Origin of the sequence: Pseudomonas tensinigenes (assembly GCF_014268445.2) — a bacterium.
Lineage (GTDB): Bacteria > Pseudomonadota > Gammaproteobacteria > Pseudomonadales > Pseudomonadaceae > Aquipseudomonas > Aquipseudomonas tensinigenes.
In genome coordinates, this window is sequence record NZ_CP077089.1 from 5,558,419 (window position 1) to 5,660,000 (window position 101,582).

Below are 101,582 nucleotides of genomic sequence, written 5' to 3' on the forward strand. Positions count from 1 at the left end.
CGTCTTGCGGTATTTCAGGGCAATACCTTCAGGGGTGATCAGCAACGTAGTGTTGTAGAAGCGACCGTTGTCGTTCTCGGCCATGCCGATCACCACGGCGATATTGCGTTCGCGCGCGGCAGCCAGCACGGCGCTGACGGTCGGACCATCCAGCGGTTCGGCGGTGTGCGCGACGGTCTCGGCCGTCGGGAAGCCCATCAAATGGGTTTCCGGGAACACGATCAGCTGCGTGTCCGGCGCACACGCGGCAATCGCTGCAAGTGCGCGTTCGAGGTTATATGCCGTGGCATTGTCACGGCCCGCCAGTTGGGCGAGTTCGACTTTCATGAGGGTTCCCTTGTTATGAGCGTCGGGCGCTGAAAGATTGCCCGGTGGCTGTCTGTGGGCCAGTATGCGCAGCAAGCGAGCGGCCAGGGAATCACGCGGCCGGGGTAACCCGATAGGGGTAGATCGATGACACTTTCGTTTGACGACATCACCTGGCACCGCGCCGTCGGGCAATTGATCGACGCGCTCGACAAGCCGAATTTCTGGGCACAACTGGTGCGTCTGCTTGACCAGTACGTGCCGTTCGATAGCTGGGTGGTGCTGCTGTTCAGCGCCGATCAACACCCGCAAGTCTTCGCCGAATGCCCGGGCGCAGACGGCAACCCTGACCCGTTGTTTCAGGATTACTTACGCGGCCTGTACCTGCTCGATCCGTTCTACATCGCCTGCCGCGAGCAAACGCGCACCGGTCTGTATCGCCTCTCGGAGGTGGCGCCGGAGCATTTCGAACTGACCGAGTATTACCAGCGATACTTTCGTCTGAATGTCGTGGCCGACGAAATCCAGTTCAATTGTCAGCTCGAAGGCGATCGCACGCTGTGTCTGTCACTGGGCAGTGAAAAACGTTTCACTGGCGAACATATCGCCTTGCTGTCATTGATCCAGCCCTGGGTGCTGGGCCTGCTGCGCCAACGACTACCCTATGAGATCAACGAAACCGTGGCCCTCGTCGCCGCCCCTGTCCGGGCAGACTGGCGGGTGCAACTGGAAGCGTCGGTGCAACAACTCAAAGGTGCGCAACTGACCGCCCGCGAGCTGGATGTCGGGCGCTTGATGCTCAGCGGTTGCTCCAGTAAAGAAATCGCCCGTAAGCTGGAAATCTCCGTAGAAACCGTGAAAGTCCATAAGAAACACATGTACAGCAAGCTGGGAATCAAATCCCAGTCCGAGCTGTTTTCGATTTTTCTTCAGGCACAAAACGCCTGATCGTTTGGTGAAGTGGCTTGTTGTGGGAGCGAGCCTGCTCGCGATGGCGTCGGGTCAGTCAAATCATTTGTAGCTGATATACCGCTATCGCGAGCAGGCTCACTCCTACAAGGGAATGTGTTTATCCCTGAATCTTCGCTGATTATTCCGAGTCCGAACCAAGGAAACCGTATGAGCCTGTCACTCCTGAGCCGCTACGCCTTCTTTGCCGTCTGCGTGATTTTCACCCTCGCCAGCCTGCCTTTCCTCGAACATGACTGGCTGTGGCCGATCACCGCCGTCACCGGCGTATTGAGTCTGATCGGTCTGTTCGACCTGCTGCAAAGCCCGCACGCGGTGCGTCGCAACTACCCGATCCTCGGCAACATCCGTTACCTGGTCGAAGGCATCCGCCCGGAAATCCGCCAGTACCTGCTGGAATCCGACAGCGACGCCCTGCCCTTCTCCCGCGCGCAACGTTCGCTGGTCTATTCGCGAGCGAAAAACGAAACCGCCGACAAACCCTTCGGCACACTGATCGATGTCTACCAATCCGGTTTCGAATTCATCGGCCACTCGATGCGCCCGGCGCCACTGAGCGACCCGAGCAGTTTCCGCGTCACCGTCGGCGGCCCGCAGTGCAGCCAGCCGTACTCGGCGTCGGTGTTCAACATCTCGGCGATGAGCTTCGGCTCGCTCAGCGCCAACGCCATTCGCGCACTCAACCAAGGCGCGAAACTCGGCAACTTCGCCCACGACACCGGTGAAGGCAGCATCAGCCCGTATCACCGCGAACATGGCGGCGACCTGACCTGGGAGCTGGGCAGTGGCTACTTCGGTTGCCGCACCAGCGATGGCCGTTTCGACCCGGAACGCTTCGCTGTCCAGGCACAGAACCCGCAAGTGCGGATGATCGAAATCAAGATGAGCCAGGGTGCCAAACCCGGCCACGGCGGCATCTTGCCCAAACACAAAGTCACCCAGGAAATCGCCGAAACACGCGGCATTCTGATGGGCGAAGACTGCGTGTCGCCGTCGCGCCACAGCGCGTTTTCCACGCCGCTGGAAATGATGCATTTCATTCAGCAATTGCGTGAACTGTCCGGCGGCAAACCGGTGGGTTTCAAGTTCTGCCTCGGCCACCCGTGGGAGTTCATGGGCATTGCCAAAGCCATGCTGGAAACCGGCATTCTTCCGGACTTCATTGTCGTCGATGGCAAGGAAGGCGGCACCGGCGCGGCACCGGTCGAGTTCACCGACCACATCGGCGTGCCGATGCGCGAAGGCCTGTTGTTCGTGCACAACACGTTGGTTGGCCTGAACCTGCGCGACAAGATCAAACTCGGTGCCAGCGGCAAGATTGTCAGCGCCTTCGACATCGCCAGCGTGCTGGCCATCGGCGCCGACTGGGCCAACTCCGCGCGCGGCTTCATGTTCGCCATCGGCTGCATCCAGTCGCAGAGTTGCCACACCAACAAATGCCCGACCGGCGTGGCCACGCAGGACGCTTTGCGCCAACGTGCGCTGGTGGTGCCGGACAAGGCGCAGCGCGTGTTCAACTTCCACCGCAATACCTTGAAGGCGCTGGCGGAAATGCTCGCGGCGGCCGGGCTGGAACATCCATCGCAACTGTCGGCCAAGCATCTGGTGCGGCGCATGTCGGCGACCGAGATCAAACTGTTCTCGCAGTTGCACGTGTTCCTGAAACCGGGGGAATTGCTCACCGGGGAAGTGAACGGCGAGTTCTATTCGCGGATGTGGCAGATGGCGCGGGCGGACAGTTTCGAGCCGCAAGAAGTCGCGGCCGCGTAAAGACCAGTGCGCCGGTCTGCACAACGGACTGGCGCGTTACTACCGATGCTCGCGCAACAACACAAAGCGGAAAAACAGGTAGCCCGCCAATAGATTGAGCAGCGTGAAAGACGCCACGGTGACCAATCCATGCCAGTGCTGCGCATCGGCAATCGAACCGATGGCAAAACTCACCCCGCCCATCCCGCCGATAAACAATAGATAACCAAGCACCGACGTATTGCGCTCGAAGGTATACAGCACATTCACGTAAAACGAGAACGCAGCGGCCACGCAAAACGCGGCGAAATTACTCGCGGCTTGAGTCAGCCCCGCGGCGGTGCACAGGACAAAAAATATTTGCCAGTGAATCAGTCCATCGGCGAGGCCGATCACAGTCAATGCAGAGAATCCTTTCATCTCGGTTCCTTGCCAAAGCCGTTTTTGGCGAACAGCCAACCTAGGTCATCACGCGCTGGCGGTCTACTGTCAGAAATTACAGGTCAAGGGTCGATTACGACGAATGGTCAGCACTTCACCCCATGGCGGTTATGTATCGCCGGGCTACGACAGTGCCAACAAAAAAGCCCCGATCTCGCGACCGGGGCTTTGCTTTTTCAGCTTATGTAACTTACGAAGCCGAACGCGCCGCCACTTGCGATACGTTGCGCGGTTGCAACTTGAACACATAGAACAACACGGTCAGCAGCACCAGGAACGCCGGGCCCACATACAGCGCCACGCGCGTGTCGGGGAAGTACGCCATCAGGCCGACCACCAGCACCAGGAATGCCAGCGCAAAGTACGAGCTGACCGGGTACAGCCACATCTTGTATTTCAGTGCCGCACGTTCGCTGGCGCTCAGGCCTTTGCGGAATTTCAGCTGGGCCAGCAGGATCATCACCCAGGTCCAGATCGCACCGAAGGTGGCAATCGAGGTCACCCAGACGAAGACTTTCTCCGGCACCAGATAGTTGAGCATGACGCCCAACAGCAACACCCCGATCGACAGCAACAGCGCACGACGTGGCACACCGTTATTCGACGTCTTGGCAAAACCAGCCGGGGCCTGGCCGTTCTGCGCCAGGCTGTAAAGCATGCGCCCGGTGCTGAAGATGCCGCCGTTGCACGACGACAGCGCCGCGGTGATCACCACGAAGTTGATGATGCCGGCGGCGGTCTTGATGCCCAGACGTTCGAAGGTCATCACGAACGGGCTGCCCTGGGTGCCGATCTCGTTCCACGGGTAGATCGACAGAATCACGAACAGTGCGCCGACGTAGAACAGCAGAATCCGCCAGAACACCGAGCCGATCGCATCGGGAATGGTCTTCTGCGGGTTCTTCGCTTCACCGGCGGTCAGGCCGATCATCTCGACGCCGAGGTAGGCGAACATGACCATTTGCAGCGACATCAGCACACCGGTCACACCGTTGGGCATGAAGCCGCCGTGGGCCCACAGGTTGGAAATTCCCAGCGCCACACCATCATTACCGAAGCCGAAGGCGATGATGCCGATGCCGCCGATGACCATGGCGATAATCGTGACGATCTTGATCAGCGCGAACCAGAACTCGAATTCGCCGAAGGCCTTCACCGCGATCAGGTTGATCGAGCCCATGCTGATCAGCGCCGCGAGGGCCCAGATCCAGCGCGGCACATCGGGAAACCAGATGCCCATGTACACGGCCACCGCGGTGATTTCCGCGACGCAGGTCACCAGCCACAGGAACCAGTAGTTCCAGCCCGTGAGAAAGCCCGCCAATGGGCCGAGGTAGTCTTGCGCGTAACGGCTGAACGAGCCGGCGACCGGATTGTGCACGGCCATCTCGCCAAGCGCACGCATGATCACCAGGATCGCCAGACCACCGAGAATGTAAGACAGCATGATTGCCGGGCCGGCCATTTCAATGGCCTTGGCCGAACCTAGAAACAGACCGACGCCGATACAGGCACCGAGCGCCATCAGGCGAATATGCCGTTCGCCGAGTTCGCGTTTGAGCGGACCGCCCTGAGCGGTGTCGCCGTGAGGCAGTTGATTGCCGACTGGCATAGGGGTGCAACCTCGTCTTGTTATTGGATATGACCACCGAGTGTCGAAGCGTCGGCCGGTAGGCCTTGGCTGCTGTGAAACCGCGTCAGCTTCGTGGGCAAACGCGTCTTGCAAGACAACCTGCAAGATCAGCGGGACGTGCAGTATAAAAACCTTGTTGCAGGTCTTTTCACTCTATAAACCACAAGATTCAGCGGGAGTTGCCACAAATGCACAAGCTGGCCGGGAAGATCAACTGGTAGCTGTAGGAAAACTCGCCACTAAAAACGGCGGCGAGTATTGCACAACCTTGGTGCGTCGTCTTTTCAACGCGCGTTTTTTATCCTCAGGAATCTGGGATCAAGCTGCGTTACTTTGCCGTGTCGGGTTGACCACGGTTTTCACGACCTTGGAACCGGTTCTGATGACCTTGTCCTGAAAAAAAGCCTTGGCCACTCGGGTTGGCTTGTCAAAAAAACCGGGATCTTTAACGGAATATTGGGCGATGGTCGGGGCACCATACTGGGCTTGGTAGTGAAGCACCCATTCACCCGTAGTCCGCTCATATTTCATGTAAGCAAAACCCGTCAGAATCATGTACGCGTTGCCGTTTTCATCATTACGCAAGCCGTAATCCGGAAACTCCATGGCGGCACTCAATCCCCAACCATGTTCGTCGCTGGGCAGATCGTTGTATTGAGCAGCTTCTTTGCCTGCTTCCACGTGTCTTACGCGCAGGACGTTTTCCCCCATCTGATCGACGATAAAAGAGCAGCCGCTGAACCCAGGTGTAAACACATGATCGGGCTCACCCCATCGAGGGTGAACGGGAATGTCGACATATCCTCCCTGAGGCGCCCAATACCCCGATAACGCATTGGTCTGGTGTGGCAGTTCGTCAGGAGTGCTCCACACGCTGATAGCGTTGAATTCGCCTTCAACCACGCCGGAAGTTGTCATCCTTTGCATGGAAAAAATCATCTGCCCTCCTCCTTCGGCATGGGTCATTTGCGGATCTATCTTGCGGATATCCGACCAGAACTGGGACTTGAAAAGATCAGTGCTGATAGAAAGATTATCGAATTGCGGGGCCGCCAGTGCCTGATGAATATTCGTCGGCCTGCTGGTGAAAGGGACAAATTCAAACTGCCCCCAGTCGTAGGAAAGATGGCGAACATCGTTGAGCGTGACCACTTCGATCCGAGGCTCCCACAGACCGTTGGGCAAACGCTCGCGCTGGAACGGCGGGCGCACCCAGACCGGCCTGCCAGAGGTACCTGGCTGCGGTTCGCCAGCGATGTCCGTCTCATGCGGATCACCGGTGATATTGCCGCCGAACAGCGACTGCGGTTGCCATTGATCCGGCGCCACTTGCCGATACCGGCGAGCCGCAAGTTCGTTGAAAGCGGAATCGACAAGGACGACGTCGACAACCTCCGCGTTAAGGGTGAAATCATTCTTGACGCGGTACACCGCCACCTTGCCCCGCTCATCGATATTGCGAATATAGCGGCGCTGTCCGTCAGCACTTTGCAAGATGCCTTTACCTGCCGGGCTGAGGCGGGACACTTCGGACGGCCTGACGGCATAGCGGCGAAACTGCCTGTTACTGAACCCGGCAGGTGTCGGTTCGACTTTTGTCGAAGGAGGTGGCAACGCATGTTGCCATTCGCCAGCCCCGTCTTGCTCAACCAGCGGCTGATAAGCCTGCGGTTTGTGCGGATGAAGAATTCTCGATTGCCCGGTGGCCGGTTCGATGACTGTCTCGAAGACGCCGTCCTCGACCTTCACATAGTGCTTGTTGCCGACCGCAAATTGATTCTGTGGATCAGGTTTCACGTCTGCCAACGAGACGTCGCTTCGATAAGGTGCCAGGTCAGGCTTCCACAAACGCTTCTGTCCAGCAGGCGTTTCAATCGGCGTGAACTCCGAATGAACGCCGGCCAACAACGGAAGAGACGCCACACCAATACCGATATTTTCCAGCACGTCGGTGATGTGTTGCCAACCGGCTTCCTTATCGCCCTTGCTGAGTTCCTCAAGCCCTTCCAGCACTTCGTCCATCAGTTGCACGGCCGACACCCCGAGCATGACCAACCCCAATGGCGGGACGGCAAAAGACAGCACATTGAGTGCGGCCAGGCCGACTTCGAGGAATACCGAGAGCAAGGACTGCTCATCCCGCACGTCGGCATCGGCATTGGACACAGCAGCATCGCGGGCATCGCTGAAAATCCGCTGGTTGAACTCGCGCTGCAATGTTGTCCAGATGTCATAGTGCTGAGCCCATGGATCACCCGATGGGTCCAGCACCCTGAGCTGCAAAAGAAAATCGGGCTGATGTTTTTGCCGACGGGTTTCATGATCCCACAGCCGTGGCTTGCCTGACGCCGTTGGAACCTCTTCGGTAAAGCTGTAGTAGAACGTCGAACGATCCTTGTAACGCATGAACCGGCTGAAGAACTGTTGATAGGCCGTTGGCGCTTTGGGCGAGTCACTTTCAGCGCGACGCACGAACTGTTCGATCAAACGGGCCTTGAGTGCCGTCACTGTTGCGTAGTGCTTGACGGGATGATCGGGATCGTCGGGAATGTAAGCGATGAAACCGTTATTGGCGTAACCGTCAACGGTCGGCAGCAGGTCGTCCAGAATGCTTTCATCGTCCGGGTCGGCGATCTCGAAAATGATACAGCTGTGCACGGGCAACTCATTGAAACTCAAGCTGCGATACCACAGCGTCTTACCGTCTACGTGAACGGGTTCCTTCCCTTCGACACTCGACATCAACGCTTCAAAATGTTCCCGGCGAATATCACCCTTACATAATGCAATGTAACTCGCTGCCTTCAGCGCTGCTTTCTGGTAGTTGACGAACAGTTTATTCAGCTTGTCCCGAGCACTGCTGTCATCCCAGTGCAGTGCAGTATGCAAATGGGCCTGATACTGTTTGCCGATATCAAGCAGCCTGCACAACTCAATAAACTCATGAACACCAAGTCCGACCTCGACAGTCCCCCTTCCAGACGCCGTCATATAGCAATTCGGCTTGAAGAAGAACATTGCCTTTTTTTCAGCCGGACAGTTATGCAGGGCGGCGTCAAGCAGCGAAGCGGGCGTAACTTGCGAGGTGTGAAAATCACTTTTACCGGACAAATCCACCTGCACCCGATTGACGTCCAGATCCAGGCCGGACCTTTCCTTGATGGCCCTTGTCAGCAATGGTGCGGCGAATTCATGAGGTGTTTTCACCGCTGCCATGGCGTTATTCAGCAACGTGTGCGCCGTCACACTTTCTTCTATCAGGCGTTGAGCTTCTTCGCGTTGTTTCGGCGACGCACTCTTTAACCATTGCGGTGCATTGGCATCAAAACCTTTTAACATCTCCAGATTTTCTTTTGACATTTTCAACAGTGGTGAAGGCGTTGCGGCGGCAACAATATCAACATGTTCGGCAATACTAAAAACCTGACCACGAAATTCAAACATGGCGTCATCCCAGACAACTAAAATTGAGCGCCGAGTTAACACCAAAACATTCAACAGCCGAAGTTCTCGAGTACTACCAGACTTTAGCAACTTGAATACATAAAAATAACCGCTGCTAAAAAGTTACACGTGTGTTTTTTTGATGCGAAGTCTCTCGACCCGCCCACATCGCATCGCATGTTCCGTGCCGTACCTCCCGGCCGGCCGCGACCGCACATTTTTTTCACCAGCGCCAACCACCGTCTAAGCTTCAGACAGGTCCGATCAATCTGCGTAAATGGATCAATCGACTATGGGCGCTTTGTGGCAAACCGATTCGAGTAAAGCCGTGGTTCCGACTGAACGTGTGGATGATCAAGCGCCTGTCCCTGAAAAACCCCGCCGCAGCCGGCACGGGTGGAAGGCTTTCTGGTTATTGCTGCTGATTATCGCAATCGTGGTAGGGCTGGCGGCTGCCAAGGAGATGCGTACCTCTCGTTTCCAGTCCCGTGAACTCAGCCAGTATGCGGCGTCCCTGACTTACAAGCTTGAGCCGGGGCCCAGCGAAGCGATCCGTTATCCGGGCAACGGGCCGTTCGATATGCGCCTGGGTTACAGCGCTCTCGATGAGTTTTTGCCGCGTCTGCTCAAGCGCAACTATGTCGTGACCCAACAGACGCGTTTTTCGCCCGCCCTGCTCAGCTACACCGACAAAGGCCTGTTCGTGCCGTATTCGGAGAAGATCCAGGCCGGACTGTCGATCACCGATTGCCGCGCCGCACCGCTGTACAAGTACAACTATCCGCAACAACTGTATTCGAATTTCGCGGCCATCCCGCCGGTGGTGGTCAGCAGCCTGCTGTTCATCGAAAACCGCTTTCTGCTCGACACCAAACAGCCGTTGGCCAACCCGGCCGTGGACTGGCCGCGGTTCGGCATGGCCGCGTGGTCGCAAGTGGCCAAGGTGCTGCGCCTGCCAGGACAGTCGGCCGGCGGCAGTACTCTGGCGACACAGCTGGAGAAATATCGGCATTCACCGGATGGCCTGACCGTGTCCGGTGCCGAGAAGATTCGCCAGATGATTTCCGCCAGCATTCGCGCTTATCAACCTGGCCCGCAAACCCTCGGTGCACGGCAAAACATCATTCGTGACTACCTCAACAGCGTGCCGCTGTCGGCAGTGCCGGGTCACGGTGAAGTGCATGGCATGGCCGAAGGCTTGCGCGTCTGGTACGGCACCGACTTCAGTAAGGCCAACGAACAGCTGAACAGCCCGGCGAGCGACCCGAAAACCATGGCGGAGAAAGGCCTGGCGTTGCGCGAAATGCTCTCGCTGATGATCGCCCAGCGTCGGCCGTCGCATTACCTGACCAAGGGCCGCGAAGAACTCGCCGACCTCACCGACAGCCACTTGCGCCTGCTCAAGCAGAACGGCGTGATCGACACCGCCCTCGCCGATGCCGCCCTGGCCAGCACCGTCAGCTATCGCGACTGGCAGACCCAGCCGACCCTCCAGCCGATCGAAACCAACAAAGGCATCAGTGTTGCCCGCAGTCGTCTGGCAAGCATGCTCAACCGCCCGCTGTACGACCTCGATCGCCTCGATCTTTCGGCCACCAGCACCCTGCAAGGTGACCTGCAAACCCAAGCCACCGCCTACCTGAAAAAACTTGCCGACCCGGCCTACGCTGGCGAAATCGGTCTGCTCGGTGAACGCCTGCTGACACCCACCAGCACCACTCAGGTTCGTTACAGCTTCACCCTGTTCGAACTGACCCCGGACGGCTCGCGCGTGCGGGTGCAGACCGACAGTACCGACCAGCCCTTCGATATCAACGAAGGCAGCAAGCTCGAACTGGGCTCCACGGCAAAGATGCGCGTGCTCACCACTTACCTGCAAATCATCGCCGAACTGCACGACAAGTACGCCGCCATGAGCGTGCCGGAACTGAAAAAAGTCGATGTACCGGATCAGGACCGCCTCAGCCAATGGGTCATCGATTACCTGATCCAGAACAAGGATCACGACCTGTCGAAGATGCTCGGCGCCGCACTGGACCGCAAATACTCGGCCAGCCCCGGCGAGGCGTTTTTTACCGGCGGCGGGCTGCACGTATTCCACAACTTTCGCAAGGAAGACAACGGCCGCCTGCCGACCCTGCGTGATGCCCTGCGTGAGTCGATCAACCTGCCGTTCATTCGCCTGATGCGCGATGTCGTGCGCTATGTCACCTATTCCGGCCCCAACAGCAGCGCCGAACTGCTCAAGGACGACCGCGACCCGCGGCGTCAGGAATACCTGGCGAATTTCGCCGACCGCGAAGGCACCTCATTCCTGCTCAAATTCTGGAAAAAGTACAAAAACAAAGATACCCAGGCGCGTCTCGAAACCTTCCTCGACAGCATGCGTCCGACGCCGATCCGCATGGCCGCCGTACACCGCTACCTGCTGCCCAATGCCAGCCAGGAAGACTTCAACAGTTTCGTGCGCTCGCACCTCAAAGGCGCCAAGCTCACCGAGAAGCTGACCGACGACCGCCTGATCAGGCTCTACGACGCCTATGGCCCGGGTACCTACGACTTGCCGGATCAGGGCTTCATCGCCAAGGTGCACCCGCTCGACCTGTGGCTGATGGGCTATCTGCTAAGCAACCCGGACGCGACGTTCACGCAGATCGTCAAGGCCAGTCACTTCGAACGTCAGGAAGTCTACAGCTGGCTGTTCAAGAGCAAACACAAGGGTGCTCGCGACAGCCGCATCCGCACCATGCTCGAGATCGAGGCATTTCTGGAAATCCATCAGCGCTGGCAGCAAGTCGGCTACCCGTTCGATCATCTGGTGCCTTCGCTGGCCACCGCCATCGGCAGCTCCGGCGACCGTCCGGCCGCACTCGCCGAGCTGATCGGCACCATCCTCAACGACGGCGTGCGCATGCCGACCCTGCGCATCGACAGCCTGCACTTCGCTGCCGACACACCGTACGAAACCCGTCTGGTGAATGACCCGCATGTCGGCAAACGGGTAATGCCATCGGCAGTCGCCAATGCCATGCGCGAAGCACTGTCGCAGGTGGTGGACGCCGGTACGGCGAAACGTGTTTCCGGCAGTTTCAAACTGGCCGATGGCAGTCCGCTGGCCATGGGTGGCAAGACCGGCACCGGCGACAACCGGATCGAAGCCATCGGTTCGGGTGGACGTATCCTCAGTTCGAAGTCGATCAACCGCACCGCGACCTTTGTGTTCTACATCGGCGATCACCATTTCGGCACCCTCACCGCGTTCGTTCCGGGACGCTCGGCGGAGAACTTCAAATTCACCTCGGCCCTGCCGGTGCAGGTGCTCAAGGGCATGGCGCCGATTCTGACGCCTTACCTGCAACCGGGCAGCGACTCGCAATGCCGTCCGGTGGAGGCACCCCGCGTGGCCATGACCGGCCCGTTGCAGCCGTTAGCGAGGTAACAATTCGTGTCAGGCATTTCTGATTCAGCGTGACGTTTTTTCTCGCTCGCGGGTGGTATCCATGTATTTTTCAGATTCGAATTTTCGTCGGGTTAGCGCCCCGTAGCGCCACTTGCCCGCTGATCTTTGAACTTTTGTTTTACCCCCTCGCAGGTAGGCTGATCATTCCTCCAACAATCAAGGATGATTGGCCATGTCTGATTCCTCCGTGCCGGCAGCAACACCGGACAAAGGGCGGCACTACGACTTTATCGCCAGCGCAGTCGATGACAACTTCAAGACCGCCACGGTCGCTCGAGGCGAGGCACTGGCGGCGACGCCACTGAACACCCAAGCCTGGTACGCCAGCGCGCCGACTGCCTATCTGGAAAAGCTCAGAGTCGCCAATATCAAAGCCTGGGGTTCGCAGAACGAGGTCGACCGCTTGCTGGCCAGGATCGACCTGACCACCTTCGCCACCCCACTGCTGCAGGCCAGGCTCAAGGAACGCTACGGCATTGAATTGACCAGCGACACCGACAGCGATAGCGACATCGAGCGAACGTGGCTGCACCTGTACATGCCAAAAAGCAATCCCTGGTATGCGTTCAACCTCTCCGACGGCGTCACCGCCCGGCAGGTATCGCTGCTGCAAGCTGCCCTGCACAACTTCGCCAGCAACGAGCAGGTCGCGGACGGTTCGGACTTCATCAGCAAACCCGACAAACTCGGCAACTTTGATGTGCTGCCGATCAGACAGACGATGAGCATCCGTCAGTTCCAGACGCTGTGCCGGGAACTGGACATCGGCGCACAGTACAAAAAGCACCTCGAAAGCTACCTGCTGCCGGATGAACCGGTCGCGAAGGCGGTGCTTCAACACAAAGTGACGCAAAGCCAGAAAGATGCCCTGGCGGTCGCCGCGCACATTGCGTTGCTCACCCACGACATCGAGTACGACGCCTACAAAACGCTGCTCGCGCTGGCCGAGGGGCAGACCCGGCTGATGCTCAACGGCCGACGGCAGCAATGCTGCGACCTGTCGATGCTTGGTACGCGCCTGACCGGCATCCTGCTGCTGATCCCGGCGGTGCGCGACAGCCGCGGGATCAATCGATTGATTGCCTACCTGCCCAACGACCCCGATCATCCACTCAAGGAATATCCGTCGCCGCAGGCTTTCCAGGCCGAGCTGGCGCGCCAGTTGCGCGAAAACAAAGTCAGCGCCGTGACCAGGCAAAGCTACCAGCAGTACTTCAGCCAGTTTGTCGACCAGCAGCAGCGCGGACACTTTTTTGCCGAACTTGAGCAACGCCTGTTTATCGTCAGGTATCACCAAAAAGAGAATCCAGACGACAGCCGCCCGGCATGGCGCAAGGACGATGTGGCCAAGCCGCAACTGCAGTTGCAGCACGTGCCGCTGGCACCCGACTACTGGCCACACGCCTACCAGAAGAAACTCGACAATATCCTCAACGATGCCCGCGAACTGGCCGTGTCCACCGCCGATGCCGACAGCAAGGCGCGCTGGGCCTGGTGGGACAACTTCAAGAAGATCGTCTCGGACATCTTCAATGCCGCACTGTTGATCGCCACACCGTTCGTGCCGGGGCTGGGCGAATTGATGATGGTTTACACGGCTTACCAGATCACCACCGACGTCATCGAAGGGTTGGTCGACCTCGCGCAGGGGCTCTGGCAGGAGATGGGCGAACACATCATCAGTGTGGTCACCAACGTCATTCAACTGGCGGCATTCGGCGTCGGCAGCCAGATCGGCGCCGCCTTCAAGTTGAAGCTGTCACCGCTGGTCGAAGGCATGAAACCGGTGAAACTGCCCAATGGCAAACCGGCGCTGTGGCACCCGGATCTGGCCCCTTACGAACAAACGAAACTGATGCTGCCGGCCGCTTCGAAACCCGACGGGCATGGCCTGCATCAGATGGGCCGCGAAACCCTGCTGCCATTGGAAGGCAAACTCTACAGCGTCGAAAAAGCCTCGACACAACCGACCTCGAAAACGCACCGGATCAAACACCCGTCACGCCCCAACGCCTACCGGCCGAAGATCGAGCACAACGAGCATGGTGCCTGGCTGCACGAAGCCGAAAGTCCGCACGACTGGGCGGATCAGACCCTAATGCAGCGCCTGGGCCACAACGTCGAACGGTTCACGCCCACTGAGCTTGAGCAGATCCGCATCAGCAGCGGCACCGCCACCGATGCGTTGCGCCAGATGCATGACCACAACAGCCCGCCGCCACCCTTGCTGGCCGACACCATCAAGCGCTTTGGCACGTATGACGACGTCCAGCTATCAAGCACCCACATTCGCGACGGCCAGCCGCTTGCCCCCGACGCCGTCTGGTTTGAACCCATTACCACGGGCTTGCCCGGATGGCCTCGCGAGCGGGCGTTGCGGGTGTATGAGCATGCCGATTTGCGCGGGTATTCACGCCAATACGGCAATCCCGCTGCGACAGCGGCGAACACCCTGAACATCAGCCACGCAGAGCTTAACAACGGCGAGTTGCCCGAACGCCTCGCAGGCTTTCTCGATGATGCCGAGTGCAAGGCCCTGCTCGGTCGTGACGTGGCGTCTGCGCAACGTCCCCAGGCCCTGCGCGATCTTTTGGCCGAGTCGGTGCTGGCCCGTCGGGGCGAGGTGGCCGAGCGCCTGTACCAGGCTGGCGAGCGCTCGAACAAGGCCGATATCCGCGTGGTGCAACAGACATTTCCTCAAATGCCGCTGACGCTGGCGGAAAAACTGCTGACCCAGGCCAGCCCCGCTGAAGTGCAGCGTATCGTCGATGACAACCGCTTGCCGCTGCGGATCAAGGCACAAGCCCGGGAACTGAATTTCGAAGCCTCCACTGCTCGCGCCTATGAGGGTTTTTATCGCGACGACAGCGTGGTGCCCGACACCGAACGGCTGGCACTCAACGCACTCAAGGTGCACACCGATACCTTTGCCGATCTGCGCATTGAAGTGCGCGATGGCGTCCATGATGGTCCGTTGCGTTGCAGCGCGGGGGCGGATGACGCCACCCTTGTGCGGCGGCTCGTCCGTAATGAACACGGCCAGTACGAGGTGCTGGATGGCAACAACCGCGCCCTTCATGAACCCAGTGATTTTTATCAGGCCACGCTCGATGCTCTGCCCGAGGGCAAACGCACGGCACTGGGCGAAAAAGGCGCCGATGCTGGCCGGTTCAAGTCGTGGATCATGGAAACCACCGCAGCGCCGAGCGAGCGCAGAACCTTGTTGGCCGAACCGCCCATTCGCCGGGTAGCGACAGTTGAAACAGAAACGCTGGTGCGCGGCTGGCCGACATTCTTCGGTGAGCTTACGCCAGAGCAGAGGATCAAAAAGCTGTACCCAAAGATGAACGAAAGGCAGGTCGAGACGTTCATCAAGGTGCTCAAGCGCAACGGCGGTCACGAAGAGGCCATCCAGCGACTGGAGAACGATCGCAAGTCACTGAAAGACATCTTGCAGCGGTGGCGTGACAGCTATCGTCAGGACACCGACAGTTATGGAGAAACCATTCCAGGACCACCCGGTGAATACCTGCACAATGGCGGAAGGTATCTCGAGGAGCGCTTGCTCCAGTGTTTCGAACGCCAAAGCGAGATATTCGGTGAACGCCGCAACCACCCGGAACAGGGCTACGCCCTGGACCTGTCCGCCGATTTTTCCGGCCCCGACCTTGAAAAATGGTGGCGGGCGCTGCGCCAGCAACCGGGCATCGACCTGCACCTGGCCCGGATCAGAGCCCTGAACCTCGACAATGCAAACTTTTCCAAAGCCGCCGATGGCTTGCTGAGCAGCTTCCCGCATCTGAATCAACTGAGCGCTCGCCAGTGCGGCCTGACCCAGGTGATACCGGCGATTGGCAGGATGCGTCAGCTTCGGGAGCTGGATCTGGCCGATAACAAAATCAGCCTGACCAGCCCTGCCGATGAGCCGTTCAGTGAGCTGACACAGCTGCAAACATTGAACCTGAACGGCAACCCCTTGCGCCATCCACCCGATATCGGGCGGATGGATCGGTTGAATGAGCTGAGTCTGGCCAACACCGATATCCAGACCTGGCCCCAAGGTCTGTTCAAGGTCGGTGATATGGACACACCGCGTCTGCGCAGTTTCATGCTGGACATGCGCCAGGCGCCGATCGATACCCTGCCGCAGGTCACGCCCGGCTCCGACCAGGCGTTCATCCTCAGCCGGGCGCGATTCGATCCGGGCAGGCTTGCCCCTCTCGACCGGATCCGTTACGGCGACTACCGTGAGTCCACGGGTTTGACCGCGCAGCAAGTACTATCACCCGCAGCCGGCAATGAGCTCTCCTATTGGCGAGATCTGCCCAAAGACCATGGGTTCAGCCCCTCGGCGCAACTCGCAAAGTACCGCGAGGAGTCCTGGCATGACGTGTGGGCAGAGCCCGGCTCCGAAGGCTTTTTTGCTGTCATCGCCTACCAGAAAAACAACGGGTTCTACCAGAACGCAGCGTCACGTCCCTACCTGACCAGGCGGGTCTGGGAAATGATCGATGCAGTCGCCGTTGATTCGCGACTGCGCGCAAAACTGTTCAGCGAAATCACCTCGCCACAAGACATCAACAATGCCGGCGCCCAGCTTTTCAACGCCATGGGCATCGATGTGTTGGTGGCCAAAGCCTACGCCGAGTCGCCATCGGTCGAGGTGCTGGACGACAAACTGGTCCGGTTGGCCCATGGCGCTGCGCGTCTTGACCGAATGAGCGATCTGGCCAACGAGGAAGTCAGCCGCCAGGCACAAAGAACCCGGCTGGACCCGACGCAACCGCCACCGCATGAAATGGACGTGCATATCGCATTCGAGACAGGACTGGCCGAACGTCTGGAATTGCCCTGGCATGCCGAAAGCATTCCATTTCAACCGGCCTCGGGTGTCAGCCAAAAGACCATCGATGCTGCCTACGACGCAATCATCAAACGTGAAGCCGGCGATGGATTGGTCAACGGCATGATCGACTTGTACGGCGATGCCTTCTGGGAGCGTCATTTGCGCAACACCCACCCGGATCGTTACGCGACAAACGACATGCATGCCGCGAACAAGATCAGTCTGCTCGATGAATTGCGCCAGGCGCAGGCGCAATGGGTTGACGAAAGTGATCTGTCGCGCCTGAACCCGCTCGCCCGTCGAATAATGCTTCTGGCAGATCAATTGCAGCTCGCCCACGTTGAGGTCTTCAGCGGCGAAAAAATGAGCCAGGCCCGTTACGACAGACTGGTGAAGGACATCGGTTATGCCCGCAACGATTTATCCCGAGAATTGACCCGCCAGGCGCTGAGCCGGGCCGGACTCTGAATCTCGAACCAGGCCAGCCCCTTTCCGGGGGCTGGTGACCTCAGCCCACCTCCGAATCCCAGATCACCATGACGTTGCCCGAATAGCGGCGCGATGTTCCCTCCTTGATCATTTCATCCACCGCGTCACGGGCCACTTCGAAATGCAGCGTGCCGACCTTGCGATCCAGATAGAACCCGGGCTGAAACAACTCGGTGCCACTGCCATCGCGCAGCAACCGGCGGCGATTGACCGGCTGCCCCGCGCCATCGGTCAACCCGTTGGGCAGGCTGACGCTGATTTCCAGCGGTGCCTCATGACCGGCATTCGCTTCCCATAACGCGCAGTTGTTGCCCATGACGTACTGGCATTCGATGCTCATCTTGAAGCGGCTCGATGCCGAGATATTGAAGGTCTGATCGCGCAGCAGCCGGGTCGGCTTGCGCCCCTGATTCAACCAGGATTGCCAGCCCCCGAGCGGTTCCAGCACCACGCGGTTGGCGCCAGGGGGAATATCGACCTTCAGGGTGTGCGTGACCTTCAGATTGAAATTGAGGGTCAGCATCGAGTCGGACGGGATCATCACATCGCCCATGTCGAAATCCAGGTTCGGGCCGACGGTGTAGGTGATGGAACCGGTGTAGTCGCCCGACTCCATCTTCAGCGGATCCGGTGTGCGCAGTTCGTAGGCATAACCGAAATACAGGTAGCGCATGGCCTGCGGAATGTCGAATAGCGCCTTTTTCGCACAGGTCCCGGCCCCTTCCGGTACTCTCCAGAAACTGTTGTAGCCCGAGGGGCCGGCGCTGTTCCATCCGACGCCCTGGCAGGGCGGCGGAGCATACGTCCAGCCACCGCCTTCCCACAGCTCGTCCCACCAGCCGCCTCCGGTCAATTCGTTCACCGGTCGCGGCAACGCCAGTTCGTGACCGATCCCGGCAATCCTGATCTGCAATTTGTGCGTATCGCCTGACGAATGGGTGACTTGCACATCCCGCCAATCCGACGGAATCCGCGCCATGCCGCCCTGACGCGGATCGGTATGGTTGGCCAGAATCGGCGCATTGGCCGCGAACGGAATGCGCGCGATCAGACTGAACAGACTGATCGGTTCACAAGCCTGCGGGATCTGGCGACAGAACCCCTCGGACGGCGTCTGGTTCTTGAACTGATTTCGTTGCGGGTTGGCAAAGTCCGGTTCGAAAGTGGCGTCAATGTCATGCACTTCAGCCGATGCCGCACCGGCCACCAGCGTCAGCACCAGACTGCTCCACGCGCTGCGCTTTGTCAGGCGAAGACACCTTGTGAACACATTACCCATGGTCGTTCTCCATAATGACCTCGGAACATCCGAAGCTTCCCTGTCAACACGGCACAATCGCCAATTCACCTAACTCACTTCCGAATCCCAGATCACCGTGACATTGCCCGAATAGCTGCGGGCATACCCGTCCTTGAGCATTTCATCCACCGCATCACGGGCCACCTCGAAATGCAGCGTGCCAACCTTGCGATCGAGATAGAAACCCGGCTGAAACAACTCGGTACCACTGCCATCGCGCCACAACCGACGGCGCTTGACCGGCTGCCCGGCGCTGTCAGTCAGGCCGTTGGGCAACGTGACGCTGACTTCCAGCGGGACACCATGGCCAGCGGTCGATTCCCATAGCGCGCAGTTGTTGCCCATGACGTACTCGCATTCAATGTTCATCCTGAAACGGCTCGACGCCGAGATATTGAACGTCTGATCGCGCATCAGCCGGGTCGGCTTGCGCCCCTGGTTCAGCCAGGATTGCCAGCCCCCGAGCGGCTCCAGCACCACGCGGTTGCCGCCGGGAGGAATATCGACCTTCATGGTGTGCGTGACCTTCAGATTGAAGTTGAGGGTCAGAATCGAGTCGGACGGGATCATCACATCGCCCATGTCGAAATCCATGTTCGGGCCGACGGTGTAGGTGATGGAACCGGTGTAGTCGCCTGCATCCATCTTCAGCGGATCCGGTGTGCGCAGTTCGTAGGCGTAGACGAAATACAGGTAGCGCATGGACAGCGGAATATCGAACTTTGCCTGCTTGCTACAGGCCCCCGCGCCCGTTGGCACTTTCCAGAAACTGTTGTAACCCACTTCTCCCGCGGAAAAAGTGCCGACACCCTGGCACGGCGCCGGGGCGTGCATCCACCCACCGCCCTCCCACAGGTCGTCCCACCCGCCACCGCCGGTCAACTCGGCCACCCGGTCCGGCAATTGCGTTTCATGACCGACACCGGCAATCCTCAACTGCACGACCTGCGTATCACCGGAAGAGTGAGTGACGGTGATGTTCTGCCAATTGGAGGGGACTTTGGCCATGCCGCCTAGGCGAGGATCACTGTGATTGGCCTGAATGGGCGCGCTGGCCTCAAAGGAAATTCGTGCAATCAGGCTGAACAGTCCGAAAGGTTCACAAGCCCAGGGCGCTTGCCGGCAAAAACCCTCGGACTGTGTCTGATTCTTGAACTGATTCTTTTGCGGATTGGCAAAGTCAGGCTCGAAGGTCGCGTCAATGTTGTGCACTTCGGCCGCTGCCGCGACGCTGAACAACGTCAGCAAACCAATCCATGGCCGGATGCCCGGGGCGCTAAAAAAACTCAAGGGCGTTCTCCAAAAATATACCGATACCAGCGCTACACGCGCCGACTCACTCGCCCGGCGCTCGGGCGCTGAACAGCAGCAGCACGTTGCCGGCGTAATCTCCGGCGCGGTAGCCGCCCTCCGGTCTGATCGGGTCGATTTGCAACAACACCCGACTGCCCGCGGCGGCTTCGGCCTGCGACACCACCTGACGCGGCGCCATCTCAGCGCTCAACTCCACCTCGTTGAAGGTCACGCGCAGTCTGATATCGTCCGCCGGCCGACCGTTCGAAAGGTAGGGCGCGGACTCCAGGCGCGCCTCAATCGCACCGGTGTCGTGGCGCACGTCAAAGTATTTGCGCACACTGCTCAGGCTTGAGGTCGGGTGGTTCCAGTGCAGCTGCTGCGGCCGGTGAATCCAGTCCGGCTCCGCCGGAATGATGTAGAACGCTCGACTGGGGACGTTCAGTGTCACTTCGAAGGTGTGTTCTTCCCGAGCCGCCCAGGCCGCGTCGCTGGTCAAAGCCGCCGCGGCAATCAGCGCGACGACGGTGCATTGCTTGATCATGTTGGTTACCCGTAGCGTTCAATGAAAAGCAGACCTAGCGGCTGCTGACCGTCAGGTTCTTCTTCTCGCTGCCCTCGATCAGAAAGAAGCGGTACGCACGGCCCTTCTCCTTATCGAAAGCGAAGGTTTTGCCCGCCAGCACATGGTGTTTGGTGGTCGCGCCGCAGTCGGTTTCGTTACTCAGCGAACAGCTTTTGAACTCGTCGACGATCACCACGGTATTGCCGTCATTGCGCAGTTCGTAGCGACTGGCGGTTTCATTGATTGCCGTGGCGAAGCGTGCTTCCTTGGGGCGGACAAAGAACACCGTGCCAAACCCGGTCATCACGTTGACCCCGGCCGTCAGTGCCTTTTTGTAGTCTTCACGCTCTTCCTGGCTGACTGCGAACTCGTCTTCTTTTTCCGGCACCACCGGCACGAACCGCACACGGAAGTAACGCTCGCGATCGCGTGCGCCCATGTACAGCAAACGGGTGCCCTGCATTCCCTGAGCCGGCACGATCAGCCGCGCCGGACTGGCCATCAAGCCGTTGCGCGAGGCGCCGTCGGCAGCGTTCTGAACCGGGATTTCCGTCGGTATGCCGTCGGCACCGTAGACAATTTCCAGCACGTTGACCTTGACGAACGCAGTGGCGTCACCGCTGTTGAACACCCGTTTCAGGTAGGTACTTTTGTCGGCATCCAGATAGTCGTACACCGTACCGACATTGATCTGCGGCCCGGCCTGCGCCGTCAGGCAAAACACGCTGAGCACGCCCAGCAAAAAACCACGGTTCATCGTCTTCAACTCCATGAAAAAAGGAAAAAGGCCCCGGCCGGCACGTTCACACGTCCGAGTCCCAGATAACGGTGATATTGCCGCTGAGCGTGTCGGTGAAACCCGGCCGCAAAAGAAAGTCGATGGCATCCCTGGGCATCTCGAAACGCAATGAGCCGGCCTTGCGGTCCACATAAAAACCCGGTTGAAAAGGACCGACCCACGTGTTGTAAAGCAGTTTGAGCTGACTCACCGTGCGCCCCATGGGCCCATCGATGCCGGCGGGCAGCGTGAGATAGGTTTCCACCTCGGTGACATTGCCTCTGGGGCTGCGCAATTTGCAGCGCGTACCGCCCGTGGAGTCGCACAGGATCATGACCTTGAAGCGCGACGAGGCGGAGATGTAGAACAGTTGATCGCGAAAGATGCGTGTCGGCGGGCGGCCATTGTCGACCCAGCGCATCCAGCCGCCCTCGGGTTCGAGTAGCACTTTGTTGCCGCCCGGCGGCAGATCGACCTTGAGGGTGTGCTGCACGTCGAGCACGAAATCCAGATTCAGGCTGCCATCGTCCGGCGCCATCAACGGCCCCAGATCGAAATCGCCGCCGTTGCCGATGGAATACGCCAGCGAACCGGTGTAAAGACCCGATGACATGCCTAACGGATTGGGCGTGCGCAACTCGTAGGCGAAATCCAGATTGTTGAAGTACATCGATGGAATGGTGAACGCGGCAATCTTGGTGCAGGCCGTTTCCACCGGCGTTTTCCAGAAAAACCGGTAGTAATTGGGCGTAAAGAAACCGACACCGCTATAGATACAGGGGGCAGGAGCATAGACCCAGCTGCTGCCGGTCCAGAGTTTCTGATGGCCTTCAAGCGGGTCGCTCACGCCCACCAGATTGGCCGCGGTGTCGCTCAACACAAATGTCGAACCGATGCCGATGATGCGGATTTCGACGGTTTCGCTTTCCTGCGTCTCGGCATTGGTCACCGTCAGTTGCCGCCAATTGGCCGGTGCCTTGACCGTCACAGCGTCACCGGGCTGGAGAGTGCGGGTGGACTCGAAACGAATCGGAAATTGAATACTGAACATGCGGTTATCGGCGCACTCGCTCGGGGCAGCCTCGCAATACCCGCTGTTCGGCGTTTGGTTGATGAACACGTTTTTGCTCGGCTGCGACGGATCAGGCTGAAACAACGCGCGGATCTCCTGGCTCGCCGCCTCGGCGGCCGGCATCGCCAATGCCAGCCAGAGGCCCAGGCCATACGTGGACTTGTTCATCGATTCAACCCGCCTTCTGTGCGGTGGCACTGACGTCAGCCACGGTGTCCGGCGTACAGCGCAGATCGCCGATCATCAGTACATTGTTTTCACTGCGGTACTGGTTGGCATCAAGGCGGAACTGACACAGCAACCGATTATCGCGACGGATTTCGAGGGTCGGCGAACCGGCGTTCATTTCCATTGAAAAGAACCCGTCGACCTCGGTCACGCCACGGCTGGCGTGGTTGATCACGTGATGGCCCTTGAGCGGCTGCCCTGCTTCATCGATCAGTCGACCGAGCACTGTCAGGGTTTTCATCACACGGATCTTGCGATACTCCACCCCGCCTTTGTTCAGGTGATAGCGAGTGCGCGCCGGCTCGATCGTCGCCGCCGGTACGTGATTGCCTTCGAAATCGAAGCTCACCGAGCTGTTCTGATACGCGGTGATCGGGATGAAATTGCGCCCCGGTTTCAACGCCGCGCTGCCGCCGCTGTAATCGTCGGCACGCAAGGCGATATCGTCGATGTCCGACTCCACATCGACGATCATTCCGGCGCCGCGCATTTCGTACTGACTGGTCATCAACATCTGCTGACCGCCGACCACCAGCGTGCTGTCGAGGTTCAGGCCACCGGTGAAATTGCCGTTGTAGGACGAGCGCTGGATAAAGCCATCGCCATTGACCGAATCGGTGCGGAAATTCGCCAGGCTGGACATGCCGACACCGTAGGTATCGGTCAACGCCGTGACCGAGACGTTTTGCAGCACATGATCCTTGAAGTCCTTGCGCCAGCCGATCGATCCGTTGTTGTCGCGGCTGCCGTCGCGAGCGGTGCGCGAACCGATGCTGCCGGTAATCTGCTGGCCGGGAGCGCCGAGCGCCAGATTGACGCTCAGGTCGACCCCGCGGTTGCGCGCATCGCCACTGCTGTAGCTGCCCGGCCGATCGAACAGTGACAAGCGCCAGCTGGCATCGCTGCCAAACAGTTGGGTGCGTTGGGTCCACCCCAGATCCATGCCCAGGCCTTCGACATTGCCTTCGCTGTGCGACACCCGGGCGTTGAGGGTGTTCTTGCTGTTGATGCGATGGTTGAGCGCCAGCGACGAGTTGCTGGTCTGGCCGATGAACACATTGCGCGGGCGAACCCGGGTGCCGTCGGGCAAGGTGTCATAGGTGTTGGTGGTATCGAGCCAGCTGCGGTTGTGGCTGATCACCACACTGCCGGATCCGTAGTTGTAGAGGCTTTGCAGATCCAGACCGGTGCCGTAATCCTCGGTCTTGTAGACGTTGGCGTAGAGACTCATGTGATTGGCCAGCGTCCAGTCGATGGACGTACCGTATTGCAGTTTTTCGCGGATCTGGCGCGCCGACAACCCGAGAATCACCCGCGGGTGCAACAAGTAATTGAGCGCCGCCCCGGCGGTGGGGCTACCACTGGACTGCGTGTCCCAGTTGCTCAGCAGTTTGCTTTCCTCGCCGGCAAACACGTTGTAGCGCCAGCGCTCGTCGAGGTTGCGCCAGTTACTGGGCTTGTACACCAGCTCCTGAGTGGTCGAGGTGATCTGGCCGTCTTCGATCAGGCGCACCTCCACTTCATAAATACCGCCGGGCAAAGGCCGGGTGTCGAGGGTCTGCAAACCGGCAGGCACCGACTGGGTGTTGATCAACAGACCGTCACGCCAGATCTCCACCGAACCCTGACGGTTGGCAGTGACATAAATCGGATAAACGCTGGGCATCGGGCTGTTGATCGCCAGGCTGTCGGAGCTGCCGTACATGACCCCGACCGCCGTATCCGGGCTGGTGCCGAACGTGCGCGGCTGACGGGTCAGCCCCTCGGAATTGGGAGTGAAATAGCCCAGGCGAAAAAAACTGCCTTGCAGTTCGCGCTGGGTGTGCAGTTCGTGTACAGCGTGATAAAGCTTGTCGTCCGGCCCGCCAAGACGTGCCAGTTGCAGGTTCAGCGTCTGGCTCCAGTTACCCAGGCTGCCGCTGGCCTCAAGACCAAAGCGTCCGCCCAGATCCTGATCCTGGCCGCCGTTGAGGTTCAGTTGATTGCGCACCATCAAGCCATGGCTGCCACCTTCGGGCTGCTCGTAATAACGCTTGGCTTCAAGGTCGCGCTCAGCGTTTGCGGTGAGAATCGAAACCAGAGAACTTTCCAGGTTGTAATGCACGGCCAGCACCTGATCCGGACAGGAACCGGTGCAGTTGCCCAGTGGCACGCCGGGCTTGAGATAAGCCGCCCATTTCTCGCGATCAGCGGGGCCGTAGCGGTTTTCACTGGTGTCGGTGAATTCGAGCAGGGTGATGCGATCATCGCGGGACAACACCACCATGGCCTCGCCCAGGGGCTGATGATCGAGTTCGACCCGAACCGCCAGAGGCACATCAAAGAAGTGCTCCTCGAAATCTGCCGGCAGGCCTTTGGCCTGGGCCAACAGACTGCGCGGCGTAGTACCGGCAGAGTTGGAAGCCACGGCAGCGCTGGCACAAAACAACAGCGCAAGCGCAGCCGCGATGGGTGTCATCGGGAACATGAACTCTCACTCTGATTAGAACGGTGGAAGTCCGCCGGGACAGACTGTGCTGCCCCCGCGGTGAACGCTGACAGAACGTCAGCGTTTGTTGCCGGATCAATCGATCAAGGCGTACCGACCGGTGGAACGGCGTCGAAGGTCAGCGCTACAACACCGGTGTAATCACCCGGCTGAAAGTTGGAACCGATGGCGCTGATCTTCAGTGGCGCGCGGAAGTTAACGTCGGACTCAGACTCGCCTACGACTTCCTGAGGGGTGGTGGTGAGGGCTTTGTTGTTGATCGCGACCTGGAGATCAATGCTGTTGGCACCCGAGATCAGTTTTGGCGCACTGTCCACGCTGGCATGGACCGAACCGTTGTTGTTGCGCACATCGAAGAAACCGTTGACTTCGCCCATCCTGCCGGTGCCCGGCTGGTAGCTCATGTCCTGATCCTTGTTAACCAGATCGGGATCAGTCGGCACCACGTAGAAGCCGTTGGTCGGCACGTGAGCGACGATGCTGATCGAGTGAGCGGCTTCACCCGCGGCGAACGCTCCCGAAGAGCCCAGCGCCAGAAGTGCCAAAGGAGCAGCGATTGCGATTTTCTTGAACATCGTTCAGTACCTTGTTTTCTTTATTGAGAAGGAGTGCATTGAAAGTTCAAGAAGCGGTCAGGGGAGTTGAGCCAAATCAACTTGCACTTTCAATGCCGGGGCATCATCGACTGTTGCCTCTGGAAAGTAAGCAAGTAACTTCCTATAAGCGCGTAGTTCAACAACCCTATGACCCGCAAGAAAAAAGAACAAAAAATCGATATTCAAAACAGTGACTGTAAGTTCCGCCCTACATACAGATAAAGTTAAAAAACCATACAGCACTTGCGCCCTTGCACGGCAAGGGATCAGTTGAAACTTTAGAATACTTGCTCGAATAAATAGAGTGATGACTTTAACTTCAAAGTTATTCTTCGCCAGACATTCGCCGAAAAAGACCTGTTGCATTCGCGCAAGACAGCGCCGCTCGTCTGCTGATCGAGGATCGGAGAAAAAACGCCTTGCACCCTCGTTAAGATATATCTTAAGTTGTATCTAAACACGACGAGAGAAGATCGAGATGAGAGACCATCATTCCCCCCACCGTGAGCACGGCGACGGCCGTGACGGCTTTGAGAAACGCCCCGGACGCGAGCGCGGCGGCCGTGGCCCCCGGGTGTTTGCCCCCGGTGATCTGAAATTGCTGTTGCTGGCACTGGTTGCCGAACAGCCGTGCCACGGCTACGACCTGATCCGCCAGATCGAAGGCATGTTCGACGGCGCGTACAGCCCCAGCCCCGGCGTGATCTATCCGACCCTGACCTTTCTTGAAGAGAGCGAAATGATCAGCGGCGACGCCGAGGGCGGCAAGAAACGCTACAGCGTGACCGATGCCGGGCGCCTGTCCCTGAGCGAACAAGCCGTGGCGCTGGACGGCGTGCGCATGCGCATCGACGTCAGCAAACGTTCGCTGCGTGGCCATGATCGGCCGCTGGAAATCCACGAAGCCGTACACAACCTGCGCCATGCCCTGCAAATGCACCACGGCCGCTGGAGCCCGGCAGAAATCCTGCGCGTGCGTGACCTGCTCAACGACACCGCCAAAGCCATCGTCGACGGCCCTGCCGTTCAACCTGTTCAGGAGAAAGCCGAATGACCGCAGTCGATACCCAAACCATTCACCGCGTGATGCACGAAATCAAACGCCGCAAGCTTGAAGTGCTGCGCGTGGTCGACCTGACGCCGCGCATGCGCCGCATCACCCTCGGCGGGCCGGAGCTGGCCGGGTTTATCAGCCTGGGCACTGACGATCACGTCAAACTGTTGTTCCCGCAGAACGCTGAACAGGCGGCGGCGCTGGAGACCATGGTGCTCGGCGCCGGCAAGGACGACGGACCGAAGCCGGAAATGCGCGACTACACCCCGCGTCGTTATGACCTCGATGCGCTGGAACTGGACATCGATTTTGTTCTGCACGGTGACGGCCCTGCGTCAACCTGGGCCGAGCAAGCTGAACCGGGGCAATTCCTGCATATCGGCGGCCCGCGCGGCTCGATGATCGTCCCGGATATTTTCGACAGCTATTTGCTGATCGGCGACGAAACCGCCCTGCCCGCCATCGCCCGCCGCCTCGAAGGCCTGGCGGCCAATCGCAAGGCGCTGGTGGTGATCGAAGTGGAAAACGGCGCCGAGCAGCAAGTGCTGGAAAGCCCGGCGCAGGTCAATGTGATCTGGGTGCTGCGCGAAGGCAGCAAGGACAATCTGCTGGCGACGGTGAAGCAATTGCAGGTGCCCAAGGGCAATCTGTATGCGTGGGTCGCGACCGAAACGAAAGTTTCACGGCAGATTCGCCGGGTGCTGATCGATGAGCACGGGCTGGATGAACAACTGATCAAAGCCGTCGGCTACTGGCGCGCCGAAGGCACTTCCGAAGAGGAGTAAATCCCCAGATCAAAAGATCGCAGCCTTCGGCAGCTCCTACATTGGAATGCGTACACCTGTAGGAGCTGCCGAAGGCTGCGATCTTTTGATTTTCATCGCCGTAATCGGTCCAAGCCAATGACCAACAACCCAATCACCACAAATCCCACCAAAATCCCCCCGGCATTGAGCAGCACCTGTGGATAACCCAACACCGCCACATCAATGAACGGATATGCATACGCGCCGAGCAAATGCCCGCGCAGCAACGCGTAAATGAAATACACCAGCGGATAAATCAGCCACACCGGCAGATGCCACCAGCGCAAAGTGCCCTTGGGCACGCACAACCACCAATACCCCAGAAACAGCAACGGCATCACGTCGTGCAGCAACTCGTCAGCGATAAATTGCCAGCCTTCCGGGTGCCACAAATGCCGCAGCAAAATGCTATAGGCAAGCCCGACCACAGCAATGCTCACGGCAATCCCGCTACTCACCCATGGCTGCAAAAACCAGCGGCGCACAGCAGACTCACGCTCGGTCACCGCGCAGGTCAACACCGTCGCCACCAACGTATTGGTCAGAATCGTGAAATAACTGAAAAAGCTCACCAACCCGCCCAACAGGCTGGCGCCGACGCTCAAACGCGCGAAGAAAATCAGGTACAGCTGAATGCCCAATCCCGCCCAGCACAGTACGGCTGCGCAGGTGATCAGGCGACGACGCCAACAACCGGCGTGCATGTCAGAGCGGTCGTTTGGTGCGCATCAACTTCACGTACAGACGCTCGACCTTCTCCCGTGCCCATGGGGTTTTGCGCAGGAATGTCAGGCTCGACTTGATGCTCGGATCACTCTTGAAGCAGCGAATATCGATGCGCTCGGCCAGCCCCGACCATTCGTAATGAGTGACCAGGGCGTTGAGGATCTGTTCAAGGGTCACGCCGTGCAGCGGATCGGGGGTTTGTTCGTTCATGCCAGGCCTTTGGGCGAAGTGAAAATGCAGAAGCCGCGCACCTTAGCCGAGGGGGTGATCGGGTGGAAGGCCTACCTTCAAATGTAGGCCAACCTGAGAAGATCGCAGGCCACAACACGGGCCACAATGCGCCCGTTTGCCGCACTGTTACCGAATCCGAAACGCTGCATGTTCACAAAAGGCCTTTGTCTTTTTGTAACAGATCATTATCCTGCCGCCCTTCCGCTGAATCGCTTCACTGCCTGCGACTTATTGAAGCACTCAGCTCGCACCCCGAAAACACCAAAAAAAGACTTAGCCATGCCCGATTTCTCCTTCTCCCGAGACAGCGCTATTTCAGCCCTGCGCACCCTTGGCGGCTGCACCGCCCTCGGCCTCGCCACCTGTGTTCAAGCGGCGCCCGCGTTCGACAGTGACTCACCGTACATGCTCGGTGACTGGAACGGCACGCGCACCGAACTCTCGGAAAAAGGCTACGACTTCAAACTCGATTACACCGGCGAAATGGGCAGCAACCTGCACGGCGGCTACGACCACGACCGCACCGCGCGTTACAGCGATCAGTTCGGTCTGGGCACACACCTCGACCTGCAAAAGATCCTCGGCTGGGACGACGCCGAGTTTCAACTGACCATCACCAAGCGCAGCGGCAACAACATCAGCAACGACCGCATCAACGATCCGCGCGTTGGCGGCTTCACCTCGGCCCAGGAAGTCTGGGGCCGTGGCCAGACCACGCGCCTGACGCAGATGTGGTACCAGCAGAAATTCTTCGATCAGAAACTCGACATCAAGGTCGGCCGTTTCGGCGAAGGCGAAGACTTCAACAGCTTCCCGTGCGACTTCCAGAACCTCGCGTTCTGCGGCTCGCAGGTCGGCAACTGGGTCGGTGGCATCTGGTACAACTGGCCGGTCAGCCAATGGGCGCTGCGCGTCAAATATCACCTGACCCCGGAACTGTACGCACAGGTCGGCGCCTACGAGCAGAACCCGTCGAACCTAGATCGCGGCAACGGTTTCAAACTGAGCGGCAGCGGCACCCAGGGCGCGATCCTGCCGATCGAACTGGTGTGGACGCCGAAGCTCAACGGCCTGCCGGGCGAATACCGCGCCGGTTACTACTACAGCAACGCCAAGGCCAGCGACGTCTATAAAGACAGCCACGGCCAACCGGCCGCCCTCAGCGGCGAAGCCTATCGCAGCGCGTCGAGCAAACACGGCGTATGGCTGGGCATCCAGCAGCAGATCACCAGCATGGCCAGCGATAACAGTCGCGGCTTGAGCGTGTTCGCCAACGGCACGATGCACGACAAGAAAACCAACGCGATCGACAACTACGTGCAGGCCGGCATCACCTATAAAGGCCCGTTCGATGCCCGCGCCAAGGATGACATCGGTTTCGCCCTCGCCCGCGTGCACGTCAACCCGGCCTTCCGCAAAAACGCCGAAGCGAGCAACCGTGCGAATGCGGTCTACGACTATGACGATCCGTCCTTTCTGCCACCGCAAGACACCGAATACAGCGCCGAACTCTATTACGGCGTGCACGTCACCAACTGGCTGACCGTGCGCCCGAACCTGCAATACATCCGCCACCCCGGTGGCGTGAACAACGTCGACGACGCCCTGATCGGCGGGATCAAGATCCAGTCCTCGTTCTAAAGCAATACGCAAATCCATTGTAGGAGTGAGCCTGCTCGCGATAGCGGTGTTTCAGGCGACATCTCCAGAGACTGACGCACCGCCATCGCGAGCAGGCTCACTCCTACACAAATGAATTTCGTTAGCTAGACAAGTTTTTATCTGAACCATGCCTGTGCCAAATCGTCATCTAAAGTGACTACAGCGCGGGACTACATAAACGTCACGGAGAATCACACTATGAGCACCGAAAGTGCTTCGAGTCGGGGCCGTTTGCTACCGAGCCTGCTCGGCATTCTGCTTCTACTGATGGGCCTGGCCATGTTGGCCGGAGGGGTCAAGCTGAGCATGCTCGGCGGCTCGCTGTACTACCTGCTGGCCGGTATCGGCATTGCACTGAGCGGCATTCTGCTGCTGATGCGCCGTCGCGCGGCGCTGGGCCTGTACGCCATCGTCTTGTTTGCCAGCACCGTTTGGGCGCTGTGGGAAGTCGGTCTGGACTGGTGGCAACTGGTGCCACGTCTGGCCCTGTGGTTTGTCCTCGGCTTCGTGATGTTGCTGCCGTGGTTCCGCCGTCCGCTGCTGCTTGACGGCCCGGCGCCGATGGGCACTGGCGGTTTGACCGTCGCCGTGGTTCTGGCCGGCGTCACCGCTCTGGCCAGCCTGTTCACCCACCCGGGCGAAACCTTCGGCGAACTGGGCCGCGACACTGCGGACACCACCAGCACCGCGCCAGCCATGCCCGATGGCGACTGGCAGGCCTATGGCCGCACCGAGTTCGGTGACCGTTACTCGCCGCTGAAGCAGATTACCCCGGCCAACGTCGGCAAGCTGCAAGAAGCCTGGCGCATCCAGACCGGCGACCTGCCGACCGCTGATGACCCGGTTGAGCTGACCAACGAAAACACCCCGCTGAAAGCCAACGGCATGATCTACGCCTGCACCGCGCACAGCAAAGTGTTGGCCCTGGACCCGGACACCGGCAAAGAACTGTGGCGCTTCGACCCACAGATCAAGAGCCCGGTCGGCTTCAAAGGCTTCGCCCACATGACTTGCCGTGGCGTGTCGTACTACGACGAAGCCGCTTATGCCAAGTCTGAAAACGCTGCCTCGGCGGTGATTTCCGAGGCTGGCAAAGCCGTTGCGCAGGCTTGCCCGCGTCGTCTGTACCTGCCAACCGCTGATGCCCGTCTGATCGCACTGAACGCCGACACCGGCAAGATCTGCGAAGGCTTCGGCAACAAAGGCGTGGTTGACCTGACCCAAGGTATCGGCCCGTTCACCGCTGGTGGCTACTACTCCACCTCGCCGGCGGCGATTACCCGTGATCTGGTGATCATGGGCGGTCACGTGACCGACAACGAATCGACCAACGAGCCATCGGGCGTGATCCGCGCTTTCGACGTGCGCGACGGTCACCTCGTGTGGAACTGGGACAGCGACAAGCCAGACGCCACCGAGCCTTTGGCACCGGGCGAAACCTACAGCCGCAACTCGGCGAACATGTGGTCGCTGGCCAGCGTCGACGAAAAACTCGGCATGGTTTACCTGCCACTGGGCAACCAGACCCCAGACCAGTGGGGCGCCGACCGCACCCCGGGCGCCGAGAAATTCAGCGCCGGCGTCGTAGCCCTCGACCTGGCCACCGGTAAAGTGCGCTGGAACTACCAGTTCACCCACCACGACCTGTGGGACATGGACGTTGGCAGCCAGCCAACCCTGCTCGACATGAAAACCGCCGACGGCGTGAAACCTGCGCTGATCGCCCCGACCAAACAGGGCAGCCTGTACGTCCTCGACCGTCGTGACGGCACGCCGATCATTCCGATCAAGGAAATCCCGGTCCCGCAAGGCGCCGTCAAAGGCGACCACACTGCACCGACCCAGGCCCGTTCGGACCTCAACCTGCTGGCCCCGGAACTCACCGAAAAAGCCATGTGGGGCGCAAGCCCGTTCGACCAGATGCTGTGCCGCATCCAGTTCAAGGAACTGCGTTATGAAGGCCAGTACACCCCGCCGTCGGAACAGGGCAGCCTGATCTACCCGGGTAACGTCGGCGTGTTCAACTGGGGCGGCGTTTCGGTCGATCCGGTTCGCCAGATGCTGTTCACCAGCCCGAACTACATGGCTTTCGTTTCGAAAATGGTGCCACGCGAGCAAGTCGCCGCCGGCAGCAAACGCGAAAGCGAAACCGCTGGCGTGCAACCGAACACTGGCGCGCCATACGCCGTGATCATGCACCCGTTCATGTCGCCACTCGGCGTACCGTGCCAGGCCCCGGCCTGGGGCTACGTTGCCGGTATCGACCTGACCACCGGCAAAGTCGTGTGGAAACGCAAAAACGGCACCAGCCGCGACAGCTCGCCAATCCCGATCGGCTTCACCTTGGGCGTGCCGAGCATGGGCGGCTCTATGGTCACGGCTGGCGGCGTCGGCTTCCTCAGCGGCACCCTCGACCAGTACCTGCGTGCGTACGACGTGAACAGCGGTAAAGAGCTGTGGAAATCGCGTCTGCCGGCAGGTGGTCAAGCGACCCCGATGACCTACACCGGCAGGGACGGCAAGCAATACGTGCTGCTGGTTGTCGGTGGTCACGGCTCGCTGGGCACCAAGATGGGTGACTACGTGATTGCGTACAAACTGCCGGAATAAGTTTTAACCGGTAGTGATGAAGGCGATGTCCCGAAAGAGACATCGCCTTTTTTTTACACGCCATTTCTGCATACACCTGAGGACCCTGTGGGAGCGAGCCTGCTCGCGAAGGCGTCAGCACATTCAACATCTACGGTGCCTGACACACCGCTTTCGCGAGCAGGCTCGCTCCCACAGGTTGAAAAGTGTTTATCTGTGGGAAATGTGTTCGTCCTACAGACGTTGAAAGTGGCGCGGAGTTTTCCGACAAGTCGCGTCGGTTGTGCCTCGGAAATCGGCTGGATAGGCTCGGGGGGTCGCTGCAAATTCAGCGATGGGGCGTCGCGGCCCGAGCAGTTCATTCGATTTGATGCATAATCGCCGGCCCAAACTGAAGCGCTCAGGTGCTTGTTGTTTGGTTTGATGGTGGCTGTGCGCGGGATACCTTCGGGTATGCCGAGATTGCCGAATGGCTCGGTCCGCGACCCCGCGTACAGCTGCCACCCTCTGTCGCGTCGCGGTGATTGAGAGTGACAGCCCCACTTATCATTCGGAGCTTCACCATGAAAAAACCGACACCCAATCCGCCCGAAACCGAAGACACCACCCCCTACGAATTCCCCGGCTCGAAGCGATTCCACGAAGCCGCCGAACGCGCCCTCGACCACTACCTCAAGCCCAACGCATTAACCCTGCGCTTCCACAAACCCAGCACCATGTTCCAGGTCGCCCCCGAGCAGGACAGCGAAAGCCTGCTGGTCCACGCCTGCGAATCCCTGGCCCAAGCCAGCCTCATGACCAGCGACATCGCCGCCTACATCGACCTGCCGCAGCGGAGGACGATTCTGGCGATCCAGCAGATCATCATGCTCGCCGAACTGGCCGTGAACCGCGTTCTGGATAATGTCGAGATAACAACGCAAAACTGATGGATGATGCGCTGTGCGCGTGTGGGTTCGTTCATAGGTTGCACAACCCGACACGCGCACGACCTCCTCGCCAAAGAGCGGAAGAGGCATTTACATCATTCGTTTCGCAAATCAAAGCACCCGCGAATATCTATGCTGCCGGCGTACGGATCATTAACCACTACATGGAAAGACATCTTGTAGTGCTGAGCTGCCGTATCAAAATCGATAGTAAACGTACCGTCCTTGGCTGTAGCTTTTTCCAGGTCATGGCCTGATTTGGCGATATACAACATCTCATGGAACGTCGCTGACTCGGTTGATGGATTGCGCCTCACATTAAAGTACAGAGTTCTGAAAACGTCGGGATCCAGTCCCGCCTCTGACCCCGAACAGTGATAATACTCGCCATCGAAATAGACATTAACCCTGGTCGGAGCGAAGTCAGGGCGCCCCTGAATCCTGGCAGTAAACGTGCCCGTCGTACTGGAAGTTACAACTTTCTCGATCGTCATACTCAGTTCCATTGAATTTCGAAGTTGAAGGACGATCGTCTCGGAAAATCGATAAATACGTAACTGTCAGACCTGACAGGTATCTAGATCAAATAGAGATAATGCAGCGAAGTTGCTATAGCCGCAGTGCCTAAGCCTCCGATCTTTGATCAACATCGTGGCTCCTATATAACCCGTATCAAGAGACGTCATCGCGAACAAGTATAAAACCCTGTCAGATATGACAGGTCACCGTTTTTAATTTTCCTCTCAGACTTCCTTCTCCAACCAAATCAATAAAAGGAAGCTCCCCATGACCAATCCAAACGCATCCCCAGCCGTATGGGTAAACGGTATTCTTAACGTCGATGTCAAAGGCACCATTGGCGACACGCCAGTCAAGCTGACCAGCTTCCTGACGACCAGCCTTAGTACGTCTTTCAACCAGCTTGGCGGTTACAATTTTTCTTTCGAAGATAACCACAGTTCATCGAGCCGACGATCACTCACCATCTCGCTTCGCAAGCTGCTGGATCCTTCAATCGCTGGCTACTTTGAATATGTCGTGACCGAACGAGGTCTTCAGCCTTATGACTATGAAGTGACATCCTCTTCCGGCATTGCTGTAAGTCAACTCAATAGCGGCCTGTACTTATATTCCCTCGACAACTTGCAAATTTCCGCCAAGGCAGTCCACGGTGATGAAACGCGTGAGCTCACCGGTAACGGATACTTTTTTCTCCAAGAGCTGACTTACCCTATCTAACAAGCAGGTCAGGACTTCATTCATCGGGTTAATCGTGCGTCTGCCTTTTCGTTACATGGAGGGAACTGACGGAGGACGCACGCCGACATGAATACCGAGTCGAACTCAGACTCTGAATCAGATCAAAAGCCCCTCACCCTAGCCCTCTCCCGGTGGGAGAGGGGACTGACCGAAGTGTTTGGGAGAAGTACGCCGACGTGCGATGCCGAGTTGAACTCGGACTTTGAAAAGCCCACAAATCGGCCCCCTCTCCCTCGGGAGAGGGCTGGGGTGAGGGGCGAATCCACCACAAATCCAAAGCCGACCAAGCTGTGCTCCTCACCACTCAACAGGATGAGCGTTAGCTCGGCTGCAGCTTTTGATCTGTAAGGCGACGTCGGAAGGCTGAGTGGAGGGATTGATCCGGGCGTGGGAGCGCAGCGACCGTTTGGCGCAGCCAAACACAGCGAGAGGAGGTGCAGCGAAGCAAACCGTAGGCGCTGCGCCCGGATCGATCCCGCAGCGAAGGAACCCCGAGCCCCAGCGAGCTGGCCGCACGTAGGAGCAAGCGTTTTTTGCTTACTTTTTTTGGCGTTTGAAAAAAAGTGAGTCGCCGTAAGGGCGAAACCCTAAGCCGCCGTTACCTAAACAACGGATATACACACCAAACACCCCCAACATGGTCGGCCCAAAGGCCGCCAAGTCAAAGCGTGAACCCTGTCAAAACCCTGAACACACAAGCAGAAACACCGCCCCCCCATTGAAACCACCCAAGCCCTGCCCCATCTAAGACCCATACCCCATTGCGCAGGTGCCCCATGAGCGACCAGCAAGAATTCCCGGAAAACCCCGACGACTACACCGAAGCCGAAAACATCGAACACACCTCCTCCGGCAAAGGCCTCGCCCTGCCAGGCCAAAACCTGCCGGACAAGGTCTACATCATCCCGATCCACAACCGCCCGTTCTTCCCGGCGCAAGTCCTGCCGGTCATCGTCAACGAAGAACCCTGGGCCGAAACCCTCGAACTGGTCAGCAAATCCGAACACCACTCCCTGGCCCTGTTCTTCATGGACACGCCCCAGGAAGACCCGCGCCACTTCGACACCGGCGCCCTGCCGCAGTACGGCACCCTGGTCAAAGTCCACCACGCCAGCCGTGAAAACGGCAAACTGCAATTCGTCGCCCAAGGCTTGAGCCGCGTACGCATCAAAACCTGGCTCAAACACCACCGCCCACCGTATCTGGTGGAGGTCGAATACCCGCACCAGCCGACCGAGCCGACCGACGAGGTCAAGGCCTACGGCATGGCGCTGATCAATGCGATCAAAGAACTGCTGCCGCTCAACCCGCTGTACAGCGAAGAGCTGAAGAACTACCTCAACCGCTTCAGCCCCAACGACCCGTCGCCGCTGACCGACTTCGCCGCCGCGCTGACCTCGGCCACCGGCCCCGAGCTGCAAGAAGTGCTCGACTGCGTGCCGATGCTCAAGCGCATGGAAAAAGTCCTGCCGATGCTGCGCAAGGAAGTCGAAGTCGCGCGCCTGCAAAAAGAAATTTCCGCCGAAGTTAACCGCAAGATCGGCGAGCATCAGCGCGAGTTCTTCCTCAAGGAACAACTCAAGGTCATCCAGCAGGAACTCGGTCTGACCAAGGACGACCGCAGCGCCGACCTTGAACAGTTCGAACAGCGCCTGGAAGGCAAAGTCCTGCCGGCGCAGGTGCAGAAACGCCTCGAAGAGGAAATGAACAAACTGTCGATCCTCGAGACCGGCTCGCCGGAGTACGCGGTCACCCGCAACTACCTCGACTGGGCGACCTCGGTGCCGTGGGGCGTGTACGGCGAGGACAAACTCGACCTCAAGCACGCGCGCAAAATCCTCGACAAACACCACGCAGGCCTTGACGACATCAAGGATCGCATCCTCGAATTCCTCGCCGTCGGTGCTTATAAAGGCGAAATCAGCGGCTCCATCGTGCTGCTGGTCGGCCCGCCGGGTGTGGGTAAAACCAGCGTCGGCAAATCCATCGCCGAATCCCTCGGCCGGCCGTTCTACCGCTTCAGCCTCGGCGGTATGCGCGACGAAGCCGAGATCAAGGGCCATCGCCGCACCTACATCGGTGCGCAGCCGGGCAAACTGGTGCAGGCGTTGAAAGACGTCGAAGTGATGAACCCGGTGATCATGCTCGACGAGATCGACAAGATGGGCCAGAGCTACCAGGGCGACCCGGCCTCGGCGCTGCTGGAAACCCTCGACCCGGAGCAGAACGTCGAATTCCTCGACCACTACCTCGACCTGCGCATGGACCTGTCGAAAGTCCTGTTCGTTTGCACCGCCAACACCCTCGATTCGATTCCCGGCCCACTGCTGGACCGCATGGAAGTGATTCGCCTGTCCGGCTACATCACCGAAGAAAAAGTCGCCATCGCCAAGCGTCACCTGTGGCCGAAGTTGCTGGAAAAGGCTGGCGTGTCCAAGGGCAGCCTGAGCATCAGCGACACCGCGCTCAAAGCCTTGATCGACGGTTACGCCCGTGAAGCCGGGGTGCGCCAGCTCGAGAAACAAATGGGCAAACTGGTGCGCAAAGCGGTGATGAAGCTCATTGATGACCCGAAAGCGGTGATCAAACTCGGGCCGAAAGACCTCGAAGCGTCACTCGGCCATCCGGTGTTTCGTAACGAACAAGTGCTGTCCGGCACCGGCGTCATCACCGGTCTGGCCTGGACCAGCATGGGCGGCGCGACTCTGCCGATCGAAGCGACGCGGATTCACACGCTCAACCGCGGCTTCAAACTCACCGGGCAATTGGGTGATGTAATGAAGGAGTCGGCAGAGATCGCCTACAGCTACGTCAGCTCGCACCTGAAACAATTCGGCGGCGACGCGAAGTTCTTCGACGAAGCCTTCGTCCACCTGCACGTGCCGGAAGGTGCCACACCAAAAGACGGCCCGAGCGCCGGCGTGACCATGGCCAGCGCCCTGCTCTCCCTCGCGCGCAATCAAGCGCCGAAAAAAGGCGTGGCGATGACCGGCGAACTGACGTTGACCGGGCATGTGCTGCCGATTGGCGGGGTGCGTGAGAAGGTGATTGCGGCGCGCCGGCAGAAGATTTTCGAGCTGATTTTGCCGGAGCCGAATCGGGGTAATTTTGAGGAGTTGCCGGATTATCTGAAGGAAGGGATAACCGTGCATTTCGCCAAGCGGTTTGCCGATGTGGCGAAGGTACTGTTCTGACCGGTAGCCGGTAGCCCCTCACCCCAGCCCTCTCCCCCAGGAGAGGGAGCCGACCGAGCTGTCTAGCGCTATGCACCGACCTGAAACACCGGGTCGATTATGGATTCGCTGACGCACGCTCAGGTCGGCGTACCTCGCCAATATCCCCCGATCAGTCCCCTCTCCCCCCAGGAGAGGGAGCCAACCGAGCGGTCTTGCGCTATGCGCCGACCTGAAACACCGGGTCGATTATGGATTCGCTGACGCACGCTCAGGTCGGCGTACCTCGCCAATATCCCCCGATCAGTCCCCTCTCCCTCTGGGAGAGGGCTAGGGTGAGGGCTTGGCGTTGTCACACTTTGTCTCATCTTCAGTTATGCTCGCCGTTCGTCGTGAACACCCGGAGCCGCTGACCTTATGTCCCCCACTCGCCTGTTTCTCCCCCTCGCCCTCTCGTTGCTGGCCGCTTGCGCCACACAACCAAAACACAACGTGACCGTGGAAAAACAAAGCGAATGCCCCGTACGGCTGACCAACGGGCAAAACCTCATCATCATGCTGCCAAGCAACCCGACTACCGGTTACCGCTGGGCCATTCAGGACTCGGCTGGCGGCGTGCTGCGCGCACTCAGCCCCGAGGTTTACAGCAATCCGGAAGATGCCGGTGTGGTCGGTGCAGCAGGTCTGTCGACCTGGCGCTTCCAGGCCTTCGCCCCCGGCACCGGCCGTCTACGCCTGACCTCGCAACAGCCATGGGCGCCGGAAGTGCTGCCGGTGGAAACCTTTGACTGCGCCATTTCGGTGAATTGATCGTGGGCTGGCTGATTCTGGCGCTGATGGGCGCGGTGACGTTTCTCTACGGCGTCAGCACCCATGCGGCGCTGCTGTGCCTGCTGGTCAAACCGTTGCCAGTGCTGGCGTTACTCGGCTGGTTGCACGATGCGCCGCCCAGCGACTATCGGCGCTGGATCAGTCTGGGTCTGATTTTCTCGCTGCTGGGTGATGTGTTGCTGGCGTGGCCGGGCGATCTGTTCGTGTTTGGCCTCGGTGCGTTTCTGGTTGCGCATCTGGCTTATCTGAAGGCTTATCTGAGTGACTGCAAGCGTCTGGCAATATTGCCGCTGGTGCTTGCCCTGGGAGTGGGTGCGGTGCTGCTGGGGATTCTGATTTCCAGCGGTCTTGGGCCATTGCTGGTGCCGGTGATTGTTTATGGCACGGCGATCAGCGCGATGCTCTGGCGCGCGCTGGCCCGTTTGGGCACCGATGTGCCGAAACGCTCGGCGTTGCTGGCGGCGGGCGGTGCGCTGGCGTTTGTGTTCTCGGACAGCGTGATCGGTATTGATCGCTTCGTATCGCCATTCCGCGCCGCGCCATACGTCATCATCCTCAGCTACTGGCTGGGCCAGTGGGGCATTGCAGCCTCCGCTTTCTCCCAAACTAAACGGATCTGATCGTTCCCACGCTCCGCGTGGGAATGCATCCTGTGACGCTCTGCGTCACTTGCGCAGGGACGCGGAGCGTCCGGGGCGGCATTCCCACGCAGAGCGTGGGAACGATCACTGGCAAAAAAACGCTTTATCAGACAACCCAAGCATCCCGCCGCCACTTTGGCTAAAATGCCGGCCTTTTCCACCGACACCGCCGGAACCGCCGTGAGCAAAGAACCCGATCGTATTTTCGCCAAGCCCTTGGCTCAGGTACCTGACTTCGCCTTCAACGAAGACGTGGTGCGGGTGTTCCCGGACATGATCAAGCGCTCGGTGCCGGGTTACCCGACCATCGTCGAAAACCTCGGCGTGCTCGCGGCGCAGTTCGCCCAGCCGAACAGCGTGCTCTATGACCTCGGCTCATCGCTGGGCGCGGTCACTCAAGCCCTGCGTCGTCACGTGCGCACCGACGGTTGCAGGGTGATCGCTGTGGATAACTCTGCAGCGATGGTCGAACGCTGCCGCGAATACCTCAACGGTCAGGACTCGATGTTCCAGGAGTTGCTGCCGGTCGAAGTGATCGAAGGCGACATTCTCGCCCTCGATTTTCAACCTGCTTCGGTGGTGGCGCTGAACTTCACCCTGCAATTCATCGCCCCGGATCAGCGTACGGCATTGCTCTCGCGCATTCGCCAAGCGCTGCTGCCGGGCGGCGCATTGATTCTCTCGGAGAAGCTGCGCTTCAACGATACCGAAGAACATGCGCTGCTCACCGATCTGCACGTTGCCTTCAAACGCGCCAACGGCTACAGCGAACTGGAAATCGCCCAGAAGCGCAGCGCCATCGAAAACGTCATGAAGCCCGACAGCCTCGAAGAACACCGCGAACGCCTGCTGGCCGCCGGGTTCTCGAAAGTCGTGCCGTGGTTCCAGTGTCTTAACTTTGCCTCGTTGATTGCCTTGCCATGATTGATCTGTCCCCCCTCGCCCGCCGTCTCGCCGGCACACCGCTGGCCGAATGGGCCAACACCCTGCAGGCGCAACTCGACAAGAAAATGGAGAAAGGTCACGGCGATCTGGAGCGCTGGCAAAGTGCGCTGGACGCCTTGCCGAAGATTCAGCCGAGCGAAGTGGATCTGCTCAACGGTTTGAAACTCGACACCGATTGCGACGAGGCAACCCGCGCGCAAATGCGCACCGCGTTGATGGGCCTGTCGCCGTGGCGCAAAGGGCCGTTCGACTTGTTTGGTGTGCACGTCGACACTGAATGGCGTTCGGACTGGAAATGGTCGCGCGTCGCCCCGCATCTGGATCTGAAGGGCAAACGCATCCTCGATGTCGGCTGCGGCAACGGCTACTACATGTGGCGCATGCTCGGTGCCGGCGCGAACAGCGTGATTGGTGTTGACCCGAACTGGTTGTTCTTCTGCCAGTTCCAGGCGGTGCAACGTTATCTGTCAGAGCCGAATGCCTGGCACCTGCCCTTTCCGTTCGAAGACCTGCCGCCGAACCTTGAAGGTTTCGACACGGTGTTTTCCATGGGTGTGTTCTACCACCGTCGCTCGCCGATCGAGCATTTGCTGGCGCTGAAGGATTGCCTGGTCAAGGGCGGCGAACTGGTGCTGGAAACGCTGGTGGTCGAAGGCGACAAGCATCAGGTGCTGGTGCCGGAAGATCGCTACGCGCAGATGCGTAACGTGTGGTTCCTGCCGTCGGTGCCGGCGCTGGAGTTGTGGTTGCGTCGTGCGGGGTTTACCGACATTCGTTGCGTGGATGTGAGCACCACGACGGTTGAAGAACAGCGCGGTACCGAGTGGATGAAGTATCAGTCGTTGAGTGATTTCCTTGATCCGGAAGATCACAGCAAAACCATCGAAGGGTTGCCGGCGCCGATGCGCGCGGTGATTGTCGCTCGTAAATAATCCAATCGCCCAAACACCGCAGTGAGCCCACCCCTCACCCCAGCCCTCTCCCCAAGGAGAGGGAGCCGATCTTTGGGCTTTTCAAGATCTGAGTTCAACTCAATATCCTGGTCGCTATATCTCTGCCAATCGCCTCGCTCAGTCCCCTCTCTCCCCGGGAGAGGGAGCCGATCTTTGGGCTTTTCAAGATCTGGGCTCAACTCGATATCCTGGTCGCCATATTTCTGCCAATCACCTCGGTCAGTCCCCTGTACCTCTGGAAGAGGGAGCTGATCGTTGAGCTTTTCAAAACTTGAGTTCGACTCGGAATCTCAGGTCGGCGGACCTCGCCCATCCAGCTCGGTCAGTCCCCTCTCCCTCCGGGAGAGGGTTAGGGTGAGGGGCTTTTGGCTCTTCGGGCGCGGAAGAATTCGGTGAGCACCGCGCCACACTCCTCCGCCAACACCCCCCCCTCATACAACACCCGGTGATTCAAAAAGCCCTGGGTAAAAAACTGCCCCTGACTCTGCACAATCCCCGCCTTCGGTTCCAGCGCGCCATACACCACTCGAGCCACTCGCGAATGCACGATCAACCCGGCGCACATGCTGCACGGTTCCAGCGTCACATACAGCGTGCTGCCCGGCAGGCGATAGTTATCCACCGCCTGCGCCGCCGCACGGATGGCGACCATTTCTGCGTGGGCACTCGGGTCGCTGGTGATGATCGGGCAGTTGAAACCGCGCCCGATGATCTCGCCGTCCTGCACCAGCACCGCGCCCACCGGCACTTCGCCGAGGGCTGCGCCTTGTGCGGCGAGGGTCAGGGCTTCGCGCATGAAATCGCGGTCACGGCTACGGTCGATGATCGCCGCAGGGCGAATCTGGCGCATCACTTCACCTCGATGGCGGCCATCAGGCCGGTTTCCATGTGATCGATCACGTGGCAGTGGAACATCCACACACCCGGATTATCGGCCACCAACGCCACTTGCGCGCGCTCGTTCTTGCCCAGCAGATAGGTGTCGGTGAAGTACGGAATGATCTTGTGCCGGTTCGACGCGATCACCTTGAAACTCATACCGTGCAGGTGGATCGGGTGCTGATACTGGGTCATGTTCTTCAATTCGAAGATGTAGCTCTGCCCCAGTTTCAGACTGGCAATCGGCCGGTCGGCGCAGGTCTTGTCGGTGATGTCCCACGCTTTGCCGTTGATCTGCCACAGACTCGGCGGCCGGCCATTGTCGACGTTGACCGACACCGAACCGACCCATTCGAAATTGAAGTTGAGTTTCTCGGCATTGGCCAGGTCCGGCTCAGCCACCGGGTTGGCCGGCAACGCTTTTGGCCAGTCGCTCGGCGCATCGTTATTGGCCACCGAACGCAGCGTGCCCAGACGCACCGGGCCGTTGCGCAGCGACAATTCTTCGCCCGCCGCCGGCGCCTTGATTGCCAGACAAATACGCATACCCGGGCCAAGCCAGTATTCCTTGCCCAACGGCCGCGGTTCGACGGGGTTGCCGTCCAGCGCATAGATCTGCGCTTCGACGCCGGGAATGTTGATGCGGTAAGTCAGCGTGTTGTCGAGGTTGAGCAAACGCACCCGGGTGATCTGCCCGGCAGGCAAATCAATCACCGGCAACGGCACACCATTGATCGTCGACAGTCGCCCCGCCGTGCCGCCGCGCGCGGCTTCTCGCGGGATACTGAACTCGACGAAGTTGCCTTCGTCGTCGATATGCCAATTCTTCAGGCTCAGGGTCTTTTCGTATTTGAAACCGGTTGGCTCGCGCTCTTCGATGATCAGCGGCCCGACCAATCCGCGCCCCAATTCTTCGCTGCTGCTGACGTGCGGGTGATACCAATAGCTGCCGGCATCCGGCACGCGGAACTTGTAATCGAAGTATTCGCCCGGCAACACCGGCAGCTGCGACACGTACGGTACGCCGTCCATTTCCAGCGGCAGGCGAATGCCATGCCAGTGAATCGTGGTCGCCACCGGCAAATGGTTGATGAAGCGCACTCGCAGCCATTCACCCTGACGAACACGCAGCTCGGTGCCCGGCGCCGATGGGCCGAACGCCCAGGCCTCGGTCTTGTGCCCCGGGACCAGCTCGACGTCCAGCGGTGCGGCGATCAGTTCATAGTCGTGGCCCGCCTCGGCGTCGGCCATTTTGCCCAGCCAGTAACGCGACGCGCCCCCCGCACCAATGCCAACGACAACAAGACCGGCCAGGCCACCGAGGATTTGGCGACGGGTAAAGGACATGAACTCAACTACCTCACGTATCAGCGACGGACCCTGAAGGCCCGTAAAAGGCGAATACGATACACCTGCGGTTGAGAAACAGTAAGGGCGACCTGAGGCCGCACTTACCCTTCGGGATCAGGGCCGCAGGCCGGTAATCAAGTGCACTACGCCACGTTCCTGCAGCATGACACCCGCGACACCGGCATCGCTCAGCGCCTGGCGATCCATACGCGTCAGATCGCGCAACGTCACCCGCACCCGAGTCAACGCCACCGGTTGCTGCGACTTGAGGTTATCCGCGCCTCCAAGTGCCGCGATGATCGCTGCGCTCAATCCACTGTCAGGCTCGGCCTGCACTTTCGGTACGTCGGCCACGAGATCCGGAGTCAGGGCTTTCCAGAACGCCTTCTGCAATTTATCGAACATGTTCAGTTCTCCAGAACCGGTAAAGTATCGGCTGCCGCCTCGTGATACAGGTGCAGCGCCTCACGCACTTGTTCAGCACTCTCGAGCCCCAGCACTTGTTCGGCTATGGCCTTGCAGTCGAGCAGATTCACCTCGCGCACCGCCGCTTTGATCGCGGGAATCTGCGGCACGCTCACGGACAACTCATCCACGCCAAGCCCCAGCAGTAGCGGCACCGCGAGCCGCTCGGAGGCCATCGCACCACACACGCCCACCCATTTGCCATGGGCGTGCGCGGCTTCGACGGTCATGGCAATCAGGCGCAGTACCGAGGGATGAAAGCTGTCCGCCTGACTGGCCAGGCGCGGATGATCGCGATCCATCGCCAGGGTGTATTGCGTCAGATCGTTGGTGCCGATCGAAAAAAAATCCACATGCGGCGCAAATCGGTCAGCCATCAATGCCGCCGCCGGGACTTCGATCATGATACCCAGCTTCGGCAGTTGGCCAAGATTCAGCGCCCGGGCTTGCTCCTCCAGTATCTGCCGGGCCTGACGCAATTCCGCAAGCTGGGTAACCATCGGCAACATGATGTGCAGACGCGTCAGGCCGACACTGCCGAGGATCGCCCGAAACTGCTCGCGCAACAGGTCCGGTCGCGCCAGACACAATCGGATCCCGCGCAGTCCGAGGAACGGATTGGTTTCACTGTCCATCGGCACGTACGCCAGCGGCTTGTCGCCGCCGACATCCAGCGTGCGCACCACCAGATTATGCGCGGGGCCTACCGCCCGGGCGATGGCGTTGTAGGTCGACACTTGTTCGTCGCGCGTGGGGGCATGATTGCGATCCAGATACAGAAACTCCGAACGCAAAAGCCCCACGCCTGCAGCGCCCAAGGTCATCGCCTGCTCGGTTTCGCTCAGCGATGCGACGTTGGCTGTCACCTCGACGTGATGCCCGTCGCGGGTATGGGCCGCCAGCGCCGCCTGCGCGTGTTCATGCTGATGGCGCAGACGTTGTCGCTCATGCCGGGCCTGCCATTGACTGATGACTACGGCACCCGGATTCAGCTGCAACTCGCCTTTGTCGGCATCGAGTAATACCTGGGCGCCATTGGCTAACGCGAGCATTTGCGCAGGCATCCCGCAGATCGCTGGCAGACCCCACGCTCGGGCCAGAATGGCCACATGACTGGTCGCCCCGCCGCCCACCGTGGCGAACCCCAACACCTTGTCGGTATCGAGTCCGGCGGTTTGCGAAGGCGTCAGTTGATCGGCGATCAGGATTGTCCCGGCCGGCAGCGCCAGCGCCTGCTCGCTGACCCCGAGGATCAGTTTCAGGACCCGCGAGCCGACATCAGCCAGATCCGCCGCCCTTTCCGCCAGCAACGAAGTCCCGAGTTGCTGGAAAAGTACCGCTGTCGACTCGGTGGCTGCGCGCCAGGCAAACGCTGCACTTTTGCCCTCAACGATCAACGCCTGAGCCTGATCGAGCAGGCCTGGATCGGCGAGGAGTTCCTGGTGCGCCTTGAAAATTTCCGCCTGAGCGTCGCTGCCGGCAATGTCGCGCAGATGCTGCAAGGCCATATCGGCCTCGATCAGCGCGTTTGCCAGTGTTTCGCGCTCAATATGCGGACCGACGCCAAACGTATTCACCTCGAGCCTCGGCTCGCTGATCTGCATCACTTGCCCCAACGCCGAACCGGGTGAGGCACAGACCCCGCGTAGCACCGTCAGGGTTTCTGGCTCGACGGACTCGACTGTCGCCGCCGTCGTCGGAGCGGTCACCGCTTCGCCGCATCCCTCGGCCAGCAATCGGGCCAGCGTGTTGACCGCGACATCCGCGTCTTCGCCCAGCGCACTCACCTGCACGCTGTCACCCCAAGCCGTCTGCAACGCCATGATCGCCACCAATGACTTGGCGTTGGCTTCAGCCTGCTGTCTGTGCAAATAAATCCGCGCCGAAAAAGCCTTTGCCGCCTGCGCCAGAACGGCCGCCGGACGTGCGTGCAGACCATTGGGGTTGGGCAGTCTCAGCAACGGCGAAAACAGCCTTTCACCTTCGGCCCCCACCGACGCTTCGCTGGTCACCTCTGGATTGGCAAGGCTCAGCAGCGGCTGGCCGGTTTCGACCAGACCGGTTGGCGCGGCCAGCCAAGTGAATGGCTCACCGCTGACCACCAACATCAGGGTCATCAGGCTGCGGGCGTGCAGCGCAATGTAATCGGCGTCGAACTCGATCAGCGCCTGCCCGGCTTCAACCCGCTGACCTTCCTCGACCCGTCGGCTAAACCCCTGCCCCGCCAGGTTCACCGTATCCAGACCGATGTGCATCAATACCTGAACTCCGTTGTCATCGGTGATGCTCACCGCATGCCCGCTGGCCTGCACGGTGCTGACCACCCCGGCCAGCGGCGCGCACAGCGTTGCCGAAGTCGGGTCGATGCACAGGCCGTCGCCGATCACTCGGCTGGAGAACACTTGATCCGGCACTTGATCAAGCGGTATCAGCACGCCGGACAAAGGTGCCAGCAATTGCAATTGTTGGGGTGTGGCCATGGACGTCACCTGCAGTTTGTTCTCTGAAGTGCCCGTGGAGCGCAACGCCCCACCAGCATCGCTTATTTCCACCAGTATTCGACCTGCAATCCGACGTTCGCACCGTGGCGAGCGGTGCCGAAGGCACCGGTGTCCGACAGCGCCGAGCCCTTGGCCAGTTCATTGGCCGCCCGCTTGGCGGCCTCGTTCCAGGTGGCGTAGGTGTAATACAGACGCACCTCGGGCCGCGCCCAGAATTCCGGCCCCTTGGGGGACCAGGTTGGGGCCACGGTGAACTTGCTCAGCTTGCGCGTGCCGCCCGCTGCTTCGACTTGATCGTGGCCCAGCTCGGTCACCAGTTTGAATTGTTCGGTGAGCGCATAAGTCGGCCGCACACCCAGGGATATCCAGTTCTGGTCAGCGCCGTCCGGGCGAATGTCTTTCTGATACACCGCCTCGATCTGACCACCGAAGCGCGGCGTCACCTGCCAATCGAAAAACTCGACGATCCGGTAACTCTTGTTGCTGTCGTCCAGCCTGACGTTGCCGGTGTAGCCCAACCCGGTGCCGGGCCCTTCCCCGTATTGCAGGGCGAGTTTGTTCTTGCCGCCGAAAAAGTCCTTCTGCACATGCTGGGTGGTGACCGCCCAGCCCCGGTGTGCATCGCGACTGTCGGGTTTGGCGATGAAGCTCAAGCCGAACTCAAGCGCTCCGCCCGGATTGCTATCGAACCCGGCCACGTTGAAGTCGTGCCGGTTGATGTAGTCCTTCTGGTACAGGTTGTCCTTGCGTGAAAAGGCGTAGCTGTATTTCAGATCGCCGATCAGTACGTCTTCGACGCCGCCACCCGTGGCGCTCTGGTTCCAGTAATAGAAGTCGGAAATGTGGATGTCATTACGTTTGTAGTAGCGACGCCCGGCCCACAGTGAACCACCGTTGAGCGCAGGCAGGTTCGACCACTGTGTGTACAGCTGTGGCAGGCGCACCGAGCCGTTGTCTTCGTTGAACGTCAGGCTGTGGTTGTAGCGGTTGTACAACGAGGCCATGCCGTCGACGCTGAACACCGAGCCGTCGTCGAAGGTGTACAGATCCTGACGCAACTCCAGTTCGCCGTACTGCTCGCATTCGTTACCCAGGCGGTATTTGGTTTGCGCCCCCGGCAACTGAAAACACGATTGGCCGCCGCCCTTGAGCGAGTTGCCGAAGCCACTGCGCAGGTAACCGCCGAACTCCAGCGCGGGTGACGACTGTGGGAGCGCGAGGCATATACCTGCGATTGCAAGGCTGCGATTTATTGTTGTTTTCATAAGCCATCCCATTGTTTTTATTGTGTGCTTGCATGAATTCAGCGCGCAAAACTCCCCCGCGCAGGGCTCTGCGTGTTTTTTTTGGAAACGTTGGTGTTGCTGTCAGGGATCAGGAATCGATCAGATGCAGGACGAACGATTCGTAAGGTCGCAACGTTATCTGTCGACGGCGCAACGGGCCGTCCGGGTAATTGCTGATCAACTGGCGCTGGCTCATCGACTCGCTGATGACCGTCGATGGCAATTGCACTTCACAGGTTGTCCCGTAGAAGTTGTTCACCACCAACAAACGCTCGGCGTCACCTTCACGCACATAAGCCCAGACTTGCGGATGCTCAAGCAGCAATTGCCGGTACTGCCCCTCGGTGATCAAAGACTCGCGGCGACGCAGCGCGATCAGATGACGGTAGTGATGCAGCACCGAGCCCGGGTCGTCGAGCTGATTGGCGACGTTGATCTGCGCGGCATTGGCGGGTACTCCGATCCACGGTTCGCCACTGCTGAAACCGGCGTTTGGCCCGGTGTCCCAGTGCATCGGTGTGCGACCGTTATCGCGCGACTTCTGCATGATCGCCGCCATGTTGTCGGCATCGCTGCTGCCGGCTTCGCGCTTGAGGCGAAAGATATTCAGCGTCTCGACATCGCGATAATGCTCGATCGATTCAAACCCCGGATTGGTCATGCCCAACTCTTCGCCCTGATACACGAACGGCGTGCCCTGTAAAAAGTGCAGCGCGGTGCCGAGCATCTTTGCCGAGAGTTCGCGGTACTCGCCGTCATTGCCGAATCGCGAGACCACTCGTGGTTGATCGTGGTTACACCAGAACAATGCGTTCCAGCCACCGCCGGCCTGCATGCCGGTCTGCCAGTCGGACAGAATGCGCTTGAGCTGGAGGAAGTCGAAATCGGCACGTACCCATTTCTGCAGGTTCGGATAATCGACTTTCAGATGGTGAAAGTTGAAGGTCATCGACAGTTCTTTCGACTGCGGATTGGAGTACCGGATGCAGTGTTCGAGGCGGGTGGATGACATCTCGCCGACGTTGATCAGGTCATGCCCTTCGAAGACCTCGCGGTGCATCTGTTGCAGGTATTCGTGAACGTTTGGCCCGTCGGTGTAAAAGCGTCGGCCGTCGCTGTGGTCTTCGGGGAAGTCGGCAGGTTTGGAGATCAGGTTGATCACGTCCAGACGAAAGCCGCCCACGCCCTTGTCGCGCCAGAAGCGCATCATCTTGAACACTTCAGCGCGCACCTTGGGATTGTCCCAATTCAGGTCCGCCTGGGTGTGGTCGAACAGATGCAGGAAGTATTGGCCGGTCTGGGCTTCGTACTCCCAGGCAGAACCACCGAACTTGGATTCCCAGTTGTTCGGCTGATCACGCCAGATATAGAAATCGCGATAAGGATTGTCGAGGCTGCTGCGCGCCTGCTGGAACCATTCGTGCTCGATCGAGGTGTGATTGACCACGATGTCGAGCATCAACTTGATGCCGCGTTTGCCGGCTTCGGCAATCAGCAACTCGCAGTCGGCCATGCTGCCGTAACTCGGGTCGATCGCGTAGTAATCGCTGATATCGTAGCCGTTGTCACGTTGCGGCGAACGCAGGAATGGCGTGATCCACAAACAGTCGACACCCAGCCAGTGCAGGTAGTCGAGTTTGGCGACAATGCCGAGCAGATCACCGGTCGGATTGCCGGCGTGGCTGTGGAAACTCTTTGGGTAGATCTGGTAGATCACTGAACGTTGCCAGTCTTGCATGGCACATTTTCCTCTTGAATTTACGAGTCCTGCAGGTGCGACTTCAGGCAACCCGGTAACCAGGCCGGACAATCTTCATGCTCAGCGCACAGGTCAGAACGAACGGCACAACCATGGCAATCAGCATCCCGATCACAAACATCGGGATGAACTGCGGCATGATCGAGATGAAACCCGGCAGGCCGCCGACGCCGATGGCCGACGCCTGAATCTTGTTCAGCGAAAGGAAAATGCAACCCAAAGCGGAGCCGGCCAGTGCCGCGTAGAACGGAAACTTGTAGCGCAGATTGACACCGAACATCGCGGGTTCGGTGATACCGAAGTAGGCAGAAATAGCCGAGGTCGACGCCATGCTCTTGTCCCGTGCACTACGGGTCATCCAGAACACCGCCAGGGCGGCACTGCCTTGAGCGAGGTTGGACATGACGATCATTGGCCAGATGAAGGTGCCACCTTGGGTCGAGATCAATTGCAGGTCGACCGCGAGGAACATGTGGTGCATGCCGGTGATGACCAGCGGCGCATACAGCAGACCGAAAATCGCGCCCCCGACCATCGGCGCCAGGTCAAACAGCATGACCAGGCCCTCGGTGATGAAAATGCCGATGTGACGGGTCAACGGGCCGATCACCGCCAGCGCCAGCACGCCGGTGACGACGATGGTGGTGATCGGTACCACCAGTAATTGCACCGCGTTGGGTACGCGCGCGCGCAACCATTTTTCGATGACACTCATGACGTATGCGGCCAGCAATATCGGCAGGATCTGACCCTGGTAACCGACTTTCTCGACTTCAAACAGGCCGAGAATGTCGAAGTACGGCATTTGCTGACCGTCGAGCCCGGCCACGGCCTTGCCGTAGTTCCAGGCATTGAGCAGGTCCGGGTGAACCAGCATCAGGCCCAGCACGATGCCGAGGATTTCACTGCCGCCAAAGCGCTTGGCCGCCGACCAGCCCACCAGCGCCGGCAGAAAGACAAAGGAGGTGTTGGCCATCAGATTGATCAGGCTCCAGAGCCCGTCGAGCTTCGGGTAGGCATCCAGCAGCGTCTGCCCTTCGATGAACATGCCCTTGGCACCGAGCAGATTATTGATGCCCATCAGCAGGCCGGCAATGATCAGCGCCGGGAGGATCGGCATGAACACATCGGAAAACACCCGCACCAGACGCTGCATGGCGTTGATCTTTTCGGCGCTTTTCTGTTTGACGTCAGCGATGGTCGAGGCGGCGAGACCTGTTTGACGGCGCAGCTCGGCGTAGACTTTCTCCACCTCGCCCGGCCCGATCACCACCTGGTACAAACCACCGGTGAAGAACGAGCCTTTGACCAGATCGATCTGATTGAGCGTGGCGCTGTCGACCAGCCCCGGATTCTTCAACGCCAGGCGCAAACGCGTGACGCAGTGCGCGGCCTGTTCGAGATTTTCGCTACCGCCAAGGCTTTGCAACAGCTCTCTGGCGATATTCGGATAATCGTGGCTCATGCTAGTTCTTCCGCTGTGGATTGTTGTTATTGGCAGCATGCCGAAGCGAAAAGTACTCGTCTGTACGAGTTAATGCAACAACTCGTACAGACGAGTTTGTTTTTGTATGTTTTTGCCGGATCAACCGGGATATTTCCTACTTCACCTTCAGGCGATTCCAATCCCTGAATGGACAAAGCCCTACCCTGCCCTTAAGGTTCGAAGCTTTGAGTTCAGCCGGCAGCGAGCACCTCCATGAGTAAATACAACCAGATCTATAGCGATCTGCTGGCCAGCATTACCACCGAACGCCTGGAACGCGGCGCGCGACTACCCTCCGAAACCGAACTGATGGACAGCTATCAGGCCAGCCGCGGCACCGTCCGCAAGGCGATCGAGCTGCTGCAGGAACGCGGTTTCGCGCAGAAGGTGCATGGCAAAGGTACGTTCGTCCTGTCGACCAACCCGATCGAGTTTCAACTCGGTGGCATTGTCAGTTTTCAGGAAACCTATCCGCGGCTGGGGAATGACGTCAGCACCGACGTCGTCGAGCTGACTCAGTTCGCGCTTGAAGGCAGTCTGCTCGAGCACATCAAGGCCGAGCCCGGCAGCCTTATAACCCGGGTCAAACGTGTACGGCGGATTGATGGCAAACGGGTCATCCTCGACATCAATCATTTTGTCACCGAGGTTATTCCCGGCCTGTCCCTCGATATCGCCGAGCAATCGATCTACGCCTATATCGAACAGACCCTGCAGCTGCAGATCGCTTACGCCCAGCGCACCATCGAAGCACAGCCACGCAGCAGGGATGACCAGTTGCATCTGGATCTCGATGGCCAGAGCCACGTGATCGTGGTCAGCAACCAGACATTCCTGCAGGACGGCCGGCAATTCGAATACACCGAGTCACGGCACACCCTCGACAAGTTCTACTTCTCCGACGTGGCCCGGCGCTGACCCCTGCACATTTCGAACGGCAATGTGCGGTACATAGGTAGTGCACTCCCCTTGAGCGATTGAGCCATGCTCGGCGTTCATTTCTCAAGGATGGAGAAAGCATGAAATCGCCCGAACAGCGCCCTCTGCCGAATGCAGCAGACAAAGCCTCTCTCAAAGCCATGGCTGCGACAGTCGTTCAAATGTGCCCAGGCCTTCACGACGAGGCGCATCAAGTCGCCCGCGAGTTGCTGGAGCGTAAGCACCTGAAGGGGATCGATCCGGACCGGGTCTATTTCCATCGATTCAAATCTGCGCAAAGCAGCACCCGCTCGTTTACCGGCTGGGAGCACATCCGCGAAAAGCCCTACGAATCGATAACCCTCACACAACTGGTGATTCATCGCTTTCGGGCCACCGATCAGGACAACGCTGACCTGCTGGATCTCTATGCCGGTTTCTATACCGACGGCCCCGACAACGAAAATTTCGATCACCGCAATGAATGTCGCCTGCACGGCAACGAGGTACTCGACGCCTTCTGGGACATCGACTTCAGCACGCGGTACCACAACCAGCTGACGGCCTTCTGGAACACCCACGGCAATGATTTTCGCACGCTGGCCAAATGCACTTTTCTCAGCCGTGCGGTGCAGGCACTTGAACTCAAGCAACTGACCGACAGTGATTTCCAGTGCCTCGTCGGCGCGCTGATCGGGCCTGTCACCTGGCCAGTGACCCTGGCAATGATGCAATCGAGCCACACCGTGGACGGTGACGTGCGCGCTTTCGATATCAGTGGACATGTCGCCACCAATCTCCTGCGCGTCGTCGCTCCCTCTGGCCGGCAAATCATCTATATGCCCGGTGAAGAGTTGGCATTCGTCGTCAGGCAAACGCCGGCGGACATGCACTGGTGGGTGCTCGAGCAGATGAATCAAATTACTCGGCGGCAGAACTTCTTCAGTCACTTTCCACTCGCCGAACGTCAGCGAATGACCGAGAACATCACCGATCTGATGAACCGGCTGGTGAGCACCTGGGGCCACGCCGATCATCATCTGATCAATCAGCACAACCTGGCGCTCAGTGGTGATGCGTTCAGTGGATTACGTGACACCACCCGCAGTGCAATGTTCGCCGAAGCCAGCCTGTCGCTGACGTCCAACGGCGATCTGCGTAAAAAACTGTGGATCGGCTATTTGAGCGCCGGCCTCAAGGTGTTCGGCCCGATGGCCGCTGTCGGCTGGCCTGTTGCGCTGCCGGTGATTGGCGCCGGCATTGCCAGCGTGGGCTTGAACATCGATCAGGCGGTCAACGGCAAAACCGCCAGCGAACGCAAGGCTGGGGTGCTTGGCGCCGTGGCGAGCGGGATTGAAACGCTGTTCAATCTCCCGTTCCTCAAAGGCACCGGTGCAATGCTCGAGACAGGCGTACAGGTCGAAGCGGCCGAGGCAACGGAAATGGCGGAGCTGATCGAGTCAGAGTCGGCCGTGGAACCGGAGCCGCCTGTCGATACGCAGCAAATCATGGTTCCGGATAGCCCCGACGTCTTCGTTTCTGAACCTGATCCCCCCAGACTGATTCCGGCGGCCAGCGCGCCGCCGCCACAGGTTCCGCACAAATACCTGTGCAATGAACTGCTCGACGGTTTGCAAGCGGAAAGCGAACCTGGACAGTTCGAAGGTATTTTTCGACTTGATGCTGATCCTCCCTACGCCGTCCTGCTGGATGAAAATCCTTACTACGTCAAATATTTCACCGACTCGCGTGGGGGTGGCTATTGGGCAATCGTTGACCCTGAGCGACCCAATCAGCTTGTTCATTCATTACCGATTCGCCTGAATGCCGAAGGTCTGTGGGAGCGTATGCGATCGCTGGGCCTTTCGGGCGGCGGGCAGTGCATGGGCAAGGCGTGTGCCCCGGATATCGCGCTCGACACCTTTGAACCCCCAGCGCCCGAAGTGGCTGTCGAACCGGAGTTCGAATCAGCCGCGACAGTCGTGCGCCCGATCCGCATCGTGCCCTCTGCCTACGATATCGAGCCGACGGTGCGCCGTTCGATAAAAGGCTGGGCGCTGAACCTGAACGAAACCCATGCCCAACTGCTGCCCGATGCCTCCGGCGCGTTGAGCATGGCCGACCCCTTTGAGCTCTACGCGGTGAGCAAGCGCAAACTGCTGCAGACCGCCGCCAGAAAATTCTTCAGCAATCTTCCATGGATTACCTCGCCTGCGCGACCGCCAACGCCAGAAATCACGGCACCGCTGGACATTCCCGGCCTGTTGGATCGCATCTTTGAATCAGCCTCGGGGCTGGTGGTGGGCGAAACCCTGGATCGTATCGCCAGCATGCGCTTCATGATTGAAAACATGCCCGCTCTGGCCAGGCACGCAAAAACCCTCTACATGCGCGGGATCCTCAGTGACTTCGCTCAAGTGGAATTGAACCGCTACTTCACGTCCGGCACCCTGTCGGCGGATCTGCAAACCTACCTGAGCAGCCTGGGCACCGATCCGGCGGGGCTCTTCAATGCATTGGAACTGGTCAAGGTTGCCAGGCAAAACGGTGTTCGTATCCAGGGGATTGATTGCGCCGCAAGCTACAAGATGAAGTCCCCGCTATCGCCCTATGACGAGCAGATGATCGGTACTTATCTGGCGAGCGACCTCATGACGGGAGACACCTACCTCAACAGCCCCCGGAAATGGATCGTGCTGATCAGTGCGCAAAACACCAACACGCTCAGAGGCCTTGCCGGTATCAGCGAAATAAAGGGTGGCATCGGGTTGCGCATCGAAGAAGTCGGGATGGAAACGACCATGGACATCGAGGCTGATCCGGGTATCGAAGTGCGTCGTGGATCATTTCCAAACGGCTCTGCATCACCGGGCAATAACGACGTGCTGCGCGCTGACCTGCGTCTACGCGTACCGGCCGAACCGGTGAACTGGACTGAGAATACGTTAGAGAACCTGTTGCACAGGCGCGGCATGTTCATGCTCAGAAAAATCGCCGATACCTACACCGTGGTGCACCGCAGCAAGCAAGGCATGCTCGTGCGAACGCGCGTGAGTCAACTGCCGGATGGAAGCGTTTCGTTGCACCGCCCGTCATGGCCGCAAGTGAACGATGTCCCGTTCGCCAGCATCGAGCAAATGTCTAACCGATTGATCGAAATGGGCCTGACATTACAAAGCCGTCTTCCGGACTGACAGCGTGGCCCGAGACAGCCGCTGCCCTGCCCTCGGGAGCCGTTGCTCAGCGGGATCACGCCATCCGTCGGCCTTGCAGCATGCAATACATATGCAGTGCATCGCTCTTGAGCTGTTCGGTCATGCTTGATTCTCGTTTTCCCCATGGATGGAGAAGTACATGAACACTCCCGAACGCCGTTTGCTGCCGAACGCAGCTGACAAGGCCAGCCTCAGGGCAATCGCTACATCACTCGTGCAGGCTTGCCCCAGCCTGCTGGAGGCGGCCCGTGAGATCGCCCTTCAATTGCTGATCGACAAAGGACTGCCGGGCCTTGATCCGGACCGTGTCTATTTCCATCGATTCAGGGCCGCGCAGAGCAGCAACCTGACCTTCACCGGCTGGGAACATCTGCTGGAAAAGCCCTATGAATCGTTGACCCTCACCCAACTGGTAATCCAGCGCTTTCGCGCCACCGATCAGGACAATGCCGATCTGCTGGGGCTGTACTGCGGCTTTTACGCAGACGGGCCGCAGGCCGACAACTTCAATCAGGATAATGAAATTCGACTGCTGGGCAGTGATGTGCTGCAGGCGTTCTGGAATATCGATTTCAGCAGCCGCTACACTCGGCAACTGACCACTTACTGGCAAACCTCGTCGCACCATTTCCGCACACTGGCCAAGTGCAATTTTCTCAGCCTGGCAGTACAGGCGCTGCAACAGGGCCACCTTGACGGTACAGATTTTCAGCGCGTGATCGATTCGGTTATCGGCTCCGTGACCTGGCCTGTCACCCTGCAAATGCTACAAGCCTCGCACCCGGTGGGCGCTCATGTACGCGCGCTGGATCTTGATGGGCACGTCGCCACCCATGCGCTGCGTTTCGTTGAGGACAGTGGTCGGCAAACCCTTTACTTACCCGGCGAAGTGCAACCCTTTCGGCTGATGGAAGATCAAGCGGATCTGCACTGGTGGATGCTTGAACAGATGAATACGGAGGATAAGCGCAAGATCTTCATGAACCGCTTCTCCCTGGCCGACCGCAACCGGATGGGCGAAAAACTCAATGACCTGATGACTCGCCTGGTCAGCACCTGGGGTCATAGCGATCACCGGATGATCAACCACAGCAACGTCACCATCAGCGGTGACGCGTTCACCTGGTTAAGCGATTCGACACGCAACGCCATGTTTGCCGAAGCAGACATGGCGCTGACCTCCAACAGTGATCTGCGCAAAAAACTCTGGATGGGTTACCTCAGTGCCGGTCTCAGGGTATTCGGCCCGATGGCAACCGTAGGATGGCCGCTGGCACTGCCGGTGATTGGCGCCGGGATCGCCAACATGGGGTTGAACATCGATCTGGCGGTCAACGGCAGGACGGCTGTCGAGCGCAAGGCCGGCACCCTTGGCGCGGTGCTCAACGGCATTGAAGTACTGTTCAACGTTCCGTTCCTGATCGGTACCGGCGCGCATCTGGAAGTGGGCCCGCAGGTCGAGTTTGCCGAAGCCGAAGAAATGGCCGGACTGATCGAGTTCACCTCGGGCAACGATCCATTTCTGCCACCGCTGGATCAGGCGCCCTTGCTGACCACTGACGAGGAGACTGACGAGATGGCCAACGACATCCCCATCGAGACATCACCCCGCCCCACGCTGCACGGTCCGCTCGCGCCACAGATTCCTGCCCGCTACCAGTGCAACGAATTGCTTGATCGTTTTTCTGTAGAGACCAAGTCCGGGAAGTTTCAAGGCATTTACCGACTCGGCAACGCTCAGCCCTATGCCATCGAGATCGAAGGCAACGCGTATTACGTGCGGTACTTCGACGCCTCCGGGGACAGTGGCAACTGGGCCATCGTCGATCCGGAACACCCCAACCAGTTCGCGTATTCATTGCCAGTGCGTTTCAGCGCAACCGGCAAATGGGAGCGCACGCCGGCGCTGCGTCTCAGAGGCGGCGGGCAGTGCGTGGGCACGCCATGTGCGTCAGAAATCGAACTGACCTCGCAGGTCATCTCATCAACCCCGTCGCCAGGCCTGCCATTGGTCGAACCGGTGCCATCCACTGCCCGTCCGCTGCGCCTGGTGACCACCCTCGGTGATATTGGAGAGCTGGACGCGGCCAAACTGAAAAAGTGGGCAATGAACCTGCCCCAGGATTCTGCCGATATGGCGAACATCGTCCCAGACCATCCATCTGACGAAGAACAATTCACGCTGTTTTTCAGCCAAAAACGCACACGACTCCTGAACGAAGCCAAAGAGCATTACTCAGAGCTGGACTGGACCAATCTGCCTGCGCGTCCGGTAATACCCGAAGTCAGTCACTCGATGTCGACCGATGAACTCATTGATCGCGTCTTCGAGAAAACGATGGGGCTGGTGGTGGGGGAAACCCTCGATCGCATCACCAGCATGCGATTCATGATCAGCAACATGCCAGCGTTTGCACGACACATCACGACGCTCTACGTGGGTGACCTGCTGAGCGATTTTGCCCAGATGGATCTGAACGGTTTCTACACGAGCGGGCAGATGTCAGAGGATCTGCGGATTTATCTGGGCAGTCTCGGAACCGATCCAGACGAGACGTTCAACATCCTCGAACTGGTCAAGACCGCGCAGGCAAATGACGTACGCGTTCAAGGCCTGGGTTGCGCGGCGATCTCCAAAATGAAAGTGCCGCTCACCTCGATTGAGGAGCAAATGATGAACGCTCAGCAGATGAACAGAATCATGTGGGGCGACGCACTCCTCAATCGACCGGGCAAATGGGTAGCCTTGATCGATGCACAGAACACCAATAACTTCAGAAACCTGCCAGGCATCAGCGAACTCAGAGGCGGTATCGGCTTGCGTATCGAAGAATCCTTACCTTCGGAAGTGCCAGGAGTCAGCATCGACCCGGGAGTCAAGGTGGCTCGCGGGCCCTTCGACAATGGTGCATCGACCCGCAACTCGTTCGACTACCTTTACGCTGACCTGCGTCTGCAAATCGACGCGCCGCCGGTGATATGGACAGAGCAAGCGCAGGCACGCCTGCTCCATCGCAATGGGATGTACCTGGTCGAGAAATCGCAAAACGGTTACACGCTGGTGCGGCGCGGCAGTACAGGCAGCATTGTTCGAACGCCGGTGAACCTGACGCAGGACGGCCAGGCTTATATCTGGCTTCAGTCAATGCCGCGCATCAGTGGCGTATTGTTTCCAGATATCGCAGCGTTATCTCAGCGCCTGATAGAAATAGGCCTGAAACTGCAAAGTCGCTTACCCACCTGAAAGGATTCGCGCGGCGATTGAAACGAAAAACCCCTGGCCTGGGCCAGGGGTTTTCGTTCACTCAATACCAGCTTCGACGCGCGGCAGGATCACTCCCACTCAATCGTCGCCGGCGGCTTGCTCGATACGTCGTAAGTGACGCGGGAGATGCCTTCGATTTCATTGATGATGCGGCCGGAGACGGTTTCCAGCAGTTCGTAAGGCAGGTGAGCCCAACGTGCGGTCATGAAGTCGATGGTTTCCACGGCACGCAGGGCAACGACCCAAGCGTAACGACGGCCGTCGCCAACAACGCCAACCGATTTCACTGGCTGGAATACTACGAAAACTTGACTGAATCTGTGGGAATTTCGTCGCCCTTGAAGGCACACTTGACCAATAACGTCACCACTCGCCTGGGCTATAGACAAGCGCCTTGTCGCTCATCCCCGTTTTTTTCTGGTGAAGCAGCTTGTTACCGTTGAGAGAAACAACAACCTGACAAAAAGCGAAAACCTTACGTAAAATGCCGCCGTGGCTATGGAACACCTTCCTTCTAATCCCTATGAAACTAGGGGTTCCGCTCTCCACACCGCGCCTGCTTCTAGCAGGCGTTTTCATATCAGCTGTAGACACGATGCTGCAGCTCGCTCACGACGACGACCCAAGGAGAAAATCAAGCATGAATCAGGAGCTGTTCCTGCGTCGCCGTAGCAAAGTTCACGTCCCTATGGGCACTGGCGGTGCCACGCGTGCTCAGGTCGCATCGGCTGTCCGTGAAGTCGCCGCGTTCCGATGCGTACTTTCAGAGCCTCTGATTGAGCAAATCGGCATGTTGTCAGCGACAGAACTCAAGTACTGGCTGCGTAGCATTGTCGGAGTGCTTCGGCGCAGGAATGGCGCTCATGTGCACCACCGGCCGTTTTATCCTGACTTTCCAGAACAGGTTCTGACGGCCACAGAGGGGGAGTTGTACCTAAACGCCGTCATGCATTACCTCACGCTTCGACGTTTACCAAAGACTGAAGAATCTCGACCTCCACTGCTTGAGGGCAACCTCATACCCTGGGTTATCGAACCGGGGAGCATCCATCAGTTCGAGTCACTGCTCGAACCGCTGTTGTCATCGCGCACCTCGCTCTCCGAGGAGGAAACCGCTGATGTCCTCTGGTTTGTCCGAGAGTACAAACGCGATGTGTTCCGTTTGCTGCCTGAGGACATCCCTTTCCGAGAGATCCGTGCACAGTTGGGCGGCGCACTTATCCTGCATGCAGCCGACGATGCACGGGTGGACGCATTCCTGGAGCGCAACGTCGAAACGGCGACGGATGTGCTACGACTCGCGGTCGCCCTGAGTGGCGGAGACGTATCGCTGACGACAGCGTCGACACGTTTCAAAACGATGAAGCGCTCGATGCGCCGCCTGTTGTTGCGCCTGCTCGACTCAATACCCATCGCTACAGAAGATGTGATGCGCCATGCCGAACGCTGGAAACGTCTCGCTGAAGTACTGCATCCAGGCGACTACGCCGATAAGTACCCACGAGCACTAGCCGCCATCACGGCAGCGCGCCGCAACGAAGCGCCAGCCACTTTTGGTTCACGTGTCGAAACACTGCTGGCCCAGCGCGACATCGCCGCGCTTACGCCCATACTACAGAGCCGTCCTGGTGAGTTCGCACGACGGCTGGACGTAGCGCTACGGCGCACGACGGGACCGGAGTCGGTTCTCAAGGCGTTCGAGGCGGTGGCGACACAAGTGTCCTCACCGGTCCTGCTGCAATTGCTGGCCCAGGTACGCGCTCCGCGCCCCCTACCGCTACGGGCATTCACGCCGAAAGGCTCATTCGCCAAAGTCTATGGCATCAAGGATCGCCGCGAACCCATCACTCCCGAGGTGTTGGCTCGCGCAGCCCAAATCTGCGAACACGCTCTCCTAGTGCGTTTTGCGTCGCTGTCGCCACTTGGCCGCTGTTTCATCGATCCCGCGTTAAGCGAATACAAGGTGCCGCTGGCGCAGCGTGCCTCATCGAAGTCGCTACGTACGCTGGTGCGGGGCAGTCGCTTGCCTATGCCTGATACACGTTTCATTCGCCTGTTTCTGTGGTGGAAGAATGGCAGCCAACGCACGGACATCGACTTGTCCGCCGCTTTTTTCGACGCCAACTTCGTCTTCAAACAAACAGTCGCGTACTACAACCTGAAGGATTTCGGCGGTTGCCACAGCGGCGACATCACCGACGCGCCCGACGGAGCTTCGGAGTTTATCGACCTCGATATTGATGTCCTGATCGAACAGGGTATTCGCTACGTAGTCACGTCCATCAACTCATACACCGAGCAACCGTACTGCGATCTTCCAGAATGCTTCGCGGGCTGGATGGCCCGCGCCGACACGATGTCGGGTGAAGTATTCGAACCGCGATCGGTGTTCGACCGGATCGATATCGCATCCGACACCGTAATTTGCCTGCCTTTCGTGATGGACTTGCAGGAACGACGCATGATTTGGGCCGACCTGGGGCTTACTTCATCGCCGCGCTGGAACAACGTCGGGAACAACCTCAGTGGGGTATCGCTGATGCTGCAGGCCTTAGTGCACACACCACGTCCGGATCTGGAAACCCTGTTCGACTTGCATGTTCGAGCACGGGGGGAACGAGTGATCTCACCGCAACAGGCAGAGGCGGTGTTTGCACCTGATCAAGGGATAACGCCGTTCGATACGGATTTGATTCGATCGCGGTTTCTCTGATACGTATGCCAGCGTTTGCGATCGATTGAGAACTACGACCCTTGCTTCGGTGCTCCCACCAAAAAATGCCAGTCATCCTCACTGAGTGGCCGTTCGCTCCAGAGCACTATGAGAAACTCAAAAAAAATGCCTGATGCATAAGCACCAGGCATTTTTTGTTTCAGCCGATCGGCCCTGAGGCCGGAGGCATCACTCCCACTCAATCGTCGCCGGCGGCTTGCTCGATACGTCGTAAGTGACGCGGGAGATGCCTTCGATTTCATTGATGATGCGGCCGGAGACGGTTTCCAGCAGTTCGTAAGGCAGGTGAGCCCAACGCGCGGTCATGAAGTCGATGGTTTCCACGGCACGCAGGGCAACCACCCAAGCGTAACGACGGCCGTCGCCAACAACGCCAACCGATTTCACTGGCTGGAACACGACGAAGGCTTGGCTGACCTTGTGGTACCAGTCGGCTTTGCGCAGTTCTTCGATGAAGATGTGGTCGGCACGACGCAGCAGGTCGGCGTATTCCTTTTTCACTTCACCGAGGATACGCACGCCCAGGCCCGGGCCCGGGAACGGGTGACGGTAGACCATGTCGTACGGCAGGCCGAGTTCCAGGCCCAGACGACGGACTTCGTCCTTGAACAGTTCGCGCAGTGGCTCGACCAGTTTCAGGTTCATCTCTTCCGGCAGGCCGCCCACGTTGTGGTGCGACTTGATCACGTGAGCCTTGCCGCTTTTCGCGCCAGCCGACTCGATCACGTCCGGGTAGATGGTGCCCTGCGCGAGGTACTTGATGTTTTCCAGTTTGTTCGACTGGGCATCGAATACGTCGATGAAGGTACGACCGATGATCTTGCGCTTCTTCTCTGGGTCGGCTTCGCCGGCCAGGTTGTTGAGGAACTGATCTTCAGCGTTGGCGCGAATGACTTTGACGCCCATGTTCTCGGCGAACATGGCCATCACTTGCTCGCCTTCGTGCAGACGCAGCAGGCCGTTGTCGACGAAGACGCAGGTCAGTTGATCGCCAATGGCTTTGTGCAGCAGCGCGGCAACCACCGAGGAGTCAACGCCGCCGGACAGACCCAGCAGCACGTTGTCGGTGCCGACTTGTGCGCGGATGTTGGCAATGGCGTCTTCAGCGATCTTCGACGGCGTCCACAGGGCTTCACAGCCGCAGATGTCGAGAACGAAACGCGAGAGGATGCGACCGCCCTGTTTGGTGTGGGTCACTTCCGGGTGGAACTGCACGCCGTAGTAGCCACGGTCGTCGTTGAACATGCCGGCGATCGGGCAGCTTGGGGTGCTGGCGAGGATGTGGAAGTCTTCCGGCATCTTGGTGACCTTGTCACCATGGCTCATCCACACGTCGAGGCTGAACAGGCCGTCAGCGTCGATGTGGTCTTCGATGCCGTCGAGCAGGCGGCTCTTGCCAACCACGTCAACGCGGGCGTAACCGAACTCACGCAGTTCGGAACCTTCAACCTTGCCGCCCAGTTGCTCGGCCATGGTCTGCATGCCGTAGCAGATACCGAAGACCGGTACGCCCAGGTCGAACACTGCCTGTGGGCAGCGCGGGCTGTCGGCGACGTGCACGGACTCGGGGCCGCCGGCGAGGATGACGCCTTTAGGAGCGAATTCGCGGATCGCATCTTCGTCCATGTCGAACGGGTGCAGTTCGCAGTACACACCGATTTCGCGCACGCGGCGGGCAATCAGTTGGGTGTATTGCGAGCCGAAGTCGAGGATCAGGATGCGGTGAGCGTGAATATCGAGGGCCATGGTAGAGCTCTGAAAAGCAGTTGCAAGCTTCAAGCTGCAAGCTGCAAGTTATCGGAAGCTGCGCGGTAGCTGCATGAATGCAGTACCGCTTGCAGCTTATAGCTTGTGGCTTATAGCTGTCGGCGTTAGCCGACCCGGTAGTTTGGCGCTTCTTTGGTGATCTGCACGTCGTGCACGTGGGATTCGGCCATACCAGCGCCGGTGATCCGCACGAATTCAGGCTTGGTGCGCATTTCTTCGATGTTGGCGCTACCGGTGTAGCCCATCGAGGAACGCAGACCGCCCATCAACTGGTGAATGATCGCGCTCAGGGTGCCTTTGTAAGGAACACGGCCTTCGATGCCTTCCGGAACGAGTTTCTCGGCGCCTGCCGAGGAGTCCTGGAAGTAACGGTCGGAAGAACCTTGAGCCTGGGACATGGCGCCCAGCGAACCCATGCCGCGATACGCCTTGTACGAACGGCCCTGGAACAGTTCGATCTCGCCCGGCGCTTCTTCAGTACCGGCGAACATCGAGCCCATCATCACGCAGGAAGCACCGGCAACGATGGCCTTGGACAGGTCACCGGAGAAACGGATGCCGCCGTCGGCGATCAACGGAACGCCAGTGCCTTCAAGGGCAGCAGCAACGTTGGCGATGGCACTGATTTGCGGGACGCCGACACCGGCGACGATACGGGTGGTGCAGATCGAGCCAGGGCCGATACCGACCTTGACTGCGTCAGCGCCTGCTTCGGCCAGAGCCTTGGCAGCGGCGCCGGTGGCGATGTTGCCGCCGATCACCTGCACTTCAGGGAAATTTTCTTTGACCCAGCGAACGCGGTCGATCACGCCTTTGGAGTGACCGTGCGCGGTATCGACTACCACCACGTCCACACCGGCGTTGACCAGAGCGGCTACACGGTCACCGGTATCTTTACCGGTACCGACAGCAGCGCCCACGCGCAGACGACCTTGATCGTCCTTGCTGGCCAGCGGGTAGGCTTTGGCTTTTTCGATATCGTTGACGGTCATCATGCCTTTGAGGGCGAACTTGTCGTCGACGATCAGCACGCGCTCGATACGGTGCTTGTGCAGCAGTTCGCGTGCTTCGTCCTTGCTCGCGCCTTCCTTGATCGTGACCAGACGCTCTTTCGGCGTCATCACTTCACGGACGGTGGCTTCCAGACGGCTTTCGAAACGCACGTCACGGGAAGTGACGATGCCGACCAGGTCGCCATCGTGCAGCACCGGAACGCCGGAAATGTTGTGCATGCGGGTCAATTCGAACAGGTCACGCACCGTGGCATCAGCCTCGATGGTGATCGGATCCTTGACGACGCCGGCTTCGAACTTCTTGACCTTACGCACTTCGGCAGCTTGCTGCTCGATGGTCATGTTCTTGTGGATAATGCCGATGCCACCTTCCTGAGCCATGGCGATTGCCAGACGGGCTTCAGTAACGGTGTCCATTGCAGCAGAAACCAGAGGAATGTTCAGCTCGATGCCACGGGTAAGGCGGGTCTTGAGACTGACTTCGTTAGGAAGTACCTCGGAATAACCGGGCACTAGGAGAATGTCGTCGAATGTCAGAGCTTCTTGGCTGATACGCAGCATCGCGGGGGCTCCCGAGCGGGAAAATGGAAGCGCGCCATTATAGTCATCCACCCCCTGCTGTTCAATGTAAAACTCAGCTTAATATCAATGTTGCTGATGTACGGGAAATCCCCGGCCTTACAGCTCCACCTTGACCCAAGAGACAGGTTGATCGAGCCAATCGGCGAACTCATCGATAAAGCTCTGCTTGAAGCCCGCCTCCAGCCAGTTGTTGAAGATGAAACCGAGGTTGGAAAACGCGCACTCCTGCAAATACAGAAAGCCGTTGATATCGTCTTCATGCCCGCATTCGGGGCAGGTGAAGTTGTCGGTGCGACCCGGAAACCACTCTTCGAGGCTTTCGAACAGTGCTTCGCCAACTTCACGACGGCACTCGGCGCAACCGGCCTCTTCGAGGAAGCCTTTGGCCGGGGTATAGATACAACGCTTGGTGACGATCTCCAGCCCGTTGATCGGCTCCCCGAAAGGCAGCGCTTGTGGATGCAGGACCACGGCACGCGCGCCGTCGGCAATCGCGTAAGCCATGCGGTTGCCGGTGCGGCCACAAGTGCTCAGCTCTTCCTTGATGATGTTCTTGCGCACCAGCCAGCGCACGATCGCCCGGGCCCGGGGTTCGTGGACCGGCAGGGTGGAGATTTTCGGGACGATGATGCTTTGCGAATTCATGGAGAGTCCTGCGGTGTGGCTGCTGACGCCTTCGCGAGCAGGCTCGCTCCCACAATGGAATGCAGTTCCCTGTGGGAGCGAGCCTGCTCGCGAAGAGGCCTTAAAGGCCGGCAGCTTAATCCCTGACGAAATCCGGTCAAGTGCTGAGGTAGCGCCCGATCAACGCCAGCCCGCTCGCCAGCACCAGCCATGTCACCAAACGCACAAACGCCTCACGCGACAAGCGCAGGGTCAACCGCCGCCCGATCCACAACCCCAACGCCATGGCCGGTAACAAACACAGCGCCAGTATCAACAAGGGTAGCTCGGCATACACACCGGCGATGGCGAACAGGCTCAAACGCACCACCGTGCTGCAACTGATCAGCGCACTTTGCGTGGCCCGGGCCGCGTCTTTGGGCAAGCGGCTGTTGAGATAGATCGCATAGAGAAAGCCGCCACTGCCAAACAGCGCGCCGAACAATCCGCCCACCGTCCCCATCGGCACTGCCCACCCCGCAGACAATTGCGTCGGCCGCGCTTTCACCCACAGGCTGTAAACCGCGTAAGCGCTGATAAACAGCCCCATCAACAACAGCAACAGATCGGATTTGAGGTTGAGCAAGAAAATCACCCCCAATGTGCAACCCGCCGCCATGCACGGCAGCAGCCGTAACAATTCCGGTTTGGCCACATCCCGCCGCGACGGCAGCAGGTTGCCGAACGCCGCGACAAAGTCCAGTAGTACCAGCAGAGGCACGATTTTCGACAGCGGCATGAATAGAATCAGAATCGGCCCCGCCACCAGCGCCGTGCCGAATCCGGCGATACCGAACACGATGTAAGCCAGGGCGATGCCCAGCCCGATCACCGCCCAACCGCCGGGGCCCCACGCCCACTCACTCAACAACCCCGCCACGCTCATCGATGCGCTTCCTTAATAAGCCTGTGATGACTTTAGCCAGCGCCGAGGGTTGCGACTAATATCTTAAAAGTCGCTTACCCATCTCAAAAAGGCATGTCTGATGCTTTCAACCCGTCAACTGCGTTACTTCGTCGAAATCGCTGAGTGCGGCAGCTTCAGTTCGGCAGCCGAACGGTTGTTTATTGCGCAATCGGCGCTGAGCCGGCAGATCAAGGACATGGAGACGCGGCTGCAAACCCCACTGTTCGAACGAACCGCGCGCCAGCCTCGCCTGACAGCGGCAGGCGAGGCGTTTTTGCCGCGCGCCAGAAATCTGCTCAATGAGTTGAGCAAGGCCAGTGCCATGGCCACTGAAGTCGGTAACGGTCAGCTCGGCACGTTGCGCCTCAGCCATTCCAGCACCGTGTCGATCAGCGGTCGTTTGCTCAGCGACATCGACGCTTATCTGCAGCAGCAACCTGGCGTGTCGCTGGATATCGGCAAACTGTCTTCGGAAGCGCAACTCGAAGAACTCGCCGAAGGACGCCTTGATGTCGGCCTGCTGCGCCTGCCAGTGTTGCGCCAGCGTGAAGGGATTCAGATTGTGCCGCTGTTCACTGAGCGATTGCTGCTGGCGGTACCGATGGATCATCGATTGGCCGCGGCTGAGCGTGTCGATCTGGCCCAACTGAAGGACGAAGCGTTCATCTCGATTCCGCATCCGCATCGCGGTGGCTTGAGTTATCTGTGTGCCGATCTGTGCATGCGTCAGGGTTTCTTCCCGAAAGCGGCGCGGGTGATGTCGCGCAAAACCACGCAATTGCAGCTGATTCAGGCCGGTTTCGGCATCGCCCTGCTGCCGGAATCGATGCAGGACATCGCCCCGAGCGGCGTACGATTTCTGCCGCTGACCGATCCCGATTGCCACACCACCGTCGCCCTCGCCTATCGACAGAATCCCACACCCCTGATTCACCACTTCATCGAAACCTTCAACCCCCCCTTGTAGGAGTGAGCCTGCTCGCGATAGCGGTTGAGCATTCAACCTATCCTGCGACTGACACACCGCTATCGCGAGCAGGCTCACTCCTACAGGGGACTTGTGGTGATTCAACGGCAAATGCCTTTAAACTGCGCCCCATGATTAAAGATCCCTTTGCAAGACTTGGTCTGGACCGTGAAGTCCTGACTGTCAGCCAGCTCAACGGCCGCGCGCGGGTGTTGCTCGAAGACGTGTTCAGCAACATCTGGGTCGAAGGCGAAATCTCCAACCTCGCCCGTCCGGCGTCCGGCCACATCTATTTCACCCTCAAGGACAGCGGCGCGCAGGTGCGTTGCGCGCTGTTCCGGCAGAACGCGGCGCGGGTGCGTCAGGCGTTGAAGGACGGCCTGGCGGTGAAGGTGCGTGGCAAGGTTTCGCTGTTCGAAGGCCGTGGCGACTATCAACTGATCCTCGACACCGTCGAACCTGCCGGTGACGGCGCGCTGCGCCTGGCCTTCGATGCGCTGAAAGAAAAGCTCAGCGCCGAAGGTCTGTTCAGTGCCGAACGCAAAGTGCCGTTGCCAGCACATCCGCAACGCATCGGCATTATCAGTTCGCCAACTGGCGCGGTGATTCGCGACATCATCAGCGTGTTCCGCCGCCGTGCGCCGCAGGTGCAACTGACGCTGATCCCCACCGCCGTACAGGGCCGCGAAGCCACCGCGCAAATCGTCCGCGCCCTGAAAATGGCCGATGCCCGTGGTTTCGACGCACTGATCCTTGCCCGTGGCGGCGGCTCGCTGGAAGACCTCTGGTGCTTCAACGAAGAAGCCGTGGCCCGCGCCGTCGATGCCTGCGTGACGCCAATTGTCAGCGCCGTCGGTCACGAAACCGATGTGTCGATCAGTGACTTTGTCGCTGACGTGCGCGCACCGACGCCGTCCGCCGCCGCTGAGTTGCTCGCGCCCGATTCCAGTCATTTGATCCGTCAGGTCGAAAGCCTGCATCGCCGCCTGGTGATGCGCATGCGTGACCGTTTGATGCGTGATCGCCTGCGTCTGGAAGGTATGGCCCGTCGCTTGCGTCATCCTGGCGAACGTCTGCGCCAGCAGGCGCAGCGTCTGGACGATCTGGACATGCGCATGCGCCGGGCGTTCGAGCGTCATCTCAATACCCGTCGCGAACGCCTGATCCGCCTGGAAACCCGTCTCGCCGGGCAACATCCGGGACGGCAACTGGCGATGTTGCGTCAGCGCCTCGACAGCCTCGCCGAACGCTTGCCCCGGGCCATGCGCGAAGGCCTGAAGAATCGTCGACTGCAACTGCACAGCCAGATGCAGACGCTGCATGTGGTCAGCCCGTTGGCAACGCTCGGTCGCGGTTACAGCATTCTGCTCGATGAGCGCGGCCATGCGATCCGCAACGCCGCGCAAACCCACACCGGCCAGCGCCTTAAAGCCAAACTCGGCGAAGGCGAGTTGCAAGTGCGCGTCGAGGACAATCACCTGACGCCCGTCACCCTCTCATTACTGGACTGATCCATGCCGCGTTTTCTGGCTCCACTGTTTTTGCTCTGTCTGACCTTTAACGCCCACGCCGACAGTTACATCACCCGGCTGCTGAACAAACCGGTGCCGGGCGGCGTCGCGGTGGTTGATCTGGGCGCGGCTGCACAGGCGCCGAAAGCCACGTATCAGGGCAAACCGGTGCTGGTGGTAAAAGAGCAGAACAACTGGCTGGCGATCGTCGGTGTGCCGCTGACGGTCAAACCCGGCGCGCAACAGATCAGCAGTGGCGGGCGCAATCTGCCGTTCACCGTGGGCAACAAAAAATACCCCGAACAGCGCATTACTCTGAAGAACAAGCAGCAAGTAAACCCGGATCAGTCGAACCTCAAGCGCATCGAAGGCGAACTGGCCGAGCAGATCAAGGCGTACCGCAGCTTCAGCCCGAACACGCCGAGCAATCTGCTGTTGGACAAACCGGTCAACGGGCCGCTATCGAGCAAGTTTGGCGTGCGCCGCTTCTTCAATGGTGAAGAGCGCAATCCCCACGCCGGCCTCGACTTCGCGGTGCCGATGGGCACGCCGATCAAGACCCCGGCGGCGGGCAAGGTGATCCTCACTGGCAACTATTTCTTCAACGGCAACACGGTGTTTGTCGACCATGGCCAAGGCTTTATCAGCATGTTCTGCCACATGTCGAAGATTGATGTGAAAGTCGGCGATCAACTGGCGCGGGGCGCGGTGGTCGGCAAGGTTGGCATGACCGGCCGGGCGACCGGCCCGCACATGCACTGGAATGTCAGCCTGAATGATGCGCGGGTGGATCCGGCGATTTTCATTGGTGCGTTTCAACCTTGAATATGTATTGAGGCGACCGGCCTCTTCGCGAGCAGGCTCGCTCTCACACTGGATCTTATTCACAACAAAGATCCCCTGTGGGAGCGAGCCTGCTCGCGAAGGCGACCTATACAACACAGCAATACTCAATGAATTCCTATAAACCTCAATTGCGCCCCAATCAAACCTCGCGCAAATATCACAACAATCAGCGACCTCCAGCGCAATAAAATCCCGCAAAAACTCGCTTTCCGAGTATTCCTCTCAATTTTTTTCGACTGCTTGCCATCCTCTCCCCTCGCGGTTAGGGTTGAAGGCATGAAAACCTCTCACACCCTCATTCAGCTTCGCCAGCACCGCAGCCTGTGCCTCGTCAGCGCACGACTGCCGGGCTGAATCGCGGCACCTCGTCCCACGCTTTTCCCTGAACATTCGTAACACCGGCAGGCCGCCTCTTTTCGGCCCAGACAATAAGGAATTTCCCGATGAGCATGCTCAAAGATCCGTCTTCGAAATACCGCGCGTTTCCTGTCATCAACCTGCCGGATCGCACCTGGCCATCGAAAACCATCGACACCGCGCCGATCTGGTGCAGCTCCGACCTGCGTGACGGCAACCAGTCGCTGATCGAACCGATGGACGCGGTGAAGAAGCTGCGCTTCTGGAAAACCCTCGTGCAAGTCGGCGTGAAGGAAATCGAAGCATCGTTCCCGGCGGCTTCGCAAACCGACTTCGACTTCGTGCGTACCCTGATCGAAGAAGGCCACATCCCGGACGACACCACCATCCAGGTGCTGACCCAGGGCCGTGAAGACCTGATCGAGCGCACCTTCGAATCCCTGCGCGGCGCGAAGAAAGCCATCGTTCACTTGTACAACGCTACCTCGCCTTCTTTCCGTCGCATCGTCTTCAACCAGGACAAGGACGGCATCAAGGCCATCGCGGTCAATGCCGCCAAGCTGTTCGTCAAATACGCCGCGATGCAGCCGGACACCGAGTGGACTTTCGAATACTCGCCGGAAACCTTCAGCGCCACCGAGCTGGAATTCGCCAAGGAAGTCTGTGACGCCGTGATCGAGGTGTGGAACCCGACGCCTGAGCACAAGATGATCCTCAACCTGCCGGCTACCGTTGAGTGCGCTACGCCGAACATCTACGCCGATCAGATCGAGTGGTTCGGCCGCAACATCAACCGTCGTGACAGCGTGATCATCAGCCTGCACACCCACAACGACCGTGGCACCGGCGTTGCCGCCACCGAGTTGGGCCTGATGGCCGGCGCCGATCGCGTCGAAGGCTGCCTGTTCGGCAACGGCGAGCGTACCGGTAACGTCGACCTCGTCACCGTTGCACTGAACATGTACACCCAGGGTCTCGACCCACAGCTGGACTTCTCCGACATCGACGGCGTGCGCAAAGTCGTCGAAGAGTGCAACCAGATTCAGGTTCACCCACGTCACCCGTATGTTGGCGATCTGGTGCACACCGCGTTCTCCGGTTCGCACCAGGATGCAATCCGCAAAGGCTTCTCCCAGCAGAAACCCGATGCACTGTGGGAAGTGCCGTACTTGCCGATCGACCCGGCCGACATTGGCCGCAGCTACGAGGCGGTGATTCGCGTCAACAGCCAGTCGGGCAAGGGCGGCATCGCTTACTTGCTGGAGCAGGAATACGGAATCAGCCTGCCACGTCGCATGCAGATCGAGTTCAGCCAGGTCGTGCAGCGTGAAACCGACCGCTTGGGTCTGGAGATGACCGCCAAGCAGATCCACTCGCTGTTGATCAGCGAATATCTGCAAGCCAACACCCCGTATGCGCTGGTCAGTCATCGCCTGCAGGAAGAAAACGGCAACAGCAATGTTGAAGTGGAAGTGGCGAGCAAAGGTCAGGGCGAAACCAATCTGCACTGGCGCGGCAAGGGCAACGGTGCGCTGGAAGCACTGGTCGCCGGCCTGCCGATTCCGGTGGAGATCATGGACTACAACGAACACGCGATCGGCGCGGGCACCAACGCCAAAGCAGCGGCTTACATCGAGCTGCGTGTGAATGGCGAGCGTGCGGTGCACGGCGTGGGTATCGATGAAAACATCACCACGGCCAGCTTCAAGGCCCTGTTCAGCGCGCTGAACCGCTCGCTGAGCCAGCCTGAGGCGAAAGCGGCGTAATCGACCGCTGAAATGCAAAAAGCCCCGGCGTTTGAACTCCGGGGCCTTTTTTTGCCTGATGCTTTTTTTGCTGACTTTTATGGCCCCTTCGCGAGCAGGCTCGCTCCCACCTTTGCAATGCATTTCCCTGTGGGAGCGAGCCTGCTCGCGAAGGCGTCCTGACAGGCGCTGCGAGTATCAGGTGAACTCGAAGGTGTCGGCATCCAGATTCGCCGGAAAGCGCTCACGATAAGCCGCCAATGGTGCGGCTTCCAGAACCACCTTGAACACCCCGTCCGCCTCCCCCGCCGCCAGCAAGGTTTCACCCTGGAAATCCAGTACCTGGCTGTCGCCGGTGTAAGCGAAACCCTTGCCGTCGGTGCCAACACGATTCACCGCCGCCACATAGCAAAGGTTTTCGATGGCACGCGCCGGCAACAGGCGATTCCAGTGCAAACGCCGCGCACCCGGCCAATTGGCGGTGTACAGCAGTAGATCCGTATCCTGCGCATCACGACTCCACACCGGAAAGCGCAGGTCGTAGCAAATCAGCGGACGCACACGCCAGCCCTTGAGTTCGAACTGCACCTGGCGTTCGCCGGGGGTGTAGTGATTGTGCTCGCCGGCCATGCGGAACAGGTGACGCTTGTCGTAATGCAAGACTTCGCCGTCCGGCCGCGCCCACAACAGGCGATTGCGATGGCTGCCGTCGGCAGCCTGAATGATCACGCTGCCGGTGATCACTGCATTGAGCTTCGCCGCCTGAACCCGCAGCCATTTGCTGGTCGGGCCGTTCTCGGCTTCGGCAAGGGTTTCGGACTCCATGGAGAATCCGGTGGTGAACATTTCCGGGAGGATGATCAGATCCGCGCCCTGCGCCTGCTCCAGCAACTGCTCGAAATGCTCGAAGTTGGCCTGACGGTCGTGCCAGGCCAGGCTGGTCTGGATGAGCGCCAGGTTGAGATCGGGTAACGCACTCAGATCACGCATAGTTTTGCCGCCGCTTCACGCAGCGTCTCCTCGCGTTTGGCAAAGCACAGACGCACCAGGCGCTGGCCTTGCGGTGGGTTCTGGTAGAACACCGACACCGGGATACTCGCCACGCCGTGTTCGCGGGTCATCCACATGGCCATCTCGACGTCATTCAGGTCAGGACGGATCTGCGAGTAATCGACCAACTGAAAATAGGTGCCAGTGACACGGGTGAAGGTGAAGCGCGACGGCGCCAGCAGATCGCAGAACAGGTCGCGTTTGGCCTGATAGAAGCCCGGCAACTCTTCGACATGTTCCGGGTGCTCGGCCATGTAATCGGCCAGCGCGTATTGCAACGGCGTGACGCCGCAGAAGCTGACGTACTGGTGCACCTTGCGCAGCTCGGCCGTCAGCGCTGGCGGCGCGACGACGTAGCCGGTTTTCCAGCCAGTGACGTGATAGGTCTTGCCGAACGAGCTGACCACAAAGGCGCGCTGATACAGCTCTTCATGGGCGAGCACGCTGACGTGCGGCACGCCGTCGAATACCAGGTGTTCGTAGACTTCGTCGCTGATCAGGTAGATGTCGCGATCACGGATCAGCGCAGCCAGTTGATCCAGCTCGGCACGGCTGATCAGTGCGCCGCTCGGGTTATGTGGCGTGTTGATGACGATCATTTTCGTGCGCGGGCTCAGGGCGGCCGCGAGTTTGTCGAAATCGATGGAGAAGTCGTCCGGGTTCAGCTGCACATGCACGCAACGCCCGCCCGCCAACTCCGTCGCCGGTGCGTAGCTGTCGTAGCACGGATCGAACACGATGACTTCATCGCCGCTGTGGATAACCGCCTGAATCGCACAGAAGATCGCTTGGGTCGCGCCCGGCGTGACCGTCACTTCGCTGTCGGCATTGACCTGCACGCCATAGCTGCGAGCGATTTTCGCCGCAATCTGCTCGCGCAGCGCCGGCAAACCGGTCATCGGTGAATACTGGTTGTGGCCACTGGCGATGTGCCGACCGACCGCATCGCGCAACGACTGCGGGCCGTCAAAATCAGGAAAACCCTGGGACAGGTTGATCGCGCCGGTCTGCGCGGCGAGCTGAGACATCTGCGTGAAAATCGTGATGCCGACATTCGGCAGCTTACTGGTGATCATCGGTAGCCCCTTGCAGGTGAGCTGCAAGTTTCAAGCGCCAAGCCATAAATCTCAAGCGGCAAGTTACTAGCTGCAAGCTGCAAGCTAAATCCACCGCCCACAAAAAAGGGCTCTAACAGAGCCCTTTTTGCTTTGACTTGAAGCTTGCAGCTCGAAACTCGCAACTGCTTTTATTTCTTGTCGCGGCGCTTCTTGTCGGCTTTCTTGTGGTGCGACATCAAACGACGCTTCTTGTTGACCTGGCGGTCGGTCAGCGTGGTCTTGTTGCCTTCGTACGGGTTCTCGCCGCCCTTGAACTCGATGCGGATCGGCGTACCGACCAGCTTCAGCACACGGCGGTAAGTGTTCTCCAGATAGCGCACGTACGACTTCGGCACTTTCTCGATCTGGTTACCGTGGATCACGATGATCGGCGGGTTCGCACCACCCAAGTGAGCGTATCGCAGCTTGATCCGGCGGTTGTTGACCATCGGTGGCGCGTGCTCACCAACCGCGTCTTCCAGAATCTGGGTCAGACGGTTGGTCGGCCAGCGGGTGACCGCCGACTTGAACGAGTTCTGCACCGAAGCGTAGAGGTTGCCCACGCCAGTGCCGTGCAGGGCCGAGATGAAGTGAATGTCGGCGTAATCAACGAAGAACAGACGACGTTGCAGCTCGACCTTCACATAGTCGCGCTCGCTCGGCGTCATGCCGTCCCACTTGTTGATCGCGATGACCAGCGCACGACCCGATTCAATGGCGAAGCCCAGCAGGTTGAGGTCGTGATCGACCACGCCTTCGCGCGCATCCATCACGAAGATCACCACGTTGGCGTCTTTGATCGCCTGCAGGGTTTTCACCACGGAGAATTTTTCGACTTCTTCGTGGATCTTGCCGCGCTTGCGCACACCGGCGGTGTCGATCAGCGTGTACTTCTCTTCATTGCGTTCGAACGGAATGTAGATACTGTCACGCGTGGTGCCGGGTTGGTCGTAGACGATTACGCGGTCTTCACCGAGCATGCGGTTGACCAAGGTCGACTTGCCGACGTTCGGACGGCCGATGATGGCGATCTTGATCCCGTCTTTTTCGCTTGGGCCAGGAATGCGCTTGGCTTCCTCGCCTTCGGCAACGATCTCTTCTTCGCCTTCTTCCGGCTCTTCTGCGTCTTTGGGGAAATCACCCAGGGCGATTTCCAGCATCTGCGTGATGCCACGGCCGTGAGCACCGGCGATCGGGATCGCGTGGCCCATGCCCAGCGGAGCGAACTCAGCGCGGGCCATTTCCGGGTCGATGTTGTCGACCTTGTTGGCAACCACGTAGGAACGCTTGTTACGTTTGCGCAGGTGTTCGGCGATCATCTGGTCGGCGGCGGTGAAACCGGCCTTGGCATCTACCAGGAACAGCACAACATCTGCTTCTTCAATGGCCAGCAGCGACTGCTCGGCCATTTTTTCGTCCATACCATGCTCGTCACCGGAGATACCACCGGTGTCGACCAGAATGTAGGAACGCCCTTGCCACTTGGCCTCACCGTACTGGCGATCACGGGTCAGACCGGACAAGTCGCCGACGATGGCGTCGCGAGTCCTGGTCAGGCGGTTGAACAAGGTGGACTTGCCGACGTTCGGTCGGCCCACCAGGGCGATTACGGGAACCATGCGGCTCTCCACTTCGTTATTTCAGAAAATACAAAAGCCGCTGCGAGGCAGCGGCTGGTGCTCGGGGCAACACTGTGGGTGTTCTTTGTGGGAGCGAGCCTGCTCGCGAAAAACGCCAAAGCACCGCGTTTATTCAGGCCATCTGCGTAATCGTTGACGCACATCGCGAGCAGGCTCGCTCCCACATTCATACTCACAAGTGAAGCTGCCTGGGGGTGTTAACCCCAAGCATAGTTGTTACTTGATGGTCAGGGCTTCCAGTTTGCCGCTGTTGCCATAAACATAAATCGTGTCACCCACCACCAGCGGACGGGCACGCAGGCCGTCGCTGTCGATGCGCTCGCGGCCGACGAAACGACCGTCGACCTGGCTCAGCAGGTGCAGATAACCTTCCAGGTCACCCACTGCAACATAGCTGGAGAACACTTCCGGAGCCGACAGTTGACGGCGGGCCAGCGAGTCGTTGCTCCACAATGCTGTGGTGGAACGTTCGTCGACGCCTTCAACGGTGCCCGAAGACAGGCTCACGTAAACGCTGCCGAAACCCTGAGCGATACCAGCGTAGCTCGACGCATCGCGCTGCCAGAGTTGACGACCGCTTTCCAGGTCCAGTGCCGCAACGCGACCCTGGTAGCTGGCAACGTACAGCGTACCGCCGGACAACAGCAGACCGCCGTCGATATCGACCACGCGCTCCAGTTCCGAACGACCCTGTGGAATCGCGATCCGTTGTTCCCAGACCGGCACGCCGTTGGAAATGTCCAGAGCGACCACTTTACCGGTCGACAGGCCAGCCACCGCGAGGCGGTTGGTCACCAACGGGGCACTGGTGCCACGCAGGGTCAGTACGGCCGGCGTGCTGTCATACACCCAGCGCTGGGTACCGGTCGATGCATCAAGACCGATCAGACGATCGTCCTGAGTCTGCACCACCACGACGTCACCGTTGTTGGCCGGTGGCGCAAGGACTTCGCTGTTGACGCGGGCACGCCACTTCTCTTCACCGTTGCTGGTGTCCAGAGCGACGACTTCGCCACGCAGCGTACCGATCAGCACCAGACCGTAACCCACGCCCACGGCGCCGGAGACGGGCAGCTCAAGATCCTGCTTCCACTTCACATCGCCATTGCCGCGATCCATGGCCATCACCACGCCGGTCACATCGGCCGCGTAGATGGTGTCACCGTCGATCGCCGGCACCAGCATGTTGTAGGTTTCGCCCTGACCGTCACCGATCGAACGACTCCACTGCTTTTGCAGAACCACTTCTTCTTTGAAGTCGGTCAGTTCAGCCGGTGGCAATTCTTTCTTGCTGTTGCTGCTGCAACCCGCGGCCAGAAGGGCCAGAGCCAGCAATGCTGCATGCTTCCAACGGATCACGTCACGCATCCCCTTTGGCCAGGTCGTCGAGCTTGATTTGAAGGCCACCGACCGCCGCTTCATCCGACAGTGCCGCCTTGGCTTTTTGATACGCCTTGTTCGCGTCATCGGTACGGCCCAGCTGTACCAGCAGGTCGCCCTTGAGTTCTTCGCGAGTGGCCAGGAACGCCTTGTCGGCGTCGCCGTCGAGCAGTTTCAGGCCGTCTTCAGCCTTGTTCTGCGCACCCAGCACCTGCGCCAGACGCTGACGGGCGATCTCGCCCAGCGCCGGATTGGCCGGTTTGTCGACGATGGCTTTCAGCTCGGTCGCGGCGTCATCCAGCTTGCCGCTGTCGACCGCCACTTTGGCCACGAACAGGCTGCCGTACTGCGCGTAGGCAGAACCGCCGAATTCGCTGTTGAGCTTGCCGGCCAGGTCCGCAACGCGGGCGGCGTCAGGCTTGCCGTCAGGCGTCAGCGTGGTTTCCAGCAATTGCTGATAGAGCACCGAGGCGCCTTGCGACTGGTTGCTCTGATACTTGTGATAAGCCTGCCAGCCGAACACGATGACCAGCGCCAACAGGCCGCCAGTGACCAGAGGTTTGCCGTTGCGTGTCCACCAGTCCTTCAAATCCGCCAACTGTTCGTCTTCGGTACTCGACACCCCAATACTCCTTAATCGCTAAATCGGCTGTTTGGACAGCTTCAACCCTGCACGACGCAGGTGGCCAGGTGAGCGGCGAGCGCATCCCAGGCAATGCTTTGTTGTTCGCCCTGGCCACGCAGGGGTTTGAAACCTACCACTTGCTGGGCCATTTCGTCGTCACCGAGGATCAGTGCGTACAGCGCACCGCTCTTGTCGGCTTTCTTGAACTGGCTTTTGAAGCTGCCAGCGCCGGCATTGACTTGCAGACGCAGGTTTGGAAGTTGATCACGAACACGTTCAGCCAGGGCCAGACCGGCCAGCTCGGCTTCTTCACCGAAGGCGCACAGATAGACATCAACCTGACGGGAGATTTCTTCCGGGATCTGCTCCAGGGTTTCCAGCATCAACACCAGACGCTCGATGCCCATGGCGAAACCAACGCCGGTGGTCGGCTTGCCGCCCATCTGCTCGACCAGACCGTCGTAACGGCCGCCGGCGCAGACAGTGCCTTGGGCGCCGAGCTTGTCGGTGACCCATTCGAAAACGGTTTTGCTGTAGTAGTCGAGGCCGCGCACCAGTTTCGGGTTGAGCACGTACGGAATGCCAACGGCATCCAGACGCGCTTTCAAACCTTCGAAGTGCGCACGGGATTCGTCGTCGAGGTAGTCGGCCATTTTCGGCGCATCGACCAGCACCGCTTGAGTGTCGGCATTTTTCGTGTCGAGCACGCGCAGCGGGTTGGTTTTCAGGCGACGCTGGCTGTCTTCGTCGAGCTTGTCGTGGTGCGCCGAGAGGTACTCGACCAGCGCTTCACGGTAGCGACCACGGGACTCGCTCGTGCCGAGGCTGTTGAGTTCGAGTTTGACCGCATCACGAATGCCCAGCTCACCCCACAGGCGCCAGGTCATGGTGATCAGCTCGGCGTCGATGTCCGGACCGTCGAGGTTGAACACTTCCAGACCGATCTGGTGGAACTGGCGATAACGGCCTTTCTGCGGACGCTCGTGACGGAACATCGGGCCGATGTACCAGAGTTTCTGCACCTGGCCACCGCCGGTGATGCCGTGCTCAAGCACCGCACGCACGCATGCAGCGGTGCCTTCCGGACGCAGGGTCAGGGAGTCACCGTTGCGGTCTTCGAAGGTGTACATCTCTTTTTCGACGATGTCGGTCACTTCACCGATCGAGCGTTTGAACAGCTCGGTGAACTCGACGATCGGCATGCGGATCTGCTTATAACCGTAGTTATCCAGCAGACGCGCAACGGTGCCCTCGAAATAACGCCACAGCGGGGTCTGTTCGGGCAGGATGTCGTTCATGCCACGAATGGCTTGCAGAGACTTGCTCACTTTAAATCCTTAAATTCGTTCGGCGTTCAGTCAGGCTCAGCCGCGCGCGATAACCGCAGCATCAGCTTCGACCTTTTCGGCCGCTTTCTGGCGGATCAGCCTTTCCAGCTCGTCCACCAGATTGTCATTCGTCAGTTTCTGCGCCGGCTTGCCGTCGATGTAAATCAGGTTTGGCGTGCCGCCGGTCAAGCCGATATGGGCTTCCTTGGCTTCGCCGGGGCCGTTGACCACGCAACCGATCACCGCGACATCCAGCGGCACCAGCAGGTCTTCAAGGCGCCCTTCCAGCTCGTTCATGGTTTTCACCACATCGAAGTTCTGCCGCGAGCAACTCGGGCAGGCGATGAAGTTGATGCCACGGGATCGCAGATGCAAAGACTTGAGAATGTCGTAACCGACCTTCACTTCCTCGACCGGGTCGGCCGCCAGCGAGATGCGGATAGTATCGCCAATCCCCTCGGCGAGCAGCATACCTAGGCCCACGGCGGATTTCACTGTGCCCGAACGCAATCCACCGGCTTCGGTGATGCCCAGGTGCAGCGGCTGAACGATTTCTTTCGCCAGCAAGCGATAGGCTTCGACGGCCATGAACACGTCGGAAGCTTTCACGCTGACCTTGAAGTCCTGGAAGTTCAGGCGTTCGAGATGCTCAACGTGACGCAGCGCGGATTCAACCAGCGCAGCCGGAGTCGGTTCGCCGTATTTTTTTTGCAGGTCTTTTTCCAGCGAACCGGCGTTGACGCCGATGCGGATCGGAATACCGCGATCACGCGCAGCATCAACCACAGAGCGAACACGGTCTTCGCGACCGATGTTGCCCGGGTTGATACGCAGGCAATCGACACCCAGTTCGGCGACGCGCAAGGCAATCTTGTAGTCGAAGTGGATGTCGGCAACCAGCGGCACCTTGACCAGTTGCTTGATCTTGCCGAACGCCTCGGCGGCGTCCATGTCCGGTACCGAAACGCGAACGATGTCGACGCCGGCGGCTTCCAGACGATTGATTTGCGCAACAGTGGCGGCAACGTCATTGGTGTCGCTGTTGGTCATGCTCTGCACCGCGATCGGCGCATCGCCGCCCACCGGTACGTTGCCGACCCAGATCTTGCGCGAAACGCGACGTTTGATTGGAGATTCGCCGTGCATGACTTATTGACCCAACTTCAGGCGAGCAGTCTCGCCACTGGTGAACGGAGCGATATCGACCGGTTGGCCGTTGTAGCTGACCTGTGCGGCGCGAGCTACGCCCAGACGTACGTTAAGCGGCGGCTTGCCGGAAACGGTCACGCTGTCGCCTTTATGCTTGAGACCACTGAAAATCACTTTGCCACGGCCATCGGTCACTTGTGCCCAGCAATCGGCGCTGAACTGCAGTTGTACCTGACCATCGCCAGCCACCGGAGCGGCAGCTTCTGCGGTGGCCGCCGATGCAGCAGGAACAACCGGAGCGGTAACGGTCGGCGCTGGAGTGGCCGGCGCGTTTGGTGCTGGAGTAACCGGGGTGGTGACAACCGGCGCTGGCGTGTGACCCGGAGTAGTCGGCGTTGCAGCTGGAGCAACCGGTGCCGTTGGAGCAGCACCTTCGGCACCGGCCGATTCAGCCGTGGCTTCCGACTGAGGCAGCGCCAGCGCTGTAGAAGTATCGACCTGATTTTCCTCGACAGCCTGATCTTCCGGCTCGTCGATCGGGTGAATCTGGGTCGTGCCGTCAGCACCTTCGACTTCAACGTGCTCAGGGGCCAGGGACGTCAGGTCCTTGGTGCGCTGCGAAGTCTGATCCTGCCACCAGACGAAACCGCCGCCGATGACCGCGATCAGCAACAGCAGGCTGACAATACGCAAAATGGTGTGGGAAACCCGCACCGGCTCTTCGATACGGCCGAGGGCATGAACGTTGCTGCCCTGGGAGTCGGTGCCGGTGGACTGGTCGAATTGCTGAACCAGAACGGTCTGGTCCATGCCGAGCAACTTGGCATAGGCGCGAATATAACCGCGAGCGAAGGTATGCCCCGGCAGCTTGTCGAAAGCGCCGGCTTCAAGATTGCTCAGGGAAGTCACGGTGAGGTTGAGCTTGAGGGCCACTTCGGCCAGCGACCAGCCATTGCTTTCGCGGGCCTGGCGCAGGGTCTCACCGGGGTTAACGCGATTCGCTGCTACAACTTCGGGATGCGCCGCTTTCATCATTGCTCCGACAGGTATTGCTGATATTCCGGCGTACCGGGATAGAGTCGTTTTAATTGCAGGCCATAACTGGCGGCCTTGTCGCGATCTTCAAACACTTTTGCCAGCCGAACGCCGAGCAATAGACTACGTGCATTTTGTTCGGTCAGCAGGCTGAAACGGTCGTAATAATCACGCGCGGGCACATAATGCCTGTCTTCGAAGGACAACTCAGCCATTTCCAGCAATGCGCGTGGTTGTTGCCGGTTCAAACGCAGTGCTTTTTCCAACTGCTGCTGCGCCAGATCACGCTGACCGAGCTTCGCCGCCGTCATGCCGAGGTTTTCAAACACACGCGAACGCTCAGGATACAGGGTATCGGCGGCGGCCTGTTCAAAACGCTCGTAGGCTTCTTTATAACGCTGTTGTTCGTAGAGAAAACTGCCGTAGTTATTGAGAATGCGCGCATCGGCGGGACGGGAGGACAAAGCCTTGCGGAAGTGTTCGTCGGCCAGCTCAGGCTCCATTTCGGACTGAAACACCAAGCCGAGGGCAGCGTTGGCGTCAGGATCGGAACCGTCGATATCCAGCGCCTTCTTCAGCGGCACCTTGGCCCGCTCGCTCATGCCTTGCTGCAAGTACCCCAGCCCCAACTGCACATAGGCAGCCCGCGCTTCATCGCGGCCCTTGCTGGTCTTCATCGGGTTGTAGTCACCCGACAGGACACAACCAGCACACAGGCTGGCCAACAGCAACAGCAGCGCAAAGCGCAGGGACATAGAGATCCTCTCTTAGTTAGTGTTCGCGGCGTTCTGTGCCAGATCGCTGTCGGCGCTCAACTCGCGCACGGCGATGTAACGTTCGCTGCGACGGGTGCGATCCAGCACCTGCCCTACCAGTTGACCACATGCGGCGTCGATGTCTTCACCACGGGTGGTGCGGACCGTGACGTTGAAACCGGCCTGATGCAACTGATCCTGGAACCGACGGATCGCGTTGTTGCTCGGACGCTCGTACCCGGAGTGCGGGAACGGGTTGAACGGAATCAGGTTGATCTTGCACGGAATATTCTTCAGCAACTCGATCATCTCAACGGCGTGTTCAACCTTGTCGTTGATGTCCTTGAGCAAGGTGTACTCGATGGTCAGCACACGTTTCTCGCCAAGGGCGGACATGTAGCGCTGGCACGACTCGAGCAGCATCTTAAGCGGATATTTCTTGTTGATCGGCACCAATTGGTTACGCAATGCGTCATTCGGTGCGTGCAGGGACAACGCCAGGGACACGTCGATGTGCTTGGCCAGCTCATCGATCATCGGCACCACACCCGAGGTGGACAGGGTCACGCGGCGCTTGGATATCCCGTAGCCGAGGTCGTCCATCATCAGATGCATGGCGGCGACGACGTTGTCGAAGTTCAGCAGCGGCTCACCCATGCCCATCATCACCACGTTGGTGATGGCACGGTCGACGGTTGCCGGGACACTACCGAAAGATTTGTTGGCAATCCACACCTGGCCGATGACTTCGGCGGCGGTGAGGTTGCTATTGAAGCCTTGCTTGCCGGTGGAGCAGAAACTGCAATCCAGGGCACAGCCTGCCTGGGACGAAACGCACAGAGTGCCGCGTTTGCCCTGGGGAATGTATACGGTCTCGACGCAGCTGCCGGACGCCACGCGCACCACCCACTTACGGGTGCCGTCGCTGGAGATGTCCTCGCTGACCACTTCCGGACCACGGACCTCAGCAATAGCCTTGAGCTTGTCGCGCAAGGCCTTGCTGACGTTCGTCATGGCGTCGAAATCATCGACACCAAAGTGGTGAATCCATTTCATTACCTGACCGGCACGGAAACGCTTCTCCCCGATTGAGTCGAAGAATTTTTCCATTTCCTGTTGAGTCAGACCCAGCAGGTTGGTTTTTACAGTCGATGTAGTCATGGATTCACCTTCACTCTTAAGCCAATGCTTAGCGAGTGGTTACTTCAGTAGCTGCGAAGAAGTACGAGATTTCACGAGCAGCTGCGGCTTCGGAGTCCGAACCGTGAACAGCGTTGGCGTCGATGGAATCAGCGAAGTCAGCGCGGATGGTGCCGGCAGCAGCTTCTTTAGGGTTGGTAGCGCCCATCAGCTCACGGTTCAGAGCGATAGCGTTTTCGCCTTCCAGAACCTGAACAACAACAGGACCGGAGATCATGAAAGCAACCAGGTCGCCGAAGAAACCACGAGCGCTGTGCTCAGCGTAGAAGCCTTCAGCTTCAGCTTTGGACAGTTGCTTCAGTTTCGAAGCTACAACGCGCAGGCCGGCTTTTTCGAAACGAGTGGTGATTTCGCCGATGACGTTTTTTGCAACAGCGTCAGGCTTGATGATGGAGAAAGTGCGTTGAACAGCCATGGTGTAACTCCAGAAACGGTAATTTGCGAAAAATTAAACCCGCGAATTATACGCGGGTTCTTGGGTATTGCCTAACCTGCGAGGACGATCAGTCCAATTCATCATTCCAGAGCTGCTGAACTGCTTCCAACACCTTCTCGCCGACCCGGCCAGAGTTAGCGTCGAAGTCAGGCAGCTCTTTGATCCACTGCTGCAACTCGACGAAATTGACAGAATACGGATCTACACCCGGCTTGGCCTCGGCCAGTTCTTCTGCAATACGTTGAACATCATTCCAACCGTAGCTCATGACAGTCTTACCAGTCAGTGCGGCGCTTCGGCCGCATGGTTAAGCGAATATTTCGGAATTTCGACGGTGATGTCTTCTTCACCAACAATAGCCTGGCAAGCCAGACGCGATTGCGCTTCCAGACCCCAGGCACGATCGAGGAAGTCTTCTTCCAGCTCGTCAGCCTCTTCCATCGAGTCGAAACCCTCGCGGATGATGCAGTGGCAGGTGGTGCAAGCGCAGACGCCGCCGCAGGCGCTTTCCATCTCGATGTGGTGTTCGTGGGCCAGTTCGAGAATCGATGTGCCGGGCGCAGCCTCGACCACCATGCCTTCAGGGCAGAACTTCTCGTGGGGCAGAAAAATGACCTGCGGCATCAGATATCCTCGATTTCATTCAGATTGCGCCCCGACAGAGCGGCTTTCACCGTCAGATCCATGCGGCGGGCAGCAAAAGCATCGGTCACTTGCGACAGACGCTTGGTCTGCTGCTCGATGGCGTAACCATCAGTACCTTTCATCAGTTCGGCCAATTCCTGCAGCTGCAGGTCGATAACCATGCGCTCTTCGGCGTCGAGCAAACGCTCGCCATCGGCTTCCAGAGCGCCCTGCACCGCTTCGATCAGGCGCTGGGCATCGACTTGCTGCTCACGCAGGACGCGGGCGACCTTGTCGTCATTGGCGTGCTGAAACGAATCTTTCAGCATCTTGGCAATCTCGCCGTCGGTCAGACCGTAGGACGGTTTGACCTGAATGCTCGCCTCAACGCCCGAACCCAGCTCACGGGCAGAAACGCTGAGCAGGCCGTCGGCGTCGACCTGGAAGGTCACGCGAATCTTCGCTGCACCGGCGACCATCGCCGGGATACCACGCAATTCGAAGCGCGCCAATGAACGGCAGTCGCTGATCAGCTCGCGCTCGCCCTGCAGAACGTGGATCGCCATGGCCGACTGGCCGTCTTTATAAGTAGTGAAATCTTGTGCGCGAGCGACGGGGATGGTGGTGTTGCGCGGAATCACCTTCTCCATCAGGCCGCCCATGGTTTCCAGCCCCAGGGACAGCGGAATCACGTCGAGCAGCAGCAGTTCGCCGCCATCACGCTTGTTGCCAGCCAATGTGTCGGCCTGGATCGCGGCACCGATGGCCACCACTTGATCCGGGTCGATTTCAGTCAGCGGCTGACGACCAAAGGCTTCGGCAACAGCTTCGCGAACACGCGGAACGCGGGTCGAACCGCCAACCATGACCACGGCGTGCACGTCTTCCAGCTCAATTCCGGAATCGCGAACGGCGCGACGGCAGGCTTTCAGGCTGCGCGCGACCATTGGCTCGATCAACGCATCGAAGGCTTCGCGAGTCAGCGGCGCTTTCCAGTCGCCATAGGCCACTTCAACGCTGGCCGCATCGGTCAGCGCTTCTTTGGCCGCACAAGCGGTTTGCAACAGATTGCGTTGTGCGCCCGGATCGAGATCGGCGGACAGGCCCGCGCTCTCGATGATCCAGCCAGCAATCGCGTGATCAAAGTCGTCGCCGCCCAGCGCGCTGTCGCCGCCAGTGGCCAGAACCTCGAAAACACCGCCAGTCAGACGCAGAATCGAAATATCGAAGGTGCCGCCGCCCAGATCATAAATTGCGACCAGGCCTTCAGCGTGTTGATCCAGACCGTACGCCACAGCGGCCGCAGTCGGCTCATTGAGCAGACGCAGCACGTTCAGACCGGCCAATTTGGCCGCATCCTTGGTGGCTTGGCGCTGGGCATCATCGAAGTAAGCAGGAACGGTGATCACCGCGCCCACCAGTTCGCCACCCAAGGTCGCTTCAGCGCGCTGACGCAGCACCTTGAGGATATCGGCGGAGACTTCGACCGGGCTTTTCGGGCCCTGCACGGTGTCGATGAACGGCATGTGCGACTCGCCACCGACAAAGCGGTATGGCAGTTGTTCGCCCAATTGCTTGACGTCGGACAGACCACGACCCATCAAGCGCTTGACCGACAGCACGGTGTTCAAAGGATCGGAAGCGGCAGCCAGTTTGGCCGACTCGCCGACTTCGACGCGATCGGCGTGGTAACGCACAGCAGACGGCAGGATGACCTGCCCGTTTGCGTCGGCCAACGGCTCGGAAAGACCACTGCGCAACGCAGCGACCAGCGAATTGGTAGTGCCCAAGTCGATCCCCACAGCCAGACGACGCTGGTGCGGTTGAGGACTTTGGCCGGGTTCGGCGATCTGCAGTAGGGCCATCGTGATCAGGACTTATCTGTATATCAGGCGTGCGACCGGAGCGGCACTGGGTTAATCGTCGAGGCGCTCTTCTAACTGGCGCACTTCGTAGGTGAGCTTGTCGAGGAACTGCATGCGCCGCATCAGGCGTTCGGCCTGTTCGCGTTGCGCTGCATCATCCCAACAGGCTGCGAAGCTTTCATTGAGTTCTTCCTGAGCCACTTTCAAGCGCCGCTTGAACACCGCGACACCGTCGAGGTCGGCACTGTCCTGGAGGTCTTCAAGTTCTTCGCGCCATTGCATCTGCTGCAGAAGAAACTCGGGATCATGGACCGTGACTTCCATCGGCACCTCATGCCCGCTGATGGTCAGCAGGTAGCGTGCGCGCTGGGCCGGACTCTTCAGCGTCTGATAGGCGTCGTTGAGCCGCGCAGACTGCTCGAGTGCCGACCGCTGCTCACGCTCGGAAGCGTCGGCAAAGCGGTCAGGATGAACACCGCGCGCCAACTCACGATAGCGCGTGGCCAACTGCTCGAGATCCAGACGGAAGCCCGGTTGCAGCTCGAATAAAGCAAAATGACAAGGAATACCCACGACAAGCCTCAGATGTTGAAGCTTTCGCCGCAGCCACATTCACCGCGTACGTTGGGGTTGTTGAACTTGAAGCCTTCGTTCAACCCTTCCTTGACGAAGTCGAGCTCGGTGCCGTCCAGGTAGGCGAGGCTTTTCGGGTCGATGATCACTTTTTCGCCGTGACTCTCGAACACCTGATCCTCTGCAACCACCTCGTCGACAAACTCCAGCACGTAGGCAAGGCCGGAACAGCCTGTGGTGCGAACCCCCAGACGAATCCCTTCACCTTTGCCGCGCCCGTCGAGGGAGCGCCGCACGTGTCGAGCAGCCGCTTCTGTCATGCTGATAGCCATCGGTGACTCCTTACTCGTCGCCAAATACAGAAAGTCAGATCAAGCCTTTCTTCTGCTTGTAATCGCGAACAGCCGCCTTGATAGCGTCTTCAGCCAGTACCGAGCAGTGAATCTTTACTGGCGGCAGGGCCAGTTCTTCGGCCAGCTGAGTGTTCTTGATGGTTTCTGCTTCGTCCAGAGTCTTGCCCTTCATCCACTCGGTGGCGAGGGAGCTGGAAGCGATAGCCGAACCGCAGCCGTAGGTCTTGAACTTGGCGTCTTCGATAACGCCCTGATCGTTGACCTTGATTTGCAGACGCATCACGTCGCCGCACGCCGGAGCGCCGACCATGCCGGTGCCGACATCAGGATCTTCCGCGTTCATCTTGCCGACGTTGCGCGGGTTTTCGTAGTGGTCGATGACCTTTTCGCTGTAAGCCATGATTCTCAATCCTCACTCATCAGGGCCGCTCTTGAGACCCTGCAACTGCGCTGCGTAAACCGCCGCGTCGCTACAGGATCTGTATCTGGCGGCTTCTATATTTAGTGTGCCGCCCACTCGATTTTCGAGATATCGACGCCGTCTTTGTACATGTCCCACAGCGGCGACAGAGCGCGCAGCTTGGTAACGGCCTCGCAGACTTTCTGCGCGGCGTAGTCGATTTCTTCTTCGGTGGTGAAACGGCCGAAGGTGAAGCGGATCGAGCTGTGTGCCAGTTCGTCGTTGCGGCCCAGGGCGCGCAGTACGTACGAAGGCTCCAGCGACGCCGAGGTGCACGCCGAACCGGACGATACCGCGAGATCCTTGAGCGCCATGATCAGCGACTCGCCTTCAACGTAGTTGAAGCTCAGGTTCAGGTTGTGCGGAACGCGGGCGGTCAGGCTGCCGTTGACGTACAGCTCTTCCAGGTGCTCGACCTGCTTGTAGAAACGGTCGCTCAAGGCTTTGATACGGACGTTTTCGGCAGCCATGTCTTCTTTGGCCACACGGAACGCTTCGCCCATGCCGACGATCTGGTGGGTCGCCAGGGTGCCGGAACGCATGCCACGCTCGTGACCGCCGCCGTGCATGGTCGCTTCGATGCGCACACGCGGCTTGCGGCTGACGTACAGTGCGCCGATGCCTTTAGGGCCATAGGTTTTGTGGGCGGAGAACGACATCATGTCGACTTTCAGCTTCTGCAGGTCGATCTCGACCTTGCCAGTGGACTGAGCGGCGTCGACGTGGAACAGAACGCCCTTGGCGCGGAGCATTTCGCCGATCGCGGCGATGTCGTTGACGGTGCCGATTTCGTTGTTCACGTGCATCACGGAGACGAGGATGGTGTCTTCGCGCAGTGCAGCATCAATCATGGCCGGAGTGATCAGACCGTCTTCGGTCGGCTCGAGGTAAGTGACCTCAAAACCTTCACGCTCCAGTTGGCGCATGGTGTCGAGGACAGCCTTGTGCTCGATCTTGGAGGTGATCAGGTGCTTGCCCTTGGAGCCGTAGAAATGCGCCGCACCCTTGATTGCCAGGTTGTCGGATTCGGTGGCACCGGAGGTCCAGACGATTTCGCGCGGATCAGCGTTGACCAGATCGGCCACCTGACGACGGGCGTTTTCGACGGACTCTTCAGCCTTCCAGCCGAACACGTGGGAACGGGACGCCGGGTTACCGAAGTTTCCGTCGACCAGCAGGCATTCACTCATTTTTTGCGCAACACGCGGATCAACCGGGGTGGTCGCAGAGTAATCAAGGTAAATCGGCAATTTCATGGACTATCTCCTAAATCAGGGCTGGCGTGCCGCTAGCTCTCTGGCTGTCATTCGACGGCGGACGCTTCAATCTTGTCCAGGCGTGGCGCCTTGCTGTTGCAACGGCGCTGGTCCTGACGCTGGGCTACTTCTTGCACCTCACGGCGAGTCACAAGATCAGCCAAGCTGATACCACTTAGAAATTCGTGAATCTGCAGGCTCAAATCGCACCACAGATGATGGGTCAGGCAGGTGTCGCCGGAATGGCAATCGCCCTGGCCCTGGCATTTGGTGGCATCGACCGATTCGTTTACCGCATCGATCACCTGAGCGACCTGAATGCCCTGCATGTCGCGGGACAACTGGTAACCACCACCCGGGCCGCGAACACTGGAAACCAGGTTGCTGCGGCGCAGCTTGGCGAACAGCTGTTCGAGGTAGGACAGGGAGATGCCTTGGCGCTCGGAGATATCGGCCAGGGACACCGGCCCGTGCTGCGCGTGCAACGCCAGGTCAAGCATGGCGGTCACGGCGTATCGGCCTTTTGTAGTCAGTCGCATGGACAGTTACCACGGAGTTCAGAATGGGGCGAGTATGCAATTCCCGAGTATTTAAGTCAACTTTAAGACCTAGTACTTTAGTCAGGATTACCCGCAAAAGAGCGCGCGCATCATAGCAAAGGCTGGCGGCGTACAGCCAGCGGTACCGCGTTATCGTTCTTCGCGAGCAGGCTCGCTCCCACAAGGGCAATACATTCCAATGTGGGAGCGAGCCTGCTCGCGAAGGCAGCGCTGAGGTTTAGCTGGCTTTGGATTCGTCTTTGCCTTTGACGCAGGCGAAGTCTTCTTCACGCAGTTCAGGCAGATCTTTCGCACAGTAATTACTGCCCAGATCCTTCAGCGCACCACACATCCCTTCCAGCCGTCCGTCCACCGCTTGCAGGTGATCGAGCAACTGACCAATGGCGCGCGCCACCGGGTCGGGCATGTCTTCGCTAACACCGTAGGCGTCGAAACCGATTTTCTCGGCCATAGCCTTGCGCTTGGCGTCCTGCTCTTCGTCAGACTTGACGATGATTCGCCCAGGAATACCGACAACCGTGGCTCCCGGCGGCACTTCTTTGGTCACCACAGCATTGGAGCCGACTTTGGCTCCCGCGCCAACCGTGAACGGACCGAGCACCTTGGCGCCCGCGCCCACGACCACACCATCACCCAGCGTCGGGTGACGCTTGCCTTTGTTCCAGCTGGTACCACCCAGAGTCACGCCCTGATAGATGGTCACGTCATCGCCAATCTCGGCGGTCTCACCGATGACGATGCCCATGCCGTGGTCGATAAAGAAACGACGACCGACCTTGGCGCCCGGATGAATCTCGATCCCGGTCAACCAGCGACCGAAGTTCGATACCAGCCGCGCCAGCCATTTCAGTTCATTGCGCCACAGCATGCCGGCCAATCGATGAATCCAGATCGCATGCATGCCGGGGTAGCAGGTCAGGACTTCAAAAGCGTTACGCGCCGCCGGGTCTCGATGGAATACGCTCTGGATATCTTCACGCAAACGCTCAAACATCATTTAGTCCTTCCGCTTAAGAAGCTCACCACGGGCAGCTTTCTGGGTTTCCGTGAGGATGCCACGCAAAATATTCATTTCCGCCCGGCTGACCGAGCTGCGTCCGTACAACCGGCGCAGGCGCGCCATCAAGTGCCGCGGTTTTTCCGGATCGAGGAATTCGATGGCGACCAGCGTCTGCTCCAGATGCTCATAAAAGCGCTCCAGCTCATCCATGGTCGCCAGCTCGGCGCTTTTCACCGAGGCCACTTCCTCTTTCTCGATCTTGCTCGGCTGACCTTGTGCAGCCAGCCAGGCCATGCGCACTTCGTAGCTCAACACCTGCACCGCCGCGCCGAGGTTCAGCGAGCTGAACTCAGGGTCGGAGGGAATGTGCACGTGAAAGTGACATCGCTGCAGCTCGTCATTGGTCAGGCCGGAATCTTCACGACCGAAGACCAGAGCGATTTCAGCGCCCTGCCCGGCTTCTTCAACCACTTTGGTGCCGCACTCGCGCGGATCCAGCAGCGGCCAGGGGATTCGACGGTCACGAGCGCTGGTGCCAAGCACCAGATTGCAGCCAACCAGAGCATCTTCCAGGGTGGCGACGACCTGCGCGTTTTCAAGGATGTCACCGGCACCGGAAGCACGAGCATCGGCTTCGTGGTGCGGGAAGACCCGCGGTTCGACCAGCACCAATCGCGACAGACCCATGTTTTTCATGGCGCGCGCGGCCCCGCCGATATTGCCGGGGTGGCTGGTATTGACCAGGACGACACGAATGTTCTGCAGCAAGGGAGGCGCTCTCGGACACAGGAAAGGGGTGCAAATCTTACAGAACAGCCTACCGTTAAGCTATGAAAGCGAACAGCGTCCTTCACCTGAAGAAAAGTTCTGATAGAATGCGCGGCTTTCTTTAACAACCTTAGGTGACACATCCATGCAGCCCATGCTGAATATCGCGCTGCGCGCCGCCCGCAGCGCCAGTGAACTGATCTTCCGCTCCATCGAGCGCCTGGATACCATCAAGGTCGACGAAAAAGACGCCAAGGATTATGTATCCGAGGTCGATCGCGCCGCCGAACAGAAAATCATCGATGCCCTGCGCAAGGCTTACCCGAATCACTCGATCCAGGGTGAAGAGACTGGCCTGCACGCCGGCACCGGCATCGAAGGCGAAGAGTACCTGTGGATCATCGATCCACTGGACGGCACCACCAACTTCCTGCGTGGCATTCCGCACTTCGCTGTCAGCATTGCCTGTAAGTACCGTGGCCGCCTGGAACATGCAGTGGTTCTGGACCCGGTTCGCCAGGAAGAATTCACCGCCAGCCGTGGTCGCGGCGCTCAACTGAACGGTCGTCGCCTGCGCGTCAGCGGTCGCACCAGCCTCGACGGCGCCCTGCTGGGTACCGGCTTCCCGTTCCGTGACGACCAGATGGACAACCTCGACAACTACCTGGGCATGTTCCGCGCTCTGGTTGGCCAGACTGCCGGCATCCGCCGCGCCGGTTCGGCGAGCCTGGACCTGGCTTATGTGGCTGCCGGTCGTTTCGACGCGTTCTGGGAGTCAGGCCTGTCCGAGTGGGACATGGCTGCAGGCGCCCTGCTGATTCAAGAAGCTGGCGGCCTGGTGAGCGACTTCACCGGCGGTCACGATTTCCTTGAAAAAGGCCACATCGTTGCCGGCAACACCAAATGCTTCAAGGCAGTGCTGACGGCGATCCAGCCGCACCTGCCGGCTTCGCTGAAGCGCTAAGCTTCCGGCGAGACGAAAAAAGCACCCTTCGGGGTGCTTTTTTTATGCCTGAAATTCGTCACCTGCTACACCACGGGACCAATGTAGGAGTGAGCCTGCTCGCGATAGCGGTGTATCAGCCACCACCTGCATTGAATGATGAATAGCTATCGCGAGCAGGCTCACTCCTACAGGGGATTTGTTGTGCAGCCTAAATGGCGGGCACAAAAAAGCACCCCGCAGGGTGCTTCTTGTTAAAACAGTCGCTCTTTACTGAGCCGGCTCATTCTGCGACAGAATCAGCTTGCCTTCCTTGTCGACCGGAATCTGGTTGCCCGGATCGCGATCCATCCGCACTTTGCCTTCCTTGCCATCGAGCGAGTAACGCACGTCGTAACCGACGACCTTGTCGCTGATGTCATTGACCGTGTTGCAGCGGGTTTGTGTGGTGGTGTAGGTGTCACGCTCTTGCATGCCTTCCTGCACCTTGTTACCCGCATAACCGCCACCGACCGCACCGGCTACCGTGGCAATCTTCTTGCCGGTGCCGCCGCCAATCTGATTACCCAGCAAACCACCTGCCAGTGCACCCACAACGGTACCGGCAATCTGGTGTTGATCTTTTACCGGTGCCTGACGAGTCACTGTCACGTCCTTGCACACTTCACGTGGAGTCTTGATCTGTGTTTTAACCGGTTCAACGGCCAATACTTGCGCATACTCAGGGCCGCTTTTAACCAGGCTGTAGGTGGCAACAGCACCCCCGGCAGTCACACCGACAGCACCCAATACCGCACCAACCAGCAACGACTTGTTCACATGAACCTCCTGACCATCACATGCGGGACGCGCCCGCGCTTCTCCCAGCCTTGGAGCATAAAAAAAGGCGCGAGTTCAACTCGCGCCTTTCTTGGGCTGACAGCCGGGAAAACGATGGCCGTTATGGACGGTCGTCGACTTCCTTCTCGGTGTTGGCCGGAGGAATCAGATCCTCGGTGGTCAGGTTCAGCCAGATCAGCACCACGTTAGCGATGTAGATCGACGAGTAAGTACCCGCCAGAACACCGATAAACAGCGCGATCGAGAAGCCGAACAGGTTGTCACCGCCGAAGAACAGCAGAGCGGCGATCGCCAGCAAGGTGGAGATCGACGTCGCCATGGTGCGCAGCAGGGTCTGCGTGGTCGAGATGTTGATGTTCTCGATCAGCGTTGCCTTGCGCAGCACACGGAAGTTCTCACGAACCCGGTCGAATACCACGATGGTGTCGTTCAGCGAGTAACCGATAATCGCCAGCACCGCCGCCAGCACGGTCAGATCGAAAGTGATCTGGAAGTACGACAGGATACCGATGGTTACGATCACGTCGTGAATCAGCGAAACGATGGCGCCGACCGCGAACTTCCACTGAAAGCGGAAAGCCAGGTAGATCAGGATGCCGCCGAGCGCCAGCAGCATGCCGAGGCCGCCCTGGTCGCGCAGCTCTTCACCGACCTGCGGGCCGACGAACTCGACACGCTTGACCGTTGCCGGGTTGTCGCCGCCGACCTTCAGCAGCGCTTCCGCCACCTGATGGCCCAGTTGCGGGTCTTCACCCGGCATGCGCACCAGCAGATCGGTAGTCGCACCGAAGCTCTGCACGATTGCTTCGTGGTAACCCGACGTCGCCAGTTGCTCACGCACCTTGGTAACGTCGGCCGGACGCTCGTAGGTCAGCTCGATGAGCGTACCGCCAGTGAAGTCCAGACCCCAGTTCATACCCTTGGTCACGACACTGAACATAGCCAGCAACGTGAGAAACACTGTGACGCCGAACGCGAAGTTGCGAACGCCCATGAAGTTGATTGTACGTAACATGGCAGCCCCTTAAATCCACAACTTCTTGAAGTCACGTCCGCCAAAGATCAGGTTGACCATTGCGCGGGTCACCATGATGGCCGTGAACATCGAGGTAAAGATCCCGAGGGACATGGTCACTGCGAAACCTTTGACCGGGCCGGTGCCCATGGCAAAGAGAATCCCGCCGACCAACAACGTGGTCAGGTTGGCATCGAGAATCGCGGTGAATGCCCGGCCGAAGCCTTCGTTGATTGCACGCTGCACGGTCATGCCGGCGGCGATCTCTTCACGGATCCGCGAGAAGATCAGCACGTTGGCGTCGACCGCCATACCCATGGTCAGCACGATACCGGCGATACCCGGCAGGGTCAGCGTTGCACCCAGCAGCGACATCAGGGCCAGCAGCAGCACCATGTTCACCGCCAGTGCGACGGTGGCGATGATGCCGAAGAAGCGGTAGATGGCGATGATGAACAGCGACACGAACAGCATGCCCCACAGCGAGGCGTCGATACCTTTGGTGATGTTGTCAGCACCCAGGCTCGGGCCGATGGTGCGCTCTTCAGCGAAGTACATCGGTGCAGCCAGACCACCGGCGCGCAGCAGCAGAGCCAGTTCGGACGATTCACCCTGACCGTTCAGGCCAGTGATACGGAACTGAGCACCCAGCGGCGACTGGATGGTCGCCAGGCTGATGATCTTCTTCTCTTCTTTGAACGTTTGCACCGCAACGTCTTTCTCGACGCCATCGACCACTTGCTTGGTGTAAGTGGTGATCGGGCGCTGTTCGATGAAGATCACCGCCATGCTGCGACCAACGTTCGAACGAGTAGCGCGGCTCATCAGCTCACCACCGTGACCATCCAGACGGATGTTCACTTCCGGGGTGCCGTGCTCGCCGAAACCGGCCTTGGCGTCGGTGACCTGGTCACCGGTGATGATCAGACCACGCTCGATCTGCGCTGGCGGACGATTACCCTCACGGAACTCGAAGGTTTCGGAGGTGGCTTTCGAAGCACCTGGCTCGGCAGCCAGACGGAACTCAAGGTTGGCCGTCTTGCCGAGAATACGCTTGGCTTCGGCAGTGTCCTGCACGCCCGGCAGCTCAACCACGATGCGGTTGGCGCCCTGACGCTGCACGATCGGTTCGGCAACACCCAGCTCGTTGACGCGGTTACGTACCGTGGTCAAGTTCTGCTTGATGGAGTACTCACGGATTTCCGCCAGCTTGGCCGGGGTCATCGCCAGACGCAGCACCGGTTGACCATTAAGGTCGGCCGGAACAATGTCGAAATCGTTGAAGTTCTTGCGGATCAGTGCACGGGCCTGTTCGCGGGAATCTTCATCGCTGAAGCCCAGCTGAATGGCACCGCCCAGTTGCGGCAGGCTGCGATAGCGCAGCTTCTCTTTGCGCAGCAGGCTCTTGACGTCGCCTTCGTAGACTTTCAGGCGTGCATCGAGGGCTTTGTCCATGTCCACTTCCAGCAGGAAGTGCACACCACCGGACAAGTCCAGACCCAGCTTCATCGGGTGCGCACCCAGATTGCGCAGCCACTGCGGAGTGGTCTGTGCCAGGTTCAGCGCGACAACGTAGTCGTCACCCAATGCCTTGCGCACAACGTCTTTGGCCGGCAGCTGGTCTTCAGCCTTGCTCAGACGGATCAGACCGCCCTTGCCGTTGGCGGCCAGCGTGGCTGCCTTGACGTTGATCCCGGACTCCTTGAGCGCAGTGCTCACACGATCCAGATCAGCCTGATTGACTTGCAGCGCAGTGCTTGCACCGCTGACCTGAATGGCCGGGTCATCGGGGTATAGATTCGGAGCGGAATAAATCAGACCGATCGCCAGCACCGCCAGGATCAGAATGTATTTCCACAGAGGATATTTGTTCAGCATCACGCCGCCCGTTATGAACGCGGGGCGCCTTGCGCGCCCCGTCGATTGAGTAGAAGTTGTTGCTTCAGATCGCTTTCAGCGTGCCTTTTGGCAGCGTGGCGGCGATGGCGCCTTTCTGGAACTTCATTTCCACGGTGTCGGAAACTTCCAGAACCACGAAGTCATCGGCCACTTTGGTGATCTTGCCGGCGATGCCGCCAGTGGTCACAACTTCGTCACCTTTTTGCAGGCTGCTCAGCAGGTTCTTCTGCTCTTTGGCGCGCTTGGCCTGTGGACGCCAGATCATCAGGTAGAAGATGACCAGGAAGCCGACCAGGAAAATCCACTCGAAACCGCCGCCCATTGGGCCGGCAGCAGCCGGTGCAGCCGCGTCAGCCATGGCGTTAGAGATAAAAAAGCTCATTTAGCACTCCAGTTGCAAATGTTGAATCTTGGGGTCAGAAAACTCAGTCCAAAGGCGGAACGGGGAGCCCGCGTTTGGCGTAGAAGGCATCGACAAAGGCGGCCAATGTACCCTGTTGAATAGCCTCGCGCAAACCAGCCATCAGCACCTGATAATGGCGCAAGTTATGGATGGTATTGAGCATGCTTCCCAGCATTTCGCCGCACTTGTCCAGGTGATGCAGATAAGCGCGGGAGAAGTTCTGGCAGGTATAGCAATCGCAGGTCGGATCCAGCGGCGATTCATCATGGCGATGGAACGCGTTACGGATCTTCAGCACGCCGGTATCAATGAACAGATGCCCATTGCGGGCATTACGGGTTGGCATCACGCAATCGAACATGTCCACACCGCGGCGCACACCCTCAACCAGATCTTCCGGTTTGCCAACACCCATAAGGTAACGAGGTTTGTCAGCCGGCATCATGCCTGGCAGATAATCCAGAACCTTGATCATCTCGTGCTTCGGCTCGCCCACCGACAGACCGCCAATAGCCAGGCCATCGAAGCCGATCTTGTCGAGGCCTTCGAGCGAGCGCATGCGCAGATCCTGGTGCATGCCGCCCTGAACGATGCCGAACAACGCGGCGGTATTGTCGCCGTGAGCATTTTTCGAACGCTGAGCCCAGCGCAGCGACAACTCCATCGATACGCGAGCAACATCTTCGTCAGCCGGGTACGGCGTGCATTCGTCGAAAATCATCACAATGTCGGAGCCGAGATCGCGCTGCACCTGCATCGATTCTTCCGGGCCCATGAAAACTTTTGCGCCGTCGACCGGGGAGGCGAAGGTCACGCCCTCCTCCTTGATCTTGCGCATCGCGCCGAGGCTGAACACCTGAAAACCGCCGGAGTCAGTGAGGATCGGGCCTTTCCACTGCATGAAATCGTGCAGGTCGCCATGCTCCTTGATCACTTGGGTGCCAGGGCGCAGCCACAGGTGAAAGGTGTTGCCCAGAATGATTTCAGCGCCGGTGGCAACGATGTCACGCGGCAACATGCCCTTGACCGTGCCGTAAGTGCCCACCGGCATGAACGCCGGGGTCTCGACGGTGCCACGCGGGAAAGTCAGGCGACCACGCCGGGCCTTGCCATCGGTGGCCAGAAGTTCAAAGGACATGCGACATTCGCGACTCATTCTGTTTCCTCTGGGCCTGTTTGTTCAGGGGCAGTCGGTGCGGGATTACGGGTGATGAACATCGCATCACCGTAGCTGAAAAAACGGTAACCGTTATCGACGGCGGCCTTGTAGGCAGCCATGGTCTCGGGATAACCGGCAAATGCCGAAACCAGCATCAACAGCGTCGATTCCGGCAAATGGAAATTGGTCACCAAGGCATCGACCACATGGAACGGTCGGCCCGGGAAGATAAAGATATCGGTGTCGCCACTGAACGGCTTGAGCACGCCATCGCGTGCAGCACTTTCCAGCGAACGCACGCTGGTGGTACCGACCGCAATCACTCGACCACCGCGCGCACGGCACGCTGCGACCGCATCGACCACGTCCTGGCCGACTTCCAGCCACTCGGTGTGCATGTGGTGATCTTCAAGTTTTTCGACGCGTACTGGCTGGAACGTCCCCGCGCCAACATGCAGCGTGACGAACGTTGTCTCGACGCCCTTGGCAGCAATCGCCTCCATCAGCGACTGATCGAAATGCAGGCCCGCCGTAGGCGCCGCCACTGCACCCAAGCGCTCGGCGTACACAGTCTGATAACGCTCGCGATCCGAACCTTCATCCGGGCGATCGATATAGGGAGGCAACGGCATGTGCCCGACACGATCGAGCAGCGGCAACACTTCTTCAGCGAAGGCCAGTTCGAACAGCGCATCGTGACGCGCGAGCATTTCTGCCTCGCCGCCGCCATCGATAAGGATCTTCGAACCCGGTTTTGGCGACTTGCTGGAGCGCACATGAGCCAGTACGCGATGGGTATCGAGCACGCGTTCGATGAGGATTTCCAACTTGCCGCCGGACGCTTTCTGCCCGAACAGCCGCGCCGGAATCACCCGGGTATTGTTGAACACCATCAAATCGCCCGGGCGCAAATGCTCAAGCAAATCAGTGAATTGACGGTGTGCAAGGGCGCCGCTCGGCCCATCCAGGGTCAGCAGGCGACTACCGCGACGCTCGGCCAAAGGGTGGCGGGCGATCAGCGAATCAGGGAGCTCGAAAGTAAAGTCAGCAACGCGCATGATGGGGTTCGTCTAGCAGGGCCGGAAAGTTTAGCGGAAATATCGAAAATAGACCATGAAACGTGATTGACCAACGGTAATCTCATCTCTATACTTCGCCGCCATTGAGCCCTGATGGCGGAATTGGTAGACGCGGCGGATTCAAAATCCGTTTTCGAAAGGAGTGGGAGTTCGAGTCTCCCTCGGGGCACCATTTGCAAGACATAGACGACTACCAGCGTCTACGTAACACCTCTAAAGCCCGCTAACTGCGGGCTTTTTTGTTTCCGGAATTTCATCCCCCCTTGCAAGACAGCTTCTTTTTACAAGCGCTCTACAGACTCCAGAGCGCACAGTCACGCCCCACCTCACTCGCTCGCAAATCAAAGCCTCCAGGCAACCGAGAAGCAAGACACATTGCTTAATAGCTCGGGCATTACCCTTATGCTTCAACCAAGCAAGCGCAGCTCCGCTACAAACTCCTCTGGCGCTCTCATAGGGCCGTCAGGCGCATCTGCCCGAACAAAACCTTACAGAGGCTCATAAGAGGACTGCTGAGCGAATATCGACTCGTTGCACTCATCACATCGCGGGCGCGCTGCTACGCGAACGTGGACGGCCTAAGGGCCCTATGGCGAATGTCGCAGACGGCACCGCTGGGGAGCAATACTGGCGCTGCCCTGACATAACAACGAATCATGATTAGAGTTGCCCGAGAACGCTCAAATACTTTCCTGCGGGCAAAACAAAACCCCAACTGCTTTCGCAATTGGGGTTTCGGAATTTAATCTTGACGATGACCTACTCTCACATGGGGAAACCCCACACTACCATCGGCGATGCATCGTTTCACTGCTGAGTTCGGGATGGGATCAGGTGGTTCCAACGCTCTATGGTCGTCAAGAAATTCGGGTACTGAGTCGTGGCCAAGTGGCCTCGCTTCAGCAAATTGGGTATGTGATGGCTTTCGGTGTTTTGTGCTGCTTTTTTAAGTGCAGTCGAACTTTCGGTTCGTTTCGTCTTCACACACCGCAATCTGGTGCCTTTTCAGGTCAGCAAATTGCTTGGGTGTTATATGGTCAAGCCTCACGGGCAATTAGTATTGGTTAGCTCAACGCCTCACAGCGCTTACACACCCAACCTATCAACGTCGTAGTCTTCGACGGCCCTTCAGGGAACTCAAGGTTCCAGTGAGATCTCATCTTGAGGCAAGTTTCCCGCTTAGATGCTTTCAGCGGTTATCTTTCCCGAACATAGCTACCCGGCAATGCCACTGGCGTGACAACCGGAACACCAGAGGTTCGTCCACTCCGGTCCTCTCGTACTAGGAGCAGCCCCTCTCAAATCTCAAACGTCCACGGCAGATAGGGACCGAACTGTCTCACGACGTTCTAAACCCAGCTCGCGTACCACTTTAAATGGCGAACAGCCATACCCTTGGGACCGGCTTCAGCCCCAGGATGTGATGAGCCGACATCGAGGTGCCAAACACCGCCGTCGATATGAACTCTTGGGCGGTATCAGCCTGTTATCCCCGGAGTACCTTTTATCCGTTGAGCGATGGCCCTTCCATACAGAACCACCGGATCACTAAGACCTACTTTCGTACCTGCTCGACGTGTCTGTCTCGCAGTCAAGCGCGCTTTTGCCTTTATACTCTACGACCGATTTCCGACCGGTCTGAGCGCACCTTCGTACTCCTCCGTTACTCTTTAGGAGGAGACCGCCCCAGTCAAACTACCCACCATACACTGTCCTCGATCCGGATAACGGACCTGAGTTAGAACCTCAAAGTTGCCAGGGTGGTATTTCAAGGATGGCTCCACGCGAACTGGCGTCCACGCTTCAAAGCCTCCCACCTATCCTACACAAGCAAATTCAAAGTCCAGTGCAAAGCTATAGTAAAGGTTCACGGGGTCTTTCCGTCTAGCCGCGGATACACTGCATCTTCACAGCGATTTCAATTTCACTGAGTCTCGGGTGGAGACAGCGCCGCCATCGTTACGCCATTCGTGCAGGTCGGAACTTACCCGACAAGGAATTTCGCTACCTTAGGACCGTTATAGTTACGGCCGCCGTTTACCGGGGCTTCGATCAAGAGCTTCGCGTTAGCTAACCCCATCAATTAACCTTCCGGCACCGGGCAGGCGTCACACCCTATACGTCCACTTTCGTGTTTGCAGAGTGCTGTGTTTTTAATAAACAGTCGCAGCGGCCTGGTATCTTCGACCGGCATGAGCTTACGGAGCAAGTCCTTCACCCTCACCGGCGCACCTTCTCCCGAAGTTACGGTGCCATTTTGCCTAGTTCCTTCACCCGAGTTCTCTCAAGCGCCTTGGTATTCTCTACCCAACCACCTGTGTCGGTTTGGGGTACGGTTCCTGGTTACCTGAAGCTTAGAAGCTTTTCTTGGAAGCATGGCATCAACCACTTCGTCACCCAAAGGGTAACTCGTCATCAGCTCTCGGCCTTAAGATCCCGGATTTACCTAAGATCTCAGCCTACCACCTTAAACTTGGACAACCAACGCCAAGCTGGCCTAGCCTTCTCCGTCCCTCCATCGCAATAACCAGAAGTACAGGAATATTAACCTGTTTTCCATCGACTACGCTTTTCAGCCTCGCCTTAGGGACCGACTAACCCTGCGTCGATTAACGTTGCGCAGGAAACCTTGGTCTTTCGGCGTGGGTGTTTTTCACACCCATTGTCGTTACTCATGTCAGCATTCGCACTTCTGATACCTCCAGCAAGCTTCTCAACTCACCTTCACAGGCTTACAGAACGCTCCTCTACCGCATCACCCGAAGGTGATACCCGTAGCTTCGGTGTATGGTTTGAGCCCCGTTACATCTTCCGCGCAGGCCGACTCGACTAGTGAGCTATTACGCTTTCTTTAAAGGGTGGCTGCTTCTAAGCCAACCTCCTAGCTGTCTAAGCCTTCCCACATCGTTTCCCACTTAACCATAACTTTGGGACCTTAGCTGACGGTCTGGGTTGTTTCCCTTTTCACGACGGACGTTAGCACCCGCCGTGTGTCTCCCATGCTCGGCACTTGTAGGTATTCGGAGTTTGCATCGGTTTGGTAAGTCGGGATGACCCCCTAGCCGAAACAGTGCTCTACCCCCTACAGTGATACATGAGGCGCTACCTAAATAGCTTTCGAGGAGAACCAGCTATCTCCGAGCTTGATTAGCCTTTCACTCCGATCCACAGGTCATCCGCTAACTTTTCAACGGTAGTCGGTTCGGTCCTCCAGTTAGTGTTACCCAACCTTCAACCTGCCCATGGATAGATCGCCCGGTTTCGGGTCTATTCCCAGCGACTAGACGCCCTATTAAGACTCGCTTTCGCTACGCCTCCCCTATTCGGTTAAGCTCGCCACTGAAAATAAGTCGCTGACCCATTATACAAAAGGTACGCAGTCACAGAACAAAGTCTGCTCCCACTGCTTGTACGCAT

At 58.9% G+C, this 101,582-nt stretch carries 77 protein-coding genes, 1 tRNA gene, 2 rRNA genes and 1 pseudogene (2 of these 81 only partly in view); 25 read left to right on the plus strand and 56 right to left on the minus strand.

The features are described 5' to 3' along the window. On the minus strand, positions 1–327 hold the 5' portion of the coding sequence (locus HU718_RS24630; RefSeq protein ID WP_186615327.1) for a carbon-nitrogen hydrolase family protein. It extends 495 nt beyond the left edge of the window; only the first 327 of its 822 coding nucleotides appear in the window; its start codon is at positions 325–327; its stop codon lies beyond the left edge, outside the window. A gap of 126 nt (positions 328–453) precedes the next feature. On the opposite strand from HU718_RS24630, the gene HU718_RS24635 reads away from it, so the two are divergent. Both HU718_RS24635 and HU718_RS24640 read left to right on the plus strand, forming a co-directional pair. After that, on the plus strand, positions 454–1,254 hold the full coding sequence (locus tag HU718_RS24635) for a helix-turn-helix transcriptional regulator (protein ID WP_186615325.1): 801 nt from the start codon (positions 454–456) through the stop codon (positions 1,252–1,254). 171 nt (positions 1,255–1,425) lie between these two features. Continuing rightward, complete coding sequence (locus HU718_RS24640) at positions 1,426–3,045, plus strand: FMN-binding glutamate synthase family protein (RefSeq protein WP_186615323.1); 1,620 nt, start codon at positions 1,426–1,428, stop codon at positions 3,043–3,045. A gap of 39 nt (positions 3,046–3,084) precedes the next feature. Here HU718_RS24640 and HU718_RS24645 read toward each other — a convergent pair whose 3' ends face one another. The 3 genes from HU718_RS24645 to HU718_RS24655 form a co-directional block, all read right to left on the minus strand. After that, entirely contained in the window at positions 3,085–3,444 is a 360-nt protein-coding gene (locus tag HU718_RS24645; protein ID WP_186615321.1) for a polysaccharide synthesis protein GtrA, read from the minus strand. Between the two features lie 211 nt (positions 3,445–3,655). Beyond that, positions 3,656–5,077, minus strand: a complete 1,422-nt coding sequence (locus tag HU718_RS24650) for an amino acid permease (RefSeq protein WP_186615318.1) — start codon at positions 5,075–5,077, stop codon at positions 3,656–3,658. A 339-nt stretch (positions 5,078–5,416) separates the two neighbouring features. After that, positions 5,417–8,542: a dermonecrotic toxin domain-containing protein gene (locus HU718_RS24655; protein WP_186615316.1), complete on the minus strand. Its 3,126-nt coding sequence runs from the start codon at positions 8,540–8,542 to the stop codon at positions 5,417–5,419. A 292-nt stretch (positions 8,543–8,834) separates the two neighbouring features. Here HU718_RS24655 and HU718_RS24660 point away from each other — a divergent pair, with 292 nt between their 5' ends. Beyond that, positions 8,835–11,981: a transglycosylase domain-containing protein gene (locus HU718_RS24660; protein ID WP_186615314.1), complete on the plus strand. Its 3,147-nt coding sequence runs from the start codon at positions 8,835–8,837 to the stop codon at positions 11,979–11,981. A 193-nt stretch (positions 11,982–12,174) separates the two neighbouring features. Further along, positions 12,175–17,316, plus strand: coding sequence for a dermonecrotic toxin domain-containing protein (locus tag HU718_RS24665; protein ID WP_186615312.1), 5,142 nt, complete (start codon positions 12,175–12,177; stop codon positions 17,314–17,316). A gap of 40 nt (positions 17,317–17,356) precedes the next feature. Here HU718_RS24665 and HU718_RS24670 read toward each other — a convergent pair whose 3' ends face one another. The 8 genes from HU718_RS24670 to HU718_RS24705 all read right to left on the minus strand — a co-directional run bounded on the left by HU718_RS24670 (position 17,357) and on the right by HU718_RS24705 (position 26,023). Then, positions 17,357–18,616 (minus strand): hypothetical protein, encoded by a 1,260-nt coding sequence (locus tag HU718_RS24670; RefSeq protein ID WP_186615309.1) that lies wholly within the window; start codon positions 18,614–18,616, stop codon positions 17,357–17,359. A 69-nt stretch (positions 18,617–18,685) separates the two neighbouring features. Beyond that, the gene (locus HU718_RS24675; protein ID WP_186615307.1) at positions 18,686–19,927 is read right to left on the minus strand and encodes a hypothetical protein; all 1,242 of its coding nucleotides are present in this window, start codon (positions 19,925–19,927) and stop codon (positions 18,686–18,688) included. 46 nt (positions 19,928–19,973) lie between these two features. Continuing rightward, positions 19,974–20,474 (minus strand): CS1 type fimbrial major subunit, encoded by a 501-nt coding sequence (locus HU718_RS24680; RefSeq protein WP_095122434.1) that lies wholly within the window; start codon positions 20,472–20,474, stop codon positions 19,974–19,976. 34 nt (positions 20,475–20,508) lie between these two features. Continuing rightward, positions 20,509–21,252, minus strand: coding sequence for a molecular chaperone (locus HU718_RS24685; RefSeq protein ID WP_150706977.1), 744 nt, complete (start codon positions 21,250–21,252; stop codon positions 20,509–20,511). Between the two features lie 46 nt (positions 21,253–21,298). Further along, complete coding sequence (locus HU718_RS24690) at positions 21,299–22,513, minus strand: hypothetical protein (RefSeq protein WP_186615304.1); 1,215 nt, start codon at positions 22,511–22,513, stop codon at positions 21,299–21,301. Between the two features lie 4 nt (positions 22,514–22,517). Continuing rightward, positions 22,518–25,040: a CS1-pili formation C-terminal domain-containing protein gene (locus HU718_RS24695; protein WP_186615302.1), complete on the minus strand. Its 2,523-nt coding sequence runs from the start codon at positions 25,038–25,040 to the stop codon at positions 22,518–22,520. Positions 25,041–25,144: 104 nt separating this feature from the next. Continuing rightward, positions 25,145–25,636 carry a CS1 type fimbrial major subunit gene (locus tag HU718_RS24700; RefSeq protein WP_095122442.1) on the minus strand — a complete coding sequence of 164 codons (492 nt, stop codon included), beginning with the start codon at positions 25,634–25,636 and terminating at the stop codon, positions 25,145–25,147. Between the two features lie 57 nt (positions 25,637–25,693). Then, entirely contained in the window at positions 25,694–26,023 is a 330-nt protein-coding gene (locus tag HU718_RS24705; protein ID WP_102900345.1) for a hypothetical protein, read from the minus strand. A 112-nt stretch (positions 26,024–26,135) separates the two neighbouring features. Between HU718_RS24705 and HU718_RS24710 the strand changes: the two genes are divergently transcribed. Further along, complete coding sequence (locus tag HU718_RS24710; RefSeq protein ID WP_186615300.1) at positions 26,136–26,711, plus strand: PadR family transcriptional regulator; 576 nt, start codon at positions 26,136–26,138, stop codon at positions 26,709–26,711. Next, entirely contained in the window at positions 26,708–27,496 is a 789-nt protein-coding gene (locus HU718_RS24715; protein ID WP_186615298.1) for a siderophore-interacting protein, read from the plus strand. Before HU718_RS24710 ends, HU718_RS24715 begins: the two co-directional genes overlap by 4 nt. A 92-nt stretch (positions 27,497–27,588) precedes the next feature. Here HU718_RS24715 and HU718_RS24720 read toward each other — a convergent pair whose 3' ends face one another. Continuing rightward, a complete protein-coding gene (locus HU718_RS24720) occupies positions 27,589–28,221 on the minus strand; it encodes a Pr6Pr family membrane protein (protein ID WP_186615296.1) in 633 nt (210 codons plus the stop codon). Position 28,222: 1 nt separating this feature from the next. Continuing rightward, entirely contained in the window at positions 28,223–28,453 is a 231-nt protein-coding gene (locus tag HU718_RS24725; RefSeq protein ID WP_016987543.1) for a VF530 family protein, read from the minus strand. A gap of 300 nt (positions 28,454–28,753) precedes the next feature. On the opposite strand from HU718_RS24725, the gene HU718_RS24730 reads away from it, so the two are divergent. The 3 genes from HU718_RS24730 (at position 28,754) to HU718_RS24740 (ending at position 33,654) form a co-directional block, all read left to right on the plus strand. Beyond that, positions 28,754–30,115: a carbohydrate porin gene (locus HU718_RS24730; RefSeq protein ID WP_180699421.1), complete on the plus strand. Its 1,362-nt coding sequence runs from the start codon at positions 28,754–28,756 to the stop codon at positions 30,113–30,115. A 219-nt stretch (positions 30,116–30,334) separates the two neighbouring features. Further along, positions 30,335–32,746 carry a glucose/quinate/shikimate family membrane-bound PQQ-dependent dehydrogenase gene (locus HU718_RS24735; protein WP_186615294.1) on the plus strand — a complete coding sequence of 804 codons (2,412 nt, stop codon included), beginning with the start codon at positions 30,335–30,337 and terminating at the stop codon, positions 32,744–32,746. Positions 32,747–33,288: 542 nt separating this feature from the next. After that, positions 33,289–33,654 carry a DUF6124 family protein gene (locus HU718_RS24740; protein ID WP_102900339.1) on the plus strand — a complete coding sequence of 122 codons (366 nt, stop codon included), beginning with the start codon at positions 33,289–33,291 and terminating at the stop codon, positions 33,652–33,654. A gap of 95 nt (positions 33,655–33,749) precedes the next feature. On the opposite strand, the gene HU718_RS24745 is transcribed toward HU718_RS24740, so the two are convergent. Beyond that, complete coding sequence (locus tag HU718_RS24745) at positions 33,750–34,148, minus strand: hypothetical protein (protein ID WP_186615292.1); 399 nt, start codon at positions 34,146–34,148, stop codon at positions 33,750–33,752. Positions 34,149–34,440: 292 nt separating this feature from the next. Between HU718_RS24745 and HU718_RS24750 the strand changes: the two genes are divergently transcribed. The 6 genes from HU718_RS24750 to cmoB all read left to right on the plus strand — a co-directional run bounded on the left by HU718_RS24750 (position 34,441) and on the right by cmoB (position 41,436). Beyond that, positions 34,441–34,893, plus strand: a complete 453-nt coding sequence (locus HU718_RS24750) for a hypothetical protein (protein WP_095122458.1) — start codon at positions 34,441–34,443, stop codon at positions 34,891–34,893. Positions 34,894–35,690: 797 nt separating this feature from the next. Continuing rightward, positions 35,691–38,108, plus strand: coding sequence for an endopeptidase La (lon, locus tag HU718_RS24755; RefSeq protein WP_150706987.1), 2,418 nt, complete (start codon positions 35,691–35,693; stop codon positions 38,106–38,108). A gap of 396 nt (positions 38,109–38,504) precedes the next feature. Continuing rightward, positions 38,505–38,897: a protease inhibitor I42 family protein gene (locus HU718_RS24760; RefSeq protein ID WP_007916811.1), complete on the plus strand. Its 393-nt coding sequence runs from the start codon at positions 38,505–38,507 to the stop codon at positions 38,895–38,897. Between the two features lie 2 nt (positions 38,898–38,899). After that, a complete protein-coding gene (locus HU718_RS24765; protein ID WP_186615290.1) occupies positions 38,900–39,538 on the plus strand; it encodes a lysoplasmalogenase in 639 nt (212 codons plus the stop codon). A gap of 165 nt (positions 39,539–39,703) precedes the next feature. Continuing rightward, positions 39,704–40,483 carry a carboxy-S-adenosyl-L-methionine synthase CmoA gene (gene cmoA / locus HU718_RS24770; protein WP_186615288.1) on the plus strand — a complete coding sequence of 260 codons (780 nt, stop codon included), beginning with the start codon at positions 39,704–39,706 and terminating at the stop codon, positions 40,481–40,483. Continuing rightward, a complete protein-coding gene (gene cmoB / locus HU718_RS24775) occupies positions 40,480–41,436 on the plus strand; it encodes a tRNA 5-methoxyuridine(34)/uridine 5-oxyacetic acid(34) synthase CmoB (RefSeq protein WP_134177612.1) in 957 nt (318 codons plus the stop codon). The genes cmoA and cmoB overlap by 4 nt, the downstream gene beginning before the upstream one ends. A gap of 370 nt (positions 41,437–41,806) precedes the next feature. Here the strand turns inward: cmoB and tadA are convergent, their stop codons facing one another. The 7 genes from tadA to treP all read right to left on the minus strand — a co-directional run bounded on the left by tadA (position 41,807) and on the right by treP (position 51,162). Next, on the minus strand, positions 41,807–42,307 hold the full coding sequence (gene tadA / locus HU718_RS24780; RefSeq protein WP_150730723.1) for a tRNA adenosine(34) deaminase TadA: 501 nt from the start codon (positions 42,305–42,307) through the stop codon (positions 41,807–41,809). Beyond that, positions 42,307–43,683, minus strand: coding sequence for a multicopper oxidase family protein (locus tag HU718_RS24785; protein WP_186615286.1), 1,377 nt, complete (start codon positions 43,681–43,683; stop codon positions 42,307–42,309). The genes tadA and HU718_RS24785 overlap by 1 nt, the downstream gene beginning before the upstream one ends. Before the next feature lie 117 nt (positions 43,684–43,800). Continuing rightward, positions 43,801–44,091: a PTS sugar transporter subunit IIB gene (locus HU718_RS24790; RefSeq protein WP_095122470.1), complete on the minus strand. Its 291-nt coding sequence runs from the start codon at positions 44,089–44,091 to the stop codon at positions 43,801–43,803. A 2-nt stretch (positions 44,092–44,093) separates the two neighbouring features. Then, positions 44,094–46,631, minus strand: coding sequence for a phosphoenolpyruvate--protein phosphotransferase (ptsP, locus tag HU718_RS24795; protein ID WP_186615284.1), 2,538 nt, complete (start codon positions 46,629–46,631; stop codon positions 44,094–44,096). 62 nt (positions 46,632–46,693) lie between these two features. Next, positions 46,694–47,917: a maltoporin gene (locus tag HU718_RS24800; RefSeq protein WP_186615282.1), complete on the minus strand. Its 1,224-nt coding sequence runs from the start codon at positions 47,915–47,917 to the stop codon at positions 46,694–46,696. Positions 47,918–48,026: 109 nt separating this feature from the next. After that, the gene (treC, locus tag HU718_RS24805; protein WP_110718913.1) at positions 48,027–49,676 is read right to left on the minus strand and encodes an alpha,alpha-phosphotrehalase; all 1,650 of its coding nucleotides are present in this window, start codon (positions 49,674–49,676) and stop codon (positions 48,027–48,029) included. 43 nt (positions 49,677–49,719) lie between these two features. Further along, on the minus strand, positions 49,720–51,162 hold the full coding sequence (gene treP / locus HU718_RS24810) for a PTS system trehalose-specific EIIBC component (protein ID WP_095122477.1): 1,443 nt from the start codon (positions 51,160–51,162) through the stop codon (positions 49,720–49,722). 234 nt (positions 51,163–51,396) lie between these two features. On the opposite strand from treP, the gene treR reads away from it, so the two are divergent. The 3 genes from treR to HU718_RS24825 all read left to right on the plus strand — a co-directional run bounded on the left by treR (position 51,397) and on the right by HU718_RS24825 (position 58,560). Further along, entirely contained in the window at positions 51,397–52,101 is a 705-nt protein-coding gene (treR, locus tag HU718_RS24815) for a trehalose operon repressor (protein WP_016984355.1), read from the plus strand. Positions 52,102–52,283: 182 nt separating this feature from the next. Further along, positions 52,284–55,295: a membrane-targeted effector domain-containing toxin gene (locus HU718_RS24820; protein ID WP_367617191.1), complete on the plus strand. Its 3,012-nt coding sequence runs from the start codon at positions 52,284–52,286 to the stop codon at positions 55,293–55,295. Between the two features lie 160 nt (positions 55,296–55,455). After that, positions 55,456–58,560, plus strand: coding sequence for a membrane-targeted effector domain-containing toxin (locus tag HU718_RS24825; protein ID WP_186615278.1), 3,105 nt, complete (start codon positions 55,456–55,458; stop codon positions 58,558–58,560). Between the two features lie 89 nt (positions 58,561–58,649). On the opposite strand, the pseudogene HU718_RS24830 reads toward HU718_RS24825, so the two are convergent. Further along, positions 58,650–58,904, minus strand: a pseudogene (locus HU718_RS24830) (GMP synthase (glutamine-hydrolyzing)); the annotation flags it as partial. Between the two features lie 317 nt (positions 58,905–59,221). Here HU718_RS24830 and HU718_RS24835 point away from each other — a divergent pair. Beyond that, a complete protein-coding gene (locus HU718_RS24835) occupies positions 59,222–61,294 on the plus strand; it encodes a TerD family protein (protein ID WP_186615276.1) in 2,073 nt (690 codons plus the stop codon). A 189-nt stretch (positions 61,295–61,483) separates the two neighbouring features. On the opposite strand, the gene guaA is transcribed toward HU718_RS24835, so the two are convergent. From guaA to HU718_RS24855, 4 genes are all read right to left on the minus strand, one after another. Next, complete coding sequence (gene guaA, locus HU718_RS24840) at positions 61,484–63,061, minus strand: glutamine-hydrolyzing GMP synthase (RefSeq protein WP_186615274.1); 1,578 nt, start codon at positions 63,059–63,061, stop codon at positions 61,484–61,486. A 125-nt stretch (positions 63,062–63,186) separates the two neighbouring features. Further along, entirely contained in the window at positions 63,187–64,656 is a 1,470-nt protein-coding gene (guaB, locus tag HU718_RS24845) for an IMP dehydrogenase (RefSeq protein WP_007916845.1), read from the minus strand. Positions 64,657–64,773: 117 nt separating this feature from the next. Further along, positions 64,774–65,322 (minus strand): sugar ABC transporter ATPase, encoded by a 549-nt coding sequence (locus tag HU718_RS24850; RefSeq protein ID WP_016984359.1) that lies wholly within the window; start codon positions 65,320–65,322, stop codon positions 64,774–64,776. 136 nt (positions 65,323–65,458) lie between these two features. Further along, the gene (locus tag HU718_RS24855) at positions 65,459–66,226 is read right to left on the minus strand and encodes a sulfite exporter TauE/SafE family protein (protein ID WP_186615272.1); all 768 of its coding nucleotides are present in this window, start codon (positions 66,224–66,226) and stop codon (positions 65,459–65,461) included. Between the two features lie 100 nt (positions 66,227–66,326). On the opposite strand from HU718_RS24855, the gene HU718_RS24860 reads away from it, so the two are divergent. From HU718_RS24860 to leuA, 4 genes are all read left to right on the plus strand, one after another. Continuing rightward, positions 66,327–67,214 carry a LysR family transcriptional regulator gene (locus tag HU718_RS24860; RefSeq protein ID WP_186615270.1) on the plus strand — a complete coding sequence of 296 codons (888 nt, stop codon included), beginning with the start codon at positions 66,327–66,329 and terminating at the stop codon, positions 67,212–67,214. A 131-nt stretch (positions 67,215–67,345) separates the two neighbouring features. Beyond that, positions 67,346–68,725 (plus strand): exodeoxyribonuclease VII large subunit, encoded by a 1,380-nt coding sequence (xseA, locus tag HU718_RS24865; RefSeq protein ID WP_016984362.1) that lies wholly within the window; start codon positions 67,346–67,348, stop codon positions 68,723–68,725. Between the two features lie 3 nt (positions 68,726–68,728). Continuing rightward, a complete protein-coding gene (locus HU718_RS24870) occupies positions 68,729–69,550 on the plus strand; it encodes a M23 family metallopeptidase (protein ID WP_102900320.1) in 822 nt (273 codons plus the stop codon). Positions 69,551–70,014: 464 nt separating this feature from the next. Next, positions 70,015–71,694, plus strand: a complete 1,680-nt coding sequence (gene leuA, locus HU718_RS24875) for a 2-isopropylmalate synthase (RefSeq protein WP_053123514.1) — start codon at positions 70,015–70,017, stop codon at positions 71,692–71,694. Positions 71,695–71,871: 177 nt separating this feature from the next. Here the strand turns inward: leuA and HU718_RS24880 are convergent, their stop codons facing one another. The 21 genes from HU718_RS24880 to trmJ all read right to left on the minus strand — a co-directional run bounded on the left by HU718_RS24880 (position 71,872) and on the right by trmJ (position 90,827). Then, positions 71,872–72,663, minus strand: coding sequence for an amidohydrolase (locus tag HU718_RS24880; RefSeq protein WP_150706998.1), 792 nt, complete (start codon positions 72,661–72,663; stop codon positions 71,872–71,874). Further along, the gene (locus HU718_RS24885) at positions 72,651–73,799 is read right to left on the minus strand and encodes a pyridoxal phosphate-dependent aminotransferase (protein ID WP_186615268.1); all 1,149 of its coding nucleotides are present in this window, start codon (positions 73,797–73,799) and stop codon (positions 72,651–72,653) included. Before HU718_RS24885 ends, HU718_RS24880 begins: the two co-directional genes overlap by 13 nt. Before the next feature lie 170 nt (positions 73,800–73,969). Beyond that, entirely contained in the window at positions 73,970–75,439 is a 1,470-nt protein-coding gene (gene der / locus HU718_RS24890) for a ribosome biogenesis GTPase Der (protein WP_034156263.1), read from the minus strand. Positions 75,440–75,676: 237 nt separating this feature from the next. After that, a complete protein-coding gene (bamB, locus tag HU718_RS24895) occupies positions 75,677–76,828 on the minus strand; it encodes an outer membrane protein assembly factor BamB (RefSeq protein WP_122604869.1) in 1,152 nt (383 codons plus the stop codon). Further along, a complete protein-coding gene (locus HU718_RS24900) occupies positions 76,821–77,462 on the minus strand; it encodes a YfgM family protein (protein WP_007916865.1) in 642 nt (213 codons plus the stop codon). The genes bamB and HU718_RS24900 overlap by 8 nt, the downstream gene beginning before the upstream one ends. 41 nt (positions 77,463–77,503) lie before the next feature. Continuing rightward, the gene (gene hisS / locus HU718_RS24905; protein WP_016984369.1) at positions 77,504–78,793 is read right to left on the minus strand and encodes a histidine--tRNA ligase; all 1,290 of its coding nucleotides are present in this window, start codon (positions 78,791–78,793) and stop codon (positions 77,504–77,506) included. A 36-nt stretch (positions 78,794–78,829) separates the two neighbouring features. Next, positions 78,830–79,939 carry a flavodoxin-dependent (E)-4-hydroxy-3-methylbut-2-enyl-diphosphate synthase gene (ispG, locus tag HU718_RS24910; RefSeq protein ID WP_186615266.1) on the minus strand — a complete coding sequence of 370 codons (1,110 nt, stop codon included), beginning with the start codon at positions 79,937–79,939 and terminating at the stop codon, positions 78,830–78,832. 3 nt (positions 79,940–79,942) lie between these two features. Further along, complete coding sequence (locus tag HU718_RS24915; protein WP_150707001.1) at positions 79,943–80,974, minus strand: RodZ domain-containing protein; 1,032 nt, start codon at positions 80,972–80,974, stop codon at positions 79,943–79,945. Next, positions 80,974–81,732, minus strand: a complete 759-nt coding sequence (gene pilW / locus HU718_RS24920; RefSeq protein ID WP_186615264.1) for a type IV pilus biogenesis/stability protein PilW — start codon at positions 81,730–81,732, stop codon at positions 80,974–80,976. The genes HU718_RS24915 and pilW overlap by 1 nt, the downstream gene beginning before the upstream one ends. Before the next feature lie 12 nt (positions 81,733–81,744). Then, positions 81,745–82,893: a dual-specificity RNA methyltransferase RlmN gene (gene rlmN / locus HU718_RS24925; protein ID WP_016984373.1), complete on the minus strand. Its 1,149-nt coding sequence runs from the start codon at positions 82,891–82,893 to the stop codon at positions 81,745–81,747. Between the two features lie 28 nt (positions 82,894–82,921). Next, a complete protein-coding gene (gene ndk, locus HU718_RS24930) occupies positions 82,922–83,347 on the minus strand; it encodes a nucleoside-diphosphate kinase (protein WP_007916882.1) in 426 nt (141 codons plus the stop codon). 88 nt (positions 83,348–83,435) lie between these two features. Continuing rightward, positions 83,436–83,636, minus strand: coding sequence for a Fe-S cluster assembly protein IscX (gene iscX, locus HU718_RS24935; RefSeq protein WP_038362961.1), 201 nt, complete (start codon positions 83,634–83,636; stop codon positions 83,436–83,438). A 14-nt stretch (positions 83,637–83,650) separates the two neighbouring features. Further along, positions 83,651–83,992, minus strand: a complete 342-nt coding sequence (fdx, locus tag HU718_RS24940; RefSeq protein ID WP_007916885.1) for an ISC system 2Fe-2S type ferredoxin — start codon at positions 83,990–83,992, stop codon at positions 83,651–83,653. Then, positions 83,992–85,857: a Fe-S protein assembly chaperone HscA gene (gene hscA / locus HU718_RS24945; RefSeq protein WP_064118925.1), complete on the minus strand. Its 1,866-nt coding sequence runs from the start codon at positions 85,855–85,857 to the stop codon at positions 83,992–83,994. The genes fdx and hscA overlap by 1 nt, the downstream gene beginning before the upstream one ends. A gap of 51 nt (positions 85,858–85,908) precedes the next feature. Next, positions 85,909–86,430, minus strand: a complete 522-nt coding sequence (hscB, locus tag HU718_RS24950; RefSeq protein ID WP_007916889.1) for a co-chaperone HscB — start codon at positions 86,428–86,430, stop codon at positions 85,909–85,911. A gap of 8 nt (positions 86,431–86,438) precedes the next feature. Next, positions 86,439–86,762 (minus strand): iron-sulfur cluster assembly protein IscA, encoded by a 324-nt coding sequence (gene iscA, locus HU718_RS24955; RefSeq protein ID WP_003227904.1) that lies wholly within the window; start codon positions 86,760–86,762, stop codon positions 86,439–86,441. 34 nt (positions 86,763–86,796) lie between these two features. After that, positions 86,797–87,183 (minus strand): Fe-S cluster assembly scaffold IscU, encoded by a 387-nt coding sequence (gene iscU / locus HU718_RS24960; RefSeq protein ID WP_003227907.1) that lies wholly within the window; start codon positions 87,181–87,183, stop codon positions 86,797–86,799. Positions 87,184–87,284: 101 nt separating this feature from the next. Continuing rightward, positions 87,285–88,499: an IscS subfamily cysteine desulfurase gene (locus tag HU718_RS24965; RefSeq protein ID WP_150730736.1), complete on the minus strand. Its 1,215-nt coding sequence runs from the start codon at positions 88,497–88,499 to the stop codon at positions 87,285–87,287. Positions 88,500–88,546: 47 nt separating this feature from the next. After that, on the minus strand, positions 88,547–89,038 hold the full coding sequence (gene iscR / locus HU718_RS24970) for a Fe-S cluster assembly transcriptional regulator IscR (protein WP_003227911.1): 492 nt from the start codon (positions 89,036–89,038) through the stop codon (positions 88,547–88,549). Between the two features lie 238 nt (positions 89,039–89,276). Then, complete coding sequence (gene cysE / locus HU718_RS24975; protein ID WP_007916901.1) at positions 89,277–90,053, minus strand: serine O-acetyltransferase; 777 nt, start codon at positions 90,051–90,053, stop codon at positions 89,277–89,279. Positions 90,054–90,056: 3 nt separating this feature from the next. Continuing rightward, positions 90,057–90,827, minus strand: a complete 771-nt coding sequence (trmJ, locus tag HU718_RS24980) for a tRNA (cytosine(32)/uridine(32)-2'-O)-methyltransferase TrmJ (RefSeq protein ID WP_095122505.1) — start codon at positions 90,825–90,827, stop codon at positions 90,057–90,059. A gap of 145 nt (positions 90,828–90,972) precedes the next feature. On the opposite strand from trmJ, the gene suhB reads away from it, so the two are divergent. Beyond that, positions 90,973–91,791, plus strand: coding sequence for a type III secretion system regulator SuhB (gene suhB / locus HU718_RS24985; RefSeq protein ID WP_016773320.1), 819 nt, complete (start codon positions 90,973–90,975; stop codon positions 91,789–91,791). Positions 91,792–92,040: 249 nt separating this feature from the next. On the opposite strand, the gene HU718_RS24990 is transcribed toward suhB, so the two are convergent. The 6 genes from HU718_RS24990 to queA form a co-directional block, all read right to left on the minus strand. Then, positions 92,041–92,589, minus strand: coding sequence for a glycine zipper 2TM domain-containing protein (locus HU718_RS24990; RefSeq protein WP_007916907.1), 549 nt, complete (start codon positions 92,587–92,589; stop codon positions 92,041–92,043). A 121-nt stretch (positions 92,590–92,710) separates the two neighbouring features. Further along, positions 92,711–93,625 carry a protein translocase subunit SecF gene (secF, locus tag HU718_RS24995; protein ID WP_095123431.1) on the minus strand — a complete coding sequence of 305 codons (915 nt, stop codon included), beginning with the start codon at positions 93,623–93,625 and terminating at the stop codon, positions 92,711–92,713. 9 nt (positions 93,626–93,634) lie between these two features. Then, the gene (gene secD / locus HU718_RS25000) at positions 93,635–95,503 is read right to left on the minus strand and encodes a protein translocase subunit SecD (protein ID WP_077574432.1); all 1,869 of its coding nucleotides are present in this window, start codon (positions 95,501–95,503) and stop codon (positions 93,635–93,637) included. 64 nt (positions 95,504–95,567) lie between these two features. Further along, entirely contained in the window at positions 95,568–95,906 is a 339-nt protein-coding gene (yajC, locus tag HU718_RS25005; RefSeq protein WP_007916913.1) for a preprotein translocase subunit YajC, read from the minus strand. 43 nt (positions 95,907–95,949) lie between these two features. Further along, a complete protein-coding gene (gene tgt / locus HU718_RS25010; protein ID WP_162130185.1) occupies positions 95,950–97,065 on the minus strand; it encodes a tRNA guanosine(34) transglycosylase Tgt in 1,116 nt (371 codons plus the stop codon). 14 nt (positions 97,066–97,079) lie between these two features. Beyond that, a complete protein-coding gene (queA, locus tag HU718_RS25015; RefSeq protein WP_016984383.1) occupies positions 97,080–98,144 on the minus strand; it encodes a tRNA preQ1(34) S-adenosylmethionine ribosyltransferase-isomerase QueA in 1,065 nt (354 codons plus the stop codon). 108 nt (positions 98,145–98,252) lie between these two features. Between queA and HU718_RS25020 the strand changes: the two genes are divergently transcribed. Then, a tRNA-Leu gene (locus tag HU718_RS25020) sits at positions 98,253–98,337 on the plus strand. A gap of 574 nt (positions 98,338–98,911) precedes the next feature. Here HU718_RS25020 and rrf read toward each other — a convergent pair. Together rrf and HU718_RS25030 are read right to left on the minus strand one after the other, a co-directional pair. After that, positions 98,912–99,027, minus strand: a 5S ribosomal RNA gene (gene rrf, locus HU718_RS25025). Between the two features lie 171 nt (positions 99,028–99,198). Further along, positions 99,199–101,582 (minus strand): 23S ribosomal RNA (locus HU718_RS25030); it runs 510 nt beyond the window's last position.

Coding starts and splice junctions, on each gene's coding strand:
- iscR (WP_003227911.1), bottom strand. CDS start 89,038: ATGCGACTGACTACAAAAGGCCGATACGCCGTGACCGCCATGCTTGAC.
- HU718_RS24635 (WP_186615325.1), top strand. CDS start 454: ATGACACTTTCGTTTGACGACATCACCTGGCACCGCGCCGTCGGGCAA.
- secD (WP_077574432.1), bottom strand. CDS start 95,503: ATGCTGAACAAATATCCTCTGTGGAAATACATTCTGATCCTGGCGGTG.
- suhB (WP_016773320.1), top strand. CDS start 90,973: ATGCAGCCCATGCTGAATATCGCGCTGCGCGCCGCCCGCAGCGCCAGT.
- HU718_RS24855 (WP_186615272.1), bottom strand. CDS start 66,226: ATGAGCGTGGCGGGGTTGTTGAGTGAGTGGGCGTGGGGCCCCGGCGGT.
- ptsP (WP_186615284.1), bottom strand. CDS start 46,631: ATGGCCACACCCCAACAATTGCAATTGCTGGCACCTTTGTCCGGCGTG.
- HU718_RS24645 (WP_186615321.1), bottom strand. CDS start 3,444: ATGAAAGGATTCTCTGCATTGACTGTGATCGGCCTCGCCGATGGACTG.
- hscA (WP_064118925.1), bottom strand. CDS start 85,857: ATGGCCCTACTGCAGATCGCCGAACCCGGCCAAAGTCCTCAACCGCAC.
- HU718_RS24760 (WP_007916811.1), top strand. CDS start 38,505: ATGTCCCCCACTCGCCTGTTTCTCCCCCTCGCCCTCTCGTTGCTGGCC.
- treP (WP_095122477.1), bottom strand. CDS start 51,162: ATGAGCCACGATTATCCGAATATCGCCAGAGAGCTGTTGCAAAGCCTT.
- HU718_RS24665 (WP_186615312.1), top strand. CDS start 12,175: ATGTCTGATTCCTCCGTGCCGGCAGCAACACCGGACAAAGGGCGGCAC.
- HU718_RS24650 (WP_186615318.1), bottom strand. CDS start 5,077: ATGCCAGTCGGCAATCAACTGCCTCACGGCGACACCGCTCAGGGCGGT.
- treR (WP_016984355.1), top strand. CDS start 51,397: ATGAGTAAATACAACCAGATCTATAGCGATCTGCTGGCCAGCATTACC.
- HU718_RS24730 (WP_180699421.1), top strand. CDS start 28,754: ATGCCCGATTTCTCCTTCTCCCGAGACAGCGCTATTTCAGCCCTGCGC.
- HU718_RS24740 (WP_102900339.1), top strand. CDS start 33,289: ATGAAAAAACCGACACCCAATCCGCCCGAAACCGAAGACACCACCCCC.
- HU718_RS24835 (WP_186615276.1), top strand. CDS start 59,222: ATGAATCAGGAGCTGTTCCTGCGTCGCCGTAGCAAAGTTCACGTCCCT.
- ispG (WP_186615266.1), bottom strand. CDS start 79,939: ATGCACGGCGAATCTCCAATCAAACGTCGCGTTTCGCGCAAGATCTGG.
- rlmN (WP_016984373.1), bottom strand. CDS start 82,893: ATGACTACATCGACTGTAAAAACCAACCTGCTGGGTCTGACTCAACAG.
- HU718_RS24695 (WP_186615302.1), bottom strand. CDS start 25,040: ATGTTCCCGATGACACCCATCGCGGCTGCGCTTGCGCTGTTGTTTTGT.
- fdx (WP_007916885.1), bottom strand. CDS start 83,992: ATGCCGCAGGTCATTTTTCTGCCCCACGAGAAGTTCTGCCCTGAAGGC.
- cmoA (WP_186615288.1), top strand. CDS start 39,704: ATGCCGGCCTTTTCCACCGACACCGCCGGAACCGCCGTGAGCAAAGAA.
- iscX (WP_038362961.1), bottom strand. CDS start 83,636: ATGAGCTACGGTTGGAATGATGTTCAACGTATTGCAGAAGAACTGGCC.
- HU718_RS24860 (WP_186615270.1), top strand. CDS start 66,327: ATGCTTTCAACCCGTCAACTGCGTTACTTCGTCGAAATCGCTGAGTGC.
- HU718_RS24850 (WP_016984359.1), bottom strand. CDS start 65,322: ATGAATTCGCAAAGCATCATCGTCCCGAAAATCTCCACCCTGCCGGTC.
- HU718_RS24660 (WP_186615314.1), top strand. CDS start 8,835: ATGGGCGCTTTGTGGCAAACCGATTCGAGTAAAGCCGTGGTTCCGACT.
- HU718_RS24640 (WP_186615323.1), top strand. CDS start 1,426: ATGAGCCTGTCACTCCTGAGCCGCTACGCCTTCTTTGCCGTCTGCGTG.
- yajC (WP_007916913.1), bottom strand. CDS start 95,906: ATGAGCTTTTTTATCTCTAACGCCATGGCTGACGCGGCTGCACCGGCT.
- HU718_RS24785 (WP_186615286.1), bottom strand. CDS start 43,683: ATGTCCTTTACCCGTCGCCAAATCCTCGGTGGCCTGGCCGGTCTTGTT.
- HU718_RS24880 (WP_150706998.1), bottom strand. CDS start 72,663: ATGCGTGATCTGAGTGCGTTACCCGATCTCAACCTGGCGCTCATCCAG.
- HU718_RS24655 (WP_186615316.1), bottom strand. CDS start 8,542: ATGTTTGAATTTCGTGGTCAGGTTTTTAGTATTGCCGAACATGTTGAT.
- HU718_RS24670 (WP_186615309.1), bottom strand. CDS start 18,616: ATGGGTAATGTGTTCACAAGGTGTCTTCGCCTGACAAAGCGCAGCGCG.
- ndk (WP_007916882.1), bottom strand. CDS start 83,347: ATGGCTGTTCAACGCACTTTCTCCATCATCAAGCCTGACGCTGTTGCA.
- guaB (WP_007916845.1), bottom strand. CDS start 64,656: ATGCTGCGTATCAGCCAAGAAGCTCTGACATTCGACGACATTCTCCTA.
- iscU (WP_003227907.1), bottom strand. CDS start 87,183: ATGGCTTACAGCGAAAAGGTCATCGACCACTACGAAAACCCGCGCAAC.
- pilW (WP_186615264.1), bottom strand. CDS start 81,732: ATGTCCCTGCGCTTTGCGCTGCTGTTGCTGTTGGCCAGCCTGTGTGCT.
- treC (WP_110718913.1), bottom strand. CDS start 49,676: ATGCAAGACTGGCAACGTTCAGTGATCTACCAGATCTACCCAAAGAGT.
- secF (WP_095123431.1), bottom strand. CDS start 93,625: ATGTTACGTACAATCAACTTCATGGGCGTTCGCAACTTCGCGTTCGGC.
- HU718_RS24965 (WP_150730736.1), bottom strand. CDS start 88,499: ATGAAATTGCCGATTTACCTTGATTACTCTGCGACCACCCCGGTTGAT.
- HU718_RS24820 (WP_367617191.1), top strand. CDS start 52,284: ATGTGCCCAGGCCTTCACGACGAGGCGCATCAAGTCGCCCGCGAGTTG.
- HU718_RS24790 (WP_095122470.1), bottom strand. CDS start 44,091: ATGTTCGATAAATTGCAGAAGGCGTTCTGGAAAGCCCTGACTCCGGAT.
- tgt (WP_162130185.1), bottom strand. CDS start 97,065: ATGTCCTTTGAACTTCTGGCCACCGATGGCAAGGCCCGGCGTGGTCGC.
- HU718_RS24745 (WP_186615292.1), bottom strand. CDS start 34,148: ATGACGATCGAGAAAGTTGTAACTTCCAGTACGACGGGCACGTTTACT.
- HU718_RS24685 (WP_150706977.1), bottom strand. CDS start 21,252: ATGAACCGTGGTTTTTTGCTGGGCGTGCTCAGCGTGTTTTGCCTGACG.
- HU718_RS24710 (WP_186615300.1), top strand. CDS start 26,136: ATGAGAGACCATCATTCCCCCCACCGTGAGCACGGCGACGGCCGTGAC.
- cmoB (WP_134177612.1), top strand. CDS start 40,480: ATGATTGATCTGTCCCCCCTCGCCCGCCGTCTCGCCGGCACACCGCTG.
- HU718_RS24725 (WP_016987543.1), bottom strand. CDS start 28,453: ATGAACGAACAAACCCCCGATCCGCTGCACGGCGTGACCCTTGAACAG.
- HU718_RS24885 (WP_186615268.1), bottom strand. CDS start 73,799: ATGATCACCAGTAAGCTGCCGAATGTCGGCATCACGATTTTCACGCAG.
- lon (WP_150706987.1), top strand. CDS start 35,691: ATGAGCGACCAGCAAGAATTCCCGGAAAACCCCGACGACTACACCGAA.
- HU718_RS24705 (WP_102900345.1), bottom strand. CDS start 26,023: ATGCAACAGGTCTTTTTCGGCGAATGTCTGGCGAAGAATAACTTTGAA.
- iscA (WP_003227904.1), bottom strand. CDS start 86,762: ATGGCTATCAGCATGACAGAAGCGGCTGCTCGACACGTGCGGCGCTCC.
- HU718_RS24825 (WP_186615278.1), top strand. CDS start 55,456: ATGAACACTCCCGAACGCCGTTTGCTGCCGAACGCAGCTGACAAGGCC.
- queA (WP_016984383.1), bottom strand. CDS start 98,144: ATGCGCGTTGCTGACTTTACTTTCGAGCTCCCTGATTCGCTGATCGCC.
- tadA (WP_150730723.1), bottom strand. CDS start 42,307: ATGCGCCAGATTCGCCCTGCGGCGATCATCGACCGTAGCCGTGACCGC.
- der (WP_034156263.1), bottom strand. CDS start 75,439: ATGGTTCCCGTAATCGCCCTGGTGGGCCGACCGAACGTCGGCAAGTCC.
- HU718_RS24800 (WP_186615282.1), bottom strand. CDS start 47,917: ATGAAAACAACAATAAATCGCAGCCTTGCAATCGCAGGTATATGCCTC.
- guaA (WP_186615274.1), bottom strand. CDS start 63,061: ATGGCCCTCGATATTCACGCTCACCGCATCCTGATCCTCGACTTCGGC.
- cysE (WP_007916901.1), bottom strand. CDS start 90,053: ATGTTTGAGCGTTTGCGTGAAGATATCCAGAGCGTATTCCATCGAGAC.
- leuA (WP_053123514.1), top strand. CDS start 70,015: ATGAGCATGCTCAAAGATCCGTCTTCGAAATACCGCGCGTTTCCTGTC.
- HU718_RS24700 (WP_095122442.1), bottom strand. CDS start 25,636: ATGTTCAAGAAAATCGCAATCGCTGCTCCTTTGGCACTTCTGGCGCTG.
- HU718_RS24915 (WP_150707001.1), bottom strand. CDS start 80,974: ATGAAAGCGGCGCATCCCGAAGTTGTAGCAGCGAATCGCGTTAACCCC.
- HU718_RS24680 (WP_095122434.1), bottom strand. CDS start 20,474: ATGATCAAGCAATGCACCGTCGTCGCGCTGATTGCCGCGGCGGCTTTG.
- HU718_RS24690 (WP_186615304.1), bottom strand. CDS start 22,513: ATGAACAAGTCCACGTATGGCCTGGGCCTCTGGCTGGCATTGGCGATG.
- HU718_RS24720 (WP_186615296.1), bottom strand. CDS start 28,221: ATGCACGCCGGTTGTTGGCGTCGTCGCCTGATCACCTGCGCAGCCGTA.
- xseA (WP_016984362.1), top strand. CDS start 67,346: ATGATTAAAGATCCCTTTGCAAGACTTGGTCTGGACCGTGAAGTCCTG.
- bamB (WP_122604869.1), bottom strand. CDS start 76,828: ATGCGTGACGTGATCCGTTGGAAGCATGCAGCATTGCTGGCTCTGGCC.
- HU718_RS24715 (WP_186615298.1), top strand. CDS start 26,708: ATGACCGCAGTCGATACCCAAACCATTCACCGCGTGATGCACGAAATC.
- HU718_RS24750 (WP_095122458.1), top strand. CDS start 34,441: ATGACCAATCCAAACGCATCCCCAGCCGTATGGGTAAACGGTATTCTT.
- HU718_RS24870 (WP_102900320.1), top strand. CDS start 68,729: ATGCCGCGTTTTCTGGCTCCACTGTTTTTGCTCTGTCTGACCTTTAAC.
- HU718_RS24735 (WP_186615294.1), top strand. CDS start 30,335: ATGAGCACCGAAAGTGCTTCGAGTCGGGGCCGTTTGCTACCGAGCCTG.